At 42.5% G+C, this 115343-nt stretch carries 118 protein-coding genes, 1 tRNA gene, 1 other RNA gene and 3 pseudogenes (2 of these 123 cut by a window edge); 33 read left to right on the top strand and 90 right to left on the bottom strand.

What is annotated here, in order from left to right:
• The 8 genes from MFP28_RS01245 to MFP28_RS01210 all read right to left on the bottom strand — a co-directional run.
• Positions 1-1452, bottom strand: partial view of a ribonuclease J gene (locus MFP28_RS01245; protein WP_002907892.1) — the 5' portion only. It extends 216 nt beyond the left edge of the window; the window shows 1452 of its 1668 coding nt (coding positions 1-1452); it begins with the start codon at positions 1450-1452; the stop codon falls past the left edge of the window.
• Positions 1453-2100: 648 nt separating this feature from the next.
• Positions 2101-2241 (bottom strand): hypothetical protein, encoded by a 141-nt coding sequence (locus tag MFP28_RS01240; RefSeq protein ID WP_173306651.1) that lies wholly within the window; start codon positions 2239-2241, stop codon positions 2101-2103.
• A 21-nt stretch (positions 2242-2262) separates the two neighbouring features.
• On the bottom strand, positions 2263-2964 hold the full coding sequence (locus tag MFP28_RS01235; protein ID WP_002907891.1) for a hypothetical protein: 702 nt from the start codon (positions 2962-2964) through the stop codon (positions 2263-2265).
• 1103 nt (positions 2965-4067) lie between these two features.
• Entirely contained in the window at positions 4068-4271 is a 204-nt protein-coding gene (locus MFP28_RS01230) for a CsbD family protein (RefSeq protein ID WP_002893927.1), read from the bottom strand.
• A 76-nt stretch (positions 4272-4347) separates the two neighbouring features.
• Positions 4348-4938 (bottom strand): Asp23/Gls24 family envelope stress response protein, encoded by a 591-nt coding sequence (locus MFP28_RS01225; RefSeq protein ID WP_002907890.1) that lies wholly within the window; start codon positions 4936-4938, stop codon positions 4348-4350.
• 17 nt (positions 4939-4955) lie between these two features.
• Positions 4956-5126, bottom strand: a complete 171-nt coding sequence (locus MFP28_RS01220; RefSeq protein ID WP_002899156.1) for a DUF2273 domain-containing protein — start codon at positions 5124-5126, stop codon at positions 4956-4958.
• An 11-nt stretch (positions 5127-5137) separates the two neighbouring features.
• Positions 5138-5719 (bottom strand): alkaline shock response membrane anchor protein AmaP, encoded by a 582-nt coding sequence (gene amaP / locus MFP28_RS01215; protein WP_002907889.1) that lies wholly within the window; start codon positions 5717-5719, stop codon positions 5138-5140.
• Positions 5720-5774: 55 nt separating this feature from the next.
• Positions 5775-6014 carry a GlsB/YeaQ/YmgE family stress response membrane protein gene (locus MFP28_RS01210; protein WP_002899160.1) on the bottom strand — a complete coding sequence of 80 codons (240 nt, stop codon included), beginning with the start codon at positions 6012-6014 and terminating at the stop codon, positions 5775-5777.
• Positions 6015-6307: 293 nt separating this feature from the next.
• On the opposite strand from MFP28_RS01210, the gene MFP28_RS01205 reads away from it, so the two are divergent.
• Positions 6308-7789 (top strand): M protein trans-acting positive regulator PRD domain-containing protein, encoded by a 1482-nt coding sequence (locus MFP28_RS01205; protein WP_002907887.1) that lies wholly within the window; start codon positions 6308-6310, stop codon positions 7787-7789.
• A gap of 166 nt (positions 7790-7955) precedes the next feature.
• Here the strand turns inward: MFP28_RS01205 and MFP28_RS01200 are convergent, their stop codons facing one another.
• From MFP28_RS01200 to MFP28_RS01140, 13 genes are all read right to left on the bottom strand, one after another.
• Positions 7956-8714, bottom strand: a complete 759-nt coding sequence (locus MFP28_RS01200) for an ABC transporter ATP-binding protein (protein WP_002907886.1) — start codon at positions 8712-8714, stop codon at positions 7956-7958.
• The gene (locus MFP28_RS01195) at positions 8711-9577 is read right to left on the bottom strand and encodes an ABC transporter permease (RefSeq protein ID WP_002899165.1); all 867 of its coding nucleotides are present in this window, start codon (positions 9575-9577) and stop codon (positions 8711-8713) included. Before MFP28_RS01195 ends, MFP28_RS01200 begins: the two co-directional genes overlap by 4 nt.
• A gap of 97 nt (positions 9578-9674) precedes the next feature.
• Complete coding sequence (locus MFP28_RS01190; RefSeq protein ID WP_002893938.1) at positions 9675-10172, bottom strand: beta-class carbonic anhydrase; 498 nt, start codon at positions 10170-10172, stop codon at positions 9675-9677.
• A gap of 163 nt (positions 10173-10335) precedes the next feature.
• Positions 10336-10821 carry a GNAT family N-acetyltransferase gene (locus tag MFP28_RS01185; protein WP_002907885.1) on the bottom strand — a complete coding sequence of 162 codons (486 nt, stop codon included), beginning with the start codon at positions 10819-10821 and terminating at the stop codon, positions 10336-10338.
• Between the two features lie 290 nt (positions 10822-11111).
• Entirely contained in the window at positions 11112-11807 is a 696-nt protein-coding gene (locus MFP28_RS01180; RefSeq protein ID WP_002907884.1) for a TIGR00266 family protein, read from the bottom strand.
• A 114-nt stretch (positions 11808-11921) separates the two neighbouring features.
• Positions 11922-12638 carry a TIGR00266 family protein gene (locus tag MFP28_RS01175; RefSeq protein WP_002907883.1) on the bottom strand — a complete coding sequence of 239 codons (717 nt, stop codon included), beginning with the start codon at positions 12636-12638 and terminating at the stop codon, positions 11922-11924.
• A gap of 115 nt (positions 12639-12753) precedes the next feature.
• Positions 12754-14121, bottom strand: coding sequence for a DNA repair protein RadA (gene radA, locus MFP28_RS01170; RefSeq protein ID WP_080556503.1), 1368 nt, complete (start codon positions 14119-14121; stop codon positions 12754-12756).
• Positions 14122-14126: 5 nt separating this feature from the next.
• Positions 14127-14759: a methyltransferase domain-containing protein gene (locus MFP28_RS01165; protein WP_002907881.1), complete on the bottom strand. Its 633-nt coding sequence runs from the start codon at positions 14757-14759 to the stop codon at positions 14127-14129.
• A gap of 42 nt (positions 14760-14801) precedes the next feature.
• Entirely contained in the window at positions 14802-15317 is a 516-nt protein-coding gene (locus MFP28_RS01160) for a histidine phosphatase family protein (protein WP_002907880.1), read from the bottom strand.
• 18 nt (positions 15318-15335) lie between these two features.
• Positions 15336-15794 (bottom strand): isochorismatase family protein, encoded by a 459-nt coding sequence (locus MFP28_RS01155; protein WP_002907879.1) that lies wholly within the window; start codon positions 15792-15794, stop codon positions 15336-15338.
• An 8-nt stretch (positions 15795-15802) separates the two neighbouring features.
• A complete protein-coding gene (locus MFP28_RS01150; protein WP_002907878.1) occupies positions 15803-16246 on the bottom strand; it encodes a dUTP diphosphatase in 444 nt (147 codons plus the stop codon).
• Positions 16247-16330: 84 nt separating this feature from the next.
• On the bottom strand, positions 16331-16780 hold the full coding sequence (locus tag MFP28_RS01145; protein ID WP_002907877.1) for an 8-oxo-dGTP diphosphatase: 450 nt from the start codon (positions 16778-16780) through the stop codon (positions 16331-16333).
• Between the two features lie 265 nt (positions 16781-17045).
• The gene (locus MFP28_RS01140) at positions 17046-17735 is read right to left on the bottom strand and encodes a gamma-glutamyl-gamma-aminobutyrate hydrolase family protein (protein WP_002907876.1); all 690 of its coding nucleotides are present in this window, start codon (positions 17733-17735) and stop codon (positions 17046-17048) included.
• Between the two features lie 228 nt (positions 17736-17963).
• Here MFP28_RS01140 and MFP28_RS01135 point away from each other — a divergent pair, with 228 nt between their 5' ends.
• Positions 17964-19937, top strand: coding sequence for a peptide ABC transporter substrate-binding protein (locus tag MFP28_RS01135; protein WP_002907874.1), 1974 nt, complete (start codon positions 17964-17966; stop codon positions 19935-19937).
• A gap of 116 nt (positions 19938-20053) precedes the next feature.
• Here MFP28_RS01135 and MFP28_RS01130 read toward each other — a convergent pair whose 3' ends face one another.
• From MFP28_RS01130 to MFP28_RS01115, 4 genes and pseudogenes are all read right to left on the bottom strand, one after another.
• Positions 20054-20842 carry an ABC transporter ATP-binding protein gene (locus MFP28_RS01130; protein ID WP_398578189.1) on the bottom strand — a complete coding sequence of 263 codons (789 nt, stop codon included), beginning with the start codon at positions 20840-20842 and terminating at the stop codon, positions 20054-20056.
• Between the two features lie 135 nt (positions 20843-20977).
• Positions 20978-21709 (bottom strand): annotated as a pseudogene (locus MFP28_RS01125) (ABC transporter ATP-binding protein); the annotation flags it as partial.
• Positions 21685-21823: pseudogene (locus MFP28_RS01120) on the bottom strand (ABC transporter ATP-binding protein); the annotation flags it as partial. The pseudogenes MFP28_RS01120 and MFP28_RS01125, both read right to left, overlap by 25 nt.
• A gap of 1 nt (position 21824) precedes the next feature.
• Positions 21825-23531, bottom strand: a complete 1707-nt coding sequence (locus tag MFP28_RS01115) for an ABC transporter ATP-binding protein (protein ID WP_002907870.1) — start codon at positions 23529-23531, stop codon at positions 21825-21827.
• Positions 23532-23690: 159 nt separating this feature from the next.
• Between MFP28_RS01115 and MFP28_RS01110 the strand changes: the two genes are divergently transcribed.
• Together MFP28_RS01110 and galU are read left to right on the top strand one after the other, a co-directional pair.
• On the top strand, positions 23691-24713 hold the full coding sequence (locus MFP28_RS01110; RefSeq protein WP_002899188.1) for an NAD(P)H-dependent glycerol-3-phosphate dehydrogenase: 1023 nt from the start codon (positions 23691-23693) through the stop codon (positions 24711-24713).
• Between the two features lie 16 nt (positions 24714-24729).
• Positions 24730-25635: a UTP--glucose-1-phosphate uridylyltransferase GalU gene (galU, locus tag MFP28_RS01105; protein WP_002907868.1), complete on the top strand. Its 906-nt coding sequence runs from the start codon at positions 24730-24732 to the stop codon at positions 25633-25635.
• Between the two features lie 100 nt (positions 25636-25735).
• Here the strand turns inward: galU and MFP28_RS01100 are convergent, their stop codons facing one another.
• The 11 genes from MFP28_RS01100 to MFP28_RS01050 form a co-directional block, all read right to left on the bottom strand.
• The gene (locus tag MFP28_RS01100; protein ID WP_002907866.1) at positions 25736-26419 is read right to left on the bottom strand and encodes a rhomboid family intramembrane serine protease; all 684 of its coding nucleotides are present in this window, start codon (positions 26417-26419) and stop codon (positions 25736-25738) included.
• Entirely contained in the window at positions 26403-26939 is a 537-nt protein-coding gene (locus tag MFP28_RS01095; RefSeq protein ID WP_002907864.1) for a 5-formyltetrahydrofolate cyclo-ligase, read from the bottom strand. The genes MFP28_RS01100 and MFP28_RS01095 overlap by 17 nt, the downstream gene beginning before the upstream one ends.
• Before the next feature lie 20 nt (positions 26940-26959).
• Positions 26960-28093, bottom strand: coding sequence for an N-acetyldiaminopimelate deacetylase (locus MFP28_RS01090; RefSeq protein WP_002907862.1), 1134 nt, complete (start codon positions 28091-28093; stop codon positions 26960-26962).
• An 89-nt stretch (positions 28094-28182) separates the two neighbouring features.
• Positions 28183-28881, bottom strand: coding sequence for a 2,3,4,5-tetrahydropyridine-2,6-dicarboxylate N-acetyltransferase (gene dapD / locus MFP28_RS01085; RefSeq protein WP_002907860.1), 699 nt, complete (start codon positions 28879-28881; stop codon positions 28183-28185).
• 348 nt (positions 28882-29229) lie between these two features.
• A complete protein-coding gene (locus MFP28_RS01080) occupies positions 29230-30243 on the bottom strand; it encodes a hypothetical protein (RefSeq protein WP_002907858.1) in 1014 nt (337 codons plus the stop codon).
• 30 nt (positions 30244-30273) lie between these two features.
• Positions 30274-31209 (bottom strand): hypothetical protein, encoded by a 936-nt coding sequence (locus tag MFP28_RS01075; protein ID WP_002907856.1) that lies wholly within the window; start codon positions 31207-31209, stop codon positions 30274-30276.
• A gap of 79 nt (positions 31210-31288) precedes the next feature.
• Positions 31289-32146, bottom strand: a complete 858-nt coding sequence (locus MFP28_RS01070) for a hypothetical protein (RefSeq protein WP_002907855.1) — start codon at positions 32144-32146, stop codon at positions 31289-31291.
• Positions 32147-32280: 134 nt separating this feature from the next.
• Positions 32281-33630 (bottom strand): glucose-6-phosphate isomerase, encoded by a 1350-nt coding sequence (locus MFP28_RS01065; RefSeq protein WP_032911308.1) that lies wholly within the window; start codon positions 33628-33630, stop codon positions 32281-32283.
• Between the two features lie 476 nt (positions 33631-34106).
• Positions 34107-34205: signal recognition particle sRNA small type (gene ffs, locus MFP28_RS01060), an RNA gene on the bottom strand.
• Between the two features lie 28 nt (positions 34206-34233).
• On the bottom strand, positions 34234-34704 hold the full coding sequence (tadA, locus tag MFP28_RS01055) for a tRNA adenosine(34) deaminase TadA (protein ID WP_002907853.1): 471 nt from the start codon (positions 34702-34704) through the stop codon (positions 34234-34236).
• Between the two features lie 244 nt (positions 34705-34948).
• On the bottom strand, positions 34949-36241 hold the full coding sequence (locus MFP28_RS01050) for an adenylosuccinate synthase (RefSeq protein ID WP_002907852.1): 1293 nt from the start codon (positions 36239-36241) through the stop codon (positions 34949-34951).
• A gap of 297 nt (positions 36242-36538) precedes the next feature.
• Between MFP28_RS01050 and gshAB the strand changes: the two genes are divergently transcribed.
• The 3 genes from gshAB to MFP28_RS01035 all read left to right on the top strand — a co-directional run bounded on the left by gshAB (position 36539) and on the right by MFP28_RS01035 (position 41153).
• Positions 36539-38791, top strand: a complete 2253-nt coding sequence (gene gshAB / locus MFP28_RS01045; RefSeq protein ID WP_002907851.1) for a bifunctional glutamate--cysteine ligase GshA/glutathione synthetase GshB — start codon at positions 36539-36541, stop codon at positions 38789-38791.
• A 235-nt stretch (positions 38792-39026) separates the two neighbouring features.
• Positions 39027-39872: a hypothetical protein gene (locus MFP28_RS01040; protein WP_002907850.1), complete on the top strand. Its 846-nt coding sequence runs from the start codon at positions 39027-39029 to the stop codon at positions 39870-39872.
• Between the two features lie 24 nt (positions 39873-39896).
• Positions 39897-41153, top strand: a complete 1257-nt coding sequence (locus MFP28_RS01035; RefSeq protein WP_002907849.1) for a toxic anion resistance protein — start codon at positions 39897-39899, stop codon at positions 41151-41153.
• Positions 41154-41229: 76 nt separating this feature from the next.
• On the opposite strand, the gene MFP28_RS01030 is transcribed toward MFP28_RS01035, so the two are convergent.
• Entirely contained in the window at positions 41230-42048 is an 819-nt protein-coding gene (locus MFP28_RS01030; RefSeq protein ID WP_002907848.1) for an ADP-ribosylglycohydrolase family protein, read from the bottom strand.
• A gap of 118 nt (positions 42049-42166) precedes the next feature.
• On the opposite strand from MFP28_RS01030, the gene hslO reads away from it, so the two are divergent.
• Positions 42167-43039: an Hsp33 family molecular chaperone HslO gene (gene hslO, locus MFP28_RS01025; protein WP_080556537.1), complete on the top strand. Its 873-nt coding sequence runs from the start codon at positions 42167-42169 to the stop codon at positions 43037-43039.
• Positions 43026-44003 (top strand): tRNA dihydrouridine synthase DusB, encoded by a 978-nt coding sequence (gene dusB / locus MFP28_RS01020; RefSeq protein ID WP_002907845.1) that lies wholly within the window; start codon positions 43026-43028, stop codon positions 44001-44003. Before hslO ends, dusB begins: the two co-directional genes overlap by 14 nt.
• Positions 44004-44041: 38 nt before the next feature.
• Here dusB and MFP28_RS01015 read toward each other — a convergent pair whose 3' ends face one another.
• The 9 genes from MFP28_RS01015 to MFP28_RS00975 form a co-directional block, all read right to left on the bottom strand.
• A complete protein-coding gene (locus MFP28_RS01015; RefSeq protein ID WP_002907842.1) occupies positions 44042-44716 on the bottom strand; it encodes a DUF6287 domain-containing protein in 675 nt (224 codons plus the stop codon).
• Between the two features lie 242 nt (positions 44717-44958).
• Positions 44959-45741: an NUDIX domain-containing protein gene (locus MFP28_RS01010; protein ID WP_002907840.1), complete on the bottom strand. Its 783-nt coding sequence runs from the start codon at positions 45739-45741 to the stop codon at positions 44959-44961.
• 54 nt (positions 45742-45795) lie between these two features.
• Positions 45796-46611 carry a nicotinamide riboside transporter PnuC gene (pnuC, locus tag MFP28_RS01005; protein ID WP_002907838.1) on the bottom strand — a complete coding sequence of 272 codons (816 nt, stop codon included), beginning with the start codon at positions 46609-46611 and terminating at the stop codon, positions 45796-45798.
• A 21-nt stretch (positions 46612-46632) separates the two neighbouring features.
• Positions 46633-47691 carry an AAA family ATPase gene (locus tag MFP28_RS01000; protein ID WP_002907836.1) on the bottom strand — a complete coding sequence of 353 codons (1059 nt, stop codon included), beginning with the start codon at positions 47689-47691 and terminating at the stop codon, positions 46633-46635.
• A gap of 185 nt (positions 47692-47876) precedes the next feature.
• The gene (locus MFP28_RS00995; protein WP_002894007.1) at positions 47877-48278 is read right to left on the bottom strand and encodes a DUF4430 domain-containing protein; all 402 of its coding nucleotides are present in this window, start codon (positions 48276-48278) and stop codon (positions 47877-47879) included.
• Positions 48262-48747: a hypothetical protein gene (locus MFP28_RS00990; RefSeq protein WP_002905512.1), complete on the bottom strand. Its 486-nt coding sequence runs from the start codon at positions 48745-48747 to the stop codon at positions 48262-48264. Before MFP28_RS00990 ends, MFP28_RS00995 begins: the two co-directional genes overlap by 17 nt.
• Positions 48748-48789: 42 nt before the next feature.
• Complete coding sequence (locus MFP28_RS00985; protein WP_002907835.1) at positions 48790-49500, bottom strand: DUF4272 domain-containing protein; 711 nt, start codon at positions 49498-49500, stop codon at positions 48790-48792.
• Between the two features lie 124 nt (positions 49501-49624).
• A complete protein-coding gene (locus MFP28_RS00980) occupies positions 49625-52054 on the bottom strand; it encodes an ATP-dependent Clp protease ATP-binding subunit (protein ID WP_002907834.1) in 2430 nt (809 codons plus the stop codon).
• Entirely contained in the window at positions 52055-52519 is a 465-nt protein-coding gene (locus MFP28_RS00975; protein WP_002899234.1) for a CtsR family transcriptional regulator, read from the bottom strand.
• Positions 52520-52665: 146 nt separating this feature from the next.
• Between MFP28_RS00975 and MFP28_RS00970 the strand changes: the two genes are divergently transcribed.
• Positions 52666-53154: a hypothetical protein gene (locus tag MFP28_RS00970; protein ID WP_162064593.1), complete on the top strand. Its 489-nt coding sequence runs from the start codon at positions 52666-52668 to the stop codon at positions 53152-53154.
• A gap of 99 nt (positions 53155-53253) precedes the next feature.
• Here the strand turns inward: MFP28_RS00970 and tsf are convergent, their stop codons facing one another.
• Both tsf and rpsB read right to left on the bottom strand, forming a co-directional pair.
• Positions 53254-54297 (bottom strand): translation elongation factor Ts, encoded by a 1044-nt coding sequence (gene tsf, locus MFP28_RS00965; protein WP_002894014.1) that lies wholly within the window; start codon positions 54295-54297, stop codon positions 53254-53256.
• Between the two features lie 72 nt (positions 54298-54369).
• A complete protein-coding gene (rpsB, locus tag MFP28_RS00960) occupies positions 54370-55152 on the bottom strand; it encodes a 30S ribosomal protein S2 (protein ID WP_002894015.1) in 783 nt (260 codons plus the stop codon).
• 307 nt (positions 55153-55459) lie between these two features.
• On the opposite strand from rpsB, the gene MFP28_RS00955 reads away from it, so the two are divergent.
• A tRNA-Cys gene (locus MFP28_RS00955) sits at positions 55460-55530 on the top strand.
• 129 nt (positions 55531-55659) lie between these two features.
• The gene (locus tag MFP28_RS00950) at positions 55660-56424 is read left to right on the top strand and encodes a hypothetical protein (protein ID WP_002907832.1); all 765 of its coding nucleotides are present in this window, start codon (positions 55660-55662) and stop codon (positions 56422-56424) included.
• A gap of 101 nt (positions 56425-56525) precedes the next feature.
• Here MFP28_RS00950 and nusG read toward each other — a convergent pair whose 3' ends face one another.
• The 4 genes from nusG to pbp2a form a co-directional block, all read right to left on the bottom strand.
• Positions 56526-57062 (bottom strand): transcription termination/antitermination protein NusG, encoded by a 537-nt coding sequence (gene nusG, locus MFP28_RS00945; protein WP_002894018.1) that lies wholly within the window; start codon positions 57060-57062, stop codon positions 56526-56528.
• 333 nt (positions 57063-57395) lie between these two features.
• A complete protein-coding gene (secE, locus tag MFP28_RS00940) occupies positions 57396-57575 on the bottom strand; it encodes a preprotein translocase subunit SecE (protein WP_002907831.1) in 180 nt (59 codons plus the stop codon).
• 9 nt (positions 57576-57584) lie between these two features.
• Positions 57585-57737 carry a 50S ribosomal protein L33 gene (gene rpmG, locus MFP28_RS00935; protein ID WP_002894024.1) on the bottom strand — a complete coding sequence of 51 codons (153 nt, stop codon included), beginning with the start codon at positions 57735-57737 and terminating at the stop codon, positions 57585-57587.
• A gap of 68 nt (positions 57738-57805) precedes the next feature.
• A complete protein-coding gene (gene pbp2a / locus MFP28_RS00930; RefSeq protein WP_002907830.1) occupies positions 57806-60034 on the bottom strand; it encodes a penicillin-binding protein PBP2A in 2229 nt (742 codons plus the stop codon).
• A 176-nt stretch (positions 60035-60210) separates the two neighbouring features.
• Between pbp2a and MFP28_RS00925 the strand changes: the two genes are divergently transcribed.
• A complete protein-coding gene (locus tag MFP28_RS00925; protein ID WP_002907828.1) occupies positions 60211-61086 on the top strand; it encodes an RluA family pseudouridine synthase in 876 nt (291 codons plus the stop codon).
• A 74-nt stretch (positions 61087-61160) separates the two neighbouring features.
• On the opposite strand, the gene MFP28_RS00920 is transcribed toward MFP28_RS00925, so the two are convergent.
• From MFP28_RS00920 to MFP28_RS00760, 33 genes are all read right to left on the bottom strand, one after another.
• The gene (locus tag MFP28_RS00920; RefSeq protein WP_002907824.1) at positions 61161-62135 is read right to left on the bottom strand and encodes an acyltransferase family protein; all 975 of its coding nucleotides are present in this window, start codon (positions 62133-62135) and stop codon (positions 61161-61163) included.
• A gap of 184 nt (positions 62136-62319) precedes the next feature.
• The gene (galE, locus tag MFP28_RS00915) at positions 62320-63336 is read right to left on the bottom strand and encodes a UDP-glucose 4-epimerase GalE (RefSeq protein WP_002907821.1); all 1017 of its coding nucleotides are present in this window, start codon (positions 63334-63336) and stop codon (positions 62320-62322) included.
• A gap of 463 nt (positions 63337-63799) precedes the next feature.
• Positions 63800-65209, bottom strand: coding sequence for a lipopolysaccharide biosynthesis protein (locus tag MFP28_RS00910; protein ID WP_002907818.1), 1410 nt, complete (start codon positions 65207-65209; stop codon positions 63800-63802).
• A gap of 10 nt (positions 65210-65219) precedes the next feature.
• A complete protein-coding gene (locus MFP28_RS00905) occupies positions 65220-66305 on the bottom strand; it encodes an NAD-dependent epimerase/dehydratase family protein (protein ID WP_002907815.1) in 1086 nt (361 codons plus the stop codon).
• Positions 66286-67008 (bottom strand): 2-C-methyl-D-erythritol 4-phosphate cytidylyltransferase, encoded by a 723-nt coding sequence (ispD, locus tag MFP28_RS00900; RefSeq protein ID WP_002894037.1) that lies wholly within the window; start codon positions 67006-67008, stop codon positions 66286-66288. Before ispD ends, MFP28_RS00905 begins: the two co-directional genes overlap by 20 nt.
• Positions 67005-68330: an O-antigen polymerase gene (locus MFP28_RS00895; RefSeq protein ID WP_002907806.1), complete on the bottom strand. Its 1326-nt coding sequence runs from the start codon at positions 68328-68330 to the stop codon at positions 67005-67007. The genes ispD and MFP28_RS00895 overlap by 4 nt, the downstream gene beginning before the upstream one ends.
• Entirely contained in the window at positions 68330-69253 is a 924-nt protein-coding gene (locus MFP28_RS00890) for a LicD family protein (RefSeq protein WP_002907804.1), read from the bottom strand. The genes MFP28_RS00895 and MFP28_RS00890 overlap by 1 nt, the downstream gene beginning before the upstream one ends.
• Positions 69254-69258: 5 nt before the next feature.
• The gene (locus tag MFP28_RS00885; RefSeq protein WP_002907787.1) at positions 69259-70218 is read right to left on the bottom strand and encodes a glycosyltransferase family 2 protein; all 960 of its coding nucleotides are present in this window, start codon (positions 70216-70218) and stop codon (positions 69259-69261) included.
• A gap of 90 nt (positions 70219-70308) precedes the next feature.
• The gene (locus tag MFP28_RS00880) at positions 70309-71142 is read right to left on the bottom strand and encodes a glycosyltransferase (RefSeq protein WP_173306649.1); all 834 of its coding nucleotides are present in this window, start codon (positions 71140-71142) and stop codon (positions 70309-70311) included.
• 10 nt (positions 71143-71152) lie between these two features.
• Positions 71153-72013, bottom strand: coding sequence for an NAD-dependent epimerase/dehydratase family protein (locus MFP28_RS00875; protein WP_002907782.1), 861 nt, complete (start codon positions 72011-72013; stop codon positions 71153-71155).
• 6 nt (positions 72014-72019) lie between these two features.
• A complete protein-coding gene (locus MFP28_RS00870; protein WP_002907779.1) occupies positions 72020-72625 on the bottom strand; it encodes a sugar transferase in 606 nt (201 codons plus the stop codon).
• Between the two features lie 15 nt (positions 72626-72640).
• Positions 72641-74443, bottom strand: coding sequence for a polysaccharide biosynthesis protein (locus tag MFP28_RS00865; protein WP_002907777.1), 1803 nt, complete (start codon positions 74441-74443; stop codon positions 72641-72643).
• A 41-nt stretch (positions 74444-74484) separates the two neighbouring features.
• Positions 74485-75183 (bottom strand): polysaccharide biosynthesis tyrosine autokinase, encoded by a 699-nt coding sequence (locus tag MFP28_RS00860; RefSeq protein ID WP_002894050.1) that lies wholly within the window; start codon positions 75181-75183, stop codon positions 74485-74487.
• A gap of 10 nt (positions 75184-75193) precedes the next feature.
• A complete protein-coding gene (locus tag MFP28_RS00855; protein WP_002894051.1) occupies positions 75194-75889 on the bottom strand; it encodes a Wzz/FepE/Etk N-terminal domain-containing protein in 696 nt (231 codons plus the stop codon).
• Positions 75890-75896: 7 nt separating this feature from the next.
• On the bottom strand, positions 75897-76628 hold the full coding sequence (gene cps4B / locus MFP28_RS00850) for a capsular polysaccharide biosynthesis protein Cps4B (RefSeq protein ID WP_002907775.1): 732 nt from the start codon (positions 76626-76628) through the stop codon (positions 75897-75899).
• The gene (locus MFP28_RS00845) at positions 76625-78133 is read right to left on the bottom strand and encodes an LCP family protein (RefSeq protein ID WP_002907774.1); all 1509 of its coding nucleotides are present in this window, start codon (positions 78131-78133) and stop codon (positions 76625-76627) included. Before MFP28_RS00845 ends, cps4B begins: the two co-directional genes overlap by 4 nt.
• Before the next feature lie 205 nt (positions 78134-78338).
• Positions 78339-78938, bottom strand: a complete 600-nt coding sequence (gene nrdG, locus MFP28_RS00840; protein ID WP_002899261.1) for an anaerobic ribonucleoside-triphosphate reductase activating protein — start codon at positions 78936-78938, stop codon at positions 78339-78341.
• Positions 78904-79449, bottom strand: coding sequence for a GNAT family N-acetyltransferase (locus tag MFP28_RS00835; RefSeq protein WP_002907772.1), 546 nt, complete (start codon positions 79447-79449; stop codon positions 78904-78906). Before MFP28_RS00835 ends, nrdG begins: the two co-directional genes overlap by 35 nt.
• Positions 79450-79458: 9 nt before the next feature.
• Positions 79459-79956, bottom strand: a complete 498-nt coding sequence (locus tag MFP28_RS00830; protein WP_002907767.1) for a GNAT family N-acetyltransferase — start codon at positions 79954-79956, stop codon at positions 79459-79461.
• A 52-nt stretch (positions 79957-80008) separates the two neighbouring features.
• Positions 80009-80149 (bottom strand): hypothetical protein, encoded by a 141-nt coding sequence (locus tag MFP28_RS00825; RefSeq protein ID WP_002902050.1) that lies wholly within the window; start codon positions 80147-80149, stop codon positions 80009-80011.
• 1 nt (position 80150) lies between these two features.
• Positions 80151-82346 (bottom strand): anaerobic ribonucleoside-triphosphate reductase, encoded by a 2196-nt coding sequence (gene nrdD / locus MFP28_RS00820; protein WP_002907758.1) that lies wholly within the window; start codon positions 82344-82346, stop codon positions 80151-80153.
• 222 nt (positions 82347-82568) lie between these two features.
• Positions 82569-84116, bottom strand: a complete 1548-nt coding sequence (locus MFP28_RS00815; RefSeq protein ID WP_002907757.1) for a hypothetical protein — start codon at positions 84114-84116, stop codon at positions 82569-82571.
• Positions 84117-84475: 359 nt separating this feature from the next.
• Positions 84476-86011: a cardiolipin synthase gene (gene cls, locus MFP28_RS00810; RefSeq protein ID WP_032916166.1), complete on the bottom strand. Its 1536-nt coding sequence runs from the start codon at positions 86009-86011 to the stop codon at positions 84476-84478.
• Positions 86012-86205: 194 nt separating this feature from the next.
• Positions 86206-86685, bottom strand: a complete 480-nt coding sequence (locus MFP28_RS00805; RefSeq protein WP_002907755.1) for an SP_0198 family lipoprotein — start codon at positions 86683-86685, stop codon at positions 86206-86208.
• A gap of 57 nt (positions 86686-86742) precedes the next feature.
• Positions 86743-87975 (bottom strand): bifunctional folylpolyglutamate synthase/dihydrofolate synthase, encoded by a 1233-nt coding sequence (locus tag MFP28_RS00800; protein WP_002907753.1) that lies wholly within the window; start codon positions 87973-87975, stop codon positions 86743-86745.
• Between the two features lie 180 nt (positions 87976-88155).
• Complete coding sequence (locus MFP28_RS00795) at positions 88156-88467, bottom strand: DUF1292 domain-containing protein (RefSeq protein WP_002907747.1); 312 nt, start codon at positions 88465-88467, stop codon at positions 88156-88158.
• A gap of 24 nt (positions 88468-88491) precedes the next feature.
• Positions 88492-88911 (bottom strand): Holliday junction resolvase RuvX, encoded by a 420-nt coding sequence (gene ruvX / locus MFP28_RS00790; RefSeq protein ID WP_002907745.1) that lies wholly within the window; start codon positions 88909-88911, stop codon positions 88492-88494.
• Positions 88911-89177 (bottom strand): IreB family regulatory phosphoprotein, encoded by a 267-nt coding sequence (locus MFP28_RS00785; RefSeq protein ID WP_002894075.1) that lies wholly within the window; start codon positions 89175-89177, stop codon positions 88911-88913. Before MFP28_RS00785 ends, ruvX begins: the two co-directional genes overlap by 1 nt.
• 177 nt (positions 89178-89354) lie before the next feature.
• Positions 89355-89897, bottom strand: a complete 543-nt coding sequence (locus MFP28_RS00780; RefSeq protein WP_002907743.1) for a hypothetical protein — start codon at positions 89895-89897, stop codon at positions 89355-89357.
• A 105-nt stretch (positions 89898-90002) separates the two neighbouring features.
• The gene (locus tag MFP28_RS00775; RefSeq protein WP_002907741.1) at positions 90003-90575 is read right to left on the bottom strand and encodes an SP0191 family lipoprotein; all 573 of its coding nucleotides are present in this window, start codon (positions 90573-90575) and stop codon (positions 90003-90005) included.
• Positions 90576-90709: 134 nt separating this feature from the next.
• Positions 90710-91108, bottom strand: a complete 399-nt coding sequence (spx, locus tag MFP28_RS00770) for a transcriptional regulator Spx (protein WP_002894078.1) — start codon at positions 91106-91108, stop codon at positions 90710-90712.
• Between the two features lie 85 nt (positions 91109-91193).
• On the bottom strand, positions 91194-92342 hold the full coding sequence (recA, locus tag MFP28_RS00765) for a recombinase RecA (protein ID WP_002907738.1): 1149 nt from the start codon (positions 92340-92342) through the stop codon (positions 91194-91196).
• A 57-nt stretch (positions 92343-92399) separates the two neighbouring features.
• The gene (locus MFP28_RS00760; protein ID WP_032916165.1) at positions 92400-93656 is read right to left on the bottom strand and encodes a competence/damage-inducible protein A; all 1257 of its coding nucleotides are present in this window, start codon (positions 93654-93656) and stop codon (positions 92400-92402) included.
• Positions 93657-94207: 551 nt separating this feature from the next.
• Here MFP28_RS00760 and MFP28_RS00755 point away from each other — a divergent pair.
• The 14 genes and pseudogenes from MFP28_RS00755 to MFP28_RS00690 all read left to right on the top strand — a co-directional run bounded on the left by MFP28_RS00755 (position 94208) and on the right by MFP28_RS00690 (position 108200).
• Positions 94208-94522: a YdcP family protein gene (locus tag MFP28_RS00755; RefSeq protein ID WP_000420682.1), complete on the top strand. Its 315-nt coding sequence runs from the start codon at positions 94208-94210 to the stop codon at positions 94520-94522.
• A 15-nt stretch (positions 94523-94537) separates the two neighbouring features.
• A complete protein-coding gene (locus MFP28_RS00750) occupies positions 94538-94924 on the top strand; it encodes a YdcP family protein (RefSeq protein WP_000985015.1) in 387 nt (128 codons plus the stop codon).
• Positions 94925-94952: 28 nt separating this feature from the next.
• Complete coding sequence (locus MFP28_RS00745; RefSeq protein ID WP_000813488.1) at positions 94953-96338, top strand: FtsK/SpoIIIE domain-containing protein; 1386 nt, start codon at positions 94953-94955, stop codon at positions 96336-96338.
• Positions 96339-96515: 177 nt separating this feature from the next.
• Positions 96516-97721, top strand: a complete 1206-nt coding sequence (gene mobT / locus MFP28_RS00740; RefSeq protein ID WP_000398284.1) for a MobT family relaxase — start codon at positions 96516-96518, stop codon at positions 97719-97721.
• A gap of 42 nt (positions 97722-97763) precedes the next feature.
• On the top strand, positions 97764-97985 hold the full coding sequence (locus MFP28_RS00735; protein WP_001009056.1) for a hypothetical protein: 222 nt from the start codon (positions 97764-97766) through the stop codon (positions 97983-97985).
• Between the two features lie 116 nt (positions 97986-98101).
• The gene (locus tag MFP28_RS00730) at positions 98102-98599 is read left to right on the top strand and encodes an antirestriction protein ArdA (protein WP_000342539.1); all 498 of its coding nucleotides are present in this window, start codon (positions 98102-98104) and stop codon (positions 98597-98599) included.
• 88 nt (positions 98600-98687) lie between these two features.
• Positions 98688-99080 (top strand): conjugal transfer protein, encoded by a 393-nt coding sequence (locus tag MFP28_RS00725; RefSeq protein WP_000723888.1) that lies wholly within the window; start codon positions 98688-98690, stop codon positions 99078-99080.
• Positions 99064-101511, top strand: coding sequence for an ATP-binding protein (locus tag MFP28_RS00720; RefSeq protein WP_000331160.1), 2448 nt, complete (start codon positions 99064-99066; stop codon positions 101509-101511). Before MFP28_RS00725 ends, MFP28_RS00720 begins: the two co-directional genes overlap by 17 nt.
• 2 nt (positions 101512-101513) lie before the next feature.
• Entirely contained in the window at positions 101514-103691 is a 2178-nt protein-coding gene (locus tag MFP28_RS00715; RefSeq protein ID WP_000804748.1) for a CD3337/EF1877 family mobilome membrane protein, read from the top strand.
• The gene (locus tag MFP28_RS00710; protein ID WP_000769868.1) at positions 103688-104689 is read left to right on the top strand and encodes a lysozyme family protein; all 1002 of its coding nucleotides are present in this window, start codon (positions 103688-103690) and stop codon (positions 104687-104689) included. The genes MFP28_RS00715 and MFP28_RS00710 overlap by 4 nt, the downstream gene beginning before the upstream one ends.
• Positions 104686-105618, top strand: a complete 933-nt coding sequence (locus MFP28_RS00705; protein WP_001224318.1) for a conjugal transfer protein — start codon at positions 104686-104688, stop codon at positions 105616-105618. The genes MFP28_RS00710 and MFP28_RS00705 overlap by 4 nt, the downstream gene beginning before the upstream one ends.
• 313 nt (positions 105619-105931) lie before the next feature.
• Positions 105932-105979: pseudogene (locus MFP28_RS00700) on the top strand (hypothetical protein); the annotation flags it as partial.
• A 15-nt stretch (positions 105980-105994) separates the two neighbouring features.
• Positions 105995-107914: a tetracycline resistance ribosomal protection protein Tet(M) gene (gene tet(M), locus MFP28_RS00695; protein WP_000691736.1), complete on the top strand. Its 1920-nt coding sequence runs from the start codon at positions 105995-105997 to the stop codon at positions 107912-107914.
• Between the two features lie 100 nt (positions 107915-108014).
• Complete coding sequence (locus MFP28_RS00690; protein ID WP_011058338.1) at positions 108015-108200, top strand: cysteine-rich KTR domain-containing protein; 186 nt, start codon at positions 108015-108017, stop codon at positions 108198-108200.
• 59 nt (positions 108201-108259) lie between these two features.
• Here the strand turns inward: MFP28_RS00690 and MFP28_RS00685 are convergent, their stop codons facing one another.
• Entirely contained in the window at positions 108260-108613 is a 354-nt protein-coding gene (locus MFP28_RS00685; protein WP_001227347.1) for a helix-turn-helix transcriptional regulator, read from the bottom strand.
• Positions 108614-109117: 504 nt separating this feature from the next.
• Between MFP28_RS00685 and MFP28_RS00680 the strand changes: the two genes are divergently transcribed.
• The 5 genes from MFP28_RS00680 (at position 109118) to MFP28_RS00660 (ending at position 112375) form a co-directional block, all read left to right on the top strand.
• Positions 109118-109540: a sigma-70 family RNA polymerase sigma factor gene (locus MFP28_RS00680; protein ID WP_000804885.1), complete on the top strand. Its 423-nt coding sequence runs from the start codon at positions 109118-109120 to the stop codon at positions 109538-109540.
• Entirely contained in the window at positions 109537-109767 is a 231-nt protein-coding gene (locus MFP28_RS00675; protein ID WP_000857133.1) for a helix-turn-helix domain-containing protein, read from the top strand. The genes MFP28_RS00680 and MFP28_RS00675 overlap by 4 nt, the downstream gene beginning before the upstream one ends.
• 460 nt (positions 109768-110227) lie before the next feature.
• Positions 110228-110431, top strand: coding sequence for an excisionase (locus MFP28_RS00670; protein WP_000814511.1), 204 nt, complete (start codon positions 110228-110230; stop codon positions 110429-110431).
• 81 nt (positions 110432-110512) lie between these two features.
• Positions 110513-111730, top strand: coding sequence for a tyrosine-type recombinase/integrase (locus MFP28_RS00665; protein ID WP_001291561.1), 1218 nt, complete (start codon positions 110513-110515; stop codon positions 111728-111730).
• A gap of 234 nt (positions 111731-111964) precedes the next feature.
• The gene (locus MFP28_RS00660; protein WP_002907728.1) at positions 111965-112375 is read left to right on the top strand and encodes a helix-turn-helix domain-containing protein; all 411 of its coding nucleotides are present in this window, start codon (positions 111965-111967) and stop codon (positions 112373-112375) included.
• A 50-nt stretch (positions 112376-112425) separates the two neighbouring features.
• Here the strand turns inward: MFP28_RS00660 and MFP28_RS00655 are convergent, their stop codons facing one another.
• Genes MFP28_RS00655 through ruvA form a run of 4 tightly spaced genes read right to left on the bottom strand, consistent with a single transcriptional unit; the run spans position 112426 to position 114805 of the window.
• The gene (locus MFP28_RS00655) at positions 112426-113085 is read right to left on the bottom strand and encodes a CPBP family intramembrane glutamic endopeptidase (protein WP_032916163.1); all 660 of its coding nucleotides are present in this window, start codon (positions 113083-113085) and stop codon (positions 112426-112428) included.
• Positions 113086-113089: 4 nt separating this feature from the next.
• Positions 113090-113644, bottom strand: coding sequence for a DNA-3-methyladenine glycosylase I (locus tag MFP28_RS00650; RefSeq protein WP_002899291.1), 555 nt, complete (start codon positions 113642-113644; stop codon positions 113090-113092).
• Position 113645: 1 nt separating this feature from the next.
• Complete coding sequence (locus tag MFP28_RS00645; RefSeq protein WP_002907726.1) at positions 113646-114215, bottom strand: hypothetical protein; 570 nt, start codon at positions 114213-114215, stop codon at positions 113646-113648.
• The gene (ruvA, locus tag MFP28_RS00640) at positions 114215-114805 is read right to left on the bottom strand and encodes a Holliday junction branch migration protein RuvA (protein WP_032916162.1); all 591 of its coding nucleotides are present in this window, start codon (positions 114803-114805) and stop codon (positions 114215-114217) included. The genes MFP28_RS00645 and ruvA overlap by 1 nt, the downstream gene beginning before the upstream one ends.
• A 169-nt stretch (positions 114806-114974) precedes the next feature.
• Between ruvA and MFP28_RS00635 the strand changes: the two genes are divergently transcribed.
• Positions 114975-115343: the 5' portion of a helix-turn-helix domain-containing protein gene (locus MFP28_RS00635; RefSeq protein WP_002907724.1), read on the top strand. It continues 138 nt past the right edge of the window; the window shows 369 of its 507 coding nt (coding positions 1-369); it begins with the start codon at positions 114975-114977; its stop codon lies off the right edge, out of view.

The raw sequence follows: 115343 nt of genomic DNA, 5'->3' as shown, positions 1-115343 counted from the left end.
TTTAGCCTTGGAAATGATTTTCTTTTCCTTACGGTTAACTGTGAGTGCCACGATGAAAATACCATCTTCAGACAAGACCTTGCGGTCGCGGAGGACGATATTACCCACATCGCCAATCGCATTTCCATCAATCATGACATCTCCAGCTGATACTGCACCAGCTGGCACAAAATCACCATGGTCGTATTCCATGATGCTGCCACGCTTAGGAATGAAGATATTTTCCGGCAGCATGCCAACTTCCATGGCAGCCTTGGCATGAGCATCCAATCCGCGGTACTCACCCTGAATCGGGAAGAGGTACTTAGGCTGCAGCAGGTTAATCATGAGCTGCAAATCACGCGCATTTCCATGACCTGAAACCCGCAGGTTTTGGGTAATCAGCTTGACAATGCCACCCGCCTGATAAATCATATTTTCCACGCGAGCCACGACAGCTTCCTTGGCAATTGACGGCGTCGTTACGATGTAAATCAAATCGCCTTCCTTGATTTCCACATAGCGGTGACGGCCAATTGACATCTTGCGCAGGCCATTGATAGGCTCACCCATCCGGCCAGTCTCCAAGATAATCAGTTCATGGTCTTCAAACTTAGACATTTCCTTGGGCTTGATCAAGAGGCGTTCGTCCACCAAGGACAGCTTCTTGAGACGGATAGCCGTACGAACGATGTTTTCAACATCAAAGCCTGTCAAAACCACGCGGCGGCCAGTCTCTGCCGCTGCATCAAAGACCTGCTGGATACGAGATAAGTTGCTAGCAACCGCCGCAACAATCACACGGCCGTCCCAGTCGGCAATCGTATCTTCGATTTCCTTGCCAACCTCGCTCTCGCTAGCCACCTGAACAGTGCTATCTGCATTGGCTGAATCACTGAGCAAGGCCAGAACACCCTCGCGGCCAATCTCAGCCAGACGGCCAAAGTCTGTCGCATAGGACGGGCTGGCAGACTGGTCAAACTTGAAATCGCCTGTATAAACGATACTGCCTTTTCTGGTCTTGATGACAACTCCCAAACTCTCAGGAATCGAGTGAGTCGTCCGGAAGAAGGAAACCACTGTTTTGCCAAATTCAATCTCAGTATTTTCATCAATCACATGGAAATCATTGAACTTCTTAACCGCATCGTTATTTTTAACAAAAAGCTTAGCCAGCTCAATCGTCAACTCTGATCCGAAAACCGGCACCTTAGCATCTGCCAAAAGATTAGGCAGAGCACCAATCGCATCCGCGTGCCCGTGCGTCAGAAAGACACCCGCAATCCGCTTCTTGTTTTCAAACAAATAGTCCATGTTGGGAACGACATAATCCACACCCAACTGCTCATTTTCTGGGTACTTCAGCCCAACATCCAATACAAAAATGGAATCATCCACTTCGGCAACGTAGAGATTTTTACCATTTTCACGTACGCCGCCCAAAGCAATTAATTTAATATGGCTCTTACTCATTTTTTCTCCTATTCAATTTTCAGAACCTCGCTTTTATCAAAGATTCTTTATTTTATTACTAACGGTCCTTGGCTAGCCAAGTCGAATTACAGTCTTGCAAACCTTAGGTTTACATATCTAACCTATTATAGCATTTTTTCATGTTTTTTCAAAACAAAGAAAAATTGTTTTTCCATTGTCACTTAGAATGAAGCTATTTTTCTAACCACAAAAAAACACACCGACAGCAAAAAAGAAACAGCCGCAAACTGTCCCTTTTTAGGGTTAGGTTTTGCTAGTCAGATTAAAACGGACAAAATAAACCATTATCGCAGCTGTAACCAAGAAAGCCAGCCTGACCGTTGCCAGAGCATGAGCAGAAAAGAACAGCAGGCTAGCTATCAAGCTTAGAATCGGAAGCGCTACCTCTATAAGCAGAAACCTCATTGAAAATCTACGTTCTAGCTTATTACAAGGAGTGTAGGGCAGAAGGACAGACAGGGGGGAGAAATTTTCATTGCCGAAATGCTCGGAAAGCCCAATCAACTTCTACCCAAAAGTGATAATGTCCAGAAGAAACAGCCGCTCAATCAAATGAGGAAAATCGATGGGGCTGAGATCAGCCGAGACAAAACCGCGATTGGGATTACTGAGAAAGCCGGGCAGGATTTAGGTCGCCAAAATTCCAATCACTGCTACCCAAAGACCGATATGGCAAGGAAAGAGCAGAGGCAGAAAGAGGCAGGCCGTACAAATGACATAGTCGGCTTCATAGTCAAACAGTTGGTGGCGGCATTTTTCTTTTTTCATATTCATACTCTTTCATAAATCCTAAAAACGATTCGCCCATATAGCCAAGCGCTGGTAGAAAAAGAGCCAGCAGTCTGCAAGAAAATTAAGGCCCAGCACAATGTAGAGGCCGCGAAGATTTTCCTTAGCATAGACCGCGCTAGCGTAAATCAGTTCCTGACCACCTAAGTGATAATTCAACAAGTCCATCTCTTCTAAATAAATAAGCTTACTCCAAAATTCACTGCCTAGATAAATTAAAAGAATATAATTTGCTACTCTGATTACTGGATAAAGATATGATGCCAAATAGTAATGTGCATGCTTTTGAAGATGCCAGCGTCTCAGCCATTCTCGTCTATCAAGCTGAGGTCCTGCAAGAATAAAAGTGAGGACGGCCGCTGTCTCTACAACATCTTTGAAGGGATAGAAGCTCCATTTGAGAATAGGCTCAAAAGAATCAATACCTGTAATCCCGTAGCTTTTAATCACTAAACTATCCAAGAATTGATAATTGAAGATAATGAATAACATTAAAAATAATATTAAAAACAAGAAAAAGAAATAACCTGTTTTCCACCTTAAAAATCTTTTATACTTCCGACTCCGCCGAATCATCTGCAGCTTGAAATTGGGATTATTCGGTATATTCTCCGCAATAGGCTCACCGCAGGCCGGGCAGATGACATAGTCGGCCTCATAGTCAAACAGCCGGTGCCGACATTTTTCTTTTTTCAGCTTCATTTTCTCTTTACCTTTCCAAAAAACCGAATATCAAGCTGTATGATATTCGGGTTTCTCACCTTTTATTGGCTCACTTGGTCTTGCAAATTGCTTATCACCAGTCAACACCATAGTATCAGAGCATCCGCTTGCTGACCCGCATGCCATTGTACTGAATCAGCGAAATCCAGCGGTATTTGTCAATCAAATCTTTAGACACCATTCTGCGACTGCTCCGCAAAGACAATCTGACTTGGCAAGACACCGCTCAAAGAGAAAAACAGAAGCAAAAGATACACTTGAACTTTTCTTATAATCGGCATAATCATACCTTCCTAATAATGAAAAGTAATGATGACGCTAAAAAAACAGCTCCTATAACAACCTCTCTTCTAACTGCTGATTGTTTTCCAATCATCATTCCTAATATAAATATATACCGAAAACCCTTTCTTGTCAACGGTATCTTATACTTGCAAAGTATAAGAAAACAGCCCCCAGAGGGCTTTCATCCCAGATACACGGCATGCCAATTGTAGCAAAAAACGACCTCTAGCTTTACTCGGCTAGAGGTCTGGTTTACTTCGCTGGTATGAGAGCAATCAGTTCATCCAAGGTGTAACTGAATAACAATTTTTTATTTATTGTTTTTATTATTTTTTATAAACTTTTAATTCCTTCAACCGCTAATGATTTTCTTTTTATCTTAGCATTGGAAATCTCTATAACATAATAAAGCACTATTGATTGAATTCTCGAAGTTTGAAAACCATCTAAAAGCTTCTACTTTCTATACTATCGTTACAATCAGACAAGCTAAGCAGGCCTGTCTGACAATTCAACCAATATGTCAAGTAAAGCAACTACTTATGTATTACAAACAACTATACCAACAAAGTAAACTTAAAAGCGAATGAATTTGGTTTCCTTTCTTTCTATTTCCTTAATTCTATTATAGTACTCTATCCAGATTTTTGCAAGCGTTTACAACTAAGAAATTAAAAAACTTTTTAGCTAAGAAAAAAGAAAGGAGACCTTAAAATGATCTCCTTTAAATTCTAGATAATTTTTATCCGTGACTATAGCTAACAAAGACTTTTTATAAGGAAAATCAACTATTGGTTTTATTTATCGTCTTTTTTAACCATATTTTTAACGCCTTCGATGGCGCCTTCAACAGCATCTTTGGCATCTTCTGCAACTTCTTTAACTTTAGAAACTACTTTTTCAGCAGCTCCTTCTTTTTCTGTTTTTTTATCACCAGTTAATTTGCCAAGGCCTTCTTTAACAGAACCTTTAGCTTGGTTGAATTTTTCTTCTGTAGACATATTTGATACCTCCGTTGTTAGTTTCCATTTTTAAAGCAATGAAAGAATATAAGAATTCCTAATCTTGGTTAGAGAATTAACGAACGCGAGCTTTTTCATTTGATGCAGCATCTTTAACAGCCTCTACACCATCGCCAACTTTTTCTTGAACAGCTGAGAAGCCACCGCTAATGCCAGATTTTGCTTTTTCGAATTGCTCTGAAGCAAATTCACCTGTTGATTCAGCAACATCTGTCACTCGGTCTTGAAGGCTTACTGAATCCGCTTCGTGTTGTTCTTTCGTTTTAATATCAACAACATTGACATTTACTTCAACAACTTCCAAATCAGTCATCTTAGAAACTTCTTCTACAACAACTTTCTTGATTTCTTTGTATAAAGCAGGAACATTCTTTTGATATTCTGCAACAACATTCAAGTCAACAGCTACTTGTTCTTTACCAACTTCAACATTGACACCATGAGTGACATTGTCAGAGTTGACCAATTTATCTTTTATGTTAGAGAAGAAGCCGCCGTCAACAGCCAGCAAACCTGAAACTTTCTCTAAAGAGAGACCGATAATTTTTTGAATGACCTTATCATCGTAAGTCAATTCACCTTTTACTTCATGAGCTGCTTGAGCAACTTCTTTTTTTGCAACATCTTTAACATCTTTATTTGACATGTTAAACTCCTTTATTCTTATTTAAATATATTTTTGTTTTGAATATAATATCCAATTCCTGCCCCTAGAGTAGCGCAAATCAAGACAAATAGAGTCTTAAAGAAGCCAAAGGATAGGATAAAACACGCTAGAATAATGCCTGCTAATCCAGACAAGATTGGATATTGATATTTTTTAAACCATTCCATTTTTTACTTCCTTACTTTACACGACTAGTAGTTTTTTTAGCCGCTTCTTTTGGCTTGAAGTCTGAGACAGAGATTTTAAGCTTGACATTATGATTGATTCCGAAGAATTCTGTCAATCCAGACGCAATTTCTTCTTGAATCAACTGACTTCTCTTGATGATGTTTTCCGAAGGAACGATTGCCCCTTTAACAGAAACCATGCATTTGTTTTTACGGCTATTTACTGAAACTGCAGGATCTTTAATTAAACCGTGTTCTGTTAACAGACTACGAACAAACCCTTCAATCGCTGAATTTTTCAGCATCAGTTTCCCATCCGCATCAGCTAGCTGAATTTCCAAACGTCTCTTAGGATAAAAAACTATCACTAACATTAGTAGTAAGATTAAGCTTGCTAAAACCACAGTGCCCCAGAAAACATACCTAGAAAGATAGTAGCCCACAAAAGGAATCTGCTTCCAAGTGAATAACTTCCAGCTAAATAACTGGAGCCCCAGACCGCTGACTTTATGAAAGTCTAGCAAAACAGGAATCAAAATTGTCAAGATTAAAATACAGAAAATAAGGGAAAGTATTTTTCTTGATTTTGACATATTGAATCCTCACATCATTAAATTTTAAATTGTATTTGGAAAGTAAAAAGACAATTTATGCCTTTTTACCTACAAAAAATGATACAACAGCTACTACAATAACTGCACCAATGATAGAAGGAAGCAAGGCCATACCAGCCAAACTAGGCCCCCAAGTTCCTAAAAGTGACTGACCGACAGCAGAACCAACTAAACCTGCAACAACGTTTGCAATAACACCCATTGATCCGCCTTTTTTAGTGATTGATCCAGCAATAAGACCAATAACACCTCCAACAATAATAGACCAAAGCATATTGATTCTCCTTTCTAATTTTTTCTAAATCAAAATTATTTAATAATATTTTTTACTATTATTTTTTGATTAACATAATTATATAATTTTCCAACTTGGAAACATAATAATTCAACTTAGTTTTCTTTCCGTTTATCTGTACTATAGATACGCAAAGATAAGAATTCCTTGTTCTATAGGCTTTTATCAGCATTTTTAGATATATTTTAGAGTTGTTAAATGAGGTTAAACGAATAAAATATGGTATAATTGCCTGATAATAAAAACACTATATAAAGAAAGATAATATTTTAATGCGAGAATTACTATCTAAAAAGAGCCACAGGCAATTAGAACTACTAGAACTACTATTTAAAAACAAACGCTGGTTTCATATTTCTGAACTGGCTGAACTATTGAATTGTACAGAACGTTCAGTAAAAGATGATTTATCCCATGTCAAGTCTGCGTTTCCTCAATTGATTTTTCACTCGTCTACTAATGGCATACGTATCATTAATACCGATGATAGTGATATTGAGATGGTCTATCACCATTTTTTTAAGCACTCAACCCATTTTTCAATTTTAGAATTCATCTTCTTTAACGAAGGATATGAAACTGAGAGTCTTTGTAAAGAGTTTTATATAAGCTCTTCCTCACTCTATCGTATAATCAGTCATATTAACAAAATCATAAAAAAACAATATAATTTTAAAATTAGTCTCAATCCTGCTCGGATTATTGGAGATGAGATTGATATCCGTTATTTTTTTGCACAATATTTTTCGGAAAAATATTATTTCCTTGAATGGCCATTTACAGATTTTTCAGTAGAGCCTTTGTGTAAGCTATTAGCATTTGTCTATAAAGAAACTGCATTTCCTGTCAATTTCTCAACTCAAAGAATGTTAAAATTGCTCCTCGTTACGAATTTATATCGAATAAAGTTTGGTCATTTCTTGGAAGTTGAGAAAGATTCTTTTAACAATCAATTGTTAGAATCTTTCATGCAGGCAGAAGGAATCGAAGACATTGTAGCAAGCTTTGATTCTGAATACCATATCTCTCTGAATAAAGAAGTGATAGGTCAACTATTTGTCTCCTATTTTCAAAAAATGTTTTTCATTGATGAAAATCTATTTATGAGCTGCGCAAAAACAGACAGCTATGTAAAAAATTCGTATCAATTATTAAGTGATTTAATTGATCAGATAGAAAGCAAATATAATCTTAAAATTGACAATAAGGACAATCTTATTTGGCATTTGCATAACACAGCACATCTGCACCGTCAGGAACTATCTACAGAGTTTATTCTGTTTGATCAAAAAGGGAATACAATCAAGAACTTTCAAAATATTTTCCCTCAATTTGTTTCAGAGGTAAAAGAAGGGATTGAACATTACCTAGAGACTTTGGATATCCATAGCACACCAATGAAAGTCAACCATCTATCCTATACTTTTATCACTCACAGCAAACATTTAGTGCTGAATCTTTTACAAAATCAGCCTAAATTAAAGGTTCTAGTCATGAGTAATTTTGATCAGTATCATGCAAAATCAGTAGCAGAGACCCTTTCTTATTATTGCAGTAATAATTTTGAACTTGAAGTTTGGAATAAATTAGAATTATCAATTGATTCTTTAAAAGAATCACCTTACGATATCATCATTTCTAATTTTATTATTCCACCCATTGAGAACAAGAGACTGATCTATTCCAATAATATTAATACGGTCGCACTCATCTCCTTACTTAACGCAATGATGTTTATTCGCTTAGACGAGTGATTTGGACTATTTTGATAACAAAAAAAACCGCATTCTAGCGGTTTTTTTTTAATCTATTTTTATTAATCTATGAGAGTCTTTTGAACATTAATTGTCTAACTTTGTGGGAGCAGTACATTATTTAGTACATATTCTTTCTCTTGGTTTTACAAAACTCTGAGCAAGCCTATTCAAACAAGCCATAATAATCCGCGATGGTCATCTTGGCTTTCTCTTCTTTGTTTAAGTCCTGAATAATCTGCCCGTCTTTCATGACGATTAGTCGATTGCCGTATTTTAGGGCATCTTCCATGTGATGGGTAATCATAAGAGCTGTGAGGCGGTCACGACTGACAAACTCATTGGTCAGCTCCATCAAGGCTACACTGGTCTTAGGATCCAGTGCTGCAGTATGCTCATCCAGAAGCAAAAGCTCTGGTCGCTTGAGCGTTGCCATGAGCAGGCTCAAAGCCTGTCTTTGCCCACCAGATAGAAATTCAATCGACGTATCCAGATGCTTGTCCAGGCCATTGCCGATTTTCTCAATCGTCGCCTGAAACTCTTCCCTGTAACTGTTGAGCCCACGGGGCACCAAGCCACGCTTTTCACCTCGGAATTTGGCAATAAGAAGATTTTCCGCCACTGTCATGCGCGGAGCTGTTCCCATCTTAGGATCCTGAAAGACACGAGACAGGTACTTGGCCCGCTTTTCTGGTGAAAAATGAGTGACATTTTCACCCAAGATATAAATGCTGCCGCTGGTTAGGGGGAGAGTTCCGGCAATGACATTGAACAGGGTTGACTTTCCTGCACCGTTTCCACCTAAAATCGTAATAAAATCATGCTCGTGAATGTCTAAAGAAACATCATTTAGGATGATTTTTTCTTCATCAAAGCCGCTTTTTACAAGCTTGGTTGCATTTCTTAATTCTACAATCGCTGTCATTTGCTTAACTTGGCTCCTTTAAAGAATTTATTTTTCAGGGTTGGAATCATGAGACAGACGGCCAGAATCACCGCGCTGTAAAGACGGAGATAGTTGGTATTGAAGCCGAGAGCAATGACGCCCCAGATCAAGAATTGATAGGCAATCGCACCAACGACAATGGTAATCAGACGCTCTGCCAAGGTCAGACTATGGAAGAGCACCTCGCCAATGATAAGACTGGCCAGACCGACAACAATCACTCCAATCCCACGGGACACATCTGCATAGCCTTCCTGCTGGGCAATCAGCGCCCCAGCAAGAGCAATCAAGCCATTTGACAGAATCAGTCCCATCAACTCCATACGGCCAGTATTGATCCCAAAACTGCGAGCCATGTCTGGATTATCTCCGGTCGCGATATAGGCTTGTCCTAGCTTAGTATCCAAGAAAAAGAGTAGGGCTGCAATCACTAGGCTGACAAAAATCAAACCAGTCAAGAGGTCATTGACTTCTCCTGAAAAGGGCAGAATATCCTGAATTTTACTGCTGCCTAAAAGCCCCAGATTGGCACGGCCCATCAGCATCAGCATGATAGAGTGGCAAGAGGTCATGACCAAAATCCCAGAAAGCAAGGTTGGAATTTTCCCCTTGGTATAGAGCAGACCTGTTACTGCACCCGCAGCACAGCCCGCTAAAACGGCCGCTGCTGTTGCTAGAAAAGGATTGACTCCCTTGGTAATCAAGGTAACAGCCACTGCCCCGCCCAAGGGGAAAGAGCCTTCTGTCGTCATATCAGGAAAGCCCAGAATCCGGAAGGTCATAAAAATACCTAGACCTAGGACGGCCCAAACCAATCCCTGAGAAATAATGGAAAGAATCATAACATTGTCCTAACTAATTAAAATCGTTTCTCTATTTTAACATAAAAAAGGAGCCAATTTCAATGCTGATGCGCAGACAAAGAAATTGACTTCCCAACTATTCCTCAACAACTGTCATCCGGCCAGTATCTACATCGTAAACCGCTCCTGAGATTTCTACATCAGCTGGGATCAGTGGTGACTGCCGCAGCAAGGCCATATCCTCGCGCACACTTTCCTCTACATCTGTAAAGGGCAAAAAGTCCTGATCACTGACATCGACTCCCAGTTCTTTATGAAGATAGGCGGTAAAATCCTCATTCTTGAAGGTCTGTGCCCCACAGTCTGTATGATGCAAAACCACGATTTCCCGCGTTCCTAGCTGCTGCTGGGAGATGACTAGCGAGCGAATCATGTCCTCTGTTACCCGACCGCCGGCATTGCGCAAGATATGAGCATCTCCTAGTGCTAGACCCAGAGCCTGAGCCACGTGGAGCCTAGAGTCCATGCAGGTCACGATAGCTACCTTGGTCTTGGGATTAATGGGCAGATGTGCCGTTCCATGCAGATCGACATAAGCTTTATTGGCCTTCATAAAGTTTTCAAAATATGACATTTTGACTCCTGACTAATTATATTATTTGATCTTCAAACGAATTAACCTTATCATACTAGGTTTTGGCTTTAGAACTTCCCTAACTTCAAAAAAGAGAGAACCTATATGAACTGCTCTCTGTGCTAGTTTTTATCACCCACTACAGTTGACAAAGAGCCATGTGTTACAACTTCTTAAAGTAGCGAGCAACGGGCCATTGTTCAAAACCAAAGTTCTCATAGGTTTTACGAGCCGGTGTATGACCTAGATCACCGCCCGTCTCAACCATGACCATTTCCATTCCTTTTTGTTTAATCTGATCACAAGCATAGGTCATGAGCGCTTTTCCGATACCTTGACGCTGATATCTTGGAGCAACAGCTAGGATATAAATCTCACCCATCTTATCCTCAGGGTGCAAGCGAATGTGAATCCATCCGACTAATTCTTCCTCCAGAAAAGCTAACCAGGAAAACTGACTCTCTTCATCTAAGACTGCTGTTAGATCATTGATTTGCCTTGTTTCCCACCCTTGAGGATAAAAATTGTCATAAACAAACTTAGGAACTCCTTTTTCCATTTTTGGAAAAACTGGAGACCAAGCTTGAATTGATAATTCTAAAACAGCCTCTTTATGCAATTTCTGATAAGGTTTTATAGTAATTGTCACTTTATTCTCCTAACGTTTCTTTAATCCGCCAAAAATGCCACGAACGAGTTCGCGTCCGATGGTGCTAACAGCTAGATCATAAAGGCGGTCGTTGCCTTTTCAAGGCTTGATTAGCCTTCATAAAGTTTTCAAAATAAGACATTCTTTCCCCTTACTGGTACTTTGATATCCAAATAATTTTATATTATCTTACCATCTTTTCTGCTATTTGTCAGTTCTCGACTTTGTTATAAAAAAATAGGACAGATAAATCCAGCATCTAGCCTGATCTTCTGTCCTAGTTTTATTTGTTATGAGCTTCTTGGAATAAACTTGCTGAGTGAGCCTGCAAAGGTTTGAAGATTGAGACTTTGCACATAGACTTCACCAGTACCTTGGAAGGTGTTGACCACTCCTTCTCCCGTTCCGATAGACTGCCAGAAGCCATTTTCCAGATGGATATTATAATTCAAAGACTGGCTCCAAGCTACTACATGGGCATTGTCAATCGTCACTTCTTGGTTATGAAGCTCAATTTTCTTAATAGATCCAAAGGCATTAGCCAAAAGAGTGCCCTGACCTTGAGTTGTCATAACGAAGAGACCCCCTTGCCCTCCAAAGAGAGCCTTGCCAACAGACTGACGCTCCATGGTATAGTAAGCCGTACCATCAAGAGCCAGAAAGGCACCGTCATTCAGCCGATATTGCTTTTCGCCTAGCTGAAGAGGAATGACTTGACCAGGAGCATCTGGCGCCAAAGCAAGGTAGCCATTATCAGACTGGGCAACAGCCTGAGTAATAAAGGTACTTTCACCAGAAACCATCGAACGCCCCACAGCCTTGACAAAACGTCCCAAGCCAGAACCGCTTGCATTGAGCTGGGTATTCAGGGTCACATTCGGCGTGTGGTAGACCATGCTGCCACGCTGGATAAAGACGGTTTCTCCTTGATTGAGCGACAACTCAACCAAAGGAAACTGCATATTACTGTCCATAGAAAATCGCATAAGAAATGCCTCCTTCTTATTATGACTTGATTATAACATTTTCCTACATTTTGAACAAAGGAAAACTGAAGGATCCAAAAAAGAAGAGACAGCCTGAGTCTCTCCTAGAAATTTTCAAGAATTATCAATATGCAGGTGTGGGCGAAGAACATTTGCAAAGGTTTCAATATTGAGACTTTGGATGTAAATTTCCCCAGTTCCATGAAAGGTATTAACTACTCCTTCGCCAGTCCCCATGGACTGCCATAAACCATTTTCTAAATGAATATCATATTTCAACTCTCGGCTCCATGCTACTACGTGGGCATTGTCAATCGTTATCCTATCATTATGCAGCTCTACCTTTTGAATCGAGCCAAAGGAATTTACCAAGAGTGTCCCCTGACCTTGGGTACTCATCACATAAAAGCCTCCTTGGCCACCAAAGAGAGCTCGACCTACCGACTGCCTCTCCAAAGTATAAGAGGCAGAACCATCCATAGCCAGAAAAGCTCCATCATTAAGGCGGTATTGCTTTTCGCCTAGTTCCAGAGCAACAATCTGACCAGGTACATTAGGCGCTAAGGCTAGACGACCGTTATTTGATTGAGCAGTTGCTTCAGTTATAAACACTCCTTCGCCAGAAGCCATAGAACGGCCCACAGCTTGGATTGCCATGCCAAAGATTGATTGAGACTCTGCATTCACTTTAGCATTCAAGACAACGTTGGGGGTGTGATATATCATGCTCCCAGTCTGAATACGAACAGACTCTGATGCATCTAAAGCAATCTCCGCCAAGGGAAATTGAGCATTGTTGGTAATAGAAACATTCATACGATGATCTACCATGGTTGATTATCCTCCTAAAAAATCTGGAAAAACAACTTATAGGAATTTCCAGACAAATCCTATTTTTCTAGCAATATTATAGCACGCACAACAACTTTTCGCAATACTACTTTAATCAAGAAAATACCTTCTTTAAAACTTCCCCAATCGTCGTCACACCAATGACTTGGATATTGTCTGGAACTTTGAGGCCGTTCAGAGAGTTTTTAGGAGCGTAGACTTTAGTGAAGCCCAGCTTTGCTGCTTCGTTGATGCGCTGCTCGATGCGATTAACCCGGCGAATTTCTCCAGTCAGGCCAATTTCACCAATAAAGCACTCTTGGGGATTTGTAGACAAATCCTTGTAGCTGGAAGCAATGGCTACCGCCACCGCCAAATCAATGGCTGGCTCATCTAGCTTGACACCACCAGCTGATTTGAGGTAGGCGTCTTGATTTTGCAGAAGGAGCCCTGCCCGTTTTTCCAGAACCGCCATGATGAGGCTGGCTCGGTTAAAGTCCAGTCCAGTCGTGGTTCGCTTGGCATTGCCAAACATGGTCGGTGTAACCAAAGCCTGCACCTCTGCCAAAATCGGCCTCGTTCCTTCCATGGTCACGACAATAGACGAACCTGTCGCGCCGTCCAGACGCTCTTCCAGAAAGACTTCACTTGGATTGACAACCTCAACTAGCCCACCAGACTGCATTTCAAAAATGCCAATCTCATTGGTCGAGCCAAAGCGGTTCTTGACTGCTCTCAAGATACGGAAAGTATGCTGACGTTCACCCTCAAAATAAAGCACGGTGTCCACCATGTGCTCCAAAGTTCGAGGACCAGCTAAGGTTCCTTCCTTGGTCATGTGACCAACGATAAAGGTCGCAATATTATTGGTCTTGGCCAGCTGCATGAGCTCAGCTGTCACCTCTCGAACCTGAGAAACAGAGCCTTGAACACTGGAAATTTCCGGCGACATCACTGTCTGAATGGAGTCGATAATCAGAAAATCTGGCTTGATTTTCTCAATCTCTGTGCGGATATTTTGCATATTGGTCTCGGCGTAGAGATAAAATTCACTGTCAATATCACCGAGACGCTCCGCCCGCAACTTAATCTGCTCAGCTGATTCCTCCCCACTGACATATAGGACGGTGCCCTGGTGGGAAAGCTGGGTGGATACTTGCAGAAGCAGGGTGGATTTCCCGATACCGGGATCCCCGCCAATCAGAACCAGACTACCAGGCACGACACCACCACCCAGTACACGATTGAACTCATCCATTTCCGTCTTGGTCCGATTGACATCAATCGAAGTGACCTCAGCCAGCTTCATGGGCCGGGTCTTTTCGCCCGTCAAGGAAACACGAGCATGCTTGACCTCAGCAGCCTCTACTTCCTCAACGAAAGAAGACCAAGAGCCACAGTTAGGACAGCGGCCTAGGTACTTGGGCGAATGATATTCACAATTTTGACAGACAAAGGTCGTTTTTTTCTTAGCGATGGTGATTCTCCTTATTTTCTAATAATCCAAACAAAAGTAGATAAGACCTGACACACCTGCTCTATATTAGTAAAGCCAGCCTCTTCTAGCAGGCCTGCAACTTCTTGAGGCGAGAGGGAATTCATCAAACCAGCTTGATTCTCATAAGTACGCTGAACTTGTTGCTGATTAGCTCCTAGCTCTGAAGCAAGTGTTTTCCAATAGCCCAGTTGCTGGTTGGAAAAAAAGCTAAGAATCAGAAGGCCACCTTCACTTAAAGAGTCATAAATTTTTCGAAGAAATAAGCTGGGATTTTCAACAAACTGCAATACTAGCAAGCAAGAACAAATCTGATAAGCAGAAGGCAGCACTGCTTCTTCAAACCGACTATTAAGATACTCCGCTTGAGGCAGATGAACCTGTCTTTTAAGCTCTTGTAGCATCGCCTCACTTGGCTCCACAACCGTCAACCCTGCCTCAGGAAATAAGGATGCCAAACCATTTAACTCATCCGTCTGGCTTGCCAAAGCTAACACCTTATCGACTTTTAAACTGGGTGCTAACCTAAGCAATACTCCTCGGAAAATCACATCTAGCATCACATCATAGCCTGGAATTTTCTGACGAATTTCTGTTGCATAGTCCTTGTTCTTAAATTCTTTCATATTTTCTTTTATCTATCTCTAAATTCTTTTTACAGCGAAAAATTAAAACTTCAGTTCACATTCAACAAACTGGCAAAAATCAATCTGCTGATCAGCTACAAACTGGTGGATGAGCATGCGATGGGCTACAAGAGCTACCGTCTCGTAGTCTCTGTATTTGCTTAAGGCACGGAAAAAGCGGGCTTTCATCTGCTCAGCTGTCTCATACCGGACAGGACTTCCTGCAGGAAGAGAACCATTATTCTCAAAAAATAACTTCCGAGCCTGCTCAAACTTTTCTGTCCCACTCTCATATACCTGCCATTCATGTAACAAAGGCTCCACAAAAAGCGGCAGTTGGCGGTCTCGAATCAGATAGGAGGCCGTCTCCAAAGCTCGCGTCACAGAAGAAGAGATCAGAATTTCCGCCTGTTCCAGCAAAGGATTAGCAGCTGCCTCTGTCGCCATCCGACGACCAGCAGCCGACAAGGGAGCCAAATCTAGTCCAAAGCCAGTGTAACCGGCCTCTTCCAAAAGAGAATAATCTGGCTCTCCGTGGCGGATAAAAATGATTTTCATACTAATGCCCTCATAAAGCTATCTAATCTTGATTCCGCAATCTTGCCATTGCTTCAGTGTTTTAGAGAATTTCTTCTGGTTGGCAACTCCGACAGCGGACAAATCGATGGAAACCTGATAATTCTCCTTGACAGCTGCCAAAACGGAAGCTTTGACACAGCCATTGCCATCTACCCCTATAAACTCTATGCTTTTAGCACCATTTCCCTCTAAAAACTCTTTTAAATCCGGATTGGTAAAACAAGAAGCCCGACGCTTCTCAAAGATGCGAGAAGATACAACCTGCAAACCAGTCGCAAATTTCTTCTTCCTATCTTTTCTCTCCCAGAAAAAACGGTTGAGAATATAGATAACCCGGTCGCTGGGATAGCTGGCAATTTTGTCATTTATAGCCACAGTCAGTGCTTCATTATCATATGCTTTTCCTACAGCAACATAATCTGACTGCATATCTACAACTAATAAATAGTCTGACATTTCTTACTCTATTTCCCAGTCGATCCAAATCCGCCGGTCCGCACACCTTCCGCTTCATCTCCATCAGCAATCAGAAATGGTGCAAAGACAGCCTGCACTACACGTTCGCCAACTTCAAGGACGACTTCCTGATCCGTGATATTCTTCATTTGGGCAAAGATATGGCCTTCGTTTCCAGGATTGCCATAGTAGTCGCCATCAATAACCCCAACGGAGTTAATCAAGACTAGGCCTTTTTTACGAGGATTGGACGAGCGATCGTAAAGATAAAGCACCTCGCTCGGCTGCATATAGGCCTTGACACCAGTCGGAACCAGCTTAATCTCCCCTGGCGCAATGAGGGTGCGCTCTGCCACTTTCAAGTCGTAGCCAGCTGCGTGAGCTGTCTCTCTCTTTGGCAATAAATCTTCATTTGTAAAGCTGGAAACCAGCTCGAATCCGCGGATTTTCATGTATTTCTCTTTTCTATTTTTGCTGTCCCTATTATACTAAATTCGCAAAAAACAAGCAAAAAAACCGCCGATTGGCGATTCTCCCTAGTATAGATCTCTGATGATCTCTCCATTATCCAGATAGGTAAACTGCTCCGTCAAATCTGATGTGAAAACTTGATACATTTCCTTAAAGCTCACAGCCAGCGAGTAGCTGTCAAAATCTTCACGGTTAATCCAGAACACCTCGCCTTCGTCGGATGAAACTAGCTCTCCTTCAAAACGATTGGTCCTGTAAAGAAAAACGATGTAGCGCTCATCTTTTTCAGTATAAAACTGCTTGACACCACACAAGCGAGGCTCATAGATAGTCAAACCCGTTTCTTCCTTGACTTCCCGTATCACTGATTTGACAAAGGATTCACGATTTTCAACATGGCCACCTGGAAAGCAAAGGCCGGTCCAATCATCATTTACTTTATTTTGCACTAAAATGCGGTCTCCATCGTAAACCATACACATATTTGTTAAAATAACTCGCTCCGCTCTTGACATCTCTATTCCTCCATCTACCGACCGATTCGCTCGGCCTACTTGTGACTCATTATAACATAAAAGACATCAAATTGTTGAAAATCCAGATTTCTCAGCCTTTCCAGCAAAAAAACCGCCAATTGGGCGGTTCTTATAGGGAGATTATTATGAAAAAGAAAAGTTTTAGGATTTCTAAACAAAGTTAGGAGGTCTTTGTTTATGGTCTTAGTATAGAACACTTATCTTAAATTTTCCTAAAAGTAACTTAAAAAAATAAAATAATTTTTTACAGCTCTTGCAAGAGGTACTGAAACAGCTCCAAATTGCCCTTTTCTTCGTTTATTAAAAACTCCGGATGCCATTGAAGGCCTATGATACGATGATTGTCAACCGATTCAATCGCTTCAATGGTATTGTCTCTTGGGTCAAAAGCTGTCGCTCGGAAATTAGGCGCCAAGTCCTTGATACTTTGACGATGGACCGAATTAATCTGGCTAGCCTGACCAAACAAGCGCTCCACAACGCTATCTTTCTCCGTGCGAATGGAGTGCGAAGTACCAAATGGCAAGCCCTGCCAGTGGTTGTCAATGTGCTGATTAAGAGTGCCGCCAAAAGCAACATTTACCAACTGCAGACCGCGGCAAATGGCCATAACAGGCTTGTTTTGGCGCAGAGCTTCTTTCAAGAGTGCCAACTCAAACTCATCGCGGACAATATTGTAATCATCACTGTCAATGGTCTTTTCTTCCCCATAAAACTGTGGGTGAACATTTTGCCCGCCTGATAAAATCAGCTTGTCAATCGTTTCTACATAATCCTGAACTAAACTTTTATCTCCAACGGGAATCACCATCGGCAGGCCACCAACCATTCGTACACCATCTACAAACTTGCGTGAAACAGAGGTGTGGATATTTTTCCCAGCTTCATCGACTGGACAAAGATTAGCTGAAATTCCAACAATTGTTCTGCACATACCGTGATTCCCCCTTATTTTGATATAGTATATCTTACCACTCCTCTGCGAAGCCGTCCAATAGATTTTTTTAAAGCTGGTTATAAAAATTTTTTATCAGAATATGCAACACTATAAATCTCTTTTTTAAAATTTAGAAAAACATTTCAGAATTATCAGAAAATTATTTACTTTTGACAGAAATTTGTTATAATAAGCAGTGTAAAAACTCATGACTTGGAGGTCCCTATGAGAAAATCAAATATTCTTCTTGCCGCAGGGCTCACTCTGCTCTCTGTCGGCTTACTTACAGCTTGCTCTGGAGGCGGAAGTTCCCAATCCAGCAAAAAAATCTACAGCTATGTCTTTACGTCTGATCCAACGACTTTGGACTACATCCAGTCGGCAAAGGGGTCTACCCACGAGCTGACTACAAATGGTGTAGATGGCTTGCTGGAAAATGATAAATATGGAAACTTAGCTCCGTCTATCGCAGAAGATTGGACAGTTTCTCCAGATGGTCTCGTCTATACCTATAAGCTGCGCAAAGATGCCAAGTGGTATACCGCTGATGGCGAAGAATACGCAGATGTCACGGCTCAGGACTTTGTGGCAGGTATCAAACATGCTGCTGATGTCAAATCAGACGCTCTCCCTCTTATCCAAGATTCTATCAAGGGGCTGAGTGAATATGCAGCCGGTACCAACAAAGACTTTTCAGCTGTTGGAGTCAAGGCACTGGACGATCATACGGTCCAATATACACTCAACAAGCCTGAAACCTACTGGAACTCTAAAACAACATCAGGTGTTATGATGCCGGTCAACGAGGCCTTCCTAGAAAAGCAAGGCAAGGAATTCGGTCAGGCAACCAAGGCAGATTCTATTTTGTATAACGGTCCATTTATCATGAAATCCATTACTTCTAAATCCTCTGTCGAATTTGAGAAGAACCCTAACTACTGGGATAAGGACAAGGTCAAGATTGATGGTGTCAAACTGTCTTACTACGATGGTTCTGACCAAGATTCATTAGCGCGGACCTTTGGGGATGGCGGCTACAGTTTGGCAAGACTCTACCCAGCCACTTCTAGTTATTCCTCAATCGCTGAGAAATACAAAGATAATATCTTCATGACAGAAGCAGGAGCGGGGGTCGGTCTAATCAGCTTTAACATTGACCGTCAAAGTTATAACCATACTTCTAAAACTAGCGATGAACAAAAAGAAGCTACCAAAAAAGCTCTGCTGAACAAGGACTTCCGCCAAGCTCTAGCCTTTGCCCTTAACCGCGAAAGCTATTCGGCTCAGGTCAATGGAGAAGATGCAGCCAAGCCAGCTGTCCGTAATCTCTTTGTTCCGCCAACTTTCGTTCAGGCCAATGGCAAGGAATTTGGCACTCTGGTCGAAGAATCACTAGCTTCCTATGGTGACGAGTGGAAAGGTATCAAGCTGGATGACGGCCAAGACGGTCTCCACAATGCTGACAAAGCCAAAGCGGAATTTGCCAAAGCCAAGCAGGCTCTTGCAGATGAAGGCGTACAATTCCCAATTCACCTAGATGTTCCTGTCGCTCAGAATTCTACTAACTTCGTCAACCGTATGCAATCTCTGAAACAATCATTAGAAGAGGCGTTAGGAAAGGACAATGTCTCTGTAGACCTGCAGATGCTGGCTGAGGACGAAGCACTAAACATCACCTTCAATGCTGAAGCTGCTAGCCAGGAAGACTGGGATATCAACGGTCTCGTTGCCTGGGATCCAGACTACCAAGATCCATCTACTTACCTGGACATTTTAGTGCCAGGTAACAGCACTCAGACCAGAACCTACCTTGGATTTGAAGGCAAAGACAATGCTGCTGCTAAAGCTGTAGGACTAGATGAGTATAGTAAACTGATCGAAGAAGCCGGAAACGAAACACAAGATGTTGACAAGCGTTATGAAAAATATGCTGTAGCTCAAGCATGGCTGACAGATAGCGCCCTCGTTGTGCCAACTATGAGCAGCAGAGGAGCAGCACCGTTCATTTCTCGGATTGTGCCATTTACCAACTCTTATGCTCAGACAGGTACAAAAGATGCCAACTACCATAAATACGTGGAAATCAGTGATGAGATTGTCACGACTAAAGACTATCAAAAGGCCCAAGAAAAGTGGAAAAAAGAAAAAGAGGAATCCAATAAAAAGGCCCAAGAGGATCTGGCTAAACATGTGAAATAATCACTACTTTGATGTTAATTAAAAATCCAGCAGGAACAGAAACCTGCTGGATTTTTTTAATTTTCTATCTGATTCTTCAAAAGCCTAGCTGATTATCCAGCTGCAAAACCAACCATCTACTCAAACACAAACTGGTTGTGATAGAGTTCTGAATAGAAACCGCCGAGTTTGAGGAGCTGGTGATGATTGCCCTGTTCGATAACCTCTCCGTCTTTGAGGACGATAATCTGGTCGGCATTGAGGATTGTCTTGAGGCGGTGAGCAATAACAAAGCTAGTCCGGCCAATTACAACTGCTTCCATGGCTTGCTGAATCTTGCTCTCCGTCACCGTATCGACATTAGAAGTCGCTTCATCCAAAATCAAGACTTGCGGATCCGTCAGCAAAGTTCTAGCAATAGAAATCAGCTGTTTCTGCCCAGTTGAGAAAATATTCTGATCATCATCCACCAGGGTATCGTATTTGTCTGGCAGACTTTCGATATAGTCATGGATATGAGTCGCACGCGCAGCCGTTTCTACCATCTCCTGACTAGCATCCGGCACACCGAAGCGGATATTGTCCCGAATCGTGCCACTAAAGAGCACCGAATCCTGCAAGACAATCCCCACATGGCTCCGTAAGCTATCCAGCTCATAGTCCCGAATGTCGCGACCGTCAAACTCAATGCTGCCACTATCCACATCATAAAAGCGATTAAGCAGGTTCATAATGGTCGTCTTACCTGAACCAGTAGGGCCGACAACAGCCGTCATCTTGCCCTTAGGGGCTAAAATAGACACATCTTTGAGGATAGGTTTGCCTTCTACATAAGAGAAGTCCACATGCTTGATCTCCACGGAGTCTGTGAGCTCTGTGAAAGCAGGTGCATTCTCTGGCCGGACTTCCTCCGGCGCATCAAACATCTCCTGAATCCGGTCAGCCCCTGTAAAGGCCAACTGCAAACTGCCCCAGCTGGCAGCAATCTGGATGATGGGCTGATAATACTGCTGGGAAAACTGAGTAAAAGTAGTAATCAGGCCAACTGCAACGGCCGTTTCGACATTGGGATCGCTCAGTAAGACAGCCGATCCAACAAAAATAACAATGGCTGTATTAATCAAATTCATCCCGTTCATGATAGGGAAGAGAAGGCCTGAAAAGGTCCGGCCTTTAAAAGTTGCTGAACGTACTCGGTCATTCTGCTCAATAAAACCTTTGATGACCTCCTCCTGCATTCCCTGAACGATAACAGCCTTCTGACCGGAAATGGTCTCGTCCATATAAGCATTGAGGCAGCCGACTTCTTTTTGCTGAAGATTGGTGTATTTCCGAGCCAGCCTAACAATGACCACTAGAAGAAGAAAAGCAACCGGTGTGCTAGCTACCGTTATCCAGGCTAATCTAGCATTTTGGACAAACATGATAATCACTAGACCCATATAAAGCAAGGCATTGCTCATAACCTGAATCATGCTCTCGTTTAGAGCTTGCAGGATATTGTCCAAGTCGCTGGTAAAGCGCGACAGAATGTCTCCATCCTGATGGCGGTCAAAGAAAGCAACTGTCATCTTGGACAGCTTGCCAAACAGGCCCTTGCGCATCTCATTGGTCGAATGGGCAATAACTCGGGTCATCAAAAGCATGTAAATCAAGCTGGAAATAGATAGGCAGACAAAAGATACCAATACACTGCCCATGACGCTGCCAAAAGTCGACAGAATCTGATCAGTCTCACCCTTCTCAGCAAAAGCCCGTCCCAACTCAACCAAATGCTGAACAGCCTGACCAACATAAACCGGAAAAAGGACCTGAAAAACAGTCGCTGTTACCATCATCAAAAGGACAATGGCAAAGGATAATTTGTAACGCTTAAAATATTGCCAGAAAAATGCAATCGTCCTCATCTTAGTCCTCCTTTCCTTTCTGCGTTTCGTAGATTTCACGGTAAACATCGTTAGTTGCGACCAATTCCGCATGAGTCCCCTGACCAATCAGCCGTCCTTGATCCAAGACCAGAATCTTATCTGCATGAACGACGGAGCTAATCTTTTGAGCGATGATAATTGTCGTCGTTCCTTGTAGCTCTTTATTCAAGGCTTCTTGAACCAGCTTTTCTGACTTGGCATCCAAGGCTGAGGTCGAATCATCTAAAATCAAAATATTGGGATTGTTGACAACACCTCTGGCAATGGACATCCGCTGCTTCTGACCGCCAGAGAAGTTGCTGCCACGCTCCTCCACTGCACTGTCAAAACTCTCTTCCATACGGCTGATAAATTCACTAGCTTGGGCAATACGAGCCGCCCGCTCCATTTCAGGCAGCGAAGCGTTGAGCTTGCCCTGACGGAGATTATCCGCAATGGTCCCGCTAAATAGAATCGCCCGCTGCAGCACGATAGAAACATTTTTACGAAGAGTTCCCTGACTAAGCTCTCGCAGATCTCGACCGCCAATCTTGACAGAACCTTCCTGCGGATCAAAAAGACGGGGAATCAGCTGGGCCAAGGTAGACTTACCAGCACCAGTCGCACCGACAACACCAATCATTTGCCCCGGCTCAACCTCAAAGCTGATATCCTTTAGCATTGGCTCGTCATCGTTGGGATAGGAAAAAGTCACATGCTCAAAGCTGAGGCTGCCTTCTAGTTCTTCATCTGGTGAGTCTGGGAAAGTCATAGCTGGCTCCGTTGCCAATACTTCCTTGATCCGACGGATAGAAATGATCCCCCTCGTCACACCATTTCCCAAAAAACCAACCATAATGATAGTGAAAATAATCTGGCTCAGATAACCGATAAAAGAAGCGATAGAGCTAACCAGCCCTGGCTCCGCCTGAATCATGCCAGATAAAGTCCAGATAGCCAAGTAAACAGAGCTGTAGCCGACCAACATCATCATTGGCTCAATGATTGAAAAAGCATAGCCGATATAAAGATTCTCTGATAAAAGTTCATCAGACACCTGACTGAACTTATGAAACTGATCTTCCTCCCGAACGAAAGACTTGACCACTCGCACACCACGAAGATTTTCCTTGGCAATGGCATTAATTTTATCCAAAAGAGTCTGGAATTTCTTAAAACGAGGGCCCATCATCCCCATCATGACAGCCGTTAGACCAGCTATGAGTAAAATCAGCAAGAAAATAATCCACCAGAGAGAGGGCATGGTCACAATGGCCAGGATGACTGAACCGATAAAAAGGATGGGTAAGCGAAGAAGAATTTGAAAGAGCATCATAGTTACATTTTGAATCTGATTGATGTCATTCGTCATCCGCACGACTAGATTACCAGCGTTGAATTCCTCGATATTGGCATAAGAAAAGGTCTGAATCTTGCGGAAAGTCTCCTCGCGGAGATCTGATGAGACAGCTTGGGCAATATAAGCCGCCAAGGTCACATTAATCCCTCCTGCCACCAGTCCGACAAAACCGATGCCAATTAGCCAGCCGCCCATACTGTAGATGGTCTGGCTATTTTGCTCCTGCAGAGCATCTAAGATGTGCTTTAAAAACCAGGGCAGTAAAAGAGAGCTGGCAATCATCAGCGAGGTCATCAAAAGCGAACTCAGGGCATACCATTTATACCGTAATAGACTTTTAAAAAACATGCTTCCTCCTACTTTTTTCTTATTTGACTTAGTTTCCTTACTATATCACACATAAAAACAATGTCAAGCAAGAAATTTCTTATATTATATGGTAAAATGAGATATAGACTCTAAAACCGATTTAAATTCAGACTCGGAATTTCATCATAAGGAGAAGATATGGATAAACAACGAGTTGCTGTGATTGGTCCTGGTTCTTGGGGAACGGCCTTATCACAAGTGTTAAATGACAACGGACATGAGGTTCGTATTTGGGGAAATATCGCTGAGCAAATCAACGAAATCAACGACGAACACACCAATAAACGCTATTTCAAAGATATTGTACTGGATGAAAAGATCAAGGCTTATCATGACCTAGAAGAAGCTTTAAAAGATGCGGATGCCGTGCTTTTTGTCGTGCCGACCAAGGTAACCCGTCTGGTAGCCAAACAAGTAGCTCAAGCTCTGGACCACAAGGTAAAAATCATGCACGCCTCCAAGGGACTGGAGCCCAATACCCACGAAAGGATTTCAACTATCCTGGAAGAAGAAATCCCTGCAGAGCTACGCAGCGAGATTGTCGTCGTCTCAGGTCCCAGCCATGCTGAGGAAACCATTGTACGCGATATTACCCTGATCACCGCTGCTTCTAAGGATCTGGAAACAGCTAAGTATGTGCAGGAGCTCTTCAGCAATCACTACTTCCGCCTCTACACCAACACCGATGTCATCGGAGTAGAGACTGCAGGCGCTCTGAAAAACATCATCGCAGTTGGAGCTGGTGCTCTCCATGGACTAGGCTATGGTGATAACGCCAAGGCAGCTATTATCACACGCGGTCTGGCCGAAATCACGCGTCTAGGTGTCAAGTTAGGAGCAAATCCTCTGACTTACAGCGGCCTATCTGGTGTCGGCGACCTGATTGTCACAGGAACCTCTGTCCACTCCCGCAACTGGCGGGCCGGCAATGCTCTAGGACGCGGCGAGAAATTAGCTGATATCGAAGCCAATATGGGCATGGTTATCGAAGGAATTTCCACCACCAAGGCTGCCTACGAACTAGCCCAAGAGCTGGATGTTTATATGCCGATCACCCAAGCTATCTACAAGGTTATTTATCAAAACTGTAATATCAAAGAAGCCATTTATGAAATCATGAACAATGAATTCAAGGCTGAGAACGAATGGACTTCGTTCTAATAGAAAGGAAATAATTATGTCAAAAGTTAAGAAAGCCGTCATCCCTGCAGCTGGTCTCGGAACCCGCTTCCTGCCAGCTACCAAAGCTCTAGCTAAGGAAATGTTGCCGATTGTTGACAAGCCAACCATCCAGTTTATCGTTGAGGAAGCTCTCAAATCTGGAATTGAAGATATTCTAGTTGTCACAGGTAAGTCAAAACGCTCCATCGAAGACCACTTTGACTCAAACTTTGAATTGGAATACAACCTCAAAGAAAAGGGTAAAGACGACTTGCTCAAATTGGTTGACGAAACCACTGGTATCGGTCTACACTTCATCCGTCAAAGCCATCCGCGCGGACTGGGAGATGCTGTCCTTCAGGCTAAGGCTTTCGTAGGAAACGAGCCTTTCGTTGTCATGCTGGGCGATGATCTCATGGATATCACCAATGATAAGACTGTGCCACTGACCAAGCAGTTGATTGATGACTACGAGGCTACTCATGCTTCTACCATCGCTGTCATGCAGGTCCCTCATGATGAAGTTTCCTCTTATGGTGTGATTGCCCCTCAAGGCGAAGGTGTCAAAGGTCTCTACAGCGTGGAAACTTTTGTCGAAAAGCCAAAGCCTGAAGATGCACCGAGTGATTTGGCTATTATCGGCCGCTACCTTCTGACACCAGAAATTTTTGAAATCTTGGAAAAGCAAGAGCCAGGTGCTGGAAATGAGATTCAGCTGACCGATGCGATTGATACTCTTAACAAGACGCAGCGCGTGTTCGCTCGCGAATTCAAAGGTGATCGCTATGATGTCGGTGACAAGTTCGGCTTTATGAAGACTTCTATCGACTACGCCCTCAAGCATCCGCAGGTCAAAGACTCCTTGAAGCAGTATATCATTGACTTAGGTCATAAACTAGAGAAAAAACAAAGTAAAAAATAATTGATTCAAACAACTAACTTTGAAAATAAAATTTTATCTATAAAAAAGAGGTTCCCAACCTCTTTTTTTGATATTTCATCAGTTATTTTCTAAAGATTCATTAAATCAAGGAATGATGAAAGCCAAGAAAAATCAGAAGGGCAGCCAAGGCTAGATAACCAAATAGGACTAGCCAGCGCTGAGTAGGTTTAAAGGCATTGCTTGAGCTTTTGACAGGAAGAATGACCGCGCAGAGTATACCACCAATCAAACCACCCAAATGCCCAGCCAGACTGATGCCAGGCATGAAACTAAAGATGATATTGACCACAATCAAGGTCATATAAGACTGCCCCAGCTGCTGAATATAGCTGTCGCGAACGACATATTGCAGGGTCACGATAGAGGCAAAAAGTCCAAACAAGGCTGTAGAGGCTCCTGCTGACAGAGTATCCGGACTGAAAAAGAAGACAAAGATATTTCCCATCAGGCCTGACATCATATAAAGCAGAAAGAAATTTCGCGAGCCAAAAATATCTTCTGCCTGCCGTCCAATAAAATAAAGAGTAATAACATTTACCACAAAGTGCTCCAAGCCAATATGCACAAAGATAGCAGAAAAGAGACGCCATATCTGAATGGGATTCATGATAATAGTTGGAGAATACACTGCTCCAAATTCAAAGACCGTTTGTGCTTCAGCATAAGAAAAGCCACGTAAAATCAGCATCCCCACAAAGACAAGTGTTGTTAGAATTAACAAAACACTGGTCACAGGATATTTTTTATCATAGATGTAGTTCATAAGTCAACACTTCCTTTACTGCTATATCGTGATAATCAGGCTCAAAATCAGATTTTTGAAAACTATAGATGCTGCTGATGGATGCTCCTGCAAAATCAGCCAGATAACGGTCATAGTAGCCACCGCCGTAACCGATCCGAAAGCCTTGAGAATTGAAAACCACACCCGGCACATGAATCAGATCAATTTCTGTCTTGTCCACAGCCTCTTCACTTATCGGCTCCATAAGATCAAAAGAGCTTTTTTGCAGGTGGCTTTCATCATAATCCACAAATATCATCCGACCCTGGCCATAGGTTTTGGGCACTAAAACCCGCTTGCCGTCCAACTGAGCCTGCTTGATAAAGGCTGCAGTTGAGACTTCATGCGGCATAGAAAGGTAGGTAGCGATAACCTGAGCGTTTTGATAAGCTGTTGAACTGAGCAAGTGCTGGGTCAGCCAGCTATCTGCCTGTTCTTTTTCTTTTCCTGACAGTTTCTTCATCTGGTTCAGTACAGTTTGTCTCAGCTCTTTTTTCATGCAGCTCGTCCACCCTTTCCTTATCTTTCGTTGATTTTATAATCTAGGAATTTCCCAATCTTTTCAATAGCAAAAGGCAGTGCTGCCTCGTCCGGTGTCATCTTGGGATGATGGAGGGCATAGGGACTATCCACTCCCAGCCAGAACATGACGCCCTTGACCTTGCTGAGCAAATAACCGAAATCCTCGCCTGTCATAGCCGGCGCAATATCAATCAGCTCCACTCCTTCTTCCTTCTGGAAAAAGTCCATCAATTCGTCTGCTAAGCCAGGATGATTTTCCACAGGCAGGTAGCCACCTTGTTTAAGCTCCAAGTCCAATTCCAGACCGAAACTTTGGGCTAGGCCCTCTGCTATTTCCCGTAAGCGCTTCTGAGTCAAGATGTTCATCTCCTGAGTCAGAGTCCGAATGGTGCCATGCAAAAAGGCCGTTTCTGCGATGACATTGTTGGTCGTGCCAGCATGGAGCGAACCAAAGGTCACAACCGCCCCCTCGATAGGATCGACATTGCGGCTGACAATGGTCTGCACCTGGGTGATAAAGTAGCTAGCCGCCACCAAAGCATCATTGGCTTCATGAGGAAAGGCCGCATGGCCTCCCTTCCCCTTAAAGGTCAGCTTGACTTCACAGGTACCAGCAAAAAGCGTTCCTCTGTTAGTGGCAATATCGCCGACCTTGAGGTCTGGTCGCACATGGAGACCGTAAAACTCATCTGGCAGCCAGTCGCCAAAGGCACCGTCTTCATACATGAGCATACCGCCAGCTTCATTTTCCTCAGCAGGCTGAAAGAGAAAGAGTAGATTATGGGTGGGCTGAGTGCTCACAGCTTTCTCCAGTAGGCCAAGAGCCACCGTCATATGCATATCGTGTCCACAGGCATGCATCCGACCTGCATGGGTACTGGCAAAGTCCAGTCCTGTATCCTCCACAATCGGCAGACCATCAATATCTGTCCGCCAGCCAATCGTCTTATCCGGTGAACTTCCCTTGATAAAGACCAAAATACCCGTCCGCCAAGTTCGAATTTCCACAAAGTCTAGGCCAGCTGTCAGGCCATCAATGACCTGCATCAGGTAGGCATGGGTCTTGTATTCTTCCAGACCGATTTCTGGTATCTGGTGTAAATCACGGCGAATTTTTAGATAATCAAGCATCGTTTCTTTCCTTTATGGTCTTGTCAAACCAGATAAAAGTCGGACCGCACCCAATCAACTTCGGGCGCGGCACTCTTGTTTATGCAATATTAAAGTGTGCGAAGTGCGTCTTCCAGAGCTGTCTTCTGCTGGGTCTTCTCGTCAATAGTCTTGATAACTCTTGCCGGAACACCAGCAACCACTACGTTCTCTGGAACATCTTGGGTCACAATCGCACCAGCCGCAACAACGGAACCACTGCCAATTTGTACACCTTCGATTACAACCGCATTGGCACCAATCAGCACGTTGTCTCCGACCCGAACTGGCTCAGCACTAGCAGGCTCAATGACCCCCGCCAGAACCGCACCAGCACCAATATGACTATTTTTGCCGACAATAGCTCGGCCACCCAGAATGGCACCCATATCAATCATAGTTCCAGCACCAATTTCTGCACCGATATTGATGACTGCCCCCATCATGATGACAGCATTGTCGCCAATTTCAACTTGGTCACGAATAATAGCGCCCGGCTCAATACGGGCATTGATATCGCGCTTGTCCAAAAGCGGCACCGCTGAGTTGCGGGCATCCTGCTCTACGACATAGGTCTTATTCTCCTCTAAGTTCACTAGGAGTGGCTTGATTTCTTCCCAATCCCCAAAAAGAACATTGCCTAACTTCACAACAGACCAAGGGATTGATCCGTGCAATTCTCCATCAAAGGTTACCTTGACCGGAGTTTTTTTCTTGGCATCAGCGATAAATTTGATAATTTCTTGAGCGTTCATTTTAGTAGCAGACATGATTTTTCCCTCGATTCGTGAATGATTTAGCCTTTTAGTTTGTTTATCTCCTCAATCTCCAACAACTTGAAGAACAATTGAAGTAAACCAAGAAGCTTGATTAGACAATATTATAACACAAAAAAGGGGATTGCAAAACTCCTATAAGACTCTCTACATGAGATACAGATTGTAAAAAGACACGAACTCTCGTCCGCGCCCAATAAAGCAATTCCGAACTATATACCAACAATATTATTTAATCTTTCGTTCAAAATGTTCCCAGTGTTAGCATCAATGGTCATTTTGATCTTTTGCGTACCATTCAGAGCTTCTAGCTTGTAAGACAAGAACTCCTATTCGTTTATTCTATTTAGAAAGATTACTCAATAGGTACTGTCCATTTTCCTGACGGATAAAAGTCAAAGTTATCTCCTTATTTGAAGAGGTTTCATAGTTTACAAGCATCTTCGGCTCTGATTCACCATCCCCATAAACTGAGATATGTTGATATTCTGGGTATTCCTTGATTACTTCTTTAAAGGAAGAACCGCCCTCGCCTGTTTCCGCATCACCCGTCTTTAAGTTCTCCGTAATCTGGCCAGATACCTTTTTATCATAGTCGTCACTGCCGGGCATAATACTCATACCCTGAAGATGGTAGCTACCATCCTCGTGTTTCATAAAGGTCAGAGTGGTATAACTAGAGTCAGGTAACCAAGACAATGAGAGCCCTTCTTCCTGAAACGTCACACTGCTGGCCAAGCCAAAATCTTTGACTACTTGTTCAGGGGTCAATCCTTCATCATCCGCACTAACAATGCTCAGCTTTTCAAGGTCTTTCACTTCCCACTCATACACATCCTCTTTTGACGGAGCCACAAAAGAAGCAACATCGCTTTGATGTCCCTTTCGAGACAGACTTGGCACACTTCCCCCACCCATAAAATCATTTAGGAAGTAGCCACCAAGACCCCCTAGCAATAGTCCCGCTGCCAGGCCTATTCCTAAAAATCCTATCAGCTTGCCCGTACTATTTTTCTTGGGCTCTGGACTTGGCTGGCCAGCGAAGTTTGCAGCTTGCTTTGGTCCGGCAAAGTTCTGACCAGCTGGATTAAATCCCTGAGGCGTTGCTTCTTGAAAAGCGGGATTTCCCCAATTATCCTGCTGAGGCATCTGTTTTTGAGGAGCGTTAAAAATGGGTTGCTGAATACCAAAATCTTGATTAGGATTCGGCATTTCAGGACTGCCTCCTTCTGTTGGGAAAGGCTGCCCCTCTGTCGAGTTAGCTACAAAATGTCCTGAGTCTGATGACTGGACTTGCTGTGGATACGGAGCAAAACCTTCTAAAGTTTGTTCCTGCGGTTTATTTTGTTCTGACATCGTTTCTCCTTTTATTATTTGAGTTCTGTTTTATTTATTGGCAGTAGTGGACAAAAGATAGTTTCCGTCCTCCTGCTGAACGAAGAACAACCTATAAGTACCATCATTAGGAGCGTCATAAGCCACCTCCATAATGGTTTGACTAGTATCCTCACTGAAATCTTCATCTACACGAATAGAGATACTCCTCGGACTGCCATATTCCTTAAAAACTTCCTTATAGGAAATGCCATCCTTACCAGTCTTTGCATCGCCTTTTTTCAATTTTTCAAAGTAATCAGCCGCCATCGCTTCGTCCTCAGCATTATGTTTGCTTCCTTCAAAGCGAATATTATAGATATGAAGGCTATTCAGATAGAAACCATCTTTTTTCTTCTCAAAAGCCAGAGAAGCGGTTTGATCTGTATAATAAATTGGCCAGTCCTCCTCATCATCAGAATTTTGAAGCGTTCCCCACTCTAAATCAAGGCTGTCACGAGAGATTTCTTCTTTTAGAGCCTTGCCATATTTATCAAGAATATCTTCCACAGAAGTACCATTCGTATCTGTCTGAATAGTATTGAATCGTAACTCTGACAAACTATCAATATCCCACTTGAACTCTGTAGTATCAGGGTCAATGTACTGATCTGATTGATCTCTCTTTGATTCCCCAGCATCTGCCAAAGGATGGAGCACAGGATATTCCCCTTTGATGACATCCGCTACTCCCATTCTAAATCCCCAGATTCCCCCTCCGATTAGTCCAAGACCAAGAGAAAGCAAGGCTCCGCCTATCAGGATTCCTTTCCAGGATTTATTCTTGGTCAAATGCGGAGTTGGTCCCTGCGGACTTGAAACATGGCCTTGCTGAGGTTGAAAATGATGCGGGAATTCCTCTTGCGACTGAGCATTCCTTGAAGGCTCAAAAGAATGCTGTGTTTGCTGTTCTGTCAATCTTCTTTCCTCTTTCTTGTTTATTTCCAATAGTCTTATCAGTTCTCTTTTAATAACGAAATGCTTTGAAAGCAGTCAGTTACAAAAGATAAACTAAATAACTAAAAACTTACATTTCCTCTGACTTTATATATAAGAAATTTCCATCTGGCTGGCCTACAAACAATAGGTATTCATAACCATCTTCTGTTTTATAAGTCACCTCAGCAATCAGACGGTTGGAGATAATCTTATTATCCACATCACGTTCGGTTGTGATGACAATTTCTGACGGAACAGGATGCTTCTTCAGGACCTCTGATAAAGCTGTTCCTCCTTCACCCGTTTCCTTGTCTCCTTCTTTCAAACGTTCAAGGTCTTTGGGAGATAATACGCTCCAATCTGTCGTTTCCTTCCCTTTTCTATATTCTTTAAAAGAATCTCCAACTACCACTTGTCTCAGATAGTAGTTCTGGTCAACTTTATCAAATTGAAAAGAAATATTTTGCTCCTTATCCCTGACAGAAGGGCCCCATCGGAGTAACAGACGATTACGATCATATTCTGCTGAACTAGCCAAGCCATAAGTTTCAACGATTTGATCAGCCGTCAGACCTAATCCCTCATCATTTGTGTAGCTCAACCGTCCCAAGTCTTTCAAAGTCCAATTAAACTGAACCGACTGCCCGTCTGTAGTAAAGCTGTCACTCTTGTCTTTGGCTTCTTCCTGAGCCTTACTCAGACGTTTAATCCTTTGAATATCCTTATTTGTCTGTGCCTGCTTGCCGATAAAATAAGCTGAACCGCTGCCAATCAAAAGACCAATTATGAGAGCAAAAATTGAAAGTCCTATGACTTTTCCGATATTGCCTTTCTTATCAGGTAATCCTTGCGGCTGAATCTGCTGGAAATTCCCTTGCAATGGCTGGCTAGTTTGATTTTCTTGCCAAGCTCCTTGCACTTGGCCTTGACCATCTTTATCTGACATGGTTTTCTCCTTATAAATTTTATTGATTTGTCATATTGCGAAAACATTGAAAAATAATGACAAATTTTACAATATTATAACATAAATTATTCTTTCAATCAAAAAACCTCCCCTAAGGGAGGCTGCGTTTCGTATTACAAACGTGCATTCAATTCTTTGCTCAGTTCTTCAAATCCTGGTTTACCAAGAAGGGCAAACATATTTCTCTTGTAGGCTTCAACACCTGGTTGGTCAAATGGGTTGATAGCATTCAAGTAACCTGAAAGGGCAATGGCCAATTCAAAGAAGTAGATAGTGTAGCCAAGAGTGAAGGCATCTTGCTCTGGAAGTGTCACGTACATGTTTGGTACATCACCATCTGTGTGGGCAAGAAGAACACCGTCAGTCGCTTTTTTGTTTACAAAGTCAACATCTTTTCCTTGAAGGTAACCAAGTCCGTCAAGGTCTTCTTCCAAGCTAGGGATAATCACGTTCTTGCGTGGTTTGTCAACACGGACAACTGTTTCAAACATGATGCGAGTTCCTTCTTGGATAAATTGACCCAATGAGTGCAAGTCAGTTGAGAAGTTTGCTGAAGTTGGGTAGATACCTTTTTGATCTTTCCCTTCTGACTCACCAGCCAATTGTTTCCACCATTCTGAGAAGTATTGAAGTGATGGCTCGTAGTTTACCAAGATTTCAGTTGCGTAGCCTTTGCGGTAAAGGATGTTACGAACGGCTGCGTATTGGTAGGCTTCATTTTCTGAAAGTTTGTCTGAAGTGTAATCTTTACGAGCTGCATTCGCACCTTCCATAAGGGCTTTGATGTCCGCACCTGATGCAGCGATTGGAAGCAAACCAACTGCGGTCAATACTGAGAAACGTCCACCGATGTCATCTGGAACCACAAATGTTTCCCAACCGTTAGCATCTGCTTCGACCTTAACAGCACCTTTTTGGCGGTCAGTTGTCGCGTAGATACGTTTGTTGGCTTCTTCTTGACCATATTTCTTCACCAAAAGTTCTTTGAAGACGCGGAAAGCGATAGCTGGTTCTGTTGTTGTACCTGATTTAGAAATCACGTTTACTGAGAAGTCTTTGTCTGCAACGTACTCTACCAAGTCAGCAAGGTAAGTAGATGAGATTGAGTTTCCAGCGTAAAGGATTTGTGGGGCTTTGCGTTCTTCTTTTGTTTGCAAGTTTGCAAAGTGATGGTTCAAGAAGTCGATAGCTGCTTTGGCACCAAGATAAGATCCACCAATACCGATCACAACCAAGACATCGCTATCTGACTTGATTTGCTCAGCAGCTTTCAAGATGCGGTCAAATTCTTCGCGATCATAATTTTCAGGAAGGTCCAACCAACCCAAAAAGTCGCTGCCAGCACCAGTTCCTTTGCGGATCAATTCATCTGCTGCTGTTACTTGTGATTGCATGTACTCCACTTCATGTGGGGCAACAAATTTATCTAAAACTTTTGAATAATCAAATTTAATATGTGACATGATATTCCTCCATTTTTTATTCCACTCTATCATATCGCTTTCATACTTATTTAGCAAGTAATTTATTGTTTTAAAACGCTTCCAATTTAATTTTTTATAAATGAGCTAATCCTAGTAGCCATCTGAAAGCAATCGTTTGCGTAAGTCGGCAAATTTTAGCCTTATGTAAGAAGAATATTTTCGATTGACAAGAAAGCCAATATGCTTCTTAAGATTGGATGTCAGCTGAATTCATTTCAGGTCCGTTCGAACTAGATTCACTACTCCAATATTCATCTACGCCTTGCAGACTTAATTCATTCAACATTGGAACCTCGTTCTCGCTTCGCTCAAACTACGTCAATATACCTAAGTTCTTTTGCGTCCTTTGGAGTTAATTCACTAAAAGACTCTATAAGGTTTACAGATTTTCCCCTTATGGGAAAAACTGCATCCATTGCTCTAAAATTCATCTGCGCCTTTCAGGCTTGATTCATTAAGAGCAATAGAAAAGAGCACACAGCTTACTTCGCTTAGGGCTGCTGGATTCCTCCCCTGACCCGCTTCACGCAAAACTGTTGCTCCATTAATTAGTATAACACAAACTTTTGATTTTGGCTAATTTTATTTTTTCCTTCTCTGTCTGAAAAAATCCTGCATGATTTGAACGCACTCTTCTTGGAGGACACCTACCTCCACTTCTACACGGTGGTTAAGACGCTCATCTGTCAAAATATCATAGAGGCTGCCAGCTGCTCCAAATTTCTGATTTGCTGCCCCATAAACAACATGGGGTATGCGCGCTAAACCTATCGCTCCACTGCACATGACACATGGCTCAATAGTCACAAAAAGCGTTGTATCCAGCAAGCGCCAGCTATTTTCATGCCGATTCGCCTCTTCGATAGCCATAATCTCCGCATGCATAACAGCCCGCTGCAGCTCCTCACGTGCATTGTGACCGCGGCCGATAATCTTACCTTCTTTAACCAAGACACAGCCGATAGGAATTTCATCATGAGCTAGGGCAATCTCCGCCTCCTTTAAAGCTTCCCGCATAAATACTTCTTTTTCTTCAATCGTATAATTCATCATTGTCTTTCTAAATCTGTAGTCGTCTATCTCATTATACCACAAGCCTGTCGCACTTCTCAGAAAAAGTAAAAGCCACCACTGGGGTGACTTTCAGGAGATTATTATGAAAAAAGTTTAGGATTTTTAAACAAAGTTAGGAGGTCTTTGTTTATGCTGTTAGTATAAAATATATATCTTAAATGAGTCTTAATATTAAATTTTCCTACAAAAAAGCACAAGAAGCAATTTTCTTGTGCTGACTTTTTTATAAATTTGACCAGACGCTTTCCAAGATGTTGGTCTGCTCGCGGCCAGGGCCGACTGAAAAGGTAGAAATACGAACACCAACCAGCTCACTCACTCGGCGAACATAGTTGCGGGCATTTTCTGGCAAGTCTTCCAGACTGCGGACACCAGTGATGTCCTCTGACCAGCCTGGCAGCTCTTCGTAAATCGGCTTGCAGCGCTTGAGCTGTTCCAAACTAGCGGGGTAATGGTTTATTCGCTGACCATCCAAGTCATAGGCTACACAAATCTTGACTGTATCCAGACCGCTCAAAACATCGATGGAGTTAAGCGAAAGATTGGTAATCCCTGAGACACGGCGGCTATGGCGCATGACAACCGAGTCAAACCAGCCTACCCGACGCGGACGGCCAGTGGTAGTCCCATATTCGTGGCCGATATCACGAATGCGGTCACCTACTTCATCGAAAAGCTCTGTTGGGAATGGTCCATCTCCGACCCGACTGGTGTAGGCCTTGCAGACACCAACCACCTTGTCAATCTTGCTCGGACCAACACCGGAACCAATAGTCACTCCCCCTGCAACTGGATTAGAAGAAGTTACAAAGGGATAAGTACCTTGGTCAATATCTAGCATGACACCTTGAGCCCCTTCAAAGAGCACTCGCTTGCCTTGGTCCAGCGCATCGTTGAGGATGACAGAGGTATCGGTCACATACTGCTTAATTTGCTGACCATATTCATAGTATTCTTCAAAAATATCATCAAAGCTGATTGCTGTACTATCGTATAATTTCTCAAAGAGGCGGTTTTTCTCAGCTAAATTACGCTTCAAGCGCTCTCTGAAAATATCTTTATCCAAAAGGTCAGCGATACGGATACCAACACGAGCAGCCTTGTCCATATAGGCAGGGCCGATTCCCTTGATTGTCGTTCCGATTTTATTGTCACCTTTTGCTTCTTCCTGCAGGCGATCCAGCTCGATATGATATGGTAGGATGACATGCGCTCGATCAGAGATACGAAGGTTATCCGTCGTCACACCCTCTTCATGCAGGTAGTTCAATTCTTTGACCAGAGATTTGGGATTGACCACCATTCCATTTCCAATTACAGAAATTTTTTCTGGGAAGAAAATCCCTGACGGAATCAGGTGCAGCTTGTACTTCTTGCCGTCAATCACGATAGTATGGCCGGCATTGTCACCACCCTGATAGCGGGCAATCACTTCGGCATTGGCTGAAAGGAAGTCTGTAATCTTCCCTTTTCCTTCATCTCCCCACTGGGTTCCTACAACAACTACTGATGTCATAATTTTGTCTGAGCTGAAGCAGCTCTTCCTTTCTTGAAAAGCAGGCAGGAATCTCACCTGCGATTATATTTTATACCTCATTATATGAAAAATTTAACAATTTTTCAAGGTGGGACCCATTCTTGATTTGCTTTTTCCCTTTTGAAAACGAATTAAATTTTCAAAAAATCTGTATTTTCTGAAATTTGTTAGTTTATTAAAAATAAAAGTTCGGAATTTTTGTAAAGTCGTAGCGGAAATTTGTTTTCTTTTTCCGTTTGTAATAGACTAAAATTACTACCATAGGACGGTGAAACGATGACGATTAATCAATTACTTCAGAAACTGGATACAGCAAGCCCCATTCTCCAAGCGACCTTTGGTCTGGAAAGGGAAAACCTACGGGTGACAACTGATGGACACTTAGCTCAAACTGCTCATCCGAGTCAGCTGGGTTCCCGCAATTTCCACCCGACCATCCAAACAGACTTCAGCGAGCAACAACTGGAACTAATTACACCTATTGCTCACTCGACTAAAGAAGCACGACGCTTACTGGGAGCTATCAGCGATGTGGCTGGTCGCTCGATTGACCAGAATGAACGCCTCTGGCCTCTATCCATGCCACCACAGCTGACGGAAGAAGAGATTGCCATCGCCCATCTGGAAAACGACTATGAACGCCACTACCGAGAGGGTTTAGCGAAAAAATATGGTAAAAAACTACAGGCCATCTCCGGCATCCACTATAACATGGAGCTAGGGAAAGATCTGGTCACCGCTCTCTTTCAAGCCAGCTCCTATCATTCGCTCAAGGACTTTAAAAATGACCTCTATCTCAAGCTGGCTCGAAACTTTCTGCGCTTTCGCTGGATTTTAACTTATCTCTACGGTGCTGCTCCTCTAGCAGAAGCTGGCTTCTACAGTCAGGACATTTCCCAGCCCATCCGCTCTTTCCGCAACAGCGACTACGGCTATGTCAATTACGAGAATATTCAGGTATCCTACGCTTCTTTGAAGCAATATGTAACTGATATTGAAAACTACGTTCAGTCAGGCGAGCTCAGCGCTGAAAAAGAATTTTACTCAGCCGTTCGCTTCCGTGGACAGAAGCACAATCGTGCCTATCTGGAGCAAGGAATTACTTATCTGGAATTTCGCTGCTTCGACCTCAATCCTTTTGACCATTTAGGCATTAGCCAGGAAACCTTAGATACTGTCCATCTCTTTTTACTGAGCCTGCTCTGGCTCGATGATGTAGAAAATGTTGATACTGCATTAAAAGCTGCCCACGACTTGAACCAAAAAATTGCTTGTAGCCATCCGCTGACTACCCTGCCCGATGAAGCAGACAGCTCAGCCCTTCTCCAAGCCATGGAAGAGCTCATCCAGCATTTTGAACTGCCGACATACTACCAAACCTTGCTTCAGCAACTTAAAGAAGCACTTCTGAATCCTCAGCTAACCCTATCTGGTCAGCTCCTGCCTCATATCCAGCATGATTCCTTAATGACATTTGGACTAGAAAAAGCAGAGGAATATCACCGCTACGCTTGGACTGCTCCTTATGCCCTCAAAGGATACGAAAATATGGAACTATCCACCCAGATGCTGCTCTTTGATGCTATTCAAAAGGGCCTGAATGTTGAAATTTTAGATGAAAATGACCAATTTCTCAAGCTTTGGCATGGTCACCATGTGGAGTATGTCAAGAACGGCAATATGACCTCCAAGGATAACTATGTCATCCCTCTAGCTATGGCCAATAAAACAGTCACCAAAAAGATTTTGGCTGCAGCTGACTTTCCTGTTCCGGCTGGAGCAGAATTTTCTTCCCTAGAGGATGGACTGGCCTATTACCCTTTGATTAAGAACCGACAAATTGTCGTCAAACCTAAGTCAACCAACTTCGGACTGGGCATCTCTATCTTCCAAGAACCAGCTAGTCTGGAAGCTTATCGCAAGGCTTTGGAGATCGCTTTTTCAGAAGACGCTGCCGTCTTAGTCGAAGAATTTATCGCTGGAACGGAATACCGTTTCTTTGTCTTAGACGGTCAGTGTGAGGCAGTCCTCTTGCGAGTGGCGGCCAATGTCGTCGGAGACGGTCAGCATACTGTGAGAGAATTGGTTGCCATCAAAAATGACAATCCTCTGCGCGGGCGAGACCATCGTTCACCACTCGAAATCATTGAACTGGGGGACATTGAACTGCTCATGCTGGACCAGCAAGGCTATGGACCCGACGATATCCTGCCTGCTGGGGTCAAGGTTGACTTGCGGCGCAATTCCAACATTTCCACTGGCGGAGACTCGATTGACGTCACAGACAGCATGCACCCATCTTATAAGGAACTTGCTGCGGACATGGCAAAGGCTATGGGAGCTTGGGCCTGTGGCGTTGACCTGATCATCCCTGATAGCTCTGCTATTTCCACAAAGGAAAATCCTAACTGCACCTGCATCGAGCTCAACTTCAACCCCTCTATGTATATGCACACCTATTGTGCTGAGGGGCCGGGACAAAGCATCACCCCTAAAATACTGGCTAAACTTTTCCCAGAAATGGACTGATAACATACGAATCGCAGGGAATTCCTTGCGATTTTTGTTTGCATATTTGAGAGAAACGAAGAAACTTTCGTTTTAGAAATGACGCTTGCTTTATTGATAGGAATCAAATGTCTTTTTGAATTAAGCAAATATAAAAAATGGTCTCAATATATAAAATCATTTCAATCTTTATCCTTCAAAAACCAGCTTTTATGTTAAAATAGAGATATCACATTGAGAAGAAAGAGCAAAGTCCATGTCGAGAAAAAAGGATGATTCTAACCAGCAACCAGAATGGTTTAGCTGGATTTGGATACTTGTATTTGTATTTGGTTCTGGAGCTGTAGCCAGCTATCTAATTCCCATAGCTATTCTGGGGGCTATTGGTTACGGAATCTATCGCCACCAAAGCCAGAAAAAAGTTCGGATTGAAGCAAAGCAAGCCAGCATTGGCCGTATTGAAGATTTGAAATCAGAAATTGGTCAGGCTGACCGCCGCATAAAAAAATTGGAAGCCTACCAAGAAGATGGGGACCAAGAAAGCTATCAGAATTTAGCTCTAGAAATTCTTCCCCAGCTAACCTATATCAAAAATGCTGCTAACGACCTACGAGGAGAAATTCCTGCTTCAGTCTACCAGCGGATCCAGACCAAAATTCGTACCGTAACCGATGAAATTGATGAACAACTGAGAAAGATTGAACGAGAGAAAAAACGAAAAGAAGCTCAGCCTAAGAAAACTAGTCTAGAAGAGCTAGCCCCAGAATTGGTCGCTACGGTCCGCAATATTCAGATTGACCATGAGGCCATTCTTCAAAAAATCTCCCAATCCGAAAGCAACAATAAGGAAGAGCTGACTGCCATTCATCAGTCCCAGATGGAGCACTACGAAGATATTTTAGAAGGCTACCTCAAAATCAAAGCTTCTCCCAAAGATTTTTACAATGCAGAGGAGCGGCTAGCCAAGGCCAAAGCAGCTATCGAGCAGTTTGACTTGGACCTAGACGAAGCGCTGCGCCAATTAAATGAAGCTGATTTGAGGGACTTTGACATTAGCCTGCGCATCTTAGACAAAGAAAAGCAAACAGAAACTGGCCTTTAATCTATATAAACCAAAGGAGAAACTATGAGCCAAGAATTTAATTTTGACATTGATAAAATTGCTAACAATGCCATCAGTAAAAGCGACAAAACAACAGAAATCATCGAAGCCAACACGACTCAAGAAAATGGTCAGCTAACTTTTCTAGAAAAGCTGACTCCTGAGCAACAGAGTGCGATTACGGCTAAAGCTCCGCAGCTGGTGGATAACTTCGTATCAGACCAAAATGCCTTGCTGGACTTTGGCCAATCTGCTGTAGAAGAGGTCAACGGTACTGTCAATCGTATCTTAGCCGAGCAGAAAAAATTACAAATTCCCCAGGTAGATGAGCTTTTAAAAAATACCAACAAAGAACTCAATGGCTTTGTCGCAAAATACAAGGATGCTCAAGTAGCGGAACTGGACAAAAAGCCTAATTTCTTGGAAAAACTCTTCAAACAAAGCAAAAATACCCTTCAAGAATTCTATTTTGACTCACAAAATATTGAGCAGAAAATGGACGGTATGGCTGCAACAGTCGTCAAACAAGAAGACGTTCTGGCTCGCAATATTGTTTCTGCTGAAATGCTGATTGAGGACAATACCAAATCGATTGAAAACCTAGTTGGAGTTATTTCCTTTATCGAAGCTGCTCAGCAAGAATCTGGCAATCGAGCGCTCAAACTGCAGGCTGAAGTCGCTCAGTTAGATATGACAACTGTTGACTACCAAGTCAAATCGCAAGAATTAGCCCGAATGACAGAGGTGGTCAATACCTTAGAGCAGCAACACACTGAATATGTCAGCCGTCTCTATGTAGCTTGGGCGACGACTCCTCAAATGCGTAATCTGGTCAAGGTTTCCTCTGATATGCGCCAGAAGCTAGGAATGCTCCGTCGAAATACCATTCCAACTATGAAACTGTCTATCGCCCAGTTAGGCATTCTCCAGCAATCGATGAAGTCTGGTCAGGTAGCTGACGCTATCTCTAATGCGAATAACGCTGCCCTGCAAATGCTCGCCGAAACGAGCAAGGAAGTCATTCCTCAACTGGAGCGGATTTCCCAAAGCCCTACTATCGCTGTTGAGTCTGTCACTAAGCTGGCAGAAAGCCTCGTCGCACAAAATCAAGGCATTATCGAAGCCATTGATAAAGGACGAGAAAAACGTGCTCTGCTAGAAGCCACTGTTATCCAATCTGCAGAGACCATCAACAACTCTGTCAAACTGCGTGATCAAAAGATTATCCAAGCCCTGTTGGACCAAGGCAAGGAAGCCCAGAAAGAATTAACTACAGAATAAGCAAAAGAGCCTAGATGGCTCTTTTAATGTTTTACTTTTTAAATGATCAATACAGTCCTGTCTTCCGATTATCCCTTTAAAACAAGCAACTTTCCAACAGTTCTTTATGGCGCAGCTGGGCTAACCAGTTGTCAGGAATTCCTTCCAAACCATAGATGATACCAGCCAAGCCGCCAGCAACTGCTGCTACTGTATCAGTGTCATCGCCCAAATTAACAGCTTTCAGGACAGTTTCCGGATAAGAAGTGCTAGTCAGCAGACACCACAGTGCTGCTTCCAAGGTATCCACCACATAGCCAGTAGAGCGAATGTCATCTTCGGTCAGATCTGCTAAAGTTTGCAAACGAGCGTAGGTCGTACTAGTCTCTAAGCCTAATAGTATTTCCGGTAGTTGCTGGCCTTTTAAGAGCCTACGAGCAATATCCACATAAAGCAAGCAGGCCTCCACGGAAGTCGCATGGGCATGTGTAATACTGGAAACAGCCTCAATATCAGACGGACCAGCTGCCGTAAAGGCTAGGGGCAGAATCCGCATCAAAGAACCATTCCCGTTGGAATATTCATCAGACAGACCGTGTCCACTTGTCAAGGCTTCGCGAGTCGTATTTCCTACATCAAAGGTCAGGCCATCTGGCGTGTAAACTCCCTCGAAGAGCCAATTTTTAAACCGCTGCTGCATATCGTTAGGGTCAATCCTACCTTTTCCCCTGATAGAATCACAGGTCGCCAAAACAAGGCTAGTGTCATCTGACCAAGTGCCAGCTGGTTGCTGATGGCTGCCATAACCCACCATCTCAACTGCTTTAAAACTGCCACGGGTCAAGAATTCATACGGAACTCCTAATGCATCCGCCACCGCCAAACCATAGACTGCCGCTTTCAAAGATTGGTTCATGCTAGCCTCCTCTGCTTTTTATTTTATTATACTATTTTTGATCTTAAAATTCTTCCTAACCCCAAAAAACAAGCGCAGCCTCGCGCTTGTTTTTCTATTTTATGTTAAAATAAATGGTATGGACAAAATTATCAAAACTATCTCAGAAAATGGTTCTTTCCGTGCTTATGTGCTGGATAGTACAGAGACGGTTCGGACCGCTCAAGAAAAACATCAAACTCAAGCAAGCTCTACCGTTGCACTTGGCCGCACACTGATTGCCAGTCAGATTTTGGCTGCAAATGAAAAAGGCCAGACCAAGATTACTGTCAAGATCCTCGGGACCAGCTCACTAGGCGCGATTATCACAGTGTCAGATACTGAGGGCAATGTCAAAGGTTATGTACAGAATCCCGGTGTAGATATCAAAAAGACAGCTACCGGCGAAGTTCTGGTTGGTCCTTTTGTCGGCCAAGGTGAATTCCTCGTTATCACGGACTATGGTACGGGCAATCCTTACAACTCCATGACCCCTCTCATCTCTGGAGAAATCGGCGAAGACCTAGCCTTCTACCTGACCGAAAGCCAGCAAACACCTTCCGCAGTTGGTCTCAATGTCCTCTTGGATGAGAATGATAAAGTTAAGGTTGCTGGCGGCTTCTTGGTACAAGTTCTACCTGGTGCCAAGGAAACTGAAATCGCCCGCTTTGAGAAACGGATCCAAGAAATGCCTGCCATCTCAAAACTGCTGGAATCCGATGACCATATTGAAGCTCTGCTGGCTGCCATCTATGGTGATGAGCCATACAAACGCCTGTCTGAAGAAGAAATCCGCTTCCAGTGCGACTGCAGCAAAGAGCGCTTTATGAATGCCTTGGCTACTCTGCCAAAGGCTGACTTAGAAGAGATGCGTGACCAAGACCAAGGGGCTGAAATCGTCTGCCAATTCTGCCAAACTGCTTATCACTTTGACCAAAATGACCTGGAGGAACTGATTCGTGACAAATCTTAATACCCCTTTTATGATCGGGAAAGTCGAAATTCCCAACCGCACAGTTCTGGCACCTATGGCCGGCGTAACCAACTCTGCTTTCCGAACCATTGCCAAAGAGCTGGGAGCAGGATTGGTCGTGATGGAAATGGTCTCTGACAAGGGCATCCAGTATAACAACGAAAAAACCCTCCACATGCTTCATATTGATGAGGGAGAAAATCCCGTTTCTATCCAACTTTTCGGTAGCGACGAGGACAGTTTGGCGCGCGCAGCAGAATTTATCCAAGAAAACACTAAAACCGATATTGTCGATATCAATATGGGCTGCCCGGTCAATAAAATTGTCAAAAACGAAGCTGGGGCTAAATGGCTCAAGGATCCTGAGAAAATCTATAAAATCATCAACAAGGTCCAGTCCGTTCTGGATATTCCTCTGACAGTCAAGATGCGGACGGGTTGGTCCGACAGCTCACTAGCTGTAGAAAATGCTCTAGCAGCCGAAGCCGCCGGAGTCTCCGCCCTGGCTATGCACGGCCGCACCCGTGAGCAAATGTATACTGGTCATGCTGACCTTGAGACCTTGCACGATGTAGCCCAAGCTCTGACCAAGATTCCTTTCATCGCTAACGGAGATATCCGGAGTGTACAAGACGCCAAGCAGCGGATTGAGGAAGTCGGCGCCGATGCTGTCATGGTAGGCCGAGCTGCTATGGGAAATCCCTACCTCTTTAACCAAATCAACCACTACTTTGAAACCGGCGAAATCCTTCCAGACCTCAGTTTCGAGGACAAGATGAAAATCGCCCATGACCACCTCTCCCGCTTGGTGAATCTTAAAGGAGAATATGTGGCCATTCGTGAATTCCGCGGCCTAGCTCCGCATTATCTGCGCGGTACTGCCGGAGCAGCCAAGCTCCGCGGTGCTATTTCACAAGCTGAAAGTCTGGCTGAAATCGAAGAACTCTTACAAATTCAAAAATAAAAACGAAAGGAAGCCGATTGGACTTCCTTTTGGTTTATTTAGGGTTGAGTCACCACAACGCTTGTTACTGAACCATCTGCTCCTGTTGTAATCTGCAGATTGGCATTGCCTTGGCCGCTTAACTGCGCATTGTATTTGCCATCATCCAGTGTATAAGAGTAGGAAGCAATGGAATAATTATCTGTCTTTCCATCTGCAGACTGGACTGTGAATTGACCATTACCCGATACGGTCACAGTATTTCCATTGGCATCCTTCCAAGTTCCAGCAGCGGCTGAAAAATCCCCATCCACCATAGTCAAGACACCTTTATAGCGAGCATTGCTGGCTGCTTGTTTATTCTGAAGCTGGCGATTGCTTTCCGGTGCTTGGGCTGGTTGAGTTGCTTGAGTCTGAGTGTTTTGTCGACCTGAAGCTTGCTTCGGCTGCGTTTGTTGGGCTTGAGGTGCTTCGACAGTAGACTGTTGCTGACCAGCAGGAGCTTGGGCTTGTCCAGGCTGGTTAACTGCTCCTTCTGAAGAAGCGCTATTGCTAGCCTTAGGAGAAGCGCTGGCCTTGCTGGATGACGCAGCTTTTGAGCTAGAGGAAGTCTGAACAGTCTTGCTAGAACTAGCACTTGTTGTACTTTCTTCTTTCTTACCACATGCCCCTAAAAGCAAACTAGAAGCCAGAACTGCAGCCGCCATCATTTTTGTATAAGTACGTGTTTTCATCTTTTGTCTCCTTGTAATATTCAGAAATCTTTTTGTAACATTATTGTAACATTATGATTTTACTATGTCAATCATTTATGCAAGATTTTTCAAAAATTTTTTTACTCAAGTAAAGTTCTGTTTCTCACCCTGCTTCTTTTGTCATGAGAAACTCGCTCCTACTTATCTATTCGTAATTAAAAATGAAAAAACAGGACAAATTTGTCCTGCAAGAGAAATATATGATCAACTTTCTTTTAATTTTATTTTTCTACCTTCAGCCGATACACTTTTCTCGGCTTCTTCTTCGGTACTCGCTTAACGCCAGCCTCCTCTAGGTATTCTCCAAATTTTACTAAAAAATTATTGCTGACGATAGGTCGTCTCGGCGAGATGAGATTGACCAGCTCAGTCCCTTCATAGACAGTAAACGGCGATTCCAGCAGATGAAGAAAAGTTGGATTCCAGTCCAGTCGTCCCTGAATCCGCTTGATAGATTCTAACAGGATTTGGTAGTGGTCAAAGGCAAAGTCTTCTGAGGTCAAGAACTGCTCACCATCTTTAAAACTACTAGTCTTAAAGTCAACATCAAGAAAGGTGACTTCCTTGGCATCATCCCCAGCTTGCGCTTGATCTACTGCTATGGCCGGCAGATAGACCAGATGGGCAATGGTAATGACCCATCCGCGTGGATCACGCCCTGGAGTAGATACCGTCATCAGCTGTTCCACCTTTTCCAGCGGTATCTCCAGCCCCACCTCTTCCTTGACTTCCCGAATGCAGGCCTGATAGGCATCCTCATGCTTGTCTACAAAACCTCCGACCAAAGCATATTTATTTTGATAAGGGTGAGCCTTGCGCTTGATGACCAAGAGTTTTATCTGACCTTCTACGAAGCAGTAGGCCACCATATCCGCTGTTACACTAGGTGTTTCATACTTGGGCAAATCCTGTGTCTTGTACCATGCCAAAAAGGCGGACTCATCCGCCATGGTTTCATAGTACTCTTTTTCCGACATTCCCGCTGGGATATCCTGTTTGGTCATGAGTTTCTTCCTTTCCTAAGCTATTTTTTCTATCAAAAAATCTCAAATCTTAGTCTAAGCTTTCTTCACCGCCTTGGTCCACTGATACCATCCAACGATACTATTAAGGGTATAGACCCAGTACATAGCCTGGATATGAAGGTTGCTACCCCACCAGAGATAGATACTGAAGAGATTGGTCGCAATCCAGAAAATCCACTGCTCGCGGTAGAGACCAGTCATGAGAAGCTGACCGATACCATTGGTCGCATCTGTCACACTATCACGGAAAGGACGGTGACTGTGAATGCTCTTATAGGCAAAGCCCATACCAATCCAAATCAAAGCCGTCAAGGCCAAATATTTAAGCCAGCCACGCCAGTCTAACTTCTTAGCTTCGAAGTGAGATGGCTCTTCCTTATCTTGTTCATTGACCCGGTTGGACAGCCAAGTATAGAGGCCGATTGGCTGCATGATAAAGAAGTAGACTGTAGTCAGCACTTCTCCATAAAAGCTAGCATTGAAGGACAATATAAGGTAAATTGCCGAATTAACAGCTCCAAAGAGGTAATTGCTGGCCCGCCCCTCGGCTACTAAAATTACACAGACGATGCCTGTCCAAGAAGCAAAGAGTCCCAGCCAGTCATGCTGCTCCTGACCACTGGTGAACTCCAAAATGAAAGGCAAACTGGAAAGAGTAATCAAGTAGAGCCATTGAGCCAAGCTGCGCCCGCCAAATAAATCCTGCCAAAACAATTTCGCGACCCCTTTTATCCCCTGCTTTTTAGCTGCGGCACAGACATTGCGGAAATTCCGAGCAAAAGTTTGAGATTTTTGTTTCAGTCCTGCGTAGAGAGCCGCAGGAGCGAGTTTTTGATTTTTTACTACCATTCTATTTTACCACTTTCTTTTTTAATCCGCTTGATAAATCATGTCGATCGCTTCTTTGGCCGCCTGATAATTATCAAAATAACTACCAGCTAGATAGACCGTCGGAATATGAGCCAAGCACTGCTCTTTCAGCCTTTTTAGATGGCTTGAAAAATCACTGCGGATAGCCTCGTCTGCCATGCTCATATCGCGAAAGCCATCGTTAACATAGGTGCCGACCGGCTCAGCAAAGAGAATCAAATCCCATTTTTCCTTGGACAAAATGCTGGCAAAGAGATTATCAAAGGTATCTGTTTCCTCGTCCTGAACCGGACTTTCTTTCAGATAGTAATCATAGTAAGCCTTGGTTACCAGCGAATTTGTATCAGCCACGACCAGACCACGGTTGGCGCTGCTGTCAATTAAGTGGGAAGTCTGAGCATATTGTCCCAAGAGCAGATAATAGTAGTCTTTAGGGGTCAGCTCATCGTCTCGCACGTTATTTTGAATCTGGTATTCTCGAGCATATTCCAGACTAACCGGAGCATCATAAAAGCGAGCCAAATCCTTAGCCAAGGTCGTTTTACCATTGCTGGCACTACCCATAATCAGCACTTTCTTAGTAAAGTGACGGCGGAAAGGTTGGGCGATATATTTCCAATAACGACTAGGATTTTCCCGAATCATCGTAGCTGAGATACCAAACTGGCGCTCCAGCAAAGAAGTTTTGAAGTCACGCTTTTCTATCTCTTCCTGATAGTCAGCCTCACCAACAAAGAAAATCAGTTCCTCGCGTTCTGCATCATAGCCCACCAACTCCAATAAAGCCGACAGCCACTTATCCCAACCTAGAGGATAGCGGGGAAAGGAAGTTTCATCTAGCTTATAAACCTGTGTTAACTCATCATCAGCGAAAGTCTCCCGCGTATAGCGGAATCGCTTCTGCAGAGACAGACCCACTTCCTGCCCACAATCTCCCTGATAACCTGAAACCACCACGCGCACCTTGTCGTAAGAACGCTTAGCCTTCTGTATCAAGTCGATATGCCCCTGATGCAAGGGAGCAAATGTTCCAAAGACGATTGCAATTTTTTCTTTCATACGCTTAACCTTTTTATTGTTTTTTATATTTTATTCTTTCTATGATTTTATTATAAACTATATTTTTCTTTTGTCAATAGTTTTTTATAAAATTTTATAAAAATATTTTTCAGACACTTTAAAACTGTATTAAGCACAAAAAAAGAACCTAATGCCTTAAGCATCAAATTCTTTTTATAAAAGATTTATTGCTGATAGACTTCTTGGTAGAATTCCAGCTTGTCTCCATCCTTGACAGTGATTTGATTGGCTGCCTTAGGAGCCATTTCTCCGTTGACCTTAAACATCCAGTAGAGGCCCTTTGCTTCATCCTGAGCATGGCCGTCAATAGAAGTGATAAAACCATCTTTTTCTTCGACCTTATAGGCCTTCTTCAAAGCATCCATAGCTGTCTTTCCTTCTTCAACAGCCACCGTTTTCTCGCTCTTCTCCTGACCATCTGGTGCAATACTGATGCTGATTTTCAGTTCCTTTTTGACAGAAGAATCAGCGGAACTAGAGCCCTTGTCAGTATTGGTCTGGCTGCTGCCGCAACCAACAAGGAGAAGGGCAAAAGCAAGTGTGAGCAAACTAAAGATTTTTTTCATTATAGAGCCTCCTTAAAATAGGGTACAAGAGTGGGTAAAAAAACAAGGTCGACAGTCCGTGCGCTATATTGAAGGTCAAAGCATTGATAATCGCATAAGACCACCAGTGATAGTTGTACAGCAAGGCTGTCAGTGTATCGATGGCAATGCCATAGCCAAAGGATAGGAGAGCTGCTACTATTCCCTGTCCCACTAGATTTAAGCGAGGATAGAGCAGCCGCCAAAGGCAAAGAATCAGTCCAAAGGACAGCAACTGAAAGAGGACGATCGGACTCATTCCCAAAAGAAAGGCTGATGTAAACATCGTCACAGCCATCACTAGGAGTGAAGTCGGCAAATCCTCAAAAATGACTATCAGGAAAAAGATAGCTGAGATAGGCTGCACATTGGGCAGAAAGGAAAATGCATAGCGAAAGGCCACACATAGAGCCGATAGGATGGCAATTTTAGCCATTTTACGAGCGGACAAAGGTACCTCCTTTTCTAATTAAGTGAATCAAGAGAAGTTGGACTAGGTATGCAGCTCAACAGCATCCCAGTCTTGGGCCGTATTCAGCCCCAGCAGCCAGTCAAGGCCAGACCGCCCCTCCAGAACAACACTTTCATCAAGGCCTGCCGGTGCTGGCTGGTCATGAATCCGAGCATCAACACAGGCCCAATGATAACGATAAATCAAATCATCCTCATCCAGTAACTCTTCTAAGCTGCGCGGTTGGCATTTTCCCAGAAATTCCTGAAAGTCAACCGCACTAGCGACTGCATCAATAGCAGCATCACAATCACAGATTTTATCTGGAAATGGCAAAGTATCTACTAGACCCAAGTACCAAATCAGGGACCAATAGGCCTCGTATTTCCAAACCATATTGATGATAGCTGCCGGGTCGGCACGATCTTCTAAAACCACCCTTTCTTTGGGCGTCAGCTCTTCCTGCACCCCGTATTGCTGCAGTTTATCCTGCAGCCACTGGCGGCTCTCCTCATTATAATTATTATTTTCGATATCCAAGGCCGCCTGAATAATCAAGAGGCTGCTAATAGCCCGACGCGCAATTTCTTCTAGCGAACGCGGTCGCACCTGCTCAGCACTTTCGATGACCGGCAAATGCTCGATGTAAGGAATATCTTCCTTTTTCAACCGCTGGATATTAGCCGCCTTGCGCTCTTCTGGTGTTTTCACTCTGGCTTTCTTGCCGGCAAACAAGTCTTTAAAAAACGACATATCAGCCTCCAATCCTTCAATTCCAATTTCATTGAATGATGAAATAACTGTTCGGTATCTATAGGTATGATTGCTATACGTGATTAACCGCGAGCACACCATTTCCTATTGCAAGGTTCGCTTTCTAGACCACTTCGAACTTGAGTTGGCCAGCCTTGACTCCGACCTTAAGAGTTTGACCCGTCGTCAAGTCTCCTGTCAAGAGTAGCTCAGACAGCTTGTCCTCCACCTGAGTCTGCAGAGTGCGGCGCAATGGCCGTGCTCCCATTTCCACATCGTAGCCTTCCTGAGCCAGCAGCTTAAGGGCACTAGCCTGAAACTTCAGCTCAATTCCCTTCTCAGCGAGACTGGCAATGAGCGGTTTAACCATAACCTTGACCACTTCCTGCATATCTTCTGCAGATAAGCTGTGGAAGACTACCTTCTCATCGATACGGTTGATAAACTCTGGTCTATATGCTTTCTTGAGTTCTTCCAGCATCCGTTTTTCCATATTGGCATGGTCCAAGCGAATATCCCGCGCTCCAAAGCCCACCGTCTTATCATCCCGCAAACTGGTTGCCCCCAGATTGCTGGTCATGATAATAATCGTGTTGGAGAAGTCCACCTTGCGGCCCTTGCTGTCAGTCAGCTGACCATCATCCAAGACCTGCAGGAGAACATTGAAAATATCCGGGTGCGCCTTTTCCACCTCGTCAAAGAGCAGGACAGAATAAGGTCTGTTGCGCACCTTTTCCGTCAGCTCCCCTCCTTCTTCGTAGCCTACATAGCCTGGAGGCGCTCCATTGAGGCGGCTAGCCGCGAATTTCTCCATGTACTCACTCATATCAAAGCGGATGAGAGCAGATTCGTCATCAAAGAGACTTTCAGCCAAGGCCTTGGCTAGCTCTGTTTTCCCGACTCCTGTCGGACCTAGGAACATAAAGGAGCCAATCGGACGCTTGCTACTGCGGATACCAGACTGGTTCCGTCGGATAGCTCGGCTGATAGCTGAAATCGCCTCGTCCTGCCCAATCACGCGTTTATGCAGTTCTGTTTCCAAATTGAGGTATTTCTTCGCATCTGTCTGAGTCAGCTTCTGCACTGGAATACCAGACAAGCCACTCAGAGTAGCCAAAACATCGTCTTCTTCCACTTTCAGTTTATAGAGCTTAGGTTGCTGCTCTTGCTCAAGCAGTTGTGAAACCTTTTTAAAATCCGCTGCCATCAAGGCTTGATCCACTGGCGTCAAATCCGACTGCTCGTAATTCTGCGGTCCTCTGTTCTGGACTGTCGCACTAGCCTCGTCCAAAAGATCAATGGCAGAGTCCGGCAGATGCTTGCTAGTCAGATAGCGATGGGCATATTTCACCGCCGTCTCAATCGCCTGATCACTAATTTGTACCTTGTGATGGTCCTCATAGCTCTTTCTCAAGCCTTGCAAAATAGCAATGCTGTCAGCCACATTAGGCTCTTCTATGCTGACCTTGGCAAAGCGCCGAGAAAGGGCCGCGTCTTTTTCAATATGTTTCTGGTATTCTTCCTGCGTCGTAGCGCCAACTGTTCGCAGAGTTCCACGAGCCAGAGCCGGTTTCAGAATATTGGCCGCATCCAAGGTCGAGTCAATACCGCTGCCAGAGCCCATGATAGTATGCAGCTCATCAATGAAGAGAATGACATGACCATCTTCTTCAATGTCATTGATGATGTTGTTCATCCGCTCCTCGAAGTCTCCGCGAAAGCGAGTGCCAGCGACTACATTCATCAAGTCCAGCTCCAAAACCCGCATCTTAGCAAGTTCAGCCGGAACCTGACCAGCTGCTACACGCTGAGCCAGTCCTAAAGCCAGAGCTGTCTTACCAACCCCAGCATCTCCAACCAGCACTGGATTGTTTTTAGTCTTGCGACTGAGAATCTGAACTATCCGTGAAATTTCCTGATCACGGCCAATGACGGGCTCCAATCGGCCATCTCTAGCCAGCTCCGTCAGATCACGGGTGTAGTCTTCTAGGCCTCCGCTAGTAGAAGCCGGCATCCCCATCATATTAGCCATGGTCTGCTTGGCAGCCATTACCCCCTTATTCAGACTGCGAATAGCCTTGATATCTTCCTTGCCCCAGCCAGCTCGCTGCTCCAAGACCTTTCGCAAATCACTGATTTTCGTTCCCTGCTCCTTGTCCTCGTAGCTAAAGCCGGTAAATTCCAGAATACGAGAGGCCAAGGTCCCCCGGTCAAATAGCATGGCCAGCAGCACATGCTCAGTACCTACATGCTTAGCCCGAACAGCTTCTGCAATCTGCCCCGCTTCCTCAAACAACTCCTCTAAGCGATAAGAAAAAGGCAGCAGCTCGAAGTGACCGTCTTTCTGATAAGCCTGACCAGTAATCTGAAAAGCCGCTTCTTCAAATCCATCAACTTCCACAGGAAACTCATTGAGGACTGAGCCAGCAACGCTGTAGGGATTATTAGCCAGAGCAATCAGCAGATGCCATGATTCCAGATAATCTGTCGTAAAATGGCCGGCCAAGAGCTGGGCTGCTTCCAAGCTTTCTATTAAGGCTTTTGAGTATTTCATTTATGATTCCATTCCTTTTCTGTCTAGTTGTTGTAAAATCTTTTTTAATATTCGGGCACGAATCACCGCAGCCCCATCACCCAAAATCGAGTCCGATGCTGTTGACAAGATTAGATTGCCCTCACGTTCAGTCATAATCTTCTCGTCAAAAAGAAGCTGAATAACATCTGTGAAAACCTGCTGGCTGACACGCTCCCCCACACTGTCGTACAGGCCGCAAAGCATCTGATGCCGGTCGGAAAATTCAATCTTTCCAATCCGAATATAGCCGCCGCCACCACGCTTGCTCTCGACGATATAGCCCCGACTTTCCGTAAAACGAGTCTTAATCACATAGTTAATCTGACTGGGAACCACCTGAAAAACATCAGCCAGTTCACTGCGTTTCAGTTCAACCATTCCCGCCTGAGCCAGAATAGACTTGATATATGCTTCAATACTGTCCGATGTGTTTTTTGCACCCATAACTTCCCTTTCCAGTTGAGAATTTCAGAATAAATTTCTTTTTTCCTTGCTTCTCTAACATTGACTATCTTTGACTAATATTATACCGGAAAAGTCTCTATTTTGAAAGAAAAAGGGATGACTGAAAGATCTGACAATTCAAACTAGTGAAAAAGCTTTGCTATACTTGTGTAACCGCTTGCTTTTTGCTTTTAAAGCGTTATAATATAGGTGGAAATCCACAAGGAAAAGACAGACAGAAACTCCTGCCTGCCAACTATCATCTAAACAAGGAGGATAATCCAATGAAAATGGATTGGCTCAACTATTCTCGTCATGTACTCAAATGGCTCTTTGCAGCTCTGAGTATTTTCACCATCTTTTCGGCTGACTATGTTGATATTCCTATCGGAGCTCTCATCGCCTGTCTTTATGCTCCCCTGCTCTTCGAACAGGAGCTAGTCAGTAACCGAGTCAAATGGTATAGCTTTATGATTATAATGGTGGTTACTCTGCCCCTTTTGTTTATTACCAAAGTCTACCAGTTTAGCCTGACTTACCCACAAACGACAATACTTCTCTTCCTCTTGGCAGTCTTGATTTTTACCAATGGCTTGATTGCTCATAAGGAAGAAAGAGAAAAAGCAGCTAAGTGATGCTGCTCACCATTCTAAACTTGATGTTTAAAAACCTATAAAAAGGTCTGAGATTTTTTCTCAGACCTTTTTATCGTTCTATTTTTAAGCTAAAAACGATTAGTTTTGACCAAGAGCAGCAGCCATTGTTGCAGCTACTTCGTTTTCAAAGTCGTTAGCAGCTTTTTCGATACCTTCACCAACTTCAAAGCGAGCGAACTCAACTACTGAAGCATTTACTGATTCAAGGTAAGCTTCAACTGTCTTGCTGTCATCCATGATGTATACTTGTGCAAGAAGTGTGTATGCTTGGTCAACTTTAGTGTTGTCAAGCATGAAGCGGTCCATTTTACCTGGGATGATCTTGTCCCAGATCTTTTCTGGTTTGCCTTCAGCAGCCAACTCAGCCTTGATGTCTTCTTCAGCTTGAGCAACGACTGCATCAGTCAATTGAGCTTTAGAACCGTATTTCAAGTGTGGAAGAGCTGGTTTACCAACCATTGCACGGCTTTCGTTGTCTTGATCGATGACATGGTTCAATTGTGCCAATTCATCTTTGACAAATTGCTCATCCAATTCTTTGTATGAAAGAACAGTTGGTTTCATCGCAGCAATGTGCATAGAGATTTGCTTAGCAAGAGCATCGTCTCCACCTTCGATAACGGAGATAACTCCGATACGGCCACCGTTGTGTTGGTAAGCACCAAAGTGTTGAGCATCTGTCTTTTCAATCAAAGCAAAGCGACGGAAAGAGATTTTTTCTCCGATAGTTGCAGTTGCAGATACGTATGCAGCTTCAAGAGTTTCACCTGAAGGCATTGTCAAAGCAAGTGCTTCTTCGTTGTTAGCCGGCTTGCCTTCAGCGATTACTTTCGCAGTTGCATTTACCAAGTCAACAAATTGAGCGTTTTTCGCAACGAAGTCAGTTTCAGCATTCACTTCAACAACAGCGGCAACATTACCGTTTACGTAAACACCTGTCAGACCTTCAGCGGCAACACGGTCAGCTTTCTTAGCTGCTTTTGCCATCCCTTTTTCGCGAAGCAATTCAATCGCTTTTTCGATGTCACCATCAGTTTCAACAAGTGCTTTCTTAGCGTCCATGACACCAGCACCAGATTTTTCACGCAATTCTTTGACAAGCTTAGCTGTAATTTCTGCCATTTTTCTTCTCCTATTTTTTAATTTAAATAAAGGAGCTGGGCTGAGCCCTGCCCCTTTAGGTTAGTTTACTGATTATTCGTTTGAACCTTCAACAACTTCAACGATTTCTTCGATAGAATCTGCTTGAGTTTCAGTTGCAGCCAATTCTGCTTCTACTGATTCAACGCTATCTTCACCTTGACGGCCTTCGATAACAGCATCAGCCATTTTCGCAGTGATCAATTTAACCGCACGGATTGCATCGTCGTTAGCTGGGATGATAACATCAATATCATCAGGATCAGTGTTAGTATCAACCATGGCAACCACTGGGATACCTAATTTCTTAGCTTCCTTAACAGCGATTTGCTCTTTATGAGGGTCAACTACGTACATCACATCTGGGATGCGAGGCATATCTTCGATACCGCCCAAGAATTTTTCAAGACGAGCACGTTGTTTGTTGAGAAGAGCGACTTCTTTCTTAGGAAGAACTTCGAAGGTTCCGTCTTCTTCCATGCGTTTGATTTCTTTCAAACGAGCCACACGTTTTTGGATAGTAGACCAGTTTGTAAGAGTTCCACCCAACCAACGGTGGTTGATGAAGTATTGACCTGAACGTTCTGCTTCTTCTTTGACAGCATCAGCAGCTTGCTTCTTAGTACCAACGAAGAGGATAACTGCATCGTTAGCAGCAGCATCACGCATAAAGTCGTAAGCTTGGTCAGCATACTTTACAGTTTGCTGCAAGTCGATTACGTGGATACCGTTACGCTCAGTGAAGATGTACTTAGCCATCTTAGGGTTCCAGCGACGAGTTTGGTGACCAAAGTGAACACCAGCCTCAAGAAGTTGTTTCATTGAAATTACTGCCATGAGTAAATTCTCCTTTTTGTTTTTTTCCTCTTTTAGATTTCAGCTCGCAAGACCACCCGAGGGCAACAGTCCCACAATTCATCTAAAATGAGTATTTTGCCATTTACACGGCACCTTCTATTATAACAAATGTGCAGCTCTTTGACAAGGCATTTACCAGATTTTCTGCCGCTAGCCACTATTCCCACTTCTCAGCAGAACATTTATTCTCCAAATCGTTCAGAATAGGAACATCTAACATTTTCTGCTTTGACTATGAAAGACTCTTGACGAAAGCAAGTATTTACGATAGAATAATAAGAGTTGCGGCGGTATAGCCAAGTGGTAAGGCACGGCTCTGCAAAAGCTTGATCGTCGGTTCAAATCCGTCTACCGCCTTCATAGATATATTTCCAGAAGCCCACCAAAGGGCTTTTTTATTGCATTTCCTATTGTTTCTAGCAAACTTTGCTGATATAATATTATAAAAATATCATTCATCATCAGCGAAAGGAAAAAAGATTGATTATGAAAAAAGTTAGCTTCTATGCCCTCAGCCTTCTCTCTCTGCTAGCTCTCTCAGCCTGCATGCCTGCCAAGCAGACGCAGCAAAGAAAAAAGACGCCTAGCTCCCTCAAAGCTTCGAAAAGTTCATCCTCTAAGGAAACATCCAGCAAATCATCTAGCAGTAGCTCTAGCACCTATGAAAGTAGTGATGAGGTATTTCAGAAACGTGCTACCTTTGATCCAGATGATGCTTCTGCACTACAATACATACCAGATGCAGCTTCTATTCCTGAATTAGAGAAAATAAGAAATTTTCATATTTCCACTGGCTTTGTCATTCAGGTAAACGGAGAGGATATCAATGGTGACAAACCTAAAACGTCTTACGATGAGGTAACAGCAGCTCTAGGCCAACCTACATTCAGCACTGATGAGAATGACCCTGGCAACTCTGTTAACATCTGGCACACAGACAACGGAGACATTATGTGCTACTTTACCAATAATGTCCTGACGAATTTGAGTTTTAGCCTAAAAGACGCTCAGCCGGCCAAAAGCAGCTACTCTAGCATCACCACATCCGACACTCCCAAGACAGCTTTCGACAAGCTTGGTCGTCCGGAAATGATTATGCGTTCAGAACACGATACAACCTTTGTCTATAAAAATTCCAATGATGAACAGTTTAGTTTCTCTACCCAGAACAATCAAATCGTTGGGGTAATGTCTACCTATCAAATGAAACAAACCAAAGATATTATTGACTCCGTCATTAAGGATAAGTAATTTCACACTCCGTTCCAAAAACATAAAAATCCAAGACCTTTTTAAGTCTTGGATTTTATTTTTGACGAGGGCAGCGAAGAGTCACCCCCCTGCTTCGTCAATTAAAGCTCTGCAATCTGGCTAAGATTAACTTCGGCCACAGTGTCATTGCCAAACATGGAAATAATCATCTTGACCTTGTTATTATCAATCTCAGTAATCTTACCTGTATAGTCAGTAAAGGCACCATCAATGATACGAACGGTATCCCCAACCTTGACATCCAAGTCAAATTCCTGCACTGTTTGACCCATGGAAATGAGAATGTTGCGAATCTCTTCTTCCAAAAGTGGCGTTGGTTTAGAGCGGTTTCCGTGTGACCCGACAAATCCTGTTACATTCGGAGTATTCCGCACAACAAACCAAGCTTCGTCTGTCATGACCATTTCCACCAAGACATAACCAGGGAAGCGGTTTTCTTCGATTTCCTTTGTCTTGCCATTTTTCTCGACTTGCACGGTCTGAGTAGGGATTTCCACGCGCAAGATATTTTCCAGCATATTATAAGTCTGAGCGCGCTGCAAAAGATTTTCTTTCACCTTGTTTTCATAGCCTGAATAGGTCTGCAGTACAAACCAGCCTTTGTCAAAACTGTCCATGAGTTCATCCTTTCCTAAATAAAAAAGCCTGTGGGCTTCTGCTTCTTTCTAGCCCTATTATACCATAATTTCCTCAAATGCAAAGGAATTTATTAACTATTTTCCTGACAAATCAAAGTCTTGCAATTCTGCCCAAAAATTCTTGAATCAGCGTTGTCTAGTATGAGAAATTTTTATTTCAAACGATGAATTATAGATAGATTTGATTTTTTGAAGCTGACTGAAATTGTCGGCACGTAAATAAGGACATACGTCAAAAGTCCCACCTACTCACAATAGGTGGGACTTTGAATGATATGCCTGTTGTAGACTTTTTTATTTCTACTTAAATCATTAAGAGAAAATATGCAGAATCTGGAAAAGACCGCTTGCCACTACTTTGTCAAAGATATAGATGATTACTACAAAGAATGCAGTGTATTCCATGACAGAAATAAAATCTGTCCATCTCTCTTTTCGGGTAGGCCAAGTTGTATCTTTCAATAGTTTAAAAACATCTTTAAAGAATTTCACAACAATCTCCTATCTAGTTTCTTTATGCAGGGTGTATTTACTGCAATGCTTACAAAATTTATTAACTTCTAAACGCGTTGGTTTTGGAGTGCTACTGAGCTTAACCGAGTAGTTCCTAGAACCACAGACTGTACACGCTAGACTCGCTTTTTTTAATGCCATAACGCCTCCATCTTTCTTATTATAGCAGGATTCTATACTTTTGACAAGCCGTTCAGCTCTTTTAAATCCTATTGAAACCAGCTGGTAACAGTATCCCAGAGGTTTTTCGCTTTCTCAGGAATACCAGTGTCATCAATGGCTTTCTTGGCTTCATCCACCAGATTTTGAGCTCGGTCCTGAACGTCCTGCAGGAAGTCTTTATTTTCAGTTGTAGTACCCGTTTCCTCTGTACCATAGGTGTCCACAGGGGCAATGCCGTTGGCAGCATAGGCATTCTTCTGCCCTTCAAAGGAAGTTCCTTCTGTATATGGCAGGATGCTATTGGCAACATTTCGGAAAACCGCCGAGGCTTCATTCGCACTGGTCCCAGTTAGATAGTGGGCCTCATCAGTTTTTGGAAAGCCTAGCCACTGGCTGATAACCACATCCGGAGTATAACCAATAACCCATTGGTCACCAGATAAATCTGGGTTAAAGTCCGTTTCAGTCGTACCGGTCTTACCAGCCATTGTATAACCATACGGAGCCGCATAGATACCTGTACCGTTCGAGAAAGTCCCCAGCATCATGCTGTTCATCTTGTCAGTAGTCGAGCTATTAAGAACCCGAGTAGAGGTTTGACGATGGGTCTTGACAACTTGACCGCTGGCATTTTCAATTTTTGTAATGAGATGGGCATCATTCATCACACCGCCATTGGCAAAGACTGAGTAGGCCTGCGCCATCTGCATTGGATTGGTTGTAACTCCGCTTCCTAGCGCTACGCCCAAAGTCTTATCAACCTTGTCCATATTCAGACCAAACTTTTTCCCGTACTCAAAGGCTTTGTTAATGCCTAACTCGTCTACAGTTGAAACAGCTGGAATGTTCAGAGATTCTGCCAAGGCTTGATACATTGGAACTTTAGGGGAGCTTTGGATATTGCCGTAGTTGTTAATGGTATAGTCGCCAAAGGTGGTTCTAGTATTATCCAGCTCCTTATCTGTCGGCCAACCAGCAGCGACGGCCGGGCTGTAAGCAACCAAGGGCTTGATAGTAGAGCCAGGGCTGCGGGAGGACTGGGTTGCATAGTTAAAGCTTCTGAAGGTCGAACCTTCTGCACTATTGACTCGCCCTACTAGTGCCCGCACACCGCCGGTTTTTGGATCCAAGGCAACACTGCCCGACTCAGCCATAGTACCATCTTCTGCTACAGGAAAGAGAGAGACATTGCTGTAAATAACCTGCATGCTGGCTTGGTAGTTCTGATCCAGTTCAGTATAAATGCGATAGCCATTATTAACAATCTCTTCTTCAGTTAAGCCGTAGTCATTGACAGCTTCATTGATGACCGCATCGAAATAGGATGGGTAGCGATAGTCTTCTGACTTACCGGCATAAGCATCAACCAGCTGGCCACCGATTCCTACAGCGGCAGCCTGATCGGCCGTCCCCTGATCGATAAAGCCTGCAGCAACCATATTTTGCAGCACCGTATTACGACGATTGGTCGCATTTTCAACTGAATACAGCGGATTATAAATCTCCGGTCCCTTGAGAATACCAGCCAGAACAGCCGACTGGTCCAGACTAAGCTGACTAGCCGAAACTCCGAAATATTTCTTAGAGGCATCCTCCACACCCCAGACCCCATTCCCAAAATAGGAATTATTGAGGTACATGGTCAGGATTTCCTGCTTGCTGTATTTCTTATTGATTTCCAGAGCCAGGAAGAATTCCTTGGCCTTCCGCTCAATGGTCTGGTCCTGAGACAGATAGGCATTCTTGGCCAGCTGCTGGGTGATGGTAGAACCCCCACCCGAGCGACCAGCTGTCAAAATAGCCAAGATAAAACGACTGTAGTTAATCCCGCCATTCTCATAGAAAGTCCGGTCCTCTGTCGCAATGACAGCATTTTGCAGGTCTTGACTAATCTCAGTCAGCTCGACATAAGTCCCTTTCTGACCAGATAGACTTCCTGCTTCATTGCCATCCTTGTCAAAGATGAGCGTGGTAGCTTTGAGGGCATTCTGCAAATCCTTGACATTGGTCGTCTTAGCCACATAAAAGAGATAGCCACCGACCACCAGACCAAAGGTCAAGCCGAGAATCAGGAATATCTTGGTCAGATGAAACCTGCGCCAAAAACGACGGATAGGGTGCTGAGAGAGAGGTTTCTTCTTGGTCTTGCCTGAACGGCTGAGACCAGACTTAGCCTGCTCTTCTGTCAGCTCTACCTCCTCTGCTGCTTCTTTTTGAGGTTTCTGTACAGTAAAATAATCTACTAATTTTTCAAACAAATCTTTTAAATTCTTCATAAACCTTATTTTATCACCTTATTTAGGTGCAGACAAGAAAGTACCCTATTTCCTGTCTGATTTTTAGTTATTTTTAAGAAAAAGAGTATATTAAATAACCTTTTAAAAGCCTCTGCAGCAAGCCTTATCCGACACTGCCTATTTCCAAAGTTCTGGCTTTCTGCTACAATAAATGTATGAAATTTACACTCACTATCCCAGATGGACTGCCCGCTATGACAGTCAAAGAGCTGCTGGAAGAACAATTTCTCATTCCACGAAAAATCCGTCATTTTCTGCGGACCAAAAAACATGTGTCCGTCAACGGTCTAGCTATCAACTGGCAGACTGTAGTCAAACCTGGAGATGATATCTGCCTGATATTTGACGAGGAGGATTATCCTCAAAAGACAATCTTATTTGGAAATGGCGAACTCGTAGAAGAGCTCTACCAAGACCAACACCTCATCATCGTCAATAAACCTGAGGGTATGAAAACCCATGCTAATGAACCAACAGAGCTAGCCCTGCTTAATCATGTTTCTGCCTATGTCGGCGAGACCTGCTATGTCGTTCACCGGCTGGATAAAGAAACCAGCGGTGCTGTCCTCTTTGCCAAGAATCCCTTTGTCCTGCCCATCCTCAATCGACTGCTGGAAAAGCGAGAAATCAGCCGCGAATATTGGGCTCTGGTTCAAGGCAAGTTCCCAAGCAAAAAACTGATCTATAAAGACAAGATTGGCCGCGACCGCCATGACCGCAGGAAGCGGTTAGTCGAACCCCAAAAAGGACTCTATGCAGAGACCCATGTGACTAGGATCAAGCAATTTGGGCAAGCTGCCTTGGTCAAATGCCAACTCAAGACTGGCCGCACCCATCAGATCCGTGTTCATCTAGCTCACCACGGACACCCTCTTATCGGTGACCCCCTTTATCATCCGCAGCCCAAAGGGCGGCTTATGCTCCACGCCCATCGGCTGACCTTCACCCACCCTTTTACGCTAGAAAAAATAACAGTCGAAGCCCGCTCTGACAATTTTGAAAAAGTATTGAGAAGTCTGAACCCAAGATAGACCAAGAAAAGCAACAGTATTCTCTGTTGCTTTTAGTTCGGAGTGAAAGCGAGGATAAGCTCTGCTAGCTTACATCACTGAGCCGGAAGTGCACTGATAAGTCTGGGCCTGATGGCTTTCTGAAAAGCTATGCTCAGCAAATAAGACAGTAAGAAAATGATAAAAAAGCCAAAACTATAAATAGTATTCCGAGGCATTATCGACCTGAAAATGAAGATAATAAAAGGATGGATGATATAAATCATGGTGGCGTACTTTTTGGCAATATTATTCAAAATCGGAATATCAATATTGCTCCCATTTCTGACCGCGTAGAAGAAAATTGCACTGGAAGACAAAAGGGTACTAGGATAGAGGTCGTACTCCGTACCCATAAAACAGTACTCAAGCAAAATCAAAGCCGCTATTCCCAAGCCAATCGCCCATTTCCTAACAGAAGACAAATCGTAGGCTAAAATCTGATCCCGATGCTTGGCAAACTGTATGCCTAAAATGAAAAAGGGAAGACCCATAAACAAGAAGTTGCGATAGTACAGAGTGCCACTAATATTGAACTCAATACAAAAAGCCAGAACCAACAAGAACAGGGACACACCAAAGCTAGTTAAGCGGTGAAAATGCTTATAGAAAACCAGATAAAGCGTGTAGATATAGGAAATAGCCAGCAAATACCAGGTCGGTGTGGCAGCTGAGCCAATCAAGTCTCTGGGACTGTTAAAGAGGAAAAAGTTTGTAAAATCAGACAGGTCTATAGATGCCATCTTTTCTGTTAGTTCTCTGGTCAGCACTAGGTTGACAAAATGAACAGTCGTGTAAAATAGGAGACTGGCAGCTGTCAAAAGAAGCATCTGCTTGAGACGATACTTGACCTTATCCCTGGAAATATTAAAGGAAAAATAGCCCGACAGCATCATGAAAAAGGGAACTGCAAAGCGGGCCACAATTTGATAAAAAACGCCAAATTGCCCCGGCAACAGAAAGTGTAAGGAAACAATACTAAAGCAAGCTAGGGCTTTAAAAGCGTGCAAAGTTGTGTTTTCAGTCTTCATGCAGACATTATAGCATGTTTATTATTACAGCTCATCAAGACCAGATTACACGCCCATTAAAAAACATATCAATTGATGACATTCTTTAAAAAGTTTTGCATCTGTGGGAGAAGACAGCTCTTATATAGAAAAACTCTTCTGCACTATCACAGAAGAGTTTTATTCACCTGATTGATATTCTACATTAGCTTTCATAACCATTAGGATTTGAGCTTTGCCATCTCCAAGAATCTCGCATCATATCTTGGAGAGTTTTCTCAGCTTTCCAGCCCAAAATGTCATTCGCTTTGCTTGCATCAGCATAGCAAGTCGCCACATCTCCAGGTCGTCTATCCTTGATAGTATAAGGAATTTTCACACCATTGACATTTTCAAAGGCTTTAACCATATCCAGTACACTATAACCGATTCCTGTACCAAGATTGAAAACAGCGACTCCTTTGTTTTCCAAATTATGTTTCAAAGCCAAAACATGGCCCTTGGCTAAATCGACTACATGGATATAATCCCGCACTCCTGTACCATCATGCGTATCATAATCATTTCCGAAAACGCTAAGATCTTGCAATTTACCAATCGCAACCTGGGTTATATAAGGCATGAGGTTATGAGGAATTCCATTTGGTGCCTCACCAATCAGACCAGACTCATGAGCACCAATTGGATTGAAGTAACGAAGATTAGTCACAGACCAATCTGAATGTGCAAGAGCAAGATCCGTCAAAATCTGCTCCATCATCAGCTTAGTATGGCCGTAGGGATTGGTCGCTGGAATAGATAAATCTCCTGTCAAGGATGAACCATGATTCATTCCATAAATCGTGGCACTGGAGCTAAAGATGATATGTTCTACCTTGTGCTCTTTCATAACTTCAAGAAGAGAAATACCAGCACTGACATTATTTTCGTAATATTTAAGTGGTTCCCGCACCGATTCTTCTACTGATTTATAGGCCGCTAAATGAATGACTGCGTCAATGTGATTGTCTTCGAAAATCTGGTTCATCAGATCTTTATCAGAAATCGAACCCTTGTAAAACGGAATGTCCGCACCAGTGATAGTTTCTAAGCGCTCTAGCACTTCTGGAGAGCTATTCGAAAAGTTATCCACGATAATAACTCCATAGCCCGCTGCGACTAATTCAACCACTGTGTGACTTCCTATATACCCCGTTCCACCTGTAACTAAAATTTTTTTCATAGGACACCTCTTCTTGCCAATCCTAAAGTTCTCTTTAATTTTACTATTGCAACTAACAGGTATTTCTCTTTCTATAGTTGACCGCTGAATTCTGCACTTACTTAAAATACCAAAAACTAGCCCAATTTGCTATCCTAGCAGCTCTGCTCTCCTGATGCCTTTTGGAATCTCTTCATGGTAGAATCACTTGCAAAACCATTTATATTCCCATATATTCCCAGGCATAAAGAACGGAATTATTTTTAGCTAATTTCTAGTTATCCTCAAAAATACCATAATCCGCAATAAGTTACTGGAAAAATTGTCTTTCATTTCCACTATATACAATGTATAGTTCAGCAAACTGATTGTAGCCAGAGTAACTTTACAAGTAGCTTTGTATGCTAACGCTACATTACAAACCTAAAAAGCCCGGACAGGGCTTAGCGTTTAGATTGTTAAACTATTTATAATTTCTCGAGCATCAACGAGCCCGCAATTGTTGGAGCAGACCTTTCAAACTTTTGTATTTGTAAATGCTATAGGTCAGATAGACAAATCCGTAGGCTGCTGCAGCTAGATAAACTGATAAAAACCAATTCGAAGCAATAAATACAAGTGTCATTAGCAACTCAACCCAAATATCTTTGACAACCTCGATCTGCATCCTCTTGGCTAAGATTAGCTCTGCCAGTATACTCCTAGTCGCCAGCAACAGCACGATAGACAGCACTGTAGCATTCAGATTGCGCAGAAAAACTGCAAAAATCAAGGTAGTCGCAAAACTTAAGAGCATGGCAATTACATTTACTTTAAAAATCTGCCTCTCCATTCGTAAGGCTTTTAAGTAGGTATTGATAAGCAAAGCCATCTTGCCCTCGTAGACAGACATAGGAAAGACTAGAGCCATAAATATCAAGGACTCTCTGTAAGCCGGCAGCCAGCTGTCCAAAGCTATTTTCAGAGGATAATACAGCAAAAGCACTCCAAACATAAGAACCATAAGGACATTCCGCAACTGATTGTAAATCTTAGGCAACTTGCTTTCGTCCGTTCGCTTCAAAATCGGAAAGATGACCAAACCGATAGCGTTGATAAAGGTCATCAGCAGATTGGAAATGCTCAGGGTCAAGGATACTTTCCCAAATGTAGCAATGTTCCATACCTTTTGAATCCCCATTCGAACCGTACCGATAATGAGCATACTGGCTACATTTGATAGCATCAGATTGATCCCGACAGCAATATTGCGAACTGTTTCCCGTATATCAAGCTTAAACTGATTGAGGGGTCGCAGGGCCATATCTCGGCATAGATACATGGCATAAAAAAGAGAAACAACTCTACCAATCAAATCTGCATAGACCATAATTTTGAAGTCTCGGAAACCCATGAAAATAAAGACCAGCAAAAGCAGTAAATAGAGGAGTCGGTCTCCACTGACAACATAGGAACTCTCCTTTAGTCGATTAGTCATCTGCAGAATGTACACAAAGAGAAAGCGCAGATTGGTGACCAACATAGTATAAAGTAAAAGCATAAAAACAAACCGACTGCTCTCATCTCTAATGAAGGAAGAAATCCCTAAGAAAAATAAAATTCCAATCCCTGTCAGATAGATCAAAAGCATGAGAAACTGAGAGAAAAACTTTTCTTTATCCAGATCATCATACTCCAAACCACCGTAGCGAAGGTAGATTCCGTCCACCCAACCCAGATGAACAAAACCGGCATAGGATAAATAGAAAATATAGAGTTGCCAGTAGCCATACTCCTCTACACCCATAATCTTAGGCAAAATCAAGACAACCAGAGAAGAAACTATTACTGTCAGCAAATTGGACAAGACGACATAGGAAAAATTAGCTATTATTTTTTTAAATCCACCAGACAAATTAGCCCTCCTATTCCTTCCTATCTGCTGCCATGCTCTCAATTAACCGTAAAAACATGGTTTCTAAATCAGTATGGGCTTGCCAGCCCAAACTTTCAATCTTGTCCGTATTAAGACGAATCTTAACTGTCGGATTATAGCCTAGCTTTTCCACATCATCTGCCAAATCAAAGACCAACTTCGTTTCATTGCTACCGCTTAGTTCAATAACCATTTCCGCCATCTCACGGATAGAAATAGCCGTCTCTTTATTGGCGACATTATAAGCTTGACCTGCTTGGCCTTTCAGCAGAATGTAAAAAATGGCTTCAATGGCATCTTTGGTATAGCAGTAGTTCCGAACAGTCTCCCCTTTAGTTCGGAGAATAATATCTCTCTTTTCAAGAACGGCACGTGCAAACTGCGCAAAAACTCTGTTGTCTTCATAGCTCACACCTGGGCCAAAAGTTTGTGACAAACGAGCCATTCTAACTGGCACCTGATACTGATAACAATAGCCTACACACAAGGACTCTGCCATGCGCTTGCTTTCCGAATAACTGCTACGGACACTGGTTGGATCCAAATAACCGTAATCTTTCTCGCTAATGCTGGAAGCATCAGGACTTGTCGTCCCATAGACTTCCAGAGAAGAGAGATAGACCATACTGCGAACCTGCTTATTTTTAGCCAGATCCAGCAGTTTTTTCGTTCCATTTATGGCTAGATCAATTGTCTCCACAGGATGCTCAACGAAAAAAGAGGAGTCCGTCGCACTGGCTCCATGGATAATATAATCCAAATCCTCCTCTATCTGCCAATCTGACAGCAAGTCAGCATACACTAGCTGCAGATTCTCACTATGTAAAAAACCTTGAAATAGAGCTTCCGCTTTTTTATGATTTCGTACCAAGGCCACTACTCTGACATTAGCTTCGTACAAATCGTTTAAAGCCATCAAAGCGGAAATACAGTGTCTGCCTATAAGTCCGGTTGCTCCGGTTACCAAGACTGTAACATTGCTCAGTTCTCTGAGAATAGGACTGACAGCAGCTAGGTCTTCCATATCCTTTTGTAAAATCGTATTATTGCCCATATCAACCAAAAATTTGTGCATTTTCACGCGCTTCGTAAATCGCTCTAAAGATATAAAAATCAGATGGAGTCGTAATTTTGATATTTTCGCTGCCCCCCATGACTGTATGCAGAGGGAGACCAAAATAACGAGCCAACGTCGCAGAATCCGTCATATCAAACTGATTCTCTGCCTGGGCTTTTAAATGCAGGGAGTGAATCTTCGAAAGCGCGAAGGTTTGAGGGGCGACAGCTGTCTGACAAGTGGAACGCTCAATAACCTGATTAATAACATCCGCCTCATCGACCTGAATAACCGTTTCGATAACCGGCTTAACCGTAATAGCTGCCCCATACTTTTTGGCTGCTTCAATATTTTTAGAAATGATTCCCCCGTCAATCAAGGGGCGAACACCATCATGAATCAAAACATAGTCGTCATCGTTCTTGTACTTTTCCCGTAAGACAGATAGACCATTAAAAATAGACATTTGTCCAGTCTCTCCACCAGGAACCACTTGACTGACTTTTTTAATATTGAATCGAGCTAATAAATCTCTGCAATAATCCAGCCAGCCGTCTACACAGACAACCACAATGTCCGATACTGCCGGATGGTCTTCAAAGTGCTCAATCGTATGAATAATAATAGGCTTACCGTGCAACTCTAAAAACTGCTTGGGTAAGGTCTTGGTATTCATGCGGCTGCCTGTGCCGCCTGCGAATATCAGAGCTGATGTCGTCATACCGATACTTTCCTTCCTCTCGTTGTAAATCGTACTCTACTCAGTAAATCAGCTGCCATATAAATCACAAAAGCATAGATAATCCGATTAATATGGGTTGTCAGCAATGACAGCAACGTTTCCTGAAAGAATGAAATGACCAAAGGATACGCAAATAAAGCGAAAACAATAACCTTTAGCGGGGTGAAATAGCGTTTTTTGATAGAATAGTAGAAACTTCCGTAAAAGAAGCCATATAAAAGCTGAAAGATAAGGACTGAAAAATAACCAAAATCCTTGATAAAGTAGTAATAAATTGTGTAAACATTGGTTTTATCGTCGTTAAAATGAACAACAGGCAGGAAAGGTGTCAGCTCATGGCTAGACAGACCGAGGGATTTCAACGTTCCATAGATAGCAATAAGAGTATTTTCTCCAAAGACTTGATTATCGCTATAAAGAGTAGGATTTTTCAGATAATAGTCTAAAGCCTGAATGGGTGAACCCATATATTTAACCAAATTATCCAAAATTCCGAACTCTGCCCGACTATCCACTCGATTGAGAACAAAGGTTCCAACCGCCATAAATAAGACAAGGAATACAAAGCCAATTATCAGCAAAGAGCGAAAAAGCTTCACACCATACCTGCTGTCTTTCCACGAATAATACTTCGAGAAAAACAACATATATACAATAGCATAGCCTGCAACCAAGCCCAGCAACTCCGTACGCCCAGTAGACAAAAGGGAAATACCTAAAGAAATCAGACTAACCAGCAATAACTTGCCCTTGTAAAAAATGCCATCTTTTCCTGAAAAAAGAGACTCGCAGAAAAAATAGAAGAAAACAATTCCTAAGGAAAAGTTAACCCGCAACAAATTGAGGCTAAGACGACTAAGAGAGAAATCATAATTTGTAGTCATATGCCGAGCCAATTCAATGGTTTTAAACAATCCCCCAGGTACCTGCTTACTCTGCGCCGCCAAGTAAAGCAAATCGGAATAAATAAACCTGACCGCATAAGCCAAAAATAAGAGAACTAAAATAATGAAAAAATTACTCACCTTTATTTGACTAGGTTTGGCGTCCAACTTCCTCTCAGCAAACAAATTCGATGACAAGAGGACTCCCATTAAAAAAATGGCATTCCCAACAAAGATAACAGTGACCGTTATCAGAGAAAGTCCCTCTCCCCATTTGGATGAATAAAATGCAGTAAAAATGCTTGCTATCATCCATATTGCTAAGTATATAAAAGCCGGGTTAGCATAGTCTCTTCCTACTGTTTTGATTGTCAAAAACAATAGGAAAAGGCCACCCAAAATTAGTAAAAAAACCATTATCTTCCTTCTATTAATTCAACCCAATTATCTCTCAGTCTGACATGACGTTCTGTCTGTTCTTTTCTTTCAGGCGGTGTCATGTAATCACCGTAGCGATTGGTCAGATACTTGTCCGCATCATTAGGCCCATCGAACTCATAGCCTTCAAAGGAATACTTCTTAGCTGGATAGAAACTTTCATAGTCAATTGTCTCTCCCAAATAGCCTTTTACACCATAAGCAATTGTTATTTTTGAAGTCTTCTTATTAGACTGAATGAGTTTTTCCATCAACTTATACATATTAGCCGGCCCCATGATAAAAGAAGGGAAGCCTATCAGTCTTCTGATCCAAAGATTTTGTCTGAGTTCTTTGGATTCTTTAGCCATATAGGTCAGATGCGGAGTAAACTTCGTATAGCAGCGTGAGCTATTGTGTGACAAATCCAAGGCTCTGAATAGAAGACCCTTGAGCTTGCGAAGCATGTTATTCTCTGGGACAAAGTCAATTGGCAGCATATCAAGATAAAGATGTTTCTTTTTACTGAAACCTTCTCCCAAAACATCATAGTAGGTCAGTGACTTGCTCTGCAGCTTTAGAACCTTAAAGACACTGTCTGTCGCATCCGCAGGAGAGATCAGCTCGAAGTCCTCGCTGTCCGCAAAGATTTCCTGCAGACGATTGTAGTCCTCTCGGAACATCACTAAGTCGATATCATCGTCCCAAGGGATGTAGCCCCCATGTCGCAAAGAACCAATCAAGGTCCCTGCAACCATGTAGGAATGAATATGATGCCGACGACACTCTGCATCAAATTTTTTATACATTTGTAAATAGGCTTTTTGTAAAACCTTTAATTTATCATCCGTAATTTTCTGATACATGGGGCTGAAGCGTTCTCCCAAAGCCAACTCCCATTCAATCTTACTGGTTCCTCTCATTTTTCTTACCTCCCAAACTTTTTCAATAATCTCCTAGCCACTCCATTCAGTGAGTAGGTGTATACCAAATCACTGATGAAATCTTTTATTGTTCGATACTCCCTTATTTGAAACATCAGGCCCAAAGCCCAAAATGGATTTCTAGACTGTAATAATTTCAGTCTAAGATTGGTCAAGGCCAAAGCCCTAGCAAGCTGGCGATGATCCGCCTCAGAAATCTGGCGCTCTTCTGCGATTTTTTGCACGGACTCATAGCGACTGATGACCTTCTGTAAATAGTTAATCCTAGATAACCTTGTTTTATTAAAACTGAGCGACGACGCAGACTGGGTTACATTTGCCTGATGAATGCGATGCTGATCTAGTAGCTGGTCCAAGCAAACAACTTTTCCATACAATGGAGCCAGCATACCAAATAAAACATCATGATAATCAAATCCAGGATAATCCGTATACTGTTGCTCTAAAATATCCGTCAGTACCGACTTTCTAAAAGCTGTCTGATAACCTGACGGCCATTTTTTTAGAAGCCAAGCTAGATCTCTTTCTTGACTTTCTCCTGAAACCTTGGGCTCCTTGATGACCTGACCATTTTGATCAATCAAGTAAGACTGGCCATACACCATAGCAACGTCTGTTTCTAACAGTACTTTCTGCAAGGCAGCTGTTTTATCAGGCAGCCATTTATCATCCTGATCAGCGAAAAAAACAATATCATGCTCAGCCAGACTCGCTAATTTTATAAAAGTTCGATAATGACCCAAATTTTCCTGATTTTCAATCAGCTGCCAATCCGTCAGTTGATGCTTGATGATGTAATCCCTGATTAACACCGCTGTCTGATCTGTCGAACAGTCATCACAGATAATGACCTGATCAGGCTTCAGCTTTTGAGTGCGGATAGAGTCTAGTTGCTCCAAAATAAAATCCGCCCCATTATAGGTCGCCATCACGACAGAAATCATTTCTCCCTCCTTCCTAAACTTTTCATTCTATATCCCCCTAACTTCTAGCTTTCTCCCTGTCTAAGTTAGACTGCTCTGTCTGTAAAGTCATTACTTTCTTCTAAGCAGATACTTATAAATGAACGCTTTTATCCAAATAGGCGTTCCCACAAAAGCACGAATCATCAACATATTTTGATAATATTGCCCTAGGTTCAACATACCTTGTGACAGCAAAAAAGTATTGACTACTTTCCAACTGGCAATCTGCTCTGTCTGGCTTCTTCTCGTATGCATGCCGTTTCCGACACGAGCGTAAACCAAGACCCGATTAAGATTGGCGAAACGACATCCCTGAGCAGCCATTCTCGCCCAAAGATAATAGTCTTCCACTAAAGGCAGGGGCTTGTAATTGCCTGCTTTTAAAACAGATGATTTCTTGAAAAATACCGTCATGTGACAGAAAGGATTTCTCCGCTGCAACCTTTTGATAATCTCTTCATGGGAAAGCGGCATTTGTTTCTCTGCCACTATTTGATCTGGTTCCGAATCAAATTCTATAATATTGCCCCCCAGAACATCTAACTGCGGATGCTGCTCAATATAGTCCACTTGTTGCTGGAAACGGTCCGGTGTCGCAATGTCATCTGTATCCATTCTAGCAATCCAATCATAAGAGCAAGCCTCAACTCCCCGATGCAAAGCTTCTCCCAATCCGACATTTTCCTTTAAGGGTAGAACTTTCATCTCTGGAAATTTTTCCTTGAAATCTTGAATCGTCTGATAAAGCTCTTCTGTCAGCGGCCCATCCTCTACAAGGACAAGCTCATCTGGCTTGCGGCTCTGCTCTATAAGAACGCTATTTAGACTCTTTCTTAAGAAATCCGGATTCTCCTTCTGATAGACAGACATCAATACCGAAAATTTCACTAACAATCCCCCCAATCATCCTAAACTAGTTTCCCTTCTCCGTCCTCTCAATAGACCTCCTAAAATCTACCACCTGATAAGACTGAGGATAGCTAGACATCTCTTTTTCATAAGTTAAATCTGAAAACAGCTTATTCAGAGTCGAAACATGGCGGGACAGTCCTTTTAAAATCCAGTTAAATGCAGGCAGCAAGACTACTCTCTGACCATGAGTTCTTTTTATTTCTCTGACTAGCTGAGAGGTGTTGACATAGTCCTGATTTTGAGGATAGAAAACACCACTGTCTTGATTCTGAACAATCAGTCTGATAAACTCACAAAGGTTGTCAATATAAATCATACTACGTTCATTCTGAACCAAAGGGAAAACTGGTAGTTTCTGAGCCAACTTTGACAGTCGCTTATAATTTCCCTTAGCTTGATGACCATAAACCATGGGCGGCCGTAAAACTGCCAATTTGAAATCTTCACTCTCCAATTCCGCCAGAAGTTGCTCAGCAGCTAGTTTGCTTTTGCCATAAAAAGAATCAGGACGCTCTTGTGTCTCCTTTGTGATAACACGGTCTCCCAAAACTTCGCCATAGACGCTCATGCTGCTCATAAAGATAAACTGTTTGACACCTTCGCCTTTAGCCTTTTGAGCCAATTCATAAGGTAGCTGAGTATTGACTTGATTATATACCGATTCCATCTCTTTTGATGGGTTGGAGATATGGACAATCGCCGCCAAATGCAAAATTACATCAAAAGACGAAAAATCTTTCTCCTTCCAGGCTTCTCCGCGGACGTCCAACTCATCAACCTGAACATCCTCCCGTGAAGAAACATACTTCTTAAAGCTCCGGCCGATATAGCTACCCTCTCCCGTAATTAATATTCTTTTCATCAGACTTTAATCTTTCTTTTCCATATTTCCCGTGCCGCCTTCAACAACTCCTTCGCTCTTGGCCACACTCTTAATGGTGCCAAAGAAACAGCAGACATCCAATCCAAAAGATAGATGCTGGACGTAGTAGCCGTCCAATTCAGCTTTCTTGGCAATCGGCAACTCATCTCGCCCGTGAATCTGAGCCCATCCCGTCAGACCTGGTAAAACATCATTTGCTCCATAGCGGTCTCGCTCTTCAATCAAATCATACTGATTCCAAAGAGCCGGTCTTGGACCTATGATACTCATGTCACCGACAAAAATATTCCAAATCTGAGGCAACTCATCCAGAGACGTCTTCCTAAGAAACTTCCCAACCTTTGTAATCCATTGCTCAGGATTTTCCAGTAAATGAGTTGGGGTATCTTTAGGAGTGTCAATTCGCATCGTTCTGAATTTCAAAATATAGAAGTGTTTCTTATGCAGACCAATCCGCTTCTGTTTGAACAAAACTGGTCCTTTTGAATCCAATTTAATAGCGAGTACTAGAAGCAGAAAAAATGGTGATAAGACAATCATTCCTAAGAATGACAAGACTATATCTAATGTTCGTTTAAAAAATTTATACATGATTATCCTAAAAACTTATTGCTGTGCAAACTTTACCAAGCTGTCCTTGAGGTCATTTGCACCAAGAGACAGAAGAGAGTCCACATAGGAATCCACCTCGGTCTTGGGCAGCGACTGAACATTTCCTACAAAAATCTTTTCATAGACTTGATCATTGACCTTTTCCTTGGCAGACAAGAGCTCTTCATATAGCTTTTCGCCCGGTCGAATGCCTGCTTCCTGAATCTGAATCTCCTCTTCAGTATGGCCACTGAGTGTGATCATCTTTTTAGCTAAGTCCAAAATTTTCACAGGCTCGCCCATATCCAAGACAAAAACCTCTCCCCCTTGCATCAAGGCTCCAGCCTGAATCACTAAGCGACTGGCTTCTGGTATCGTCATGAAATAACGTGTCATTCGAAAGTCCGTCACGGTGATTGGACCTCCCTTGGCAATCTGCTCCTTGAACAAAGGAACAACACTACCTCGGCTGCCCAAAACATTCCCAAAGCGGACAGCTGAGAAAAGAGTCTTTCCTTCTTCATTTAAACTGGTCACGACCATTTCTGCCACACGCTTAGTTGCCCCCATAACATTAGGCGGGTTAACCGCCTTATCTGTAGAAATCATGACAAATTTCGCGACACCAGCTGCCTTTGCTGCTTCTGCTACATTTCGTGTCCCGTAGATATTGTTTTTGACTGCTTCTGTCGGATTGTACTCCATCAAGGGAACATGCTTGTGAGCTGCTGCATGATACACTCGATCAGGACGATAGGTTTCCATAATATGGAAAATCCTCTCTCTATCTTGAATATCTGCAATGATTGGAATCAGCTCAATGTCATCTTTATAACGGCTTGACAGCTCCTTGTGAATCAAATAAATTGAATTTTCTCCATGACCTAGAAGTAGAAGCCTAGCTGGGCAGAATTGAGCAATCTGACGGCAAAGTTCCGAGCCGATAGATCCACCGGCCCCCGTAACAAGCACTGTCTTGCATTTAATATTGGACTTCAAACTTTGCTGATCCAGCTTAACTTCTTTACGCCCTAACAGATCAGCAATATCAATTTCCTGAAGTTTGCTGACAGATAGTTTCCCCGTAATCACCTGTTCATACTTAGGCATGGCATTGACCTTGACCTCTGTCTGTTGGCAGTACTCTACGATTCGCTCGTAATCATCCGGAGCCAACGAAGGAATGGCAATGACAATTTGTTCGACTTCATAATTCCCTACAATTTCAGGTATCTGCTCAGTTGTTCCTACAACTTTTACTCCATGAAGATACGTATTTTGCTTATTCTTATCGTCATCTACAATCGCGACTATCTTTAAATCTTTTGATTTTTGCTGAGCTGTCTTGATAAAGAGACTAGCACCATCCCCTGAACCAACAACAAGGGTCTTCGTCCCATCTACTTTCTTACCCAGTAAGGCTGAAGGGTGCTGCACGAATTCATGAATCTCCCGCCAAGTCAGCCTTGAAGCAATAACCAACAAAAACGATAGCAGCATAGAAAGGACAATATATCTACTGTTTGTGGATTCATAAAAAATTTTCTCTGCAATGTATACAATTGAGTAAGCTCCCAAAATTGAGCCCCCCACTCGAAACATTGTTTTATAATCTGTATACCTTGTAATGGTAGAAAAGACATTCGACAGTGTTGCAAATGTCAAATACAGTACAATAATCCCCATTAAAATAGAGATAAAAGATAAATCCGTTATCCCGACATATTTTGCTAAGAAGAATTTTGAAATCCCCTGACTTATACTGAGCAAAATAATATCAACAATAATTAAGATGACTCTTTTTCTCGCTCTTGTCATGTTCCTAATCTCCCAATTATCCTAAAACTCTTTAATCCCTATTATTTCCCATAATTGCCATAGCTGCCGTATCCCCCATAAGTTCCGTAGGCACCATAGCGTTCCAAATCAATGTTATATTTATTGAGGACAACACCCAAAAAAGGAGTTCCCGTTTGTTCTAACTGCTCTTTAGCTTTCATGACTGCTTTTCGTTTGATATGACCTGCTTGAGTCACCAAGAAGCTGGCATCGCATTTCTGAGCAATGATAGCCGCATCAATGACCAGACCAATCGGTGAAGTATCCACAATGATATAGTCATAACGGACACGTAGGTCAGTCAAAAGCGCATCAAACTGCTTGCTTTGCAAAAGCCCCGTCGGATTAGGTGATACTGGACCAGATAAGATCACATCCAGATTTTCCAGATCTGTATCGTTGATGACTTCATGCAGGGCAGCCTGTCCTGACAGATAGTCCGTCAGTCCTGATACTTTTCTCTGACTGCTAAACACACCGGACATGACTGAGTTGCGGATATCCGCATCGATCATCAAGGTCTTATGACCAGCTCTGGCAAAGGCGGCCGCGAGATTCACTGAGGTTGTAGACTTTCCTTCATTTGCCGTCACCGAGCTTATTTCGACCATCTTGATATTGGCGCCGCTCAGCTGTACATTAGTACTCAGAGCGTTGTAGTATTCCTCGGTTAGTTTGACAAGGTTCCTTTTTTTCCTAACTAATTCTAAGGTTGCCATTTTCTCTCCCTTACATTCTGTTCATATCTGGGATAACGCCCAATAGCGTCAAGCCCATGACTTCTTCAATGTCCTCTGGCTTCTTCACCCGATCATCCAAGATTTCTACCGCGATGATAAAGATCGACATCAGGACACTGCCCCCTAAAAATCCTAAGATAACATTACGCCGAATATTTGGTGAAGAAGGCTCTGCTGGGACTGTTGCTTCTTCCAAAGTTGTCACATCAGAAACTTTTGTCACTTCGATGATTTTCTCAGCAGCGATATTACGGAAGGCATTGGCAATGCGAGCCGCTTCCTCTGGATTGTCATCCTTAACTGTAATCGAAACGATACGAGTATCCGCCGGAACGGAAACGGTGATGTGACGCGTCAGCTCTCTTGGTGACGTTTGCAGTTTCAACTCACTAATTGCCTGTGACAGAACCGCCTGTGACAGAATGATTTCCTTAAAGTCCTTAACGAGGTAAGACCCTGCCTGCAGGTCCTGATTGGTCAAAGCTGCCTGCGTTTCGTTCTGACGACTGACCACATAGATGCGTGTGGTACTCTGATACATTTTCTTAGCAATAAAGACGCTGTAGCCAAAAGCCAGCAAAGAAAAGAGCACCGCTCCCAATACGATGGTAAATTTCTTCAGCCATAAGGCTCTCAGCAAGGACAGAATATCGATTTCTACGATTTGCTTTTCTTGTTTTTCCATTTTTCCCCTAAATCAATTCATTTTTCAATAATAATGCTTGGTTACCGCCAAAGAGGGCCTCTGCCCGGCGGGAACCGTATTTCTTAGCTACGATGTCAAAGGCCTCCTTCATAAAGGGCGGTCTCTGACTTAGATTGTGCATGTCGCTGGCAACAAAGTGGACCAAGTCCTTCTCCAAAAAGAACTGAGCCCGTTTTTTCATAAATTTATGCGAGTCTCCAAGCAGCTTAGGTTTTAGAACACTGGAGCTGTTAATTTGAGTATAGCAGCCCATATTAATGAGTTCCTGCACCTTCTTTTCATCATTTTCCAGGCAGTGATAGCGCTCAATATGAGCAAGGACCGGTGTTAGACCTAAGCGCAGAATCTGAGCCAAACCTTTATGGATGTCTTTATAAGGCGTTGCCATGCTAAACTCAATCAGCACATAGCGTGTGCCAGCTAGACTGGGGAAAATCCCTTTTTCCAACTTATCCGCCACATCGCTGGTGTAGTAAATCTCTGCCCCATAGAGAACCGTCAAGTCAGGCGCTACAAGCTCTGCTAGTTCTTTTACCATTTTAAAGTTAGCTCTAATGGTCTCTTCAGGCGTTTCAAACATGCCCTTTCTGCGATGAGAGGTAGAGATAATAGTCCGAACTCCCTGTCGATAGCTTTCTTCCAGCAGTTTTTTGGAATCCTCAAAATTCTTAGGACCATCGTCCACATCAAAGATAATATGAGAATGGATATCAATCATGGTGTTTTCCCTTCCATTACCTGCTGAATCGCTGCCTTAGCATTATCAAGGCTTTCCGGTTGGATTTCCATCATGTAGAGATTGGAATCTGGCATAGCATAGGATGGTAGATCCATACGACCGTTTCCGCTGATGGCTTGTGACTGAACTTGATAGCTTCCACCTGACTCCAGCTGGGTATTGACCAGATTCATAAGAACAGGCAGCTCCATATTGGTCTGGATAGAATCTTGCAAGCCGGAAATAATCTCGTTGTAGTTCTTCAAAGCACTGGTTGAAGTCAGCTTTTTAATGACTGCTTCGATAACTTTTTCTTGATTTTTTCCGCGGTCATTGTCGCCACCCTGAAGAGAGTAACGCTCGCGAACAAAGCCAAGGGCCTGATCTGAGTTCATATGGACTTTCCCTACTGGGAAATGATGATTGCCGTGTCGGCTGGTAAATTCTTGGTCATTTTCAACATCAATCCCACCCAGCAGGTCTACCAGCTTGAGGAAAGAAGAGAAATTCAGACGAACATAGTAGTCAATGCGAATACCGTAAAGATTTTCCAGCGTGTGGATAGAAGCATCTACCCCGTAAATCCCTGCATGGGTCAGCTTGTCCATCTGCCCAGCTCCTCCATCTGCAATCGCCACATAAGAATCACGAGGAGTTGTCGTCAAGAGGACTTTTTTGGTCTTGCGATTAACCGTCATGATGATATTGACATCTGAGCGTGAGACAGATGAAATCGAGCCATAGGTGTCAATACCGCTGACATAGATATTGAAGACATCTGCATTGGCATCATCCCTGCGCTTGCCTGTCTCTACTTGACGGGTGATTTTATAAGTATAGATTTTCTTTATCTTTGAAGCATAGTCAGCATCATGAGAAGCCAGCATGTCTCCAAACGAGCTATTGAGGGCAATGGCCTCAGTCTCTTGATTGATGAGGGCCTTGTAGGCTGCGATATAAGACGAGCTGTTTTCCACTGTGAGTTCTGTCTTTTTAGTCTTCTTGATGTGCTCCAGAAGAGCTGTCACATTGTCCTTATCCCCATTTTCAGTCGGAGCTGTCAGCTTCTGCAGCTGAGTCACATCTGATTTATCGCTGTCCGCCCGGACATAAACGGCCATTTCAATTTCAGAGTAATTTGAAGTGGAGTTCACACCTCTAGATAAGTCCATCAGCTCCTTGACCCCGTACATGGCTCCTGAGGATACCAGCAAGGTCACAAGCAAAAGTAAGGTTGTCAGAACTTTGAACTTATTTTTCCATACAAAGAAGGCTGCCAGTAAAATAACAGCCGCCAAAAGAGCAGACAAAATAAGGTTCAGGTGATGAAACGCCAGAACATTATTTTTAAATATAGAAAAAACAAGCAAACCTGAAACCAAGCTTACCAATGTCAGTAAAGCTGCATTAAAGAGCCTCAGCTTCTTCCCCTTTTTAGAAGCAGGCACATTTCTCCTATGTTGATTCATAATTCTCCCTTTTTCTCCCCTGAGATATAAATACATTTTATTATATCATAAATGCATTATGATACACTAAAATATTTAAAAATATTTTAGTTTTTCCCAAAATTTGTTGACAAAAAAGGACAGTCTGTATTAATTTTCGGTAAATTCTTTCTTTTCTCTCGAAAAACCGATATTTTATACTGTTTTTGACAACAGAAAAAAAGAGGTAAAACCTCTTTTATATCAGTATCTTACTTAGTTTTTAAAGCATCTTATCCCTGTCAACTTGCTCATAGGCCTGGAGGCCATCATTCAGCTTATCCCAGATGACTACCTGGCCTGACTGAAGGGATTTCTGCACATCAATGATGCGTTGATTAGAAGAGCCGCGAAACTGCAGCATGAGATTCTTCTTGGTAAGGTCAAAACGGCCGTCCACCAGAATATCAATCAGACTTAGCAGCTCCAGCTTATCCTCCGTTTCCAGCATCATCTCCTCCCAGGTGTAGCCCGTCCAGGACCAGATATCCTTATCCGGAAGCTCTCTCCGAATCCGCTTGACCAAGGGCAGGAGAATGCCCGTATTGAGAAAAGGCTCGCCACCTAGGAGAGTCAGTCCCTGCACATAAGGCTCCGCCAAGTCTTTCATAATCTGCTCCTCCAACTCTTGCGTATAAGGAATACCAGCGTTGAAAGACCAGGTTGCTGCATTATAGCAGCCCTCACAGTGGAACATACAGCCACTGACATAGAGGGAGTTACGGACACCTTCGCCATCCACAAAGTTAAAGGCCTTATAGTCAATGATTCGCCCCTTGCTCAGCTCCTCACTTTTCCATTCTTGAGGTTTGGGATTGTTCATCTTCATCCTCCAAATCAATCCAGTAACGCTGACTTCTGTCGATTGTATTTTCGTAAACACCACCAGCTGAGAGAATGGTGCGGCGGCTGGCTTCGTTGTCTTCATCGCAGGTAATCAGCACTCGTCCTAGTCCTTGCTTTCGAGCCTCTGCCAGTCCTAGCTCTAACTGCAACTTAGCCAATCCCTTTCTGCGTTGACTGGGCCGAATAGAATAACCAATATGCCCACCCTCCACAAATAATTTGTCATTTAAGGACAAGCGCAGAGCTAAAAATCCCAGAGGCAAGCCGGTCTCATCAAAGGATAAAAATTGGATGGCAGGAACCCAACCTGCTGGCAAGTTTGCCACATCTTCCTGCCATCTCACCATTTGTAACCAATCTTCATAATCCTTTGCTCGCTTCCAAGTGGAGCCCATGCCACCGTGCATATAGGATTTTGCTGCATCGAACTCAGCAATCATCTCCAAAATCGCATCTTTATCTTCCAAAGTTGGTCGTCTTAGCTCCATATTCCCTCCTTAATTGACATCAATCCAGTAACGCTCTTTCCCGCCTCGAATATCCTCTAAAGCTCCGCCATTAGCCAAAATCACTGCTCGGCTGGCAGCATTGTCACTATCGCAAGTCACTAGGACTCGTTTTATATTTTTACTTTTAGCCACTTGCAAGCCTTGTCGCAGCTGCTCTTTTGCGAGTCCTTTCCCACGCGCAGAGGGACGGATACTATAGCCGATATGCCCGCCTTCTTGGAGCAAATAATCATTGAGCCGCAAGCGCAGATTGAGAAAGCCCACAGCCTGACCATCTGCAGCAAAAGAAACCAGTTGAACGTAAGGCACAAAACCTTCTGGCAAGCCTAGACCTGCCTCAGCTAGCTGAATCGTCTCCAGCCAGTCCTCATAGACAAAATCTGCACCGCCAAAGAAGCCATCCTGTCGGCTGCCAGCCGCTTCAAAGTCAGCCAGCATCTCTAAAATCTTTTCCTTGTCTTCTAGTTCTGGTCGTCTCAGCTCCATAGTACCTCCTGATACGAAGAGAGTGAGACCGCCTTGCGCCCCACTCTGACTTCTATTGTTTCTTGTTCTTTTCTAAAAATTGCTGACGCAGTTTGGCTAATCGTTCTTTTTTGCTGCTGCCGCCCTGCGAATGTTTTTCATGGAAACGCTGCACCTGAGCCTTTCCTTTGTCATCCAATTGATACTTTCCCATCTTAATTTCCTTCGTACTTAATAGTCGATCCATTCATGTGCTTGACCCGAGCTGATATTTCCTTGTGACGGCCGTTGACCATTGGACGGGCTTGCGGATTTCCTAAGTAACCGCAGGTCCGTTTGACCACATCGACCATCTTGGGATCGCTGTTGCCACAGTTTGGACAGGTGAAGCCCCGCTCGGTCGGCGTGAAATCTCCCTCAAAGTTACACTTGTAACAACGGTCAATCGGTGTATTGGTTCCCAGATAGCCGACTCGGTCATAGGCATAGTCCCAGACAGCCTCCAGTGCTTTTGGATTTTGCTGAAGCACAGGGTACTCACAATAATGGATAAAGCCACCAGAAGCTCCCACTTCAGGATAAATCTTCTCAAAGTCCAGTTTCTCAAAAGGCGTTGGATTCTTGCGCACATCGTAGTGGAAAGAGTTCGTATAGTATTCCTTGTCAGTAATATCCGGAACGACCCCAAACTTCTCTGTATCCAAGCGACAGAAACGGTCGGTCAGGCTTTCAGATGGCGTCGAGTAGACAGAAAAATGATAATCATACTGCTCGGACCACTCTTCCACCCGGCGCTTCATATCTTTGACAATAGCAATCGTAAAGTCCTTGGCTTCTGGATTAGTCTCCCAATTACCGCCGTAAAAGACTGCTGCCACTTCATACAGACCGATATAGCCTAGAGACACCGTCGCACGACGGTGAGTAAAGAGCTGGTCAACCTGATCATACTTGCCCAAGCGCTGGCCAAAAGCCCCATACTGATAAAGAATCGGTGCATTGGCTGGACTAGCTTCTTTGGTCCGCTCCACTCGGTAGACCAAAGCATCTTCAGCGATATTCATCCGCTCGTTAAAGAGTTCCCAGAATTTATCCAAATCCCCCTCGGACTCAAGCGCAATCCGCGGCAGATTGACAGTAACGACACCTAGATTCATACGGCCAGAATTAACTTCCTGACCATTTTCATCCTTCCAGCCTTGCAGGAAAGAACGACAGCCCATCGGCACCTTGAACGATCCAGTTAAGTCGATAATCTTGTCATAGGAAAGGACATCTGGATACATACGCTTAGTGGCACACTCCAGAGCCAGTTCTTTGATGTCGTAGTTAGGCGTTCCCGGCTCAAGATTAAGCCCGCGCTTAAGGGTGAAAATCAGCTTAGGGAAAATTGCTGTGCGGTGCTCGCTTCCCAGTCCCTTGATACGGATATTAAGAATAGCCTTCTGAATTTCCCGCTCAAAACGATTGGTTCCCAGACCAAAGCCTAGCGAAGTAAAAGGAGTCTGACCATTAGAGGTAAAGAGAGTATTAATCTCATACTCTAGCGACTGCATGGCATCGTAGATGTCCTTCTTGGTCTTTGCCCAGGCGTACTCTTCCTGCTTATCCGGCAAAACCCATTGCTCCGCATCCTTGAGATGCTTTTGATAATTAAGCTCAGCATAGGGCGCCAAGACCTCGTCAATCCGATCGGCCGAACAGCCTCCGTACTGACTGGAAGCTACATTGGCAATGATTTGCGAGATTTGCGCTGTCGCAGTCTGAATAGACTTGGGACTTTCTACTTCTGCATTGCCAATCTTGAAGCCATTTTTCAGCATGCCGTCAAAGTCAATCAGACAGCAGTTTGTCATCGGCGTATAAGGGCTGTAGTCCAAGTCATGGTAGTGGATGTCCCCCTTCTGGTGGGCATTGGCCACATGAGGCGGCAGCATCTTAAGACCGATGGATTTGCCGACAATCCCAGCCGTCAAATCCCGTTGGGTATTGAAGACATCGCTGTCCTTATTGGCATTCTCGTTGACCACCGTACGATCTTTGTTGAGAAGCTTGTCAATGGTAAAGTTGATATCAGTCGCTTTTGAGCGCTCAAAATCCCGTTGGGTGCGGTAAGTGATGTAGTTCTCTGCAATGGCATATTCCTTGGCATTCAAAAGCTCATGCTCAACGATGTTCTGAATCTCATAGATTTTGACATACTTAGCGAAGCGACTGCTGATTTCTGCCACAATACGGTCTGTGATAGCTTCCAGCTTGGCTTCCAGCATTGGATTCAGCGGACCGACTTCCTGAGCCGCCCGCACCATAGCCTTATAAATCTTTGACACATCAAAAGCCACTCTGCGGCCATCCCGCTTCTCCACATAAATCGCTGGAGCAGTTTCAAACTTCTCTTCCCTTAAAATCATCACGAACACTTCCTTTTCTCTGCCCTTAGGACAAATCAAGTCTCCTCAGACTAGCCACCTGCCAAGAAATTTCTAAGAAATCTCCAACAGCAGTTCATCCAAAGAACAGTATTTTATCAATAAGTCGATACAAGACTCATTATAGCACGTTAAAATTAAAAATCAATATGTTGTGGCAAAAAAGTTATTTTTTCTTTTTATACACAACATATTGATTTTTTACTACTTAAGTTGATAAAGCTTGAAATGGTCGAGTTTGAGGTCAGCTTCCTTATAATTTTTGGAAATTAGCTGTTTCGCATCCGACAGCAGTTTGACATCATTGTTGACCAAAATATACTTGGGCTGGCTGTTTTCAAGTCCATTCTGAAGACCCAAACGATTTTCAGCCGTTCCCACATACAAAGTTGGAGACAAGAGAGAGACAGCTGATAGGCGGCCGCTCTTCTGATACAGACTAGCCGAGGTATCCCAAGCATAGATAGTATCCCCGTCCTTGGTCTTTTCCTTAATATACTGAGCCGCCTCACTTCTTTCAGCAGAGACACCGCTGGAAAAGATATACTCATTCACCAAAGGATAACCAATCAGATAAAAAATGGCTAAGAGTGGCAGAAAGAACTGGCCTGAGAGATAAGAAGTCCACATCGTAGGGCGACGACGATTCCGACGATGACGCCCTGATTCCTGCTGCTTGCCTTTATTGAACCACAAAGCAAAAAGAATCACGGCAAAAGGCAGAGCAGGAAGCAGTTGATAGCTGCCCTGATCTGGCAGGATAAAAGCCGCAAAGACAGTAATGAAGAGCCCTAGCAAGCCGATAAAGCGCAAGACGCGCAGGCTGGTTGCCTGCCCCTTTTCTCTTGAAAAGAGATTGACACCCAAAGCAGAAATGAAACCTAGACCGACCGTCAGCAAGCCATAATAAATCAAATTAGAAAGACTATGACTGCCAATTAAGCTGATGGAATCCCAAGCATAGGTCACCTGACTGATAGCCTGGCCAAAGGTTTGATTGGCAACAGTAAAGTAGCCGATAGGATAAAAAATCACTGAGAAGCCAAAGAGACCAGCTAAAAGCTGATAAAAGCCTCGAGCCGCACGCTTGGCTGCGATATTGTAGACCAAAAGCACTAGAGCAGTCAAAGAATAGAAGACTAGGCTGGAAACCGGATCAATCATAAAAGCAAGAGCTCCGAAAGCTCCATATAGAATGAACTTTTCATCCTTGATTGAATCCTGCAGATAGCGGACCAAGAAAGATAGATTCCAAAAAATAAAGGGCAGAACAAAAATACTAGAGTAAAGACCGCCAAATCCAAGGGCAAAGACTAGCAGGTAAAAGAGCAGCAGCAGGCTGCGCGATAGATTCTGTTTAGGCTGTAAGAGCACCAAGGTCTCGTGCAGGAAAAGTCCAGCCAGCCACAGAGCCAGCGTCTGAAAGATCATCCACAAAAGCTGTCCAAAAGCCAGACTGCTGGACCAAGCCATCAGATAGTAAAGCAGACCACTAGTCCCATATATTTGCGAATAAGGCACCTGCCCTTGAGTCATGGCCCAGCCGGCATAGAGGTTCTGACTTTGTAAATTCGTTGCTAGATTGGTCAAAAAAGGATTGACCACACTCAGCAAGCTGATAGCCAAACTGCATAAGAGCGTCAAAAAATAGGGCGTCGGCTCTGGCTTGGTAATTTTTTGCTCAGACCTTTCAGCCCTAGTCAGCTGCTCCTCTGAAACCTCTAAAACTTTTTCTTCCGTTGTATCATGCATATAAAATATTCTCCTTGATATCAGTCCCATCTAGTATATCAAATTCCTGTCCTTCTGTCAGCTTTCTCTTGACCCTTCTTTTGGGCATTATAGCTTCTAGCAAGCTCCTCCAATTCCCTAAAACAGCGATATTCTCTCGTTTCATAAGCAAGCGGCTGACTGGAAATTTTCTCCATTATCATCTTAAAAAATTCCTTTATTTTTTACATTCGTAAAAACAGAGCAAAAATCCATCCCTATATAAAAGCAAAAAGTGGAAAACACATCTCAGCACGATTAACAAAAGCACATACAAAAAAGTCTGAGACTTCCGCCTCAGAGTTTCTGTATATTTCTGCAGAACTTATCCTCCTCCGGCATTAGAGCATGGGGGCAAAAAGCTGCATGATTTCTTTAATAAGGCGACGATACCAGTTGCTATCAAGATTTTCAGGAAGAATTTCCTCAGAAGCCTCAAAAATGGCTTCAAAATCTTCCTTGATAGCTGGAATACTCTCCGTATGGTACATCAGGACTGCATTTTCATAATGATGCACTAGACTGCGGTAATCAAAGTTAATCGTCCCTACCACGGCAAATTCATCATCGGCCACCACATTCTTGCTGTGGATAAACCCTGGCGTGTACTCAAAGATCTTAACCCCTGCTTCCATCAGATCCGGATAGGCTCCGCGAGTGACAATCTGAATCAGCTTCTTATCCGGAATGAAAGGAGTCACGATGCGGACATCCACTCCCCGCATAGCAGCATTCTTGATATCCTCCGTCAGGTCGTAGTCAATGATCAGATAAGGCGTGGTAATGTAGACATAGTCCGTAGCCTGACTGATGATATTTTGATAGACTGTTTTGCCAACCTGACCCTTATAAATAGGCTTAGGCCCGCTGCCATAGGGAATGTAAAGCCCTTTGCCTCCGACAGCTTTATTTTCCAGATGGTACTTGTCAAAGTCTGTGATTTCCCCGCGGTTGATGTACCAGTTCATGAGAAAGAGCCGCGTCAGAGCCTTGACTGCCCGACCTTCCAAGCGCACACCGCCATCTTTCCAGTGACCAAAACGAACGATATGATTGATATACTCGTCAGCCAGATTGATGCCGCCAGTATAGCCAAGCTGACCGTCAATGACCAAAATCTTGCGGTGGTCACGGTTGTTATAGGATACCGTCATCCGCGGGATCACCTTGTTAAACTTATAAGCCTCGATACCCATTTTGCGCAGCTTACGCGTATAATCGCCTGGCAAAGTGGCCATGCAGCCAATATCATCATAGAGCAGTTTGACTTCAACGCCCTGCGAAGCTTTTTCGACCAAGATTTCCAGAACACTGTCCCACATCAGCCCTTCATCGATGATATAAAATTCCAGAAAAATGAATTTCTCAGCAGCCCGCAGATCAGCCAGCATGGATTCAAACATCTCCTCTCCGATAGGGAAATAACGAGAAGCTGTACCGTCATAGACATCCGCATTATTGTCCATACTCAGCAGTGATTTGATAATACCGTAGGCCGACTTGTTTTCTTTTTTTAGCTGGACACGGAGATCATAGCTGTTGTCCTCACGAAATTTCATGGAGTCCATATTTTCCAGCTGAATCATTTCTTTTTTAGACAGCCGCCGCTCACCAAACATCAGATAAAGCAGGAAGCCAAAGACCGGCACGACGGCAATTAAGAGCCAGGTCACCTTGCTCTCAGGCGGCATATTGCGGTTGACAATCGCTAAAATGGTCCCAATATACAAGAAGACAATCATCGCCACTGACAGCCAGTTGGGTGCAATCTCATTAAAATAGAAAAACGCAACAAAGACAAAGACCAGCTCCAGCAGCATAATAATGATGCTGAAACCGTATTTTGACATTAATAAGCGGAATTTCCTGAAAGTCATACACTCTCCTATCTCATTGCATATATTCTAGTATAGCAGTAAAATTGCCTTAAAACAACGTTTATATCAATGCAAACTGTATTTCTGATTGATAAAAATCTAAGTACAGCTTTTGAATATTAATATCCTCTATGTCGCACTGCAAGATTACAACTAATAAAAGGAAAAGCCCTATTCAAGACAGGGCTCTTTCATCATTGTTTCGTAAAGACCAGTGTGTCATCATCATAAGGCTCTTGGGAAAGGTCTTCGATAGTCAGCTGATTGCCCTCAATGCGATAGCGCTTGACATCATCTCCGATGATCATGGTCTGGTTGGTAGCATCAATCTGAACCTGCTCAATTTCCTGCTCACCATCCGCCTCAACCTTGGTCAGCTGGCCAGTAGTTCCTGAAATCTGCAAGGTCAGCTGATCGCCTTCATGACTTGTCTGGTAGCTGCCATCTAGCTCGCCATTGGCTGCTTGCTCGGAAGAGGATGCTGAAGCAGATGAACTGTTATTGGCCTCACTAGACGTGCTAGCTACTGACGAAGACTCTGCTGGCTTACCGGAAGCGACTGACTGAGACTGAGAGGAAGGTGCCGTCTGGTTCTGATTAGAACCGCAAGCTGCCAAGGCCAAAACAGCCGCAGCAGTTAGACCCGAAAAGATTAACTTTTTAGAAATTGCCATAGTGTTCTCCTTTTTCTTCTGTCTTTATTGTACCAAAGCGAGACTCTGGCGGTCAATTTATAAACTTGTTAAATAAGCTCTGACTTCTGCAATAAAATAAAGAGAACCCGTAATGAAAAGCAGCTGATTAGCGTTTTGCCTCTCCTGAAAATTCTGAATAAGCTGCCGATAATCCTCTATGTATAAGAAGCCTTCCGCTTCAGCTTGACCAAGGGAATCTCCATCAGAAAAGGAAGTAACCGTCAACTGAACATCTGGCAGAGCCTCTCGCAGATAAGCCAGCATAGTGCTATAGTCCTTACGCTTGAGAGCACCAAAAAGAAGCAAGCACTCTTTATCATTCTGGCTTTGGATAAACTCTACTAACCTTTCTAGTGCAGGAAGATTATGGGCCCCATCAAGATAAATACCTGGACTGGCTTCTTCCAAGCGCCCTGCCCAGCGAGTCTCCTGCAAGGCCGTCCGAATCCTAGCAGAATCTATCTCCCAGCCCTGCTGCCGCATGAAGAGCAGAAAAACCTGCAGAGCCAGCGCTGCATTTTCCTCCTGATAGCCTCCCTTGAGGCCCAGTTTAAGATTGGATAACGTCACAGTCGAATTGGAAAAAGTCTGATTTGCCAGAGAAAAATCGCGACCATACTGATAGAGCTCTATTCCCAGCTCCTCAGCTCTCTGCTCACAAACCAATCGTACCTCCTCTGGCAGCGGCCCGATGACCGCTGGCCGCCCCGGCTTGAAAATCCCTGCCTTTTGCTCTGCTATCGCCGTCAAGCTCCTTCCCAGAGTCTCTTGGTGATCCAAGCCTACGGAGCTGATGACCGCAATATCTCCCGTAATGACATTAGTCGTGTCTAAGAGTCCGCCGATTCCCACCTCAATCAGGGCTATGTCCACTTCCTGCTCCTTGAAATAGAGAAAGGCAATCAAGGTCAGAATTTCAAAATAGGACAGCTGATCATGACTTTTGAGCAGTTCTTGCTCCATCTTTTGCACCTCTTGACCCAGACGGATAAAATCAGCTGGAGCAATCGGTTGACCGTTAATACAAATCCGATCGTGAATACTAATCATATGAGGCGAGGTAAAACTCCCTGTCTTGCGACCATGCCCCGCAAACAGCTGACGCATGAAAGCAATAGTAGAGCCTTTGCCATTTGTACCAGTTACATGAATCGTTGGAAAACTCTGCTCAGGATTTCCCAAAAGAGTCATTGCCTGCCGCATCCGCCCTAGACCCGAACGAAAGTTTAGACCAATTCGGCTGTTCAGCCATTCTTCAATTTCATTCATTTTCTTACCTAAAAAAGAGCAGCGAAGCAGAATTCAAATCTGAATTGCAACTCGCTCCTCTTTCTAATGTTTATGATATGAGATGGAAAATAACCGAGCCTTGGCTACTTCCTTCATCTGTCAAGTTTAGCTAGCATCTCGCCTGCGCTTGTCTTTTTTAGAAACGAGGCTAGGCCAATCTTACTCTTCCATAAAGCTGTTGAAGACTTCTTCAATCATATCCCATTCAGCATCTGAGTCTTCTGGGATTGGCTGCAGGTCGCCTTCTGTGCCATCTTCATTTTCAGTAAAGGAATAAGCTTGAATCTCTACTTCACCGTTCTCATCTTCTTCCGCATTAGCCGGAATCAAAAGAACATAATTCTTGCCAAACTCTTCCTTACCGTCAATGGTCAAAAGAATTTCAAATAAAGTCTCGTTCCCTTGCTCGTCAACCAAGGTGATTAATTCACGCTCTTCATGCTCGTGGTCATGGTTATGATTATGTGTCATACTAGTGTCTCCTTCATTTCTTTTCTAAAAATTTCGATCCAGATAATTCTGCAAAATCAGCTGCGCCGCCAGCTTATCAATAACTTTCTTACGCTTGTTGCGGCTAATGTCCGCCTGCTCCACCAGCATGCGTTCAGCAGCCACCGTCGTCAAACGCTCATCCTGATAATCAACCGGCAAACCAAACAGCTCAGCAACCCGCTGGCCATAAGCCTGACTGGCCTCCACTCGAGGCCCGCTGGTATTGTTCATGTTCTTAGGCAGGCCAATAACAAACTTATCAACCTTGTACTCTTTCACCAGCTCGCCCAAGCGCTCTAAGCCGAATTCGCCCTTTTCTTCATGAATCGGAATAATCTCCAGTCCTTGAGCTGTAAAACCAAGAGGATCACTAATGGCAACCCCAACCGTTTTCGAGCCCACATCTAATCCCATAATTCTCATTAGAGATCGACGCCTTGTCCTTTCAAATAATAACGAACCAACTCCTCAACAATCTCATCGCGCTCGTATTTGCGGATTTGATTGCGGGCATTGTTATAGCGAGGTACGTACGCAGGATCGCCACTGAGTACGTATCCCACGATTTGATTGATTGGATTGTATCCTTTTTCATTGAGCGACTTGTAGACATCGGTCAAAGTCTCGCTAATTTCCTTTTTATTTGAATCATCGAGATTAAAACGTACTGTTTCATCTGTAAATCCCACAATTACACCCTCTTTCTTTAGAATATCCCTATTATAGCATAATTATAGGCTTTTCACAAATTTAATTCACCTGAATTCTCCTAATTTTTCAATAAACTTTAGCTAATATTTATCCGAAGACTGACTCTAAAATCCAGCAAAAATCCAGCTCTCTTTAGAGAACTGGATGGAAACTTCCTAATTTGAAGCGGGCACTTCCACGCCGTCGCTTCCCTTAAACTTGTTCAGCAATTCTTCCGGAGTCAGGGTCTCGATCTGCTCAAACAGCTGCGCGTAGTTTGGAAGCTTTTTGGCTGCTTCGTAGTCTAGATTCTCCGGATCGATAGTCATCTCCAGAGAAATCTCTTCCGCTGTCATATCTGTTTTCAAGTCAAGACCAGTGATATTCACCGCCTCTTTCAGACCTAGTGCCTCCTCGATCAAAGACAGCATTTCCTTCTTCACAGTGGAAACATCCTGCTTTGACAGAGCTTCCTTGATGTTGTCAGGAATAGCCTTGCTGACATGCAGAATAACCTTATCATACTTCTGTCCGCTGTAGCTGACGGTTAAGATTCTGGTTTCTTTTCCATGTTCCAATTGCTTCTCAGTTTTATAGGACTTAGTGACAATATCTCCTTTTCCAGCCCCTCCCTGTGAGGATGAACTGTTATTTGACTGCTGACTGCAAGCTGTTAAGATTGCCAAAGCTGCCAGCAAAAAGACAATTAATTTTCTCATGTCTTATCTCCTTCAATATTGAGCTGATTTTATCATATCATTATAAAAACGGCGCTGTCAAACTGATTGTCACTCTGTCATTAAAATGTAATAAAAAAGAGCAGCTTATTTCTGCTCTTCTGCTCCATTCATCAGGAGATTGTTGATATATTCTTCTGGTGTCAGCTTAATCATTTCTTTGAGCTTGAGATTTTGAAAATAAGGCATAGACGCTGCTTTTTCGATATCTAGGCTCTCAAAATCATAGGTAGAAGTCATTTTCAGCTCGTTCTCATTCAAAATTGTCACTGAGCCGCTAAAGCCTTGAAGTCCACGAGCCTGCACATAGTCTGCATCCTGCTCCAGTGACTCATTGAGAGACTTCTGCGCTTCCTCCAGTCCCATCTGCTTGATAGCTTCTTTCATCTCATTATCAGTCGCGGTCAGCCTTTCAATAACCAAGCGTTTAAAATGCTCTCCCTGATAAGTCACTGTCTGGCTCTGCTGGTTTCCTCGTTCATCCTTTGGAAAAACAAGTGTCCGAGTAATCACTTCCTGCTGCTTAGCATTATCAATGATAGGCAAATTATTGCTGATTTCTTTCTTGTCAGCCGCATTCGAATTCGTCTCTGTCTTTTTATGTCCACAGCCTGCTAACAACGCCACACTCAAGCCCAGTCCTAATAAAATTTTCTTCATCTTCCATCCTCCTCAGAGATATTGTATCACAGTTCTGCTCCTTGTCAATCCATCCTGTCGCCAAAGCCCCTGTCAATCTGAACAAAAAGAAGAGCCGAGATTCTCTTCCCGACTCTTTCAGTTATATTCAAAGATTAGAGAGCTGCCCGCAGACGAGCTTCTGCATTTTCAACATTACGAACAGAACGTGGCAGAAAAGCACGGATATCATCTTCTTTGTAACCAACTTGGAGACGTTTATCATCCACTAAGATAGGACTTTTCAAAATACGCGGGGTCTCCATGATAATATCAAGAACTTCGTTGACACTTAACTCCTCAATGTCAACACCCAAACCTTTAGCATAGCGGTTTTTTGATGAAACAATGCTCGCGATACCATTTTCTGTTTTGGTTAAAATATCCAGAAGTTCCTCTTTGGTGATGCCTTCTTTGCCTAAATTTTGTTCTTTATAAGTTAATTGATGAGCGTTTAGCCAGGTTTTTGCTTTTTTACAACTAGTACAACTTGAGACAGTATAGATTGTGATCATGTAAGTACTCCTTTCGCTACACGATACTAATATCGTAGTCTATTATATCACAAAAACCATCGGTCTTGCGACCTATTTTGCAAAATTACTCTTCAATTTCGATGGCATCGTCCAAATCCAGAGTCACTTCTTCCATCGTTTCCACAGAGCTGTCAGCCTTGTTGCCAACCGCTTCTGCCAAGTCATCGCCTTCAATCAAACCATAGCGTACACGGACCTGACGGTCAATTTCGTCAAAGACTTCTGGATGATCAGCCAAGTACTTCTTAGCATTTTCAGATCCTTGACCGATTTTTTCATCATTGTAGGAGTACCAAGCACCCGCTTTTTTGATGATATCTAAATCAGTCGCAATCTTAATCAACTCACCTGTCTTAGAAATGCCTTCTCCGTACATGATTTCTACAAAGGCTTCCTTGAATGGCGGAGCAACCTTATTTTTAACAACCTTGATCTTGGTTTCTTTACCAACATTGGTATCCTTCTCATCACCAGTTCCCTTGATTTGAGTATTGCCACGGACATCCAAACGGACAGAAGCATAGAACTTCAGTGCACGGCCACCTGGTGTTGTTTCAGGATTACCAAACATAACGCCAACTTTTTCACGCAGCTGGTTAATGAAAATCGCAATCGTCTTCGTTTTGTTGATAGAAGCAGACAGCTTGCGCATAGCCTGGCTCATCATCCGAGCCTGCAAGCCGACATGGCTGTCACCAATATCGCCATCGATTTCTGCACGCGGTACCAGAGCTGCAACTGAGTCCACAACAACCAAATCCACCGCACCTGAGTCAATCAGCTTGCCGGCAATTTCCAGTCCCTGTTCCCCAGAGTCAGGTTGAGACAGCAGCAACTCATCAATATTAACACCCAGAGCAGCTGCGTACGATGGATCCAAAGCATGCTCAGCATCGATAAAGGCTGCGATACCACCTTCTTTTTGCGCTTGAGCAACTGCGTGAAGAGCAACGGTTGTCTTACCAGAAGACTCTGGACCGTAAATTTCAATAATCCGTCCCTTAGGATAACCCCCAGCGCCAAGAGCAATATCCAAGGCCAAAGAGCCTGAACTCATGACTTGAACCTTTTGCTCTGCCCGCTCGCCAAGACGCATAATGGCTCCCTTACCGAAGTCCTTTTCAATGTTTTTCAGGGCATTATCCAAGGCTTTTTGGCGCTCATCGCCGAATTTCTTTGAGATTTCGTCTAATTTTTTTTGTTTCTTTGCCATTTATTTCTCCTGTTTTTTCTAAAATGTCTTTTGGCCATCTGTTAATTATACCAAAATTCAGCTATTTAATAAAGTTTTTCGTACTAGGTTGAAGGCGTGCAGAACAGCAATTTTCCGCACATCACGACGACTGCGTCCAGCAATATTGACCTTAATAGTTTCCGTTCCTGAAGCACTAGCTAAACCGATAAAAACGGTCCCTGCAGGATAATCTTCCAGTGAATCTGGGCCTGCCACACCTGTCAAACTGACAGCTAAGTCACTTTCGGTTAGCTTTCTAGCCTGCTCTGCCATTTTCCCTGCCGTAAAAGCTGAAACAACTCCATGCTTCTCCAAGTCTACCAACGGAATATCTAGCATCCGGCTCTTTTCTTCCATGCTGTAGGTGACAAAGCCACCTGAAAAAATGGAAGAGGCTCCAGCAAAATCAGCCAAGGTCGCTTGAAAGAGGCCTGCTGTCAGACTCTCCGCCGCCGAAATCGTCTTCCCTTGACTCTTCAGCAACTCAAAAGCCACCTGTGCCAAGGAATTGTCATCCCCGTAACCATAGAAAATCTCTGACAAGGGCTGTCCCTCAAAAGTCTTATGTTCCAAAATTTCCTTTTCCACAGCCTCAAACTTGGTGTCAGCTTCTACCTGACTCAGAGCCTTGGTGGACAGTCGTAGGGTAACTTCCCCTGTCTTTGCATAAGGAGCAATGGTGGGGTCACTCTGCTGCTCAATCATCTCTGACAAAATAGTCACTAGCTGACTCTCGCCGATACCAAAGAAGCGCAGCACTCGTGAATACAATTTCTGGCCTGTGGATAAGAGGGGAACCAGCTCGTTATTGACCATGGGCTTGAGCTCACTAGGCGGGCCAGGCAGGACTACATAGGTCACTCCGTTTACTTCTAACAATCCTCCGACAGCTAAGCCGGTGGCATTTGGTAACGGAGTTGAGCCTTCGACCAGCTGGGCCTGACGCTCATTATTGGGCGTTCGAGCATAATCTGGCCGGCTAGCAAAAAAGCGATCCAGCTTTTCCACAGCCTGTGGGTCAAAGACTAGCTCACGCCCTAAGAACTTAGCCAAGGTCTGCTTGGTCAAATCATCCTCTGTTGGCCCCAAGCCTCCAGTCAGGATAATCAGATTACTGCGCCTTTGGGCAATTTCCAAAACAGAGAAGAGACGATTTTCATTGTCCCCCACTGCTGTTTGAAAATAAACATCAATCCCCAGACTCGCCAGTTTTTCAGATAAAAATTGGGCATTGGTATTGACAATCTGACCTGTCAGAATCTCGGTGCCCACAGCAATAATTTCTGCTTTCATAGAACCTCCTACCTTACAATTCGGAATTGGCTTTATTTTATCACAAAAAATCTTAAAAAAGTTGATTTTCATTTCAAGAAATAAAAAGAGCTGTCAAGCTCCTTGACAAACTTGTCAACATGCTGTGGAAAACTTTTAAGAGTGACTGATGTTAAGCAGAATAACTGGATTGTTAGGGAAATGCTATTGGCAAATGGTTTCATTATTTTTATAATAAAAATAGCATAAAAATCTAGTTATCCGCATAAAAACTGGACTTATCACACTTTATCAAGGTCAAAACCACTCAATTTACTACTAATTTACTACTTATGAATGAGCTTTGATACGACGATTTATCCTTGAAAAGTGAAGATATAAAGATACTTCCAATAAAATTTGAATATTTAATAGGTAGACACTTCAAAAAATGAGGTGTCTATTTTTTTACCCGATTTTGAAAGGAAGTGAACTTATGAAAACAAAAAATCAAGAATCAAAAGGTCGTTCCCCACTCTTTAAGACCATCAAACATTCATTCAGCCAATAAAAAAGAAAGGATAGGTAAAAATATGGAACTTAAATTTGTGATTCCCAACATGGAAAAAACATTCGGCAATTTAGAATTTGCTGGCGAGGATAAAGTCGTTCAGCGAAGAATCAACGGACGGCTAACTGTCTTATCAAGAAGCTATAATCTCTATTCTGATGTTCAAAGAGCAGATGATATTGTGGTGGTGCTTCCTGCTGAAGCTGGCGAAAAACATTTCGGCTTTGAGGAACGTGTGAAGTTAGTCAATCCACGTATTACCGCAGAGGGCTACAAAATCGGCACTCGTGGTTTTACAAATTACCTTTTACATGCTGACGACATGATAAAAGAATAAAGAAAGAGAGGAAAAATGATGAGATTAGCAAATGGCATTGTATTAGATAAAGACACGACTTTTGGAGAATTGAAATTCTCTGCTCTACGTCGTGAAGTGAGAATCCAAAATGAAGACGGGTCGGTTTCAGATGAAATCAAGGAACGTACCTATGACTTAAAATCCAAAGGACAAGGACGCATGATTCAAGTAAGTATTCCTGCCAGCGTGCCTTTGAAAGAGTTTGATTATAACGCACGGGTGGAACTTATCAATCCCATTGCGGACACCGTTGCTACTGCCACCTATCAAGGAGCAGATGTTGACTGGTATATCAAGGCAGACGATATTGTGCTGACAAAGGATTCTAGTTCATTCAAAGCTCAACCACAAGCAAAGAAAGAACCGACACAAGACAAATAGTCGCTAGGTAGAAAGGAGACTTTTTCGCATGAAACAGCGTGGTAAAAGGATTCGCCCATCTGGTAAAGATTTAGTCTTTCATTTTACGATAGCGTCACTCCTGCCTGTTTTCCTGCTGGTTGTCGGACTGTTTCATGTGAAGACAATCCAGCAGATCAACTGGCAGGATTTTAACCTATCACAAGCAGATAAGATTGACATTCCCTATTTAATTATCAGTTTCAGTGTCGCAATTCTTATCTGCTTGCTGGTAGCGTTTGTATTCAAACGGGTTCGCTATGATACGGTTAAACAACTTTACCACCGTCAAAAACTGGCAAAGATGATACTTGAAAACAAGTGGTATGAATCTGAACAGGTCAAAACAGAGGGTTTCTTTAAAGATAGTGCTGGTCGTACAAAGGAAAAGATAACCTACTTCCCTAAAATGTATTATCGACTTAAAAATGGCTTGATACAGATACGGGTGGAAATCACGCTGGGAAAATATCAAGACCAACTCTTACACTTGGAAAAGAAATTAGAGAGTGGCTTGTACTGTGAGCTGACGGATAAAGAGTTAAAGGATTCCTATGTGGAATATACTTTGCTCTATGACACCATAGCCAGTCGTATTTCTATTGATGAAGTAGAAGCTAAAGATGGTAAACTTCGCTTAATGAAAAACGTATGGTGGGAATATGATAAGCTCCCTCATATGTTGATTGCTGGTGGTACAGGTGGCGGTAAAACTTACTTTATACTGACACTGATTGAAGCCTTGCTTCATACAGATTCAAAACTGTATATTCTTGACCCGAAAAATGCTGATCTTGCGGACTTAGGTTCTGTGATGGCAAATGTCTACTATAGAAAAGAAGACTTGCTTTCTTGCATTGAAACATTCTATGAAGAAATGATGAAACGTAGTGAGGAAATGAAGCAGATGAAGAACTATAAGACTGGCAAAAATTATGCTTACTTAGGTCTCCCGGCACACTTCTTAATCTTTGATGAATACGTCGCTTTCATGGAAATGCTGGGAACAAAAGAAAACACCGCAGTTATGAATAAGCTGAAACAGATTGTCATGTTAGGTCGTCAAGCTGGCTTCTTTCTAATACTGGCTTGTCAACGTCCAGACGCAAAATATTTAGGCGACGGAATCCGTGATCAGTTTAATTTCAGAGTGGCTTTAGGTCGTATGTCTGAAATGGGCTATGGCATGATGTTTGGCAGTGACGTACAAAAGGATTTCTTCTTAAAGCGAATCAAAGGTCGTGGCTATGTTGATGTAGGAACAAGTGTCATATCAGAGTTTTATACTCCCCTTGTACCAAAAGGATATGATTTCTTGGAGGAAATTAAAAAGTTATCCAACAGCAGACAGTCCACGCAGGCGACGTGCGAAGCGGAAGTCGCAGGTGTGGACTGATCTTGCTGGCTGGTGTGGCAATAGCCACGCCAGCACTTAACCCCCCGTATCTAACAGGGGGGTACAAATCGACAGGAAACAGTCAAAAAAACATTAGAAAATCCTTTGGTTACAAGGGATTTACAAAATTTCAGCGTATGTCAAATGGGCTTTAAAAGTTGACATACGCCTTTTTGATTGGAGGGATTTTTACTGAATGAACAAACTTGGTTACAGCATTTAAAAGAAAAACGCTTGGCTTATGGACTATCTCAAAACCGTTTAGCTGTTGCGACTGGTATTACAAGGCAGTATCTAAGCGATATTGAAACAGGAAAAGTCAAGCCATCAGAGGATTTACAGCAGTCCCTTTGGGAAGCTCTGGAACGCTTCAATCCCGACGCTCCCCTTGAAATGCTGTTTGATTATGTAAGAATTCGCTTTCCGACAACAGACGTACAGCAGGTGGTCGAAAACATCTTACAACTGAAACTGTCCTATTTTCTTCATGAGGACTATGGTTTCTATTCTTATTCAGAGCATTATGCTTTAGGCGACATATTCGTCCTTTGCTCCCATGAACTGGACAAAGGAGTTCTGGTGGAATTGAAAGGTCGTGGGTGCAGACAATTTGAAAGCTATCTTCTGGCACAACAAAGAAGCTGGTATGAGTTCTTTATGGACGTTTTGGTGGCTGGCGGTGTGATGAAACGCCTTGACCTTGCCATTAACGATAAGACAGGGATTTTAAATATCCCTGTACTCACTGAAAAGTGCCAACAGGAAGAATGTATCTCCGTCTTCCGCAGTTTTAAAAGCTATCGCAGTGGCGAACTGGTACGCAAAGAGGAAAAGGAATGTATGGGAAACACCCTCTATATCGGTTCATTACAAAGTGAAGTTTATTTCTGTATCTATGAAAAGGACTACGAGCAGTACAAGAAAAATGATATTCCCATTGAAGACGCAGAAGTAAAAAACCGTTTTGAGATTCGATTGAAAAATGAGCGTGCCTATTATGCAGTCCGTGATTTACTCGTCTATGACAATCCAGAGCATACCGCCTTTAAAATTATCAATCGGTATATCCGTTTTGTAGATAAAGACGATTCCAAACCTCGTTCTGATTGGAAACTGAATGAAGAATGGGCTTGGTTTATTGGGAACAATCGTGAACGATTAAAACTAACCACAAAACCAGAGCCTTACTCCTTCCAAAGGACGCTGAACTGGCTATCTCATCAAGTTGCCCCGACCTTAAAGGTTGCGATTAAACTTGATGAAATCAACCAGACGCAGGTTGTAAAAGACATTCTCGACCATGCGAAACTGACAGACCGACACAAGCAGATTTTGAAGCAACAGTCAGTAAAAGAACAGGACGTGATAACAACAAAAAAATAACTCAAATACAAATTCATTGAATATAGAGAGGAGAACATTTTTATGAATTTTGGACAAAACCTTTATAACTGGTTTCTATCAAACGCTCAATCACTGGTGCTTTTAGCAATCGTTGTGATTGGCTTGTATCTTGGCTTCAAGCGTGAGTTTAGCAAACTGATTGGCTTTTTAATTATTGCGATTATTGCGGTTGGCTTAGTCTTCAACGCTGCTGGAGTAAAAGACATTTTACTAGAGCTATTCAATCGCATTATTGGTGCTTAAATAAAACCGTTCTTTTGTGGAATATAAGTGGTTTTCTTATGTTCCGCAAAGGAATGGTACACCAAACGAAGTGCGGTAGGGATTTTTGAATCTCTACAAAGAAAGGACGTGAATATATGGACGATATGCAAGTCTATATTGCGAATTTAGGCAAATACAATGAGGGCGAATTGGTCGGTGCGTGGTTTACCTTTCCCATTGACTTTGAGGAAGTCAAAGAGAAAATCGGCTTGAATGATGAATATGAGGAATACGCCATTCATGACTACGAGTTACCCTTTACGGTTGACGAATACACTTCCATTGGCGAACTCAATCGACTATGGGAAATGGTATCGGAATTACCCGAAGAATTACAATCGGAGCTATCTGCTCTGCTCACTCATTTTTCAAGCATTGAAGAACTAAGCGAACATCAAGAGGATATTATCATTCATTCCGATTGTGATGATATGTATGACGTGGCACGCTACTACATTGAAGAAACGGGTGCTTTAGGCGAAGTACCAGCTAGTCTTCAAAACTATATTGATTATCAAGCCTATGGTCGGGATTTAGACCTTTCAGGAACGTTTATCTCAACCAATCATGGGATTTTTGAAATCGTCTATTAAATCTGTCGGTACATTACTACTGGCAGATTTTCTATTTTACGGGGTGGCTCAATCAGCTACCCCTATTTTTTATGAAAGGATTGATTACATGAAGAAAATACGAAGCTATACCAGTATCTGGTCTGTGGAAAAGGTACTGTATTCTATCAATGATTTTAGACTTCCGTTTCCCATAACCTTTACGCAAATGACATGGTTTGTCGTGTCACTCTTTGCAGTGATGATACTTGGCAACTTGCCCCCTCTTTCCATGATAGAGGGAGCATTTCTCAAATACTTTGGGATTCCTGTGGCTTTCACATGGTTTATGTCTACAAAAACTTTTGATGGTAAAAAGCCTTATGGATTTTTGAAGTCTGTCATTGCTTATGCACTGCGACCAAAGCTGACCTATGCAGGAAAAAAAGTAACGCTTGGCAGAAACCAGCCACAAGAAGCCATTACAGCAGTTAGGAGTGAATTTTATGGCATATCCAATTAAATACATTGAAAACAATCTCGTCTGGAATAAAGACGGGGAATGTTATGCTTACTATGAGCTTGTTCCTTACAATTACTCATTTCTAAGTCCAGAACAGAAAATACAAGTGCATGATTCTTTCAGACAGCTTATCGCACAAAATCGTGATGGCAAAATTCATGCTTTACAAATCAGTACAGAATCCAGCATACGTTCTGCACAAGAGCGTTCCAAAAATGAAGTCACTGGCAAGCTCAAAGCGGTTGCCTATGACAAAATCGACCAACAGACAGACGCTTTAATATCCATGATTGGCGAAAATCAAGTGAACTACCGTTTCTTTATCGGCTTTAAGTTGCTTCTCAACGATCAGGAGTTTTCTATGAAAAGTCTTACCGTTGAAGCAAAAAATGCTTTGTCTGATTTTGTCTATGATGTGAACCATAAGCTGATGGGCGATTTTGTTAGTATGAGTAATGATGAAATCCTGCGTTTTCAGAAGATGGAAAAGCTCTTAGAAAATAAAATCTCTCGTCGTTTCAAAATCCGCAGGTTAGATAAGGACGACTTCGGCTATCTGATTGAACACCTTTACGGACAGACAGGCACTGCCTATGAAGAGTATGAGTACCATCTATCAAAGAAAAAGCTGGATAATGAAACGCTGATTAAATACTATGACTTGATTAAGCCTACTCGCTGTTTGGTGGAAGAAAAACAGCGATATTTGAAAATCCAGCAGGAAGATGAAACCGTCTATGTAGCTTACTTTACCATTAACAGCATTGTCGGAGAACTGGACTTCCCGTCCTCTGAAATCTTCTACTACCAGCAACAGCAATTTACATTCCCGATTGATACGTCAATGAATGTGGAAATTGTAGCGAATCGTAAAGCCCTATCTACTGTCCGCAATAAAAAGAAAGAACTGAAAGACTTGGATAACCACGCTTGGCAAAGTGATAATGAAACCAGCTCCAATGTGGCGGAAGCTCTGGAAAGTGTGAATGAGCTGGAAACCAATTTAGACCAAAGCAAGGAATCTATGTACAAGCTGTCTTATGTGGTAAGGGTATCAGCAAATGATCTTGACGAACTCAAACGTCGTTGTAATGAAGTGAAAGATTTTTATGACGATTTAAGCGTAAAACTGGTACGACCATTTGGGGATATGCTCGGCTTACATGAAGAATTTTTACCTGCCAGCAAGCGTTATATGAATGATTATATTCAATACGTGACCTCTGATTTCCTCGCTGGTTTAGGTTTTGGTGCTACTCAAATGCTGGGGGAAAATGAGGGGATTTATGTTGGCTACAGCTTAGATACTGGACGCAATGTCTATCTGAAACCTGCTCTTGCCAGTCAAGGGGTTAAGGGTTCAGTAACCAATGCGTTAGCGTCGGCTTTTGTTGGTTCGCTGGGTGGTGGTAAATCCTTTGCGAATAACCTTATCGTCTATTATGCGGTGCTTTATGGGGCACAAGCAGTGATTGTAGACCCAAAAGCAGAACGTGGCAGATGGAAAGAAACCTTGCCAGAGATTTCCCATGAAATCAATATCGTCACTCTGACTTCTGATGAGAAAAACAAAGGCTTACTTGACCCTTATGTGATTATGAAAAATCCCAAAGATTCTGAATCACTGGCTATTGATATTCTGACATTCCTTACGGGGATTTCCTCTCGTGATGGGGAACGCTTCCCAATCCTTAGAAAAGCCATTCGTGCAGTAACCAATAGTGAAGTACGAGGGTTGATGAAAGTGATTGAGGAATTACGGGTTGAGAATACGCCACTAAGTACCAGTATAGCCGACCATATCGAAAGTTTTACAGACTATGACTTTGCACATTTATTATTCAGTAATGGTTATGTGGAGCAGTCTATCAGCTTAGAAAAACAACTGAACATTATACAGGTTGCGGACTTGGTACTTCCCGACAAGGAAACTTCCTTTGAGGAATATACCACTATGGAGCTTTTATCCGTTGCTATGCTGATTGTCATTAGTACCTTTGCTTTAGACTTTATCCATACAGACCGAAGCATTTTCAAGATTGTAGATTTAGACGAAGCATGGAGCTTTTTACAGGTAGCACAAGGAAAAACACTATCTATGAAGCTGGTTCGGGCTGGTCGTGCTATGAACGCTGGGGTATATTTCGTGACCCAAAATACAGACGACCTCTTAGATGAAAAACTGAAAAATAACCTCGGCTTAAAATTTGCATTTCGTTCCACTGACCTTAACGAGATTAAAAAGACCTTAGCCTTTTTTGGTGTAGACCCAGAGGACGAAAACAATCAGAAGCGATTGCGTGATTTGGAAAACGGGCAATGCCTTATCAGTGATTTATATGGTCGTGTCGGTGTGATACAGTTCCACCCTGTATTTGAAGAACTGCTCCATGCCTTTGATACCAGACCACCTGTGCGAAAAGAGGTGTAAATGTGAAACCATCAATAGTAAACAGAATAAAATCAAACTGGACGCTGAAACGTCTAGGTAAAGTGGCAATGACAGTGGCTTTCACACTTGTGATTGCCATTTTTCTTTTAGCCATGCTGGGAACGGTGGTTCAAGCTGCGGGCTTGGTAGATGATACGGTCAATGTGGCAAATGAATACAGCCGATACCCACTTGAAAACTATCAACTGGATTTTTATGTGGATAATAGCTGGGGCTGGCTTCCGTGGAACTGGTCGGACGGGATTGGAAAACAGGTCATGTATGGACTATATGCCATTACCAATTTTATTTGGACAATCAGTTTGTATGTTTCCAATGCGACAGGTTACTTAGTACAGGAAGCCTATTCCTTAGACTTCATTTCCGCTACAGCAGATTCCATTGGTAAGAATATGCAGACCTTAGCTGGTGTGAGTGCAAACGGATTTTCAACAGAGGGTTTCTATGTTGGATTCCTCTTACTCTTGATTTTGGTTCTTGGGGTTTATGTTGCCTATACGGGACTGATAAAGAGAGAAACCACAAAGGCAATTCATGCCATTATGAATTTTGTGCTGGTGTTTATCCTATCGGCTTCCTTTATTGCCTACGCTCCCGACTACATTAAAAAAATCAATGACTTTTCATCAGACATCAGTAATGCCAGTTTATCACTTGGCACGAAGATTGTCATGCCCCATTCCGATAGTCAAGGCAAGGACAGCGTGGACTTAATCAGAGATAGCCTGTTTTCCATACAGGTTCAGCAACCGTGGCTACTGCTTCAATACAACAGTTCAGACATTGAAAGTATCGGTATTGACCGTGTGGAAAGCCTGCTCTCCACCAGCCCAGATTCCAACAATGGCGAAGACAGAGAAAAAATTGTTGCGGAAGAAATTGAAGACAGAAGCAATACCAATCTAACCATTACAAAGACCATTAACCGTTTAGGTACAGTCTTCTTCCTATTTGTCTTCAATATTGGGATTTCCATATTTGTATTCCTATTAACAGGAATCATGATTTTCTCGCAGGTACTTTTTATCATCTATGCTATGTTTCTGCCTGTGAGCTTTATTTTAAGCATGATTCCATCATTTGATGGTATGTCAAAACGAGCCATAACAAAGCTCTTTAATACCATTTTGACACGAGCTGGAATCACATTGATTATTACGACAGCATTTAGTATTTCAACCATGCTCTATACCTTATCGGCTGGTTATCCGTTCTTTTTGATTGCTTTTCTACAGATTGTGACCTTTGCAGGAATCTACTTCAAGCTGGGCGATTTAATGAGTATGTTTTCTCTACAGAGTAACGATTCTCAAAGTGTGGGAAGTCGTGTGATGAGAAAACCTCGTATGCTTATGCACGCTCACATGCACCGTCTACAGCGGAAACTTGGACGTTCCATGACTACTCTAGGGGCTGGGTCTGCCATTGTTACAGGTAAAAAAGGACAGTCGGGTTCGGGGAGTTCTGCAAGGACACAAGCAGATCACTCCCGACCAGACGGAAAGGAAAAATCAACACTTGGAAAACGTATCGGTCAAACCATCGGTACAGTAGCTGATACCAAAGACAGAATGGTAGACACTGCTAGTGGTTTGAAAGAACAGGTTAAAGATTTGCCGACCAATGCAAGATATGCAGTATATCAAGGAAAATCCAAAGTAAAAGAGAATGTCCGTGATTTAACCAGTAGTATTTCTCAAACCAAAGCGGACAGAGCCAGTGGACGCAAGGAACAGCAGGAACAAAGGCGAAAAACCATTGCGAAGCGTCGCTCTGAAATGGAACAGGTCAAACAGAAAAAACAGCCTGCTTCTTCTGTTCATGAAAGACCGACTACAAGACAAGAACAATATCATGATGAACAGACCTCAAAACAGTCTAATATTCAGACTTCATATAAGGAATCTCAACAAGCCAAACAAGAGCGTCCAGCAGTTAAGTCCGATTTTTCAAGTCCAAAAGTGGAACGCCAAGGCAATACCGTTCAAGAAAAAACCGTTCAAAAGCCAGCAACTTCAACCACTACAGCAGATAGAACTTCACAACGTCCAATCACAAAAGAACGTCCGTCTACTGTTCAAAGAGTACCACTACAAAATACAAGAAGTAGACCACCAATCAAAACCGCCACCATTAAGAAAGTCGGTAAGAAACCATGAAGTTGAAAACTTTAGTGATTGGTGGTTCTGGATTATTCTTGATGGTCTTCTCACTGCTTCTGTTTGTTGCCATTTTATTTTCAGATGAACAGGACAGCGGAATTTCCAATATTCATTATGGAGGTGTGAATGTTTCCGCAGAAGTGCTGGCTCATAAGCCTATGGTAGAAAAATATGCCAAAGAATATGGCGTTGAAGAATATGTCAACATACTTCTTGCGATTATACAGGTGGAATCGGGCGGTACTGCGGAAGATGTTATGCAGTCCTCGGAATCCCTCGGTCTTCCACCTAATTCATTGAGTACAGAAGAATCCATTAAGCAAGGTGTGAAGTATTTCAGTGAATTATTAGCCAGTAGCGAAAGGCTCAGTGTAGATTTAGAATCGGTTATCCAGTCCTACAATTATGGTGGTGGTTTCTTAGGGTATGTGGCTAATCGTGGAAATAAATATACCTTTGAACTGGCTCAAAGTTTCTCAAAAGAGTATTCAGGTGGCGAAAAAGTGTCTTACCCCAATCCCATAGCCATACCTATCAATGGGGGCTGGCGATACAACTATGGCAATATGTTTTATGTGCAACTGGTAACGCAGTATCTTGTCACAACAGAGTTTGATGATGATACGGTACAAGCCATCATGGACGAAGCACTGAAATATGAGGGCTGGCGATACGTTTACGGTGGAGCTTCCCCGACTACTTCTTTTGATTGTAGCGGACTGACACAATGGACGTATGGAAAAGCTGGAATTAACTTACCACGAACCGCACAACAGCAATATGATGTGACCCAGCATATCCCACTATCGGAAGCACAAGCTGGCGATTTGGTTTTCTTTCATTCTACCTATAACGCTGGCTCTTATATTACTCATGTTGGGATATACCTTGGCAATAACCGTATGTTTCATGCAGGCGACCCAATCGGTTATGCCGACTTAACAAGCCCCTACTGGCAACAGCATTTAGTGGGAGCAGGACGAATCAAACAATGAGAAAGGAAGATTTAATGATGAAATTTAGAAAAAATCAGAATAAAGAAAAACAGATACCAAAGGAAAAGAAACCTCGTGTCTATAAGGTCAATCCTCATAAAAAGGTTGTGATTGCCTTGTGGGTACTTTTAGGGCTTAGTTTCAGCTTTGCGATATTCAAGCACTTTACAGCTATAGATACTCATACTATTCACGAAACAACTATCATAGAAAAGGAATACGTTGATACTCATCATGTAGAAAATTTTGTAGAGAACTTTGCGAAAGTCTACTATTCATGGGAGCAATCCGATAAGTCCATTGATAATCGAATGGAAAGTCTAAAAGGCTATCTGACAGATGAACTTCAAGCTCTCAATGTTGATACAGTACGCAAAGATATTCCTGTATCGTCTTCTGTAAGAGGATTTCAGATATGGACGGTAGAGCCAACTGGCGACAATGAGTTTAATGTAACCTACAGTGTAGACCAGCTCATTACAGAGGGAGAAAATACAAAGACCGTCCACTCTGCTTATATAGTGAGTGTCTATGTAGATGGTTCTGGAAATATGGTACTGGTTAAGAATCCGACCATTACCAACATACCTAAGAAATCAAGTTATAAACCAAAAGCCATTGAAAGTGAGGGGACGGTTGATTCCATTACAACCAATGAAATCAATGAGTTTTTAACGACGTTCTTCAAGCTCTATCCTACAGCGACAGCCAGTGAACTTTCCTACTATGTGAATGACGGGATATTAAAACCAATCGGAAAAGAGTACATCTTTCAAGAACTGGTAAATCCTATTCACAATCGTAAGGATAATCAAGTCACGGTATCGCTGACAGTGGAGTATATCGACCAGCAGACCAAAGCAACGCAGGTATCTCAATTTGATTTGGTACTTGAAAAGAACGGGAGTAATTGGAAGATTATAGAATAACAAATATTGGTACATTATTACAGCTATTTTGTAATCACGTACTCTCTTTGATAAAAAATTGGAGATTCCTTTACAAATATGCTCTTACGTGCTATTATTTAAGTATCTATTTAAAAGGAGTTAATAAATATGCGGCAAGGTATTCTTAAATAAACTGTCAATTTGATAGTGGGAACAAATAATTGGATGTCCTTTTTTAGGAGGGCTTAGTTTTTTGTACCCAGTTTAAGAATACCTTTATCATGTGATTCTAAAGTATCCGGAGAATATCTGTATGCTTTGTATGCCTATGGTTATGCATAAAAATCCCAGTGATAAAAGTATTTATCACTGGGATTTTTATGCCCTTTTGGGTTTTTGAATGGAGGAAAATCACATGAAAATTATTAATATTGGAGTTTTAGCTCATGTTGATGCAGGAAAAACTACCTTAACAGAAAGCTTATTATATAACAGTGGAGCGATTACAGAATTAGGAAGCGTGGACAAAGGTACAACGAGGACGGATAATACGCTTTTAGAACGTCAGAGAGGAATTACAATTCAGACAGGAATAACCTCTTTTCAGTGGGAAAATACGAAGGTGAACATCATAGACACGCCAGGACATATGGATTTCTTAGCAGAAGTATATCGTTCATTATCAGTTTTAGATGGGGCAATTCTACTGATTTCTGCAAAAGATGGCGTACAAGCACAAACTCGTATATTATTTCATGCACTTAGGAAAATGGGGATTCCCACAATCTTTTTTATCAATAAGATTGACCAAAATGGAATTGATTTATCAACGGTTTATCAGGATATTAAAGAGAAACTTTCTGCCGAAATTGTAATCAAACAGAAGGTAGAACTGTATCCTAATATGTGTGTGACGAACTTTACCGAATCTGAACAATGGGATACGGTAATAGAGGGAAACGATGACCTTTTAGAGAAATATATGTCCGGTAAATCATTAGAAGCATTGGAACTCGAACAAGAGGAAAGCATAAGATTTCAGAATTGTTCTCTGTTCCCTCTTTATCATGGAAGTGCAAAAAGTAATATAGGGATTGATAACCTTATAGAAGTTATTACTAATAAATTTTATTCATCAACACATCGAGGTCCGTCTGAACTTTGCGGAAATGTTTTCAAAATTGAATATACAAAAAAAAGACAACGTCTTGCATATATACGCCTTTATAGTGGAGTACTACATTTACGAGATTCGGTTAGAGTATCAGAAAAAGAAAAAATAAAAGTTACAGAAATGTATACTTCAATAAATGGTGAATTATGTAAGATTGATAGAGCTTATTCTGGAGAAATTGTTATTTTGCAAAATGAGTTTTTGAAGTTAAATAGTGTTCTTGGAGATACAAAACTATTGCCACAGAGAAAAAAGATTGAAAATCCGCACCCTCTACTACAAACAACTGTTGAACCGAGTAAACCTGAACAGAGAGAAATGTTGCTTGATGCCCTTTTGGAAATCTCAGATAGTGATCCGCTTCTACGATATTACGTGGATTCTACGACACATGAAATTATACTTTCTTTCTTAGGGAAAGTACAAATGGAAGTGATTAGTGCACTGTTGCAAGAAAAGTATCATGTGGAGATAGAACTAAAAGAGCCTACAGTCATTTATATGGAGAGACCGTTAAAAAATGCAGAATATACCATTCACATCGAAGTGCCGCCAAATCCTTTCTGGGCTTCCATTGGTTTATCTGTATCACCGCTTCCGTTGGGAAGTGGAATGCAGTATGAGAGCTCGGTTTCTCTTGGATACTTAAATCAATCGTTTCAAAATGCAGTTATGGAGGGGATACGCTATGGCTGTGAACAAGGATTGTATGGTTGGAATGTGACGGACTGTAAAATCTGTTTTAAGTATGGCTTATACTATAGCCCTGTTAGTACCCCAGCAGATTTTCGGATGCTTGCTCCTATTGTATTGGAACAAGTCTTAAAAAAAGCTGGAACAGAATTGTTAGAGCCATATCTTAGTTTTAAAATTTATGCGCCACAGGAATATCTTTCACGAGCATACAACGATGCTCCTAAATATTGTGCGAACATCGTAGACACTCAATTGAAAAATAATGAGGTCATTCTTAGTGGAGAAATCCCTGCTCGGTGTATTCAAGAATATCGTAGTGATTTAACTTTCTTTACAAATGGACGTAGTGTTTGTTTAACAGAGTTAAAAGGGTACCATGTTACTACCGGTGAACCTGTTTGCCAGCCCCGTCGTCCAAATAGTCGGATAGATAAAGTACGATATATGTTCAATAAAATAACTTAGTGTATTTTATGTTGTTATATAAATATGGTTTCTTGTTAAATAAGATGAAATATTTTTTAATAAAGATTTGAATTAAAGTGTAAAGGAGGAGATAGTTATTATAAACTACAAGTGGATATTGTGTCCTGTATGTGGAAATAAAACACGATTAAAGATAAGGGAAGATACTGAATTAAAAAAATTCCCCCTCTATTGTCCGAAATGCAGACAAGAAAATTTAATTGAAATAAAGCAGTTCAAAGTAACTGTGATTACAGAGCCAGACGCAAAGACGCAGAGCCGATAAAATGAGATTAATACAATCTCATTTTATCGGCTCTTTCCGTTATGTATGGATTCTTTTAATTAGTCTTCGATGTTTCTTGCTTCGTTGATACCGCTGGCTAAAGATTCCATTAAGGATAGTTCTTTGTCTGTAAAGCTATCCATGTATTTCTCTATCTGTAATCGTCGGGTGCTTTTTACCAAGTTATTAGCAGGTAAGAAAAATTCATCAACGGAAACATGAAGTAACGATACAAGGTCATAAAGAACTTGTATGCTGGGGTGTTGCCCTTTATTTTCAATATTAGTTAAGTACCGTGGGTCAATTTCAATCAATGCTCCCACTTGTTCACGAGTTAAACCTCGTTTCAATCGAGCTTCTTTAATGGCTAAACCAAAGGCTCTAAAATCATATTTATCTTCTTTTTTACGCATAGTAGACCACCTCTATACATTTTATTGTTCCTACTGAATTAAAAACAGGTATAGAAAAACGTGTTATATGGTTTATAGGTTTATATTTAATAAAAAGCACTACTAAACGCCAATAAAAAAAACCGTTATATGGTAGTGCTATTTACGCTGTTAAAATATTGTATATTACTTCCAAATGGCGGTTTGTTGGAGGTCAACGTCGCCATGAAGTACATCATATACAATAAATTTCCTTACATTGGGTTCTTGTCAAAAAAAGTCGTCTATCTGCAATAGATAAGTACGTCCACCAATGTGGTTTTATAAATCATATAGATAGAATAACAGAAGCATGTAAACAGAGAAATAAATCTGTTTATATGCTTTTTTGGCTATTCAGAACTTTTTTACAAAGTTTATTTATCAGTAATGCAACAAATCCCCCTTTCACATTGGGACTAAGAGTGAAAGGAGATAAACGAGCAAGGCTCACTTCCTTTCCTAGACAGAAAGGGGGTGAGAAACATGAAACCATCTTCTTTTCAGACCACAATAGAAAATCAGTTTGACTATATCTGTAAACGTGCTATGGAAGACGAGCGAAAGAATTATATGCTTTATCTTTCAAGGATTGCAAAGCGTGAGGTGTCCTTTTCGGATGTTGGCGATTATCTTGTTAGCCAGTTTGCGACAACAGATAACTATTCAACTGACTTTCAGATTTTTACACTCAATGGGTTATCAGTAGGCGTTGAAAATGATTTGTTGAGTGAAGCATTACGTGAGTTGCCAGACAAGAAACGTGAAATTCTACTGCTGTTTTACTTTATGGACATGAGCGATTCAGAAATTGCAGACCTGTTGAAATTGAACCGTTCTACTGTCTATCGGCATAGAACCAGTGGACTAGCCTTAATTAAAAAGTTTATGGAGGAATTTGAAGAATGAAAACACAATATCCTATGATTCCCTTTCCTCTCATTGTAAAGGCAACAGATGGCGATACCGAAGCGATTAACCAGATTCTACATCATTACAGAGGGTACATAACGAAGCGTTCCCTACGACTTATGAAAGATGAATATGGCAATCAAAGTATGGTCGTTGATGAAGTCTTACGTGGAAGAATGGAAACCAGACTGATTACAAAGATTTTGTCATTTGAAATTAAGTAATATCCTCTCTCCTTTCGTGGAAGCGTGCTAAACCATTCCACGCTTCCCGAACAGGGAGGTTTGTTATTCCACCAAAGCATATTGAGCTTTCAATGTGTTTTGATAGGCTAACGAGCCATTGTTCTTTGAAAACTGAATAAAAGTAATCGAATACGTTTCGATAAGAAAAGAGCCAACGGAACTAACCGCCATGACCTATCTTATAAAGATAGCGAGCGATTCATGTTAGTGATCCGAGAAGCAATCTTTAGCAGGATTGCCTGCAACGACATTCTTATCGTGATAATGATACTCCCATACAGTCAATAGTCCGAGCGTGATAAAACCGTCGCAGGCAATGAGTATGGCTACATGAGAACCATGCAGGGGTGGAACTCCCGTGAGCTTTGCTAAAGCTGTTCGATTGCTGGTAAAACAACTTTTATGAAATCCAAATAAGTGATTTGGAAAGGAGGATTTTATGAAGCAGACTGACATTCCTATTTGGGAACGTTATACCCTAACCATTGAAGAAGCGTCAAAATATTTTCGTATTGGCGAAAACAAGCTACGACGCTTGGCAGAGGAAAATAAAAATGCAAATTGGCTGATTATGAATGGCAATCGTATTCAGATTAAACGAAAACAATTTGAAAAAATTATAGATACATTGGACGCAATCTAGCGTCGCCAAAGGGTCTTGTATATGATAAAATAGTATTAAGTCGTATCAAGGCTCTTTCCATAAAGGAAAGGAGCAAATGCCATGTCAGAAAAAAGACGTGACAATAAAGGTCGAATCTTAAAGACTGGAGAGAGCCAACGAAAAGACGGAAGATACTTATACAAATATATAGATTCATTTGGAGAACCGCAATTTGTTTACTCGTGGAAACTTGTGGCTACAGACCGAGTACCAGCAGGAAAGCGTGATTGTATCTCACTTAGAGAGAAAATCGCAGAGTTACAGAAAGACATTCATGATGGTATTGATGTTGTAGGAAAGAAAATGACACTCTGCCAGCTTTACGCAAAACAGAACGCTCAAAGACCAAAGGTTAGAAAAAACACTGAAACTGGACGCAAATATCTTATGGATATTTTGAAGAAAGACAAGTTAGGTGTAAGAAGTATTGACAGTATTAAGCCATCAGACGCTAAAGAATGGGCTATTAGAATGAGTGAAAATGGTTATGCTTATCAAACCATCAATAACTACAAACGTTCTTTAAAGGCTTCATTCTATATTGCTATACAAGATGATTGTGTTCGGAAGAATCCATTTGACTTTCAACTGAAAGCAGTTCTTGATGATGATACTGTCCCTAAGACCGTACTAACAGAAGAACAGGAAGAAAAACTGTTAGCCTTTGCAAAAGCTGATAAAACCTACAGCAAAAATTATGATGAAATTCTGATACTCTTAAAAACAGGTCTTCGTATTTCAGAGTTTGGTGGTTTGACACTTCCAGATTTAGATTTTGAGAATCGTCTTGTCAATATAGACCATCAGCTATTGAGAGATACTGAAATTGGGTACTACATTGAAACACCAAAGACCAAAAGTGGCGAACGTCAAGTTCCTATGGTTGAAGAAGCCTATCAAGCATTTAAGCGAGTGTTAGCGAATCGAAAGAATGATAAGCGTGTTGAGATTGATGGATATAGTGATTTCCTCTTTCTTAATAGAAAGAACTATCCAAAAGTGGCAAGTGATTACAACGGCATGATGAAAGGTCTTGTTAAGAAATACAATAAGTATAACGAGGATAAATTGCCACACATCACTCCACATAGTTTGCGACATACATTCTGTACCAACTATGCAAATGCAGGAATGAATCCAAAGGCATTACAGTACATTATGGGACATGCTAATATAGCCATGACGCTGAACTATTACGCACATGCAACATTCGATTCTGCAATGGCAGAAATGAAACGCTTGAATAAAGAGAAGCAACAGGAGCGTCTTGTTGCTTAGTAGTACAAATGAATTTACTACTTATTTACCACTTCTGACAGCTAAGACATGAGGAAATATGCAAAGAAACGTGAAGTATCTTCCTACAGTAAAAATACTCGAAAGCACATAGAATAAGGCTTTACGAGCATTTAAGAAAATATAAAAAGATAATTAGAAATTTATACTTTGTTTATAAGAAAGATGAAAAAAGGAAATCATCTAAATATTTTTATTTAAAGAAAGGAGATCATCATGAAAATTTCACAAGTTCTCAAAGATATTCGTCAACAAAATCAACTCACTCAGGAGGCTTTGGCAGAAAGGCTCAAGGTTTCCCGCTCCGCCATTGCCCGCTGGGAAAGCGAAAAAGGTATCCCTGATATTGGAAATCTCATCTCTATCAGTCGGGAGTTTGATATCAGTCTGGACACACTCATCAAGGAGGATGAGCGTTTGGAGAAAAAGGTTATCGAAGATAGCAAGGCCAAAAAATGGCATTATTTAGTCATTCTCTACCTTTTTTCCATCTTGGTTTATATTGGTGTCTTCGCTTACTTGCACCATATCTTTATGGCTGGCTTCCTCATCTCCACGCTCTTTATGCTCTTCTATGAGCTGCGCATCTTTATCAAGGAAAAGATTTGGATGCAGAAAGGAGAATGAGGAGATAAAGAGAATAATAAAAAACCTAGAGGTCTGGAACTTCTAGGTTTTCATTTAATTATGGTCAATAAAGTAATGATGAAAGCAAAGATATTATTACAACAATGGAGGGTAATTGGATACCAGATGTTTTTGTCTTTTTTCAGATACAGAAGCGAGAAAAGAAAACCTCCAGCAATATAGGAAATGGCTGTCACCCACTCTGACATTGACCAGCTGTGCATATGAAGAGTAGCAAATAGAAAGGTTGTTAACACAATACTTATCCAATTGGAGAATTTTGCCAAGAAGGTTCCTAGGAAAAAACGACGGAAGAAAAGTTCTTCCACAACTGGTCCAATAAAACAACCAACAAGCAAGAACAGATAAGGATTTTCTAAAAGCACACCTTGAATATTGGCTTCATTCTGTCCCTGCAGTGGCAACCCCAGACTCTGTTTAATCAAAGCTGAAAGCAGGTTGCAAGCAATAGACAGGAGGAAAACAAAAAACATATATAAGGAAATCGTTTTCAGAAATTCCTTCTTCTCAGTCAGAATCATAGAAAACTGCTTCTGCAATTCCTCCCGATAATCTAAAATTCCCAAAACAAATAAAAGGAAATATACTGGATAATTCAGCCATTTTTGTCCAATAAACTGCAAACCTCTATCTAGGAATAAAATGGTATATAGAAAAATAAAAATAAGCTGAGATTTTCTTGTTTTCATCGTTCTACTTCCAGTCACAATCATTTTCATGGTCATTGATAAGGCCAGCTGCTTCTAGGAATGAATAGACACAAACAGGACCAACAAATTTGAAGCCTTGCTTTTTCAGCGCCTTGGACATAGTTTCTGACAGCTCTGTCTTGGCTGGCGCTTCCTCGTAGTCCAAAATTTCATTGTCAATCGTTTTGAAATCTACAAAGGACCAGATATAGTCATTAAAAGAGCCAAACTGCTTTTGAACAGCCAAAAAAGCTTGGGCATTAGCCCTAGTTGCATAAATTTTCATCTTGTTACGGATGATGTCGGGATTGCCCAACAAATCATCCAGATCCGCATCCGTCATCTGAGCAATTTTCTGGGCATCATAGAAATGAAAAGCTTCCCGAAAAGCCTGACGTTTATTCAGAATGGTCTCCCAAGAAAGTCCAGCCTGATAAGTCTCCATGCAGAGCAATTCAAATAATTTCTGATCATCATGGAGAGGCTTGCCCCACTCCTCATCATGATAGGCCACATACAAGGGGTTGTTCATTTTTACCCAGCCGCAGCGTTTGGTCATGTTATTCTCCAATCTTTAAAACATAGCTAGGTAAGGGAACCGTAGACCTATCTAATAAATTGATCCAACGATTAATATCTGGTGGCAGAGGGTTAAATTTCTCATCTGTTTGATACCTTGCTTGACTATCTGTTTCTATTCCAGTTAATGTTTCAATCTGTTCTCGAAGCTGATCTACAGACATCCAATCAGTCCAACTTTCAAATAAACTTTCTGAGGCCAGAGTTATACCATACCATTCTTCAAACCATCCAATGTAGTCTGCACTTAACAAATAGAGTTGTTGAAAGGAACAGGACTCACCACTCACCTCTATTCCATCAACATAAGTATCACTATCTACAACCGTTATATCACGATTACAAAATTCACAAGGAATCGGTCCTACTTGACCATATCGAGACGACATATGTAAAAATAATTCCGTTTGAGTTTGTTCACAATATTTACAATACAAAGGAAAAGTTTTACAGTCTAGCCAGACATCTTCTATCTCACCATTCCTAAATCTTAGGGCTATATTATTGTTAACATTTTTGCTTTCAGCATAACTAATTCGAGCAATCCCCATTATTTCACCAACATCTTAAGAGCTGACTTGATATAGTTTTCAGCTGTATCCGTCGTTCCTTCAAAGAATTTCTTGATTTTCTTGAGTTCAGCAGCTTTGTAGCCCAGAGCCAGCATGGCTTCCATGGCTTCTTCCAGCTCCTGATTATCCACAGTCTGGACGGGCGCCTTACTTTCTGCCGGACCATCTGCCACCACCACCTTGCCTTCCAAGTCCAGCACCATCTGCTGGGCTGTCTTCTTGCCAATCTTAGGAAACTTGGTCAGGTAGGTGATATTTTTCTGCTCAATAGCCTGCACCAAGCCAGCATTATCATCCGCCGCAATAATAGCCAGAGCAGACACTGGGCCAATACCTGAGACTGAAATCAAGCTGAGAAAGAGTTGCTTCTCCTCCTCAGTCGCAAAGCCGTAAAGGAGCTCCGCATCTTCTCTCACCACCTGGTGCACATAGACCTTAGCTTCCTGATGAAGCTGCCCTGAGTAAGCATAAGGGTTGGCCACATGAAGAATATAGCCGATAGAGTTGACTTCCAATACGATGTATTTGGCTGTTATTTTACTGATGATTCCTTTAAAATATTCGTACATAATCTTCCTTCTTTTTGTATCATTTTGCTTATCTAGTATATCATATTTTCTGTCTGGAAACTGCAAACAGAAGTGCAACCAGCGGTTGACAAAATGTACAGGAAGCTGTATTCTCAAGATAACTAAAAGCTGTTAGGATAGAGTTAGCAAAGAAAAGGAGGCTGCGATAATGAAACTCGCTGATAAATTATTTGAACTAAGAAAAGAAAAAGGCTGGTCACAAGAAAAACTGGCTGAACAAATCAATGTCTCTCGCCAGAGCATTTCTAAGTGGGAGTCTGGCCAAGCGCTGCCAGAACTGGAAAAAATTGTAGAGCTGAGCAAGATTTTCCAAGTGACGACAGATTATCTGCTTTTAGAAGACAGCGACAAGCCAGAAATAAAACCCGTCCTCTCAGAAGACGAAAAAGATCGCTACTACAAGGAAGTGAAATCTTATGGCTTCTGGCAGGTTTTGTATATTTTTGTATCAGCCTTGGCTATCTTTCTCTTTTTCGCAGGTTCTAGCTTTCCAGCAAAATTCACTGCCCTGGTCTGG

The sequence above is a fragment of the Streptococcus sanguinis genome, from assembly GCF_050234405.1.
GTDB classification, from domain to species: domain Bacteria; phylum Bacillota; class Bacilli; order Lactobacillales; family Streptococcaceae; genus Streptococcus; species Streptococcus sanguinis_W.
This window is presented reverse-complemented; position numbering and strand designations above follow the sequence as displayed.

Bases quoted from the DNA above. Each gene is read 5' to 3' on its own strand.
- MFP28_RS01240 (WP_173306651.1), bottom strand. From the start codon at position 2,241: ATGAAAAAAGAAAAATGCCGCCACCAACTGTTTGACTATGAAGCCGAC.
- MFP28_RS01235 (WP_002907891.1), bottom strand. From the start codon at position 2,964: ATGAAGCTGAAAAAAGAAAAATGTCGGCACCGGCTGTTTGACTATGAG.
- MFP28_RS01230 (WP_002893927.1), bottom strand. From the start codon at position 4,271: ATGTCTACAGAAGAAAAATTCAACCAAGCTAAAGGTTCTGTTAAAGAA.
- MFP28_RS01225 (WP_002907890.1), bottom strand. From the start codon at position 4,938: ATGTCAAATAAAGATGTTAAAGATGTTGCAAAAAAAGAAGTTGCTCAA.
- MFP28_RS01220 (WP_002899156.1), bottom strand. From the start codon at position 5,126: ATGGAATGGTTTAAAAAATATCAATATCCAATCTTGTCTGGATTAGCA.
- amaP (WP_002907889.1), bottom strand. From the start codon at position 5,719: ATGTCAAAATCAAGAAAAATACTTTCCCTTATTTTCTGTATTTTAATC.
- MFP28_RS01210 (WP_002899160.1), bottom strand. From the start codon at position 6,014: ATGCTTTGGTCTATTATTGTTGGAGGTGTTATTGGTCTTATTGCTGGA.
- MFP28_RS01205 (WP_002907887.1), top strand. From the start codon at position 6,308: ATGCGAGAATTACTATCTAAAAAGAGCCACAGGCAATTAGAACTACTA.
- MFP28_RS01200 (WP_002907886.1), bottom strand. From the start codon at position 8,714: ATGACAGCGATTGTAGAATTAAGAAATGCAACCAAGCTTGTAAAAAGC.
- MFP28_RS01195 (WP_002899165.1), bottom strand. From the start codon at position 9,577: ATGATTCTTTCCATTATTTCTCAGGGATTGGTTTGGGCCGTCCTAGGT.
- MFP28_RS01190 (WP_002893938.1), bottom strand. From the start codon at position 10,172: ATGTCATATTTTGAAAACTTTATGAAGGCCAATAAAGCTTATGTCGAT.
- MFP28_RS01180 (WP_002907884.1), bottom strand. From the start codon at position 11,807: ATGCGATTTTCTATGGACAGTAATATGCAGTTTCCTTTGGTTGAGTTG.
- MFP28_RS01175 (WP_002907883.1), bottom strand. From the start codon at position 12,638: ATGGTAGATCATCGTATGAATGTTTCTATTACCAACAATGCTCAATTT.
- MFP28_RS01165 (WP_002907881.1), bottom strand. From the start codon at position 14,759: ATGAAAGAATTTAAGAACAAGGACTATGCAACAGAAATTCGTCAGAAA.
- MFP28_RS01160 (WP_002907880.1), bottom strand. From the start codon at position 15,317: ATGAAAATCATTTTTATCCGCCACGGAGAGCCAGATTATTCTCTTTTG.
- MFP28_RS01155 (WP_002907879.1), bottom strand. From the start codon at position 15,794: ATGTCAGACTATTTATTAGTTGTAGATATGCAGTCAGATTATGTTGCT.
- MFP28_RS01150 (WP_002907878.1), bottom strand. From the start codon at position 16,246: ATGAAAATCCGCGGATTCGAGCTGGTTTCCAGCTTTACAAATGAAGAT.
- MFP28_RS01145 (WP_002907877.1), bottom strand. From the start codon at position 16,780: ATGTCAAGAGCGGAGCGAGTTATTTTAACAAATATGTGTATGGTTTAC.
- MFP28_RS01140 (WP_002907876.1), bottom strand. From the start codon at position 17,735: ATGTGCAGAACAATTGTTGGAATTTCAGCTAATCTTTGTCCAGTCGAT.
- MFP28_RS01135 (WP_002907874.1), top strand. From the start codon at position 17,964: ATGAGAAAATCAAATATTCTTCTTGCCGCAGGGCTCACTCTGCTCTCT.
- MFP28_RS01130 (WP_398578189.1), bottom strand. From the start codon at position 20,842: ATGTTTGATGCGCCGGAGGAAGTCCGGCCAGAGAATGCACCTGCTTTC.
- MFP28_RS01115 (WP_002907870.1), bottom strand. From the start codon at position 23,531: ATGTTTTTTAAAAGTCTATTACGGTATAAATGGTATGCCCTGAGTTCG.
- MFP28_RS01110 (WP_002899188.1), top strand. From the start codon at position 23,691: ATGGATAAACAACGAGTTGCTGTGATTGGTCCTGGTTCTTGGGGAACG.
- galU (WP_002907868.1), top strand. From the start codon at position 24,730: ATGTCAAAAGTTAAGAAAGCCGTCATCCCTGCAGCTGGTCTCGGAACC.
- MFP28_RS01100 (WP_002907866.1), bottom strand. From the start codon at position 26,419: ATGAACTACATCTATGATAAAAAATATCCTGTGACCAGTGTTTTGTTA.
- MFP28_RS01095 (WP_002907864.1), bottom strand. From the start codon at position 26,939: ATGAAAAAAGAGCTGAGACAAACTGTACTGAACCAGATGAAGAAACTG.
- MFP28_RS01090 (WP_002907862.1), bottom strand. From the start codon at position 28,093: ATGCTTGATTATCTAAAAATTCGCCGTGATTTACACCAGATACCAGAA.
- dapD (WP_002907860.1), bottom strand. From the start codon at position 28,881: ATGTCTGCTACTAAAATGAACGCTCAAGAAATTATCAAATTTATCGCT.
- MFP28_RS01080 (WP_002907858.1), bottom strand. From the start codon at position 30,243: ATGTCAGAACAAAATAAACCGCAGGAACAAACTTTAGAAGGTTTTGCT.
- MFP28_RS01070 (WP_002907855.1), bottom strand. From the start codon at position 32,146: ATGTCAGATAAAGATGGTCAAGGCCAAGTGCAAGGAGCTTGGCAAGAA.
- MFP28_RS01065 (WP_032911308.1), bottom strand. From the start codon at position 33,630: ATGTCACATATTAAATTTGATTATTCAAAAGTTTTAGATAAATTTGTT.
- tadA (WP_002907853.1), bottom strand. From the start codon at position 34,704: ATGATGAATTATACGATTGAAGAAAAAGAAGTATTTATGCGGGAAGCT.
- MFP28_RS01050 (WP_002907852.1), bottom strand. From the start codon at position 36,241: ATGACATCAGTAGTTGTTGTAGGAACCCAGTGGGGAGATGAAGGAAAA.
- gshAB (WP_002907851.1), top strand. From the start codon at position 36,539: ATGACGATTAATCAATTACTTCAGAAACTGGATACAGCAAGCCCCATT.
- MFP28_RS01040 (WP_002907850.1), top strand. From the start codon at position 39,027: ATGTCGAGAAAAAAGGATGATTCTAACCAGCAACCAGAATGGTTTAGC.
- MFP28_RS01035 (WP_002907849.1), top strand. From the start codon at position 39,897: ATGAGCCAAGAATTTAATTTTGACATTGATAAAATTGCTAACAATGCC.
- MFP28_RS01030 (WP_002907848.1), bottom strand. From the start codon at position 42,048: ATGAACCAATCTTTGAAAGCGGCAGTCTATGGTTTGGCGGTGGCGGAT.
- hslO (WP_080556537.1), top strand. From the start codon at position 42,167: ATGGACAAAATTATCAAAACTATCTCAGAAAATGGTTCTTTCCGTGCT.
- MFP28_RS01015 (WP_002907842.1), bottom strand. From the start codon at position 44,716: ATGAAAACACGTACTTATACAAAAATGATGGCGGCTGCAGTTCTGGCT.
- MFP28_RS01010 (WP_002907840.1), bottom strand. From the start codon at position 45,741: ATGACCAAACAGGATATCCCAGCGGGAATGTCGGAAAAAGAGTACTAT.
- pnuC (WP_002907838.1), bottom strand. From the start codon at position 46,611: ATGGTAGTAAAAAATCAAAAACTCGCTCCTGCGGCTCTCTACGCAGGA.
- MFP28_RS01000 (WP_002907836.1), bottom strand. From the start codon at position 47,691: ATGAAAGAAAAAATTGCAATCGTCTTTGGAACATTTGCTCCCTTGCAT.
- MFP28_RS00995 (WP_002894007.1), bottom strand. From the start codon at position 48,278: ATGAAAAAAATCTTTAGTTTGCTCACACTTGCTTTTGCCCTTCTCCTT.
- MFP28_RS00985 (WP_002907835.1), bottom strand. From the start codon at position 49,500: ATGTCGTTTTTTAAAGACTTGTTTGCCGGCAAGAAAGCCAGAGTGAAA.
- MFP28_RS00980 (WP_002907834.1), bottom strand. From the start codon at position 52,054: ATGAAATACTCAAAAGCCTTAATAGAAAGCTTGGAAGCAGCCCAGCTC.
- MFP28_RS00975 (WP_002899234.1), bottom strand. From the start codon at position 52,519: ATGGGTGCAAAAAACACATCGGACAGTATTGAAGCATATATCAAGTCT.
- tsf (WP_002894014.1), bottom strand. From the start codon at position 54,297: ATGGCAGAAATTACAGCTAAGCTTGTCAAAGAATTGCGTGAAAAATCT.
- rpsB (WP_002894015.1), bottom strand. From the start codon at position 55,152: ATGGCAGTAATTTCAATGAAACAACTTCTTGAGGCTGGTGTTCACTTT.
- MFP28_RS00950 (WP_002907832.1), top strand. From the start codon at position 55,660: ATGAAAAAAGTTAGCTTCTATGCCCTCAGCCTTCTCTCTCTGCTAGCT.
- nusG (WP_002894018.1), bottom strand. From the start codon at position 57,062: ATGGACAGTTTTGACAAAGGCTGGTTTGTACTGCAGACCTATTCAGGC.
- rpmG (WP_002894024.1), bottom strand. From the start codon at position 57,737: ATGGCATTAAAAAAAGCGAGTCTAGCGTGTACAGTCTGTGGTTCTAGG.
- pbp2a (WP_002907830.1), bottom strand. From the start codon at position 60,034: ATGAAGAATTTAAAAGATTTGTTTGAAAAATTAGTAGATTATTTTACT.
- MFP28_RS00925 (WP_002907828.1), top strand. From the start codon at position 60,211: ATGAAATTTACACTCACTATCCCAGATGGACTGCCCGCTATGACAGTC.
- MFP28_RS00920 (WP_002907824.1), bottom strand. From the start codon at position 62,135: ATGAAGACTGAAAACACAACTTTGCACGCTTTTAAAGCCCTAGCTTGC.
- galE (WP_002907821.1), bottom strand. From the start codon at position 63,336: ATGAAAAAAATTTTAGTTACAGGTGGAACGGGGTATATAGGAAGTCAC.
- MFP28_RS00905 (WP_002907815.1), bottom strand. From the start codon at position 66,305: ATGCACAAATTTTTGGTTGATATGGGCAATAATACGATTTTACAAAAG.
- ispD (WP_002894037.1), bottom strand. From the start codon at position 67,008: ATGACGACATCAGCTCTGATATTCGCAGGCGGCACAGGCAGCCGCATG.
- MFP28_RS00895 (WP_002907806.1), bottom strand. From the start codon at position 68,330: ATGGTTTTTTTACTAATTTTGGGTGGCCTTTTCCTATTGTTTTTGACA.
- MFP28_RS00890 (WP_002907804.1), bottom strand. From the start codon at position 69,253: ATGAGAGGAACCAGTAAGATTGAATGGGAGTTGGCTTTGGGAGAACGC.
- MFP28_RS00885 (WP_002907787.1), bottom strand. From the start codon at position 70,218: ATGATTTCTGTCGTGATGGCGACCTATAATGGGGCGGATTTTATTTTG.
- MFP28_RS00875 (WP_002907782.1), bottom strand. From the start codon at position 72,013: ATGAAAAGAATATTAATTACGGGAGAGGGTAGCTATATCGGCCGGAGC.
- MFP28_RS00870 (WP_002907779.1), bottom strand. From the start codon at position 72,625: ATGTATAAATTTTTTAAACGAACATTAGATATAGTCTTGTCATTCTTA.
- MFP28_RS00865 (WP_002907777.1), bottom strand. From the start codon at position 74,443: ATGACAAGAGCGAGAAAAAGAGTCATCTTAATTATTGTTGATATTATT.
- MFP28_RS00860 (WP_002894050.1), bottom strand. From the start codon at position 75,183: ATGGCAACCTTAGAATTAGTTAGGAAAAAAAGGAACCTTGTCAAACTA.
- MFP28_RS00855 (WP_002894051.1), bottom strand. From the start codon at position 75,889: ATGGAAAAACAAGAAAAGCAAATCGTAGAAATCGATATTCTGTCCTTG.
- cps4B (WP_002907775.1), bottom strand. From the start codon at position 76,628: ATGATTGATATCCATTCTCATATTATCTTTGATGTGGACGATGGTCCT.
- MFP28_RS00845 (WP_002907774.1), bottom strand. From the start codon at position 78,133: ATGTATTTATATCTCAGGGGAGAAAAAGGGAGAATTATGAATCAACAT.
- nrdG (WP_002899261.1), bottom strand. From the start codon at position 78,938: ATGAACAATCCCAAACCTCAAGAATGGAAAAGTGAGGAGCTGAGCAAG.
- MFP28_RS00835 (WP_002907772.1), bottom strand. From the start codon at position 79,449: ATGGAGCTAAGACGACCAACTTTGGAAGATAAAGATGCGATTTTGGAG.
- MFP28_RS00830 (WP_002907767.1), bottom strand. From the start codon at position 79,956: ATGGAGCTGAGACGACCAGAACTAGAAGACAAGGAAAAGATTTTAGAG.
- MFP28_RS00825 (WP_002902050.1), bottom strand. From the start codon at position 80,149: ATGGGAAAGTATCAATTGGATGACAAAGGAAAGGCTCAGGTGCAGCGT.
- nrdD (WP_002907758.1), bottom strand. From the start codon at position 82,346: ATGATTTTAAGGGAAGAGAAGTTTGAAACTGCTCCAGCGATTTATGTG.
- MFP28_RS00815 (WP_002907757.1), bottom strand. From the start codon at position 84,116: ATGCATGATACAACGGAAGAAAAAGTTTTAGAGGTTTCAGAGGAGCAG.
- cls (WP_032916166.1), bottom strand. From the start codon at position 86,011: ATGACTTTCAGGAAATTCCGCTTATTAATGTCAAAATACGGTTTCAGC.
- MFP28_RS00805 (WP_002907755.1), bottom strand. From the start codon at position 86,685: ATGGCAATTTCTAAAAAGTTAATCTTTTCGGGTCTAACTGCTGCGGCT.
- MFP28_RS00800 (WP_002907753.1), bottom strand. From the start codon at position 87,975: ATGAATGAAATTGAAGAATGGCTGAACAGCCGAATTGGTCTAAACTTT.
- MFP28_RS00795 (WP_002907747.1), bottom strand. From the start codon at position 88,467: ATGACACATAATCATAACCATGACCACGAGCATGAAGAGCGTGAATTA.
- ruvX (WP_002907745.1), bottom strand. From the start codon at position 88,911: ATGAGAATTATGGGATTAGATGTGGGCTCGAAAACGGTTGGGGTTGCC.
- MFP28_RS00780 (WP_002907743.1), bottom strand. From the start codon at position 89,897: ATGAGAAAATTAATTGTCTTTTTGCTGGCAGCTTTGGCAATCTTAACA.
- MFP28_RS00775 (WP_002907741.1), bottom strand. From the start codon at position 90,575: ATGAAGAAAATTTTATTAGGACTGGGCTTGAGTGTGGCGTTGTTAGCA.
- spx (WP_002894078.1), bottom strand. From the start codon at position 91,108: ATGATCACAATCTATACTGTCTCAAGTTGTACTAGTTGTAAAAAAGCA.
- recA (WP_002907738.1), bottom strand. From the start codon at position 92,342: ATGGCAAAGAAACAAAAAAAATTAGACGAAATCTCAAAGAAATTCGGC.
- MFP28_RS00760 (WP_032916165.1), bottom strand. From the start codon at position 93,656: ATGAAAGCAGAAATTATTGCTGTGGGCACCGAGATTCTGACAGGTCAG.
- MFP28_RS00755 (WP_000420682.1), top strand. From the start codon at position 94,208: ATGGAACTTAAATTTGTGATTCCCAACATGGAAAAAACATTCGGCAAT.
- MFP28_RS00750 (WP_000985015.1), top strand. From the start codon at position 94,538: ATGATGAGATTAGCAAATGGCATTGTATTAGATAAAGACACGACTTTT.
- MFP28_RS00745 (WP_000813488.1), top strand. From the start codon at position 94,953: ATGAAACAGCGTGGTAAAAGGATTCGCCCATCTGGTAAAGATTTAGTC.
- MFP28_RS00735 (WP_001009056.1), top strand. From the start codon at position 97,764: ATGAATTTTGGACAAAACCTTTATAACTGGTTTCTATCAAACGCTCAA.
- MFP28_RS00730 (WP_000342539.1), top strand. From the start codon at position 98,102: ATGGACGATATGCAAGTCTATATTGCGAATTTAGGCAAATACAATGAG.
- MFP28_RS00725 (WP_000723888.1), top strand. From the start codon at position 98,688: ATGAAGAAAATACGAAGCTATACCAGTATCTGGTCTGTGGAAAAGGTA.
- MFP28_RS00720 (WP_000331160.1), top strand. From the start codon at position 99,064: ATGGCATATCCAATTAAATACATTGAAAACAATCTCGTCTGGAATAAA.
- MFP28_RS00710 (WP_000769868.1), top strand. From the start codon at position 103,688: ATGAAGTTGAAAACTTTAGTGATTGGTGGTTCTGGATTATTCTTGATG.
- MFP28_RS00705 (WP_001224318.1), top strand. From the start codon at position 104,686: ATGAGAAAGGAAGATTTAATGATGAAATTTAGAAAAAATCAGAATAAA.
- MFP28_RS00685 (WP_001227347.1), bottom strand. From the start codon at position 108,613: ATGCGTAAAAAAGAAGATAAATATGATTTTAGAGCCTTTGGTTTAGCC.
- MFP28_RS00680 (WP_000804885.1), top strand. From the start codon at position 109,118: ATGAAACCATCTTCTTTTCAGACCACAATAGAAAATCAGTTTGACTAT.
- MFP28_RS00675 (WP_000857133.1), top strand. From the start codon at position 109,537: ATGAAAACACAATATCCTATGATTCCCTTTCCTCTCATTGTAAAGGCA.
- MFP28_RS00670 (WP_000814511.1), top strand. From the start codon at position 110,228: ATGAAGCAGACTGACATTCCTATTTGGGAACGTTATACCCTAACCATT.
- MFP28_RS00665 (WP_001291561.1), top strand. From the start codon at position 110,513: ATGTCAGAAAAAAGACGTGACAATAAAGGTCGAATCTTAAAGACTGGA.
- MFP28_RS00660 (WP_002907728.1), top strand. From the start codon at position 111,965: ATGAAAATTTCACAAGTTCTCAAAGATATTCGTCAACAAAATCAACTC.
- MFP28_RS00655 (WP_032916163.1), bottom strand. From the start codon at position 113,085: ATGAAAACAAGAAAATCTCAGCTTATTTTTATTTTTCTATATACCATT.
- MFP28_RS00650 (WP_002899291.1), bottom strand. From the start codon at position 113,644: ATGACCAAACGCTGCGGCTGGGTAAAAATGAACAACCCCTTGTATGTG.
- MFP28_RS00645 (WP_002907726.1), bottom strand. From the start codon at position 114,215: ATGGGGATTGCTCGAATTAGTTATGCTGAAAGCAAAAATGTTAACAAT.
- ruvA (WP_032916162.1), bottom strand. From the start codon at position 114,805: ATGTACGAATATTTTAAAGGAATCATCAGTAAAATAACAGCCAAATAC.